Origin of the sequence: Staphylococcus sp. GDX7P312P (assembly GCF_008385775.1) — a bacterium.
GTDB lineage: Bacteria > Bacillota > Bacilli > Staphylococcales > Staphylococcaceae > Staphylococcus > Staphylococcus haemolyticus.
In genome coordinates this window covers 57,672-170,408 of sequence record NZ_VUKI01000024.1, presented here as the reverse complement: position 1 = coordinate 170,408, position 112,737 = coordinate 57,672, and the positions used below count along the sequence as shown (strand labels likewise).

The window sequence follows — 112,737 nt, the reverse complement described above, 5'->3', positions numbered from 1 at the left end:
TTCAGTTTTCAATGTTCATTTTTTGTTACCACAAGAATTAATTATACTCGCTATCAACTTTAAAGTCAATAACTTTTTTTATTAATTTTTGAAGTGTTTTAATGTTCGTTGATTTGTTTCGCTCAACAAATATATACTATACAGGCTTTCAGTCGTTTTAACAACGGTAAAAATTACACTAACAATAATTAATAATTCATATAACACCTTAATAAACGAACTAAATATAGATTTAAATAAATCATTGTTCGTCTTAAGACCGAAATAAGAGTTTAATACCCTATATTCAACATTTTATTCACTCAAATAACAAACTTTAAAAAATTTACGATTTTTTTAAGATAAATTAAAAAATCGCTATTACAAATCGAAATATAACTTTAATAGCTATATTTACTGACAATTTGTAAATAGCGACCTTATTTTACATTTCTGTTCTTCCAGCTATTGCTTTAGATAAAGTAACTTCATCTGCATATTCTAAATCTCCACCTACTGAAAGTCCTTGAGCTAATCTAGTTACTTTAATTCCAATAGGTTTCACTAATCTAGATATATACATTGCTGTTGATTCACCTTCTAAATTAGGATTCATTGCCAATATTAATTCTTTAACCTCTTCATCTTTTAATCTATCTATTAAAGTTGGGATATTAATGTCTTCAGGCCCAATGCCATCCATCGGGGAGATAGATCCATGCAGTACATGATAGAGACCTTTGTATTCTCTCATTTTCTCCATTGCAATAACATCTTTATCATCTTCGACCACACATATTACTGAACGGTCACGTTGCTTATCTTCGCAAATATAGCAAGGGTCGTTTTCAGTTATATGTCCACATACACTACAATAGGTAAGCTCACGTTTAACATCTACCAAGGCTTTAGCAAATTGGACTACATCGTCTTCTTTCATATCTAAAGTATGAAACGCCAGACGTTGAGCCGTCTTGGGACCAATGCCTGGCAGTTTCATGAAACTATCTATTAATTTAGATATCGGTTCTGGATAATGCATCTATAATTACATTCCCGGAATGTTTAAGCCTTGTGTATGCTTACCTAAACGTTCTTGAGTTAATTCGTCAGCTTTGTTCATCGCTTCATTTGTTGCTGCTAAAACTAAATCCTGTAGCATTTCAATATCATCTGGATCTACTGCTTCTTCTTTAATTTCAACATCTACAACTTCTTTATGACCAGTAACTGTAACTGCTACCATGCCACCACCAGCTGTACCTACAATGCGTTCTTCTTTTAATTTTTCTTGTTCTTGAGCCATTTTCTTTTGCATTTTTTGCATTTGTTTCATCATTTGTTGCATATTTCCGCCACCGCGCATAATATCATTTCCTCCTTGAATGTATCGACATTATCTTTTGATTTATATTTTATTATACATACGTTTATATTTATTGTCATGTATCTCTGTTTCATGACCCATTTCGACAATTCACTAACTAAAGTAAGTTCATACTATTCATAAAATAAGTTCTATTCTTCGTCTATTAAATGCACTGTTTCTGCTCCAAATAAATCACGTGCTTTCTGTGCTACATCAGTGTCTTGTTGCTCTTCTCTATCATTAGATGACGTTTGATGTTCTTCTTTATCGTGCTGTTTTCTACTATTAATATATTCTGTTCGCACTCTCATCCATTGATCTGAAGGGACCCCAACTACTTCAACATTCTTATTAATGATATTTCTTACTACATTTTCAATGCTAGTTCTTTTCTCATCATCTCTATTCACAATTTCACAGTGAATTTCTTCATCAAATTGAATTAATACTCGTTTTTCACTAGCAGCTACAGGAATTGAGTTTTGTAATAAACTTACTAATGATTTTTTATCATTCTTTTTCGCATAATCTACTACTTCTAGCCAATGTTTCTTCAATAATTGAATATCTTCTTTATTTGCTTCATCTAATACCTTAGCAATATTTGTCATTGAAAATGTGCCTTTATTCTGACGTTTGCCACGTGTGTTTGATTGAGATGATTGTTGTTTTGGACTTGCTTGAGCAATACCTTGTGCTTTAAGTGTTTTCAGTTCATTTTCTAATTGTTCCATACGTTGCAATAACACATCATTGTTAGGTTGGGATGCAACTTGAGTCGTTGCTACATTAGTAACGGTATCAGGTTCTGATTTCACCATTTCAGCAATTTTCACTAATAGCACTTCAAAGTGAACATTTTGATTCACACTAAATCGTATTGAAACTAATGTATCATTAATAATATCAATCATATGGTAGAGCATGTCTAAATCAAAATTCATTAACGCATCAAATTCAGCATGATTATTTACAGTTTTATTCATAATTGTATCGCGAACAAAATAAATCATGTCATTTATAAGACGATTAACTTCTTTTCCTTCAGAAATAAATTGATGATAGCGTGTAAATGCATTTTTAACATTACCATCAACGACATCTTTAAATAATTCATTTAAAGCCGCTTCATCTACACTACCTGTTACGTCTAATGCGTCTTGTAGCGTAAGGTGCTCATCACCAAATGCGATAGCTTGGTCCATGATACTTAATGCATCTCGCATTCCACCTTCAGATGCTTTCGCAATAAACTCAAGTGCTTCATTATCATAATCTAACTGTTGTTCTTCAGCGACAAAGCGTAAACGATCAGTAATTTGTTCAGTACCAATCGCTTTGAAGTCAAATCGTTGTGCACGCGAAATAATTGTAGGCGGGATTTTGTGTGGTTCAGTTGTAGCAAGGATAAATATGGCGTGTGCTGGTGGTTCTTCAAGCGTCTTTAATAGCGCATTAAAAGCCCCAGTTGTTAGCATATGTACCTCGTCAATAATATACACTTTATATTTCGATTCACTAGGTGCATACTTCACTTTATCTCTAATATTCCTAATCTCATCTACACCATTATTACTCGCAGCATCAATTTCGATAACATCACCATTTGTACCTTGTGTAATGCCTTTACATATAGCACATTCATTACATGGTTCACCGTCTTGAGGATTTAAACAGTTTATCGCTTTAGCAAATACTTTAGCAATACTAGTTTTACCAGTCCCACGAGGTCCACTAAAGATATAGGCATGAGACTGTTTACCTTTGGAAATGGCGTTACGTAACGTCTTAGTTACATGTTCTTGACCCACAACATCTTGGAAACTTTGGGGTCTAAACATTCGATACAAAGCTTGATAATTCACATCCGCACCTCCGTTAACAATTACTCTACATTATATCACGCATTATCATTTAAGTTTCAATGAATTTATTAAGTCATATCAGCATCTTGCACAATGCCATGGGGGTATTCGTCCAGTTGATCCCATAAGAATTTTACACGTAAAGCGGATGAATTGGTTTCTTTTGAAAAAATATTATGTTTGTCCGCCGGTTCATAACCTAATCCTTCGAAATATGCCGGGCAACATCCCACAACAATAGTCGTATAATGTTGAGATTTGGCACGTTCTTCAACAGCTTGAACTAAAGCTTTACCTAATCCCTCATTACGATATGGTTTATCTACTATAAGAGAAGCTAGTTCCAAAGCTTTGTAACGTTGGTCATCCGCTTTTAAATTAATTTCACTGAGCATGATGTGCCCTATAATATCGCCAGCTTCATTTTTTGCAATCACTTCAAGTTCATAATTATAGTTTAATGCTCTGCGTAGTCTTGAAATGAGTTCTCTTTGCTTTTGACCAACACCTTGACCTTTGTCATCGTAACTTGATTCAATCTTATTTAATGTTTCAATATAATCCATTTCAGTTAATGTACTTAAGAACAGTCGCATATTGACACCCCTTTGATTAGTCCAAGCGTTCCCCATTTTATGTTCGAACAAACCATTTTCCCATTTTATACTCATTCATACATATTCTATACAAAAAACGAGCCTGGGACAAAATCAATGTCTCAGGCTACAATTATATATTGGCAGTAGTTGACTGAATTAAAACTACACTTATAACAAGCATTTTTAATTTTAGTCAATCTTGCCAGGGCAGAACAATGAATTCATAAAGATTCCTGTCCTACTCCTCACTTAAATTTATATTTAAAATTTTATTTGTCTCGGTTACTTTAAAATATTAAAAAACCGTGCACCTTCGAATCGAGTGTGTATCATAAACGTTACCGAAGTCGACAGCTAAATCTCGGCTACCCTACGGCACATATGAGGATCCACTTAATGCTGCTTCCGTCAGGACCTGACATGATTCATGGGTTCATATTGCATAGGACCGAAATCTTCAAACACTACGTGCTTCGGGCAGACTTCACAAAAACACACCCTCAACAAAGGAATTAAGTCTCGCATAAAGCGGATTTCGAGTACAGGGAACCGCTACCTCCCCACCTAGCACGGTAAGTTTTATAATACTATAAACTTTCTTCCGATTGCAAGCGTAAAGTTTCAATTAGTAATTCAATGAATCGAAACCAGTACAATTTCATCTTATAATTTGTGTCGTCTTGAAAATTCTTGGAATTTAAACTCTGTCGCTAAATGCTTCGACACATTGTATTGGAATGGCATCGTATTATTTAAATAAACGACACTTCTCACTGTTGCGGTATATGGCGGTTGTATTTTTCCAAAAACATCATATTCTCTTTCAGTAAAAGGCTCGAAGGTAATCGACTTACTTGAATAGCTGATATCTAATCCTAATTGCGTTTCTAAGTAATGATATATAGAATCTTTTGCTACTGAATTCGAAATATTGGACACTATTGAAGTTAAAAAGTAATCTTCATCCAAAATTTTGACCTTTTGATTGACGTTTCTCGTGCGTACTACATGGATTAGTACATCATCATTTCTAATATTCAATTGCTTTTTAACATGAGGAACTGAGTTTGCTTTAACCAATTCGTTAATGAGCACTTCCGTTTCATGCTTAAGATTAAGTTCCTCTTGCACTTCTTTGAAGCTAATCAATTCTGAGAACGGAAACTCCGTGATACCTTGATCTATTACAATGGACCCCTTACCCCTAATTTTTTGAATCATGCCATCATTTGCTAATAAATCCAATGCTTTTCTAACAGTCTCACGTGACGCTCCGTACAACGTTAATAATTCATGTTCTGAAGGTAGTTGTTGTCCGTATGTGTATTCGCCCTCATGTATTCGTTGTTTAAGTTGTTCATATATTGTTATGAATTTTTGTGTAGCCATTTGTTTCTCCATTACATCAATCTATTTACTTTTTATTGAACATTAATCACTACTGCACCAAATGGAGATATTTCACCATTTTCTATTGTACCGCTTTGAATTATCGTCGTCCCCTTACTATTAAGGTCTTTAGGTAATTTTATTGTTTCTTTTGAAAAGTTAGCAACGACTAGCCACGTTTGGTTGTCATAATTTCGACGATAAATGAATAAATGTGGATGTTCCATATACATCGGCTCGATATCACCATACGTGATAATATCGTGTTCATGACGTAATTTGATAAGTTCGCGATACGTGTGTAGTACAGAGGTAGCATCTTCAATTGCCGCTTCTACATTAATGTGTTCTGCATTGTTAGGAATATCAATCCATGGCGTACCTGAAGTGAAACCTGCTTGTTTCTCTGATGTCCATTGAATAGGTGTTCTAGAATTGTCACGTGATTTTTGACCTAAAATTGTTAGAACTTCTCTTTCATCAATACCATGTTGCATTAGATTATCGTAAGCATTACGCGACTCGACATCGCGATATTGTTGAATAGAATCAAAGTGTGGATCTGTCATGCCAATTTCTTCACCTTGATAGATATAAGGTGTTCCTTGCAACATGTGTAATGCGATTGCCAACATTTTAGCACTTGCTTGACGATTCTCTTCTGTAGAATCATCGCCAAAACGAGAAACAACGCGTGGCTGATCATGATTACACCAGAAAATCGCATTCCATCCTCCACCTTCAAATATTCCAATTTGCCAATCCATCAAAATTTCTTTTAATTTTAAAAAGTCTAATTTAGCGTTCGACCACTTTTCTCCATCGACATAATCTACTTTTAAATGATGGAAATTAAAGACACTACTTAACTCTTGTCGATCTGGTCTTGTATAATTGATACAATTATCAATTGTTGTAGAGGACATTTCTCCTACTGTCATCATATCTTTATCACCAAATGTATGACGATTAAGTTCATGGAGATATTCATGTACACGTGGACCGTCAGTATAAAATTCTTTACCAATTTGTGGTGAGTCTTTAAATTCGCCTTTTGAAATAAGATTAATTACATCAAAGCGGAAACCATCTACACCAAATTGAATCCAATGATTAACAACCTCATATAAAGATTGTCTAACCTTTTCATTATCCCAATTTAAATCTGCTTGTGTAACATCAAATAAATGTAAATAATATTCATCCGTCTTCTCATCATATTGCCAAGCATTTCCACCAAACTTAGATTCCCAATTAGTTGGAGGGCCATCTTGAGAAGGCTTGAAGTAATAATAGTCACGATAAGGATTATCTTTAGAACTAATCGCTTCTTTAAACCATTGGTGTTCTGTAGACGTATGATTAATAACTATATCTAACATGACTTTTAAATCACGCTTATGCGCTTCGCTTATTAAAGTTTCAAAATCTTCCAATGTACCAAAGCGTTCATTTATTTTTAAATAATTACTAATATCGTACCCATTATCATTCATTGGGGATTCATAAACAGGAGTTAACCAAATATAATCGACGCCTAAATATTGAATATAGTCCAACTTCTCAATAATGCCATTGATATCGCCCTCACCATTACCTGTAGTATCGTTAAATGATTTAGGATAAATTTGATAAACTACCGATTTCTTCCAATCTTTATGTGCCATAGATAGTCACCTTCCATTTAATTATAGTTTAATATGCATTAAAGACGCTCAAACACTTAACATGTGAAGTTTGAACGTCTTTAATTGTATTAATTATTTCGCTACAGTTTCGTCTGGCGTTGCCACCATTTTTTTAGCTTTAATTGTTGTAAATCTTGCAAAGATGATTGTCAAAATAGCTGGTATCACCATAGCAAGTAGTGTGACTGGTATATAAATGAACCAAAATTCACTGTGGATTGATATGAATGCTGGAACACCACCTACACCAACACTGCCTAACACCTTATTAGCGCCAATAATGGCACCTAAAACGCTTGATGTACAAATAGCAGCGAAGAAAGGTACTTTTAACGGTAAGTTTACACCAAACATTGCAGGCTCTGTAACACCTAAAAATGCTGATACACCTGAAGTTAATGCTAAACCTTCTTCTTTTACCATTTTACGTCGTTTATAAATAAACCATGCTCCAAAAGCAGCCGAACCTTGGCAAATATTAGAAATCGCAACGATAGGCCATAAATATGTACCACCTAGTTTACTACCCATTAATTGGAAATCTACTGCTAAGAACATATGGTGTAATCCTGTAATAACAAGTGGTGCATAGAAGAAACCATAAAGTGCACCGCCTAACCAACCAGCGTGCTCAAATACAAATTGTACTGCTCCAGTTATACCTGTACCTATTGCAAGTGCAATCGGACCAATAATAATAAATGCTAAGAAACCTGTTACGAGTAGCGCTACTGGACCAACAACCAACATTTTAATAGAATCATGAACAACTTTATTTAATGCTTTCTCAATGAGTGATAAAACATAGGCCGCAATTAAAACAGGCAACACTTGACCTTGATAATTTAATTGCTTAATTTCTAAACCAAAAAGATTCCATGTAGGAATATGTCCTTTAGCAATATCGTATTGTGAAACTAATTGTGGATGCATCAAAATAAGCCCTAGTACCAATCCCAAAATAGGACTGCCACCAAACACTTTCATACTACTCCAACCAATTAAAGCTGGTAAGAAGATAAATGCTGTACTTGCAATTACGTTAATAATATTTGATATATCACCCAACTGTGGAAACTGTTCCACAAGTGGTTTAGGACCAAATAAGTCTTTCATGGTAAGTAAATTATTAATCCCCATTAAAAGACCTGCTGTAACTAATGCCGGTAAAATCGGTATAAAAATATCTCCCAATAATTTTATAAGTCGTTGTAACGGATTACCTTTCTTCGATGCAGCAGCTTTTGCATCATCTTTTGACGATTCTTCTACACCCGTTTCTTGAATAAATTGCTTATATACTTCGTCTACAGTACCAGGCCCAATAACAATTTGGTATTGGTTATCCGCTTTAAATTGGCCTTTGACAAGTGCGTTGTCGTCTAGTGCATCTTTGTCGACTTTATTGTCATCTTTTAAAACTAAACGCAATCGAGTAACACAATGTGTTGCAGTGTCAATATTTTCTTTCCCACCAATTGCTTTAACGATGTCCTGCACGTCTTTTCTTTTTACAGCCACACCCTTCACTCCCTTGTTTATAATAGCTCAAGTATAACTTGTCTAGACAAGTTTTGTAAAGGCTTTCATTATTGTGTGCTAATTTGTGCATTAAATTTATTACTGACTTCGGAGGCAATAAAAAAGACAAGTACTCAATTTATAACATATTGAGTACTTGTCTTTTTTATATTTATTAGTCTTGGATTTTAATTATAATGGCGGAGGAAGAGGGATTCGAACCCCCGCGGCCCGTTAAGGCCCTGTCGGTTTTCAAGACCGATCCCTTCAGCCGGACTTGGGTATTCCTCCAATGAACACAGTAAATATCATATACCACGGTTCATCGGAAGTCAATTACTTTTAAGTTTAAAATGTAAAATTATCCATTTTATTTTCATTACTATCTTATTTTTAAAGTAACTTACACGAATACCTTTTGTTTCAAGAATTTATCGACAGATTGAGCAACAGCACGTCCTTCTTTAATCGCCCAAACTACAAGACTTTGACCTCTTCTCGCATCCCCAGCGGCAAATATTTTTTCTTTATTAGTGCGATAATCTTTATCGTTGGCGATGATTTTATTTTGTTGTGTAGCAATATCAAAAGATCTTGGTACTGTAGGTTCGGTACCTTCGAAGCCGATCGATAAAAGAACAAGATCTGCTGGCCAATGTCTTTCAGTACCATCTACGACAACCATTCCTTCTGGTGTTTCCTCTAAGATTTGTGTATATACACCACGCACATTACCAATATGATCAACATCATATCGCATAGTTTGAACACCATAAGCGCGAGGCTCTCTACCGAAACGTGCTTCATATTCTTTATGAGCATAATCCATTTTGAAAACAGGTAATGCAAGTGGCCAAGACGTATTACTTTCAAACGCAATTTCTTCAGGTGCTTTCGTATATTTGTTAAATTGCACAATTGACTTGCAATTTTCACGTAAGGCAGTAGCAACACAATCCGCGCCAGTATCACCAGCACCTATGATGATTACATTTTTTCCTTTAGCCGTAATAGTTGGTTCGTCAATTTCACCATTTAGTAATTGAGTCTGCTCGGTTAAATAATCCATAGCAAAGTGAATACCTTGACCCATACGTCCTTCTAATGGCAAGTCACGAGCTTTTTGAGCTCCTGTACATAAGATAATAGCGTCATATGTCTGTTCTAATTCTTCGCGTGAGATATCCACACCAATGTTGGTATTCGTTTTAAATGTTATACCTGCTTCTGTCATCAGTGTAATACGACGACGTACAACATCCTTATCTAATTTCATATTGGGAATTCCATACATTAATAAACCACCCGCTTCTGCAGCTCTTTCAAACACCGTCACTTGATAACCCATGTAATTGAGCTCTTCAGCTGCAGAGAGGCCTGCAGGACCACTCCCAACAATCGCTACAGATTGTTCTAACCGTTGCTTAGGATATTTAGGTTTAACCCAACCGTTATCATATGCTTCATCAATAATCGTGCGTTCTATCCCTTTAATTGCGACTGATTCACGATTAATCTTCATAACACAAGATTGTTCGCAAGGTGCAGGACAAACACGTCCTGTAAATTCAGGAAAATTATTTGTTTCACTTAAACGTTGATATGCAGTTTTGAAATCCTGGCGATAAACCAAATCATTCCACTCAGGAATATAATTACCAATAGGGCAACCAATGGTTTCTCTACCGAAAGGAAGACCTGTTTGACAGAATGGTGTCCCACAATCCATACATCGCGCGCCTTGAACAGACGCCTCATCACGTGAAAAACGTTGTTGAAACGCATCATGATGTTTTAGGCGCTCAACTAAAGACAGTTCAGATAATGATTGCTTTTCATATTTCATAAATCCTTTAAACTCACCCATAACAGACCTCTTCTTTCTTTAGTAAATAACTGCTGGCTGTAATTCTTGTTCAATTGTCGTACGTTCATCATAGAATGCTGCCAGTTTAGCATCATCAAGTTGTGGCAAACGACGACTTTGTAATTCAATTTTTTGCATCATTAGTTCATAATCTTTTGGAATCACTTTAATAACTTTGTCTGCCACATGTTCAAAATCATTTAAAATTGCCGCTGCTTTTGTACTTTGGGTATAACGATAATGTTCCTCTAACATTGTTTTAAGTAACGCTTTCTCCTCTTTGTGTGTCACTCTCTCAAAAGCCAGGGTTGGTAATTGGTTTTTACGTTTGAATAATTCGAGATTACTTGGAAATACGTAACAAACGCCTCCACTCATACCTTGACCGAAGTTCTTACCTACATCTCCTAGATTGACTACATGTCCTCCAGTCATATATTCCAAACCATGATCACCGATACCTTCTACTACTACATCAACACCACTGTTTCTAATACAAAAACGTTCGCCAGCACTACCATTAATAAAGGCTTTACCTTTTGAAGCACCATAGAAACATACATTCCCAGCAATAATTTCACGTTCGCGTTGTTTATTTGGCGCCTTAATCACAAGAGTACCACCTGATAACCCTTTGCCAACGTAATCATTTGCATCACCTGTATGTTGGACTAACAATCCTGATGGTGCGAATGCCGCTAAACTTTGTCCAGCATGACCATGTGTTTTAGCTACAATTGTCCCCTCTGGTAACCCTTTAATACCGTGACACTGAGTAATGTAACTTCCTGTGATAACACCTACATCTCGTTGTTCATTATTAATCACATAATTCCCTTTAAATAATTGTCCATCCTTAATACTCTGTTTAGCATCTTTATATAGATAATTTAAATCGAAACCTATATCTAAATGATGATTTTGATTAATTTCTTTTGAGTTAGGGCCATCAACTGAATCCAATAACTTCTCAACATCTAGTGTTGCTGCTTTGGATTGTTCATCAATTCGACTTGAGCGTTGTAACAAGTCGGTACGTCCAACCAATTCTTCAACTGTTCGTAGTCCTAACGATGCTAAGACCTCTCTTAACTCTTCAGCAATGAAATGCATAAAGTTAACAACGTGGTCAGCCTTACCTCTAAATAACGCTCTTAAATCTTTGTTCTGAGTCGCGATACCTACTGGACATGTATCATTATGACAAACGCGCATCATGATGCACCCTAAAACAACTAATGGTGCAGTCGCGAATCCAAATTCTTCGGCACCTAGTGCACATGCTAATGCAACATCTCTACCTGTCATCAACTTACCATCTGTTTCTAAACGAACACGACTACGTAAATCATTTAATTTCAATGTTTGATGCGTTTCAGCTAAACCAAGTTCCCAAGGTAAACCGGCGTGTTGAATACTCGTCTTAGGAGATGCGCCTGTACCACCGTCATATCCACTCACGACGATTTTATCTGCAAATGCTTTAGCGACACCCGATGCAATGGTTCCGATACCTGTTTTCGAAACTAATTTAACTGCTACATCAGCGCTTCTGTTTGCATTCTTTAAGTCATGAATTAATTGTCCTAAGTCTTCAATTGAGTAAATATCGTGATGTGGTGGAGGCGAAATCAATCCTATACCTGGCGTTGAACCTCGTGTCTCAGCAATCCAAGGATACACTTTTGTGCCCGGTAACTGTCCTCCTTCTCCTGGCTTAGCACCTTGAGCAACTTTAATTTGTAACTCTTTTGCATGTTGTAAATAATTACTAGTCACACCAAAACGACCAGAAGCCACTTGCTTGATAGCACTTGATAACACACTACCGTCTTCTTGGATTTCATAGCGTTTAGGATTTTCTCCACCTTCGCCACTATTACTTTTACCACCTAGTTTATTCATAGCTTGTGCTAGTGTTTGATGCGCTTCTTCGGAAATAGAACCATAGCTCATTGCCCCCGTATTAAAACGTTTAACAATGGTCTCTATTGACTCAACCTCACTAATATGAATCGGCTGCTGTGCTTTAAATTCTAATAAATCACGTAGATGATCATTTCTTTGCTCATGTACAGCATTAGAAAAAGATTTAAACTGTTTATAATCATTCTCACGACATGCATGTTGTAACAAATGAATTGTTGTAGGATTAAACACATGATGTTGACCTTGTTGTCGCCATTGGAAGACACTTCCTGAATCTAGGTGCTCATTATGTCTTTGTTGACGCATTTTATTTTCAGCATCAATTTGTTGAATGCTTAGCCCTGATAACTTAGACTGTGTTCCAGTGAAATAGTCATCAATTACTTCTTGAGATAGACCAACCGCTTCAAAGATTTGAGCCCCTTGATAACTTTGAACAGTAGAGATACCCATCTTCGCCATTACTTTAATAACACCCTCTGATAGCACACGTGTATAAGTTTCAACGTTGTCGGAAACGGCGCCTTCTAAACGATGTGTTTCAGTTAAATGCGCAATAGTATGCTGAGCTAGATATGGAATAACAGCATTTGCACCATAGCCTAATAAGCATGCTACATGATGAACTTCACGCGTTTCTCCAGATAGTGCCACTAAGCTAGTATCCATACGTAGACCTTCTCTGATTAATAACTGATGAATATGACTGATAGCTAATAGTATTGGCATAGCGTAGCGTTGTTCTTTCACTTTACTTTCATCACCATTATCAATAAGTTCACTATCATCAAGAACTAATATAGTATGACCATCTCGAGTAGCTTGTATCGCCGCTTCACCCAGTCTTTCCAATGCCTCTTTAAGGTTATCTTGATATAGTGTAGATAAGTGTTTCACGTTAAACTTACTCTGTTTAATCTTATCTAATTGCGTTAAAGTTAGGACGGGTTTGGCCAGTTGAATACGGTCTAATACTGTTTCATCAGGATTGAACAAATTACCTTCTCCACCTAAATAAGATAACTCACTTGTTACTATCTTTTCGCGATAAGCATCAATAGGTGGGTTAGTTACCTGTGCAAATAATTGTTTAAAGTAATTAAATAGGGACTCTGGTCTTTCATTTAATACCGCAAGTGGCGCATCGTAACCCATAGCACCAATTGGATCTTTCTTTCCTATCACTAATTCAGACATATATTTATAGATATCTTCTTTCGTATATCCAAATTGACGCTGCAACTTAAATAATGTCTCATTGTTTAATAAAGGTTGATGATACGTTTGGGCTTCTAAGTTTAGGTCCACTTTGTAGCTTTCCAACCATTCTTTGTAAGGATATTGATTGGAAATTCGAGCTTTCAATTCATTATTTTCAACCACTTTATGAGACTCAAAGTCTACAAGTAATAACTTCCCAGGATTGAGCTGTCCCTTATAAGCAACATTGGCTTCAGGTACATCTACTACACCCACTTCAGATGAGAAAACAATAAAATTATCTTTTGTAATTGTGTAACGACCTGGTCGTAATCCATTTCGGTCAGTTAATGCACCAATTTTATCTCCGTTACAGAACGAAATCATCGTTGGTCCATCCCATGGTTCCATTAAATAGCTATAAAACTCATAGAAGGCACGAACATTGACATCATTTTCTTTGTTGTATAACCATGGTTCAGGTATAAGCAACATCGCTGCTTCTTCGGGTTCCATCGCTAATGATAAAAATTCTAACGCATTATCTACAATCGCTGAATCACTACCATCTTCATCAACAATGTTTTGTATTTTAGTATGTTCTTCGCCAAATAATGTTTGAATTAATTGTCTTTGACGTGCTCTCATCCAATTCACATTACCTTTAATCGTATTAATTTCTCCATTATGCATTAATAATCGGTTTGGATGCGCACGCTTCCAACTCGGGAACGTATTCGTACTAAACCTTGAATGAACAAGTCCTAGTTTCGATTGATAGTCTTCGTGATTTAAATCTAGATATAGTTTCTTAATTTGATCTGAGCGTAACCAACCTTTATAAACAATTGTCTTATGCGATAAACTTGTGAAATAAAGCCCTAAATCTTGTCGTTCTGCATATTGCTCTATTTGTTTTCTCGCTATATACAATGGTTTAACCGGTGTTTCAATAGATCTAATATCAATAAACACTTGTTGAATGTGTGGCATCGTAGACGCAACATGAGGTGCCACTGCATTAACATCGACAGGCACATCACGATAGCCAATTACCTTTAAACCTTCACTTTGAAAGTAGTCATTGAATTGCGTTTCATGTTTCGTACCTTGAATCTTTTCATTAGAGAAAAAAAGACCTACCGCATAATCTCCCTCGTTAGGTAAGTCTAAATTGACATGTGCTTTAAAAAATTGAAATGGTATTTCGGTCATAATACCTGCACCATCACCTGTTATCCCATCTGCGCCAACACCACCACGATGATCAAGACGACGTAACATTTCAAGTGATTTTTCGATGATATCGTGTGACCTTAAATTATTCATGTTTGCGTAAAACCCAATACCGCATGCATCATGTTCCTCACGGTAATCGTATAATCCTCTTTTTAATCTTTCATCAAACATGATGCCCACTCCTTTTGAGAATTTTCAGAAAATTTACTGTTAATAATAATTAATATAATGTAAAATATTTATCTGAACAATATATTAATTAGATGACTTTATTCTAATAATTAGAACAATTAATACTAATAGGTAAATTTGAAAAGTTGGAAGGGGCATGTATATGGAAATTAAACAATTAAAATATTTTGTAGAAGTAGCACGTAGAGAACACATCTCTGAAGCAGCACTTGAGTTGAACATAGCCCAATCTGCAATAAGTCGGCAAATTACATTATTAGAACAAGAATTGCAAGTAACGTTATTCAATAGACAAGGGAGAAATATTCATTTAACCTCTCATGGTAAAGCTTTACTTAATCAAGCTACTCAAATTTTAGAGCAATTAGATGAAACGGTAGCGTTATTTCAACAAACAAATCATAAAAATGCACACGTTCTGAATATTGGTTTTGAGGAAAGCTATATCTCTCAAATGATTACTGCGATCATCCAAGCATTTGAACGACAATATGATAGCATCATCGTTCCTCATATTATGTCATCATCTGATATTTCCGAGGCACTTTATACTGGCAAAATAGATGTTGGCCTAGTTGAAATTAACGCCGAACTTCAGAAGAATACTAATCTATCATTGAAACCATTATTTGAGGAAACATATCATATTTATGTACCTAAAGATGACGTCATTGCTTTATCGATTAATCCTCCGCTAACACAATTTGCCAAAACACAACTATTCACTTTAAAACCTTTGGCATCGACAATTGAAAGTCGTTTACAGCACACTTTAAAGCTGCCAGTTAATATAGTTGGTTCTAAATCTTTAGCGAATTATTTACTTAAACATCAACGTGGTTATGTTATCTTGCCAGATTACTTATCTTTAGATAATGATAAAGGTGAATTATGTGATATTTCGTTAGGCCATACAGAATTAAAGCGATCATTTTGCGTCGTCTTTAAAAAGGATAATAAAAAAGTTGATATACTTAATTTATCGAATTTAATACATCAACTTTTAAGCAAAGTATCTACATACCACTAATGTTATAAAGAGATATTCGATAATTAAATGGATACTATTTGAATAATGATGCTGAGGGGCGTATAATCACTCTGACTTAATTAAGAGTAGAATTTGATTTATAAATGAGGGTTAAATTAATGAATGCACAAAAACGCAACAATTCTAGTCATCGCGTGATGAATCGCATCATTGTTCTAATTGGTGTACTTATTATCGGTGCTTTTATCTTTACGTTTTTTAATGCTAGTTTCTACAATACACCTATCGGTAAAGTTACTCATGTAGAAACAAGTAACGCTCAAAAGGTTGTTGATGAGCAACATAATAAAGATTTTAAATACAAACAGCATATAACAATAAAGATATTAAATGGAAAATTTAAAGGTGAATCAACTACGATAGACAATACATATGTTAAATCTCAAGCAGATTCAGAGCACTTTAGCAAAAATAACAAGGTGCTAATGCATATTCAAAATAGTCCTAAAGATGCAACTATCTTAGAGAAAAAACGCGATAGCTTAACTGTAGCAATCGCAGGTATATTCATTATGTCTCTCTTACTAGTAGGACGTAATGTAGGCTTACAATCTATTCTGTCACTCATCTTTAACACTGGTGCTATCTTGATAGCTATTGCAATTCATGATAAACATCCATCTACTAATCTATTCATTTTGATGAGTGTGGCAATCATTTTCTCCACCATTGTCACGTTATTGCTCGTCACTGGTTGGCACATGCGCACTTGGATTACAACAGTCGGTACGTTATTAGGCACATTTTTATGTATTGGTATCACTCAAATTATTATTCAGTTCACCAATGGTGCTGGTATTAAATATGAAACAATGAGTTTTTTAACGCTGCCACCTAAAGATATATTTTTAGCTTCTGTACTTATAGGATCATTAGGTGCAGTGATGGATGTTGCTATTACAATATCAAGCGGTATGTATGAAATATTACAACGTACGCCTGACATTTCTTTATCACGTTGGGCTTTAGCAGGTCGTAATATAGGACAGGATATTATGGGTACAATGACGAACATTTTACTTTTCTCATACTTATCAGGAAGTCTACCGATGTTCTTGATTTATTTAAAAAATGCTAACACATTTACGTATACGATTTCGATGAACTGGTCTTTAGAAATTGCTCGTGCTTTAACTGGTGGTATTGGTATCGTTCTAACGATTCCAATTACAATTAGTTTGATGGTTATGTGGATGAAATGGAAGGGTGTGACAAGATGAATGCAGTCGTCCTACTAGCACTAATTTTATTAATTTTAATGCTCATTTTTGGCGGTAAAAAAGGCTTAATCTCATACTTAACATTATTTTTAAATTTTATTATCTTGCTAATTAGTATTGTGTTCATCTTATTTGGAACACCTATTTACCTAGTTTCACTAGTTTTTTGCATTGTCATTGCCGCATGTAACTTATTTATTTTAAATAGTTATAACATTAAGACCAAAGCAGCTTTTATTGCTACAATAATTACTACCATTCTCTTAATAGTTGGTATTTATCTATCAATAAGTATCGGTCACTTACAAGGCTTTACTACGGAACAACAAGACGAAACATATATTTTTTCAATGAATATCGGTATTGATATGGTTCAATTCTCAGTATTTACAGTCATTTTAGCAGTAATTGCAGCAGTCATCGACTTAACCATAACTATAAGTTCTCCAATGTATGAACTTAATGAAACTAACCCCTCCCTTTCACGTAAGGCATTGTTCCAATCAGGCATGCGTGTAGGTAGAGAAATTCTAGCAACTTCTGCCAATACGATATATTTAGCTTATTTTGGTGGTCAATTGACATTATTCTTTTGGTTTTTCCAATTACATTATTCTTTCGGACATATCATCAACTCAAAAATATTTGCCCAAGAATTTATTTCAATCTTACTAGGTGGAATTGCCGTAGCGATTAGTATCCCGATTACGGCATGGATTACAGCTTTATTAATTAAACACCCTAAATTTAATCAAAAGCATTCTGAAATTTCTTCGCAATCTACGGATTAAAATTTAAAAAACTAACTTATAAAAATATAATAACCGGGACACAGTTCTCTCAAAAATAGCCAGTAAATGAGTCTTGATAAATTCATTCACTGGCTTGTTTATTTATAATCATCTATATTTTAAAATTCATAACGTAAACTGGTCGCCCTTCTAAAATTGCATCTCCAGTAATAGAATATTGGGCTTGCTTATATAATCCGATGGCTTTGTCGTTGTCAGTATTCACAGTTAATATTATTTCATTAATGTAAGGAAATGTTGACTTTATATAGCTTGGTAGTTGTTGAATCACTGCTTTTCCAAGACCTTGACCACGATATCGTGCATCCACACTAAATGAACGGAAAAATATAGCTTTATTATTGTCACTATATGGTTTAACACCCTGACCTTCATGTAAAGTAAAGAAGCCCACACATTGATTATCTCTCATAACAAGAGTCGGGTGACGCTCGTCGTCTCCTTTAGCTAAATCAATATTATGGATAGGTGTCCGAGTGAATTTTCTATCTTCTGGTAATATTTCAAATACATCTAATAATGGTTGATCTTGATTTGAATATGGTCGAATTTCCATTATGCCCCTACTTTCTCTCTGAAAATGTTTCAATCCACTTTATAACAGCGGGTGCTATTAACGTTGTATCAGATTTATCGAACCAACGTATATCAGTAATTTCATTATCAATTTCAACGTTATTCCAGTCAATTTCTTGTTGAAGTTTAAATCCATTCAGTTCTGTTAGCATGTTCGTTTGCGGGTATGCATCGCCTATGACCGTTCCAATATATGTGAAATCCTCTTGTGGAAACTCTAATTGTAGTTCTTCTTTTACTTCCCTTTGTATCGCTTCTAATTGCGTTTCACCTTCATCAATTTTACCACCCGGGAAATAATACTTCTCTCTATTTCTTACTTGCACTAATAAGATTTGGTTCTCTGTTTCCTCCACTAAACAAACACACTTTATCATATGATCACACCTTTTTAACGAAATGTTTTGTACTTCAAAAATATATGTTATTTTAGTATGATGTTAACATATAATAATATACTAAATGATTATTTGATGACATTTAGATATTTCGGAGGGTATTATTCATGGCAAAAAAATCAAAATTAACGCGCGTTTCAAATTTAGTTAGTACAGCAGGCTTTATCGTAGATGGTTATAACGGTATTAAATTCGACGCGAAAAATAAAAATCTAGTTTATTTATCTTTAGGCCTAAGCACTGTAGGCACACTTTTAGATTTCGTAGTATCAATGAGATCTCCTTACAAATTCCGTAAGCTAACGTCATTCGTATCATTCATTATTAATGTTACACGTTTAGCTTCAAGCTTTAGAAAAGTTAAAGAAGACTATAATTTCCAATAATATAAAAGACTGAGACAGAATCCTTATTAAATTCGTCTTCCAATCCATACAAGTATGACTAGAGTTGAGAAAAATTCAATTTAAGTGTATTCTCAATTCAGTCAACTACTGTGAATTTGCTACATAGCCCAAATCATTATTTTGTTTCAAACTTTTTTAATGAATACCTTTATAATTACGCACTTGGTACGCAAAGATTGATACTGATTATGCAATGATACAAAAAATTTGTTTCATTTTATAAATTATTTAAAATGAAAGTAGGGATTCGATATGGATATAAATACAATGATTATTATATTTATTTTGGTTGTATTTATAGTTTATGGTGTCGCTTATTATTTATTGAGAAAGTTAGATAAAAAAACAAAGATAAGTATCCAGAAAAATTTGACGGTAAGTTATGTGCAATTGATATCCCAGGTGATGGAGAATATCTTTGCAAAAGATATTGGATCTGGCAAGTTGAAAAAAGAAAATTTTTAGAAAAAAAACTAAAGGAAGAACAGAGAGCAAGAAATTTATCAGGTGCTATATATTCTAGAAGAGCAACAAAACGAAGTAGAGGACATGTAGGTGAAAAAGGTCGGATTATGTCACTAAGAGAGCTTTATATCAAAGTTCATTAAATTATCAAGGAGAATTTTATCTAAAATCAATAATTTAATTTAATAATTGTTTTAAAAGGTTTAAATCAAATAATAGTAGGAATGATAAATTGTAACGCAATTTACATTGAAGATAATTTAAATAAACAAAGAAGGACGATTTCTATAGTAATTTAATAGAAGTTGTCCTTCTTCGTTTATACAAAATTTTTACATCTCGAATCTCTAAGTCGTATAGATAAATTAATGAATAAATTTATAATTGCGTACTTGATAAGCAGGGATTGTACGATATGTTAAAATACCTGGACTCGCACTAAAGTTCATTTCTGAAACTAAAATACTACCATTGCTATTAACACGTTCTACAAATGCTACATGACCATAATAACCGGCATCTGATTGTGCAATTGAACCTACTGTTGGGTTACCATCAATACGATACCCATCTCTAGCTGCAGCATTATCCCAGTTATTGGCATTCCACCAATAAGTACTAATACCTTTTCCAATAGCAGCACGACGATTAAACACATGCCATGTACATTGTCCCCAATCATATAAATTTCTATGATTAAATACTGGTGATGAATAATACGTTGATTGTGCTGAACGCGTTGAGTAAGTGTTTGAAGAAGCTGAACCACTAACTCTTAATTTTTGACCAGGATAAATAAAGAAATTATTTAATCCATTTAATCTCATAATATGTTGATATGTTGTACCATATCGGCTAGCAATAGATGACAGTGAATCCCCATAACGTACTGTATAAGTACTTGATGAACCACCACTATTTGAATTATAACTTGAGTGTGAATTTGAACTTACAGACCCAGATACTTTTAATTGTTGACCAGGGAAAATTAAAAAGCTATTTAAGCCATTTAAATTCATAATATGACGATATGTTGTACCATATCGACTAGCGATAGATGATAAACTATCCCCTGCTCTAACAGTATATGTACTACTTGAATTACCGTAATTTGAACGACTTGAATAATTAGAAGATCCTGAAACTTTTAATACTTGGTTTGGAAAAATAAGATTTGATGATAAGCCATTTAATGATTTTAATTTAGATACAGTGATACCATAATGGTGTGAAATAGACCATAAAGATTCACCACTTCGAACTGTGTGCGTTGTTGATGCTTCAGCTTGATGAGCAAATAATGTACTAAGTGCTCCTGTCCCTAATACTGCTGTTGCTAGAATTTTTTTATTCATACAAAGCGCCTCCTTAATCTTATGCTTGTTCATTGGGTTACTCACCACTTACTTCTAGTTGTACTAGACACTTATCTGTATTAAATCTTTATTACATACTTCTTTCTTTTATCCGTTCAAGTAGTGTACTTATACTAAATTAATACAATTTAGCATGATATTCCATTTCAATTTGATTACATATCTATGAATTTTTTGTACACTACTTTTAAATTTTAAATAATATGCATAGAAATATAATTTACTTTTCATAAGTGTATAACACATTCTCAACTATTGAGATTTAACTTTTATTAAAAATTAAGAGGGTAGAACAAAATTGATTGTTCCACCCCCATATGACTGATTCTAACTGAGAAAAGATATCTTCTATCCTCAGTCAGTTAATTCTAACTATAATGTAGAATTAAAATATTATTTTTGTCTTAACTCATTTGATTTAGTTCAAAGTATCAATGGCTTGTTTTAAGTCTTCAACTAAATCATCTGTATCTTCAATACCGATTGATAAACGTACGAGTCCATCAGTGATACCTTCTTTAGCACGGACATCAGCAGGGATAGATGCATGTGTCATTAAAGCAGGTACTGAAATTAAACTTTCAACTGCACCTAAACTTTCAGCTAATGTGAAGTAGTTTGTTTCACGAATAAGTTGTTTTGCTGCTTCAGTATCTTTTACTTCAAACGCTACGACACCAGTGTGACCGCTAGCTTGAGAAGCATGAATATCATGATTTAAATGGTCTTTAATACTTGGATGGAAGACTTGTTGAACTGATGGATGGTTTTGTAACATTTCAACAATAGCTTCAACATTACGATTAATTTGTTCCATACGTAGTCCTAATGTTTTAATACCACGAACTAATAAATAACTATCTTGTGGTCCAAGAACACCACCTGTAGAATTTGAAATAAAGGCTAAACGTTCACCAAGTTCGTCATCTGCAGTTGCAACCAAACCAGCTACAACATCACTATGACCACCAATGTATTTAGTAGCTGAGTGTAATACAATATCAATGCCGAAATCTAATGGATTTTGATAATAAGGTGTCATAAATGTATTATCTACTACTGAAATTAAATTATTTTCTTTTGCAATTTCTGCTGTACGTTTAATATCTGTTACACGTAATAATGGATTTGATGGTGTTTCTACATATAACATTTTAGTTTCTGGTTTAATATAGTCTTTGACATTTTCAATATGAGTTGTATCTACGAAATCAACATCGATGCCATAACGTGTAAATACTTTAGTTAAGGCACGATAAGTTCCACCATACACATCAGAATTTAAAATAAGATGATCACCTTTATCTAACAACATGATGACTGCACTGATAGCCGCCATACCTGAGCCAAAAGCAAAACCATGTTTACCATTTTCTAAATTAGCAATAACACTTTCAATCGCTGTACGTGTTGGGTTAGCTGTACGAGAGTACTCGTATCCTTGTCTTAAGTCACCAATCTCGTCTTGTAAATACGTACTTGTTTGGTAAATAGGTGTCGTAACTGCACCTGTAAAGTCATCTGTTGTATGTCCACCATGAATCATTTGTGTTTTTTTCTTCATCATTATTCTCCTTTGTATTCAAATATTTTTTTCGACATATAACGATCGCTTCCATCTGGAAAAATGGTTACAATAACGCCCTTATCGATTTGATTTTTAATGTCTAAAGCACCTTGTAAAGCAGCGCCTGATGAGCTACCTACTAATAATCCTTCTTGTTGTGCTAAACGTTTAACATTGTCAAAGCCATCTTTATCACTTACTGTAATAATTTGATCTACTAAACTTCGTTCCAAAAAGATGGGCCATTTTTCTGAACCAATACCTTCAATATCATGTGAATGTGCTTCGCCACCATTTAATATTGAGCCTTCTGGTTCAACAATCACATTCTTTACATTATATTGTTTAAGATGTTGTGCAACGCCTGTAAACGTACCTCCTGAACCCACGCCAGCAACAAAGTAGTCTATGTTTGGCAAAGTATCAGTCAGTTGCATACCTAACGTATGCGTATATGCCACTGGATTATGTTCCGTTTCAAATTGGTTCATATATACTGCACCGTATTCTTTGGCGTAGCTTCTTGCTTTAGTTTGCGCACCAATCATGCCTTCATCTTTAGGCGTACGTTTAATATCTGCGCCTAATGCACGCATAATTGATATTTTTTCTTCAGAAAAGCCCTCTGGCGCAAAAATAACACATTTTAAATGATACCGATTAGCAGCAATTATAAGTCCTATTCCAGTATTTCCTGCTGTAGCTTCAACAATCGTGTCCCCCGAAGAAACTCGACCTTCATTTATGGCTGTTTCAACAAGGTATTTACCTAGTCTATCTTTCACACTACCACCTGGATTGAATTGCTCTAATTTAGCATAAATCTGAACGTTCTCATCGCTAAAACTTTCCAGTAATACGAGTGGTGTTTGTCCTATTAAGTCAAATGCAATCATATTAATTATCTAAAGCGCTCTTACTCGCTTTGACTCAACCTACCTTCTGTTTATAGTATTCATCAATCCCAAATTTTGTTTGTAATCCTTACTCAATCACTATGAATTATACGATAATCTTTAGATTTATGCAAAACTGCGAATTTTAAACTTTTCCATGTAATGATACATGTATATAAGAACTCAATAACTATCGTTCAACTTAATACTCGTGTTACGATAATATCGATGCAAACGCAATAATTGATTATACGTATTACTAATACTTAAAGGAGAATCGTAATGACATCAAAAGCCGATTTATCTCTATCTGTGTTTACTAATGAACACTATAAAAGCAAAAAATATACCAATAGTACCTTTAGAAACGCTATGTACGACGATTTAGAAATTAATAAGAGTTATTTTAAAAACTGTGACTTTTCTGAGGGCATATTTAAAATTGTTCATACCGTGTCTAACACTAAATTAATTAATTGTGACTTTAGCAGTAGTATTTTTGTAAACATTAATTTCTTTAAAACGTTAATGAGTAAAGTAAACTACAGTGTAACTACATTCGATGATAGTCAATTCAACGCACTAACTATAGAACAGAGTTCTTTCAAAGACTGTAGCTTACGCAACGTCACTTTCAGCGATGTTGTTTTAAAGAAAGTCGTATTTGAAAATGTCGCATTAGATTTATGTAACCTTGACAATGTTAAAATTAAAGATTGTGTTTTTAAAAATGTTTCAATCAACAATTCAGCAATTTCTGAGAAAGTGATGAAAGAATTACGCAAACAAGACGTTCGTTTTGAAAACATGTAATCCTACTGTTTCCACATTTATATCATTTCCAACTTATCCCTTTTTAATATCAAAACTGATATGTTTTAGATGTAGTGTTAAAAGGAATAAAGAATTAAAGTATCTTAAGGGGGAATGATTGATGTCTACACATGAAAATGATCACTATGAAGCGTTTGAATCGAGTCAACTTAACCGTGAAGATTTAATGGATTTAAGCGAGTTAAGACAACAAGTTGACGCATTTAAAACAAATAATAATGATTCAGAATTAAAAGAACATATTGCTTCAGAATTAATTAAGTGGAAAGAGTATGTACGAGATCAATATAGACCAGAAGATCCAGCTGAACAGTCAAGATTGTCTAATATTGCTGATAAAGTTCAAGGTGATATAGACTCAGCTTTTGAATATAACGATGGCTCAAAAATATTTGCTTTTTTAGAGGCTTCTTATCAAAGAAGTAAAGAAGATTTAGTGTACGGTCGTACGTTAATCCTTTTTTCTGAAAAAGATACAATAAAAAGAGCACTTTCGTTCTTTGACTCTGATGAGGAAAACCATAAACTTGCTGACTTTATTGTTTCTAAAAATATTGAAATTGGTAAAGAAATCATGTCTGAAGATTATTTAGAGTTATTAGAAATTGAACGAGATTATATAAATGCTCGTTTCAAGTAGTAAAAAAGGTTAGCCACATATGTGTGACTAACCTTTTTATATTGTATGATCTTTAGAATAATTGAACGATGAACACGAGTATAATAACGACTGGCATGACGTATTTAATTAAAAAATACCATGGCGCAAAGAATTTAAACTTGTCGCGACCGAAACTTTCTTTTAAAGCTTCTTTATCTAATAATTGCCCTACTACTAATGTTGTCCCAAGTGCGCCTAAAGGCATTAATATATTTGAAACTATGAAATCCATATTATCAAAAATAGTTCCCGCACCAAATTTAACAGCACTTAAACTACTAAATGATAGCGTAGCTGGAATACTAATAATTAATACCAATATACTTGCGATAAATGCTACAGATTTACGCTTAGAATTATCATTTTTAGTGAAATTAGATACGTTTAATTCTAATAGCGAAATAGAAGAAGTTAATGCAGCAAATAAGAATAAGATTAAGAATATGAAATAAAACATAACGCCAAAGCCCATTTGACTAAATACTAATGGTAAAACTTTGAATAATAGTCCTGGCCCCTCCTGAGGTTCATATCCAAACGTTTTTAAAGCTGGGAATATGGCTAAACCAGCTAATACAGATACTAAAATATTCATAATGACTATTGAAATTGCTGATGACTTTATTGTCATTTCTTTTGGCGCATAACTTGCATAAGTAATCATCCCAGTTGTTCCCAATGATAACGTAAAGAATGACTGACCTAACGCAAATAGAATACCTTCCATTGAAATATCTTCTATACGTGGCTGTAGAATATAACGCACGCCGTCTATCGCGCCGTCTAAAGTTAAAGATTTGACTACCACGATAATTAAAAAGATAAATAATAGCGGCATCATTACTTTAGAAGCTTTCTCTAACCCTTTTTCAACGCCTAACATGACGATAATCATTGTTAAAAAGATAAAAATCCCCTGACCAAGAACCGTTAGCCACGGATTACTGATAATTGCTTCAAAATTAATGTTTGTTAGTGTCGTTTTCTCAATGGATAACATTTGTAAAATGACATTACCAATATATATAATGATCCATCCACCTATAACACTATAAAATCCGAATAATATAAATACTGCTAAATTACCATTCCACCCAATAATATTTAGCCATTTCTTACCAGTTAACTTGCTATATATTTGAGTAGTGTAAGTACGTCCCATCTTACCTACTGTAAATTCCATAATTAATAGCGGTAACCCTACAAATATAGTAAATATTAAGAATAAAAGTAAAAAAGCCCCACCACCATAAATGCCTGCCATGTACGGAAACTTCCACATTGCTCCTAGTCCTATTGCCGATCCCGCACTGGCTAAAATAAATCCAGTTGATGTCTTCCATTGTGACTCTTTGCTCAATTCATCCACTCCCTTTAACGCGTTAAAGCGTTTATGCACTTAAGTAATACTTTAACACGTCTTGCTTATAAGTGCAATATACATAGATTTTTTATTTTTTTATCTTTATAGTAAAATTCAACTAATAGTGATGGCCTAAGGGGGAATATAATGAGTTTACTTCATGAAAGAATTAAAGCTAATTATTGGAAAGGCGTAGAAGCTGTAGGGGGCCACATTGTATTTGAGGATGATGGATTTAGATTTACTCCTCACTCATTTAACATTCAAGCTGATTCAGTCTTCGTACCTTATCAACATATTCAAGAAATTTTGAAAGTTAATACTTTGTTCGTTGTCCCAAATGGTGTCAAAATAATTGATAAGGATAAAAATGTTCATAAAATAGTTGTTAATCAACGAGGAAAAATCATTGAATTTCTAAACGAAATGAAGTGATGCGTATTGCGCATGATGATATTCATTGTCTTATACTTAGTTAAACTAAATTATCTATAGGAGTACAATATTTAAATTTATAGATCAAGTCGTTGTACATTTTGTAGCATAAAAAAGAGCCTGGGACAGAAATCAATGTTCAGGCTAAAATTACATATTGGCAGTAGTTGACTGAATTAAAAATGCATTCTTAACAAGCTTTTTAATTCTAGTCAACATTGCCTGGCAGGCAAAGCCCCAGCAAAGAGAATTTCTAAAAAAAATTCTCTTTGCTGGGGGTACAACGAAATAAATTTTGGAAAATATTATTTCTGTTCTGCTCCCTCTATTTACATTAGTCACGCTAATAATTAAATTAATTATTAAAGTCGTACATTACGTTTTGTCCCTCAGTAACTTCTTGAATACTCAAACTTTCAATATGATCAACATTGATATAATGAGTTTGTTGGCCATCTTTTAAAAATAAATAAGCAAGTTCATCAAATTCATCAATAAGACGTTGAATACATGCATCTTTATCAGGACCATTTTGAAAAGTTTTAAATTCAGTATAATTTTTTCCAGATGTTGTTATATAAGTTAGTAAAAATGTACGTTTCATCACATTCGCTCCACTCAATTAGTCATGAAAAATTCTGCAATTTGTGTTTCTACTTTATCACTGCCTTCACCATGCGTCATGAGATGCTTGCATAAAGGATGACTTGTTAAATCTTTATCTTCACTATTAATGTGCTCATAAATATAATGTGCACTATCTTGATATGATTGTTCATCTTTTTCTCCATAAAGAATTCTCGCTGGTGTCTTGATATCGCCTAAATGAGCAGTAATATTGGAAATGAAATCTTTGAATACACGAACACTTGGGCGATAGTCTTCTATATGATTAAACTGTGCCTGTGAAGCATCACTATCTAAATTCATTAACTCATTCATACGCTGACCATAGCGTTCCATACGCCATACTATACCAGCTTCTTCTTTTTCACTTGGTGCTGACATAACCGCAATTTTCGCTACGTCTACCGTTTCAGCCAATTTCAATGTGAATAATCCGCCCAATGATACCCCTGTTGCATAAATGGTTTCATACCCTTCATCTTTCAAGTATTCATAACCATTTAAGACATCATTCCACCAATCGTGAACAGTATATTGCGTAAACTGATCTAGTGGTAATCCATGTCCTTTATAATTAGGTGCGTAACATGTATAACCCTCTTGATTAAGTTTTTGTGCTAAGGGTTTCACATCACGAATCGTTCCAGTAAATGAATGAAGCAATAAAACCGCTTCTTTACGTGTCCCCTTTAAATTAATTGGGCGTGGTGATTTTACTTTCATTCTTACTCTCTCCTTATTCTAAAATTAGTATATTATAATACTGCGCGTAGTCTTAAAATCTTCAAATCATTCAACCCACTCGCAAAATTCCAGATGAATACGTTGTGCAAGTAACTTTCCTTGCTCATAACCAGCATTGCCAATTTTTAGTATGTTATTGGGATTATAAATGTTATCTCCAATTTCAGCTCTACTCTTACTATCTGGACTAATTACTAAAACATGACTATGCTCGCTTAATAATTTCGCATCATCAAATGCACCTGGTATCATACCTAAACCATCTGCTATCGGCGCTAAAATAATAATACTGTCTGCACCTTTAGCTAACATAGCATTTGTCGGAGAAACCATACCTCCATCAATCCAATCACGGTTGTTCAAACGTATATATGGCCAAATGCCAGGTACTGCACCGCTCGCTGTCACGGCTTCCTCAAGTGTTACGTTGCTATGTGAATGAAATGTAGAGACTTCTCCTGTCTTAGCATTCATAGCAGTAATTTCTAAATTATCATGCCACCCTACATCACCTAAACGTTGACGAATGGCTTGTTTACGTTTAGTTAAATCAACACGTGAAGGTCGCGTATATACAATATCACCCATCATTTGACCTACTTTAGTCGCATCATCACGTCCTACGATAAATGCATTCTGCCATAACCGATAAATATCTGAAGAAAGCGTCGCATGATCACTATCATCTCTTCGTTCATTTAGCTCATAGTAATATGTACGCATATCATAACCGTTAGCTAGTACTGCACCTACAAACGAACCTGCAGATGTGCCTATGATTCTATCTGCTAACTCTAAACCTACACCACTTTCAATCAATCCAGCTAATACGCCAGATTCCCAAGCAATTCCTGTAATTCCGCCTCCGCCAAGAACTAAAGTACGTTCCTTATCTTTTGACATTGCCATCTCCCCTTTGTAAAAAAGATATTGAACTATTTATTATTAGGCTTATTACGTAAATTAAGATAAAACAATGGTAATATCATTAAAAACAATGCTACCCAAATGATACCAAGTGTAACGCCTCCAACTACATCTGTAATATAATGCGCATGAAAATATAGTCGGCAACACAGCACACCTATCCAAATGATAATAGTGATAATATTGGCTATTATCCTTATTGCTTTGAGTTTTATTAAAGGAATTAAAATAATTAACAATATTAAAGCAAGTAACGTACTTGCATTAGAATGCCCACTTGGAAATGAATATCCGTGGTCTCGCATCAAATGATTAAATGGACGTTGTCTCTCGATGAGTTGTTTAATTAAATAATTTAATAACGTACCACTCGTTATAGTTAAAACCATCCAAATCGATAATTTATAATTTTTAAACAATAAAACAATTGCTAAAAATAGTGTGATATAGATAACTGACTTTACTTCTCCTATCTCAGCACAAAAAGTCATGAAATTATGCCAAATACCATCGCCGTATTTACGTTCCGGCTCACCAAAATAATCTGTCAGCCAATGTAAAGAACCTATATCGATATTTTGAACCAATAATGTATCGTGAATTACATTTATTGCAACAACGACAAAAATAATTAACCCGATCATGAACATAGGCACCGTCATCTTAGGTGAAATTCCACTTATTTGTTTATTCATACGCTCACCAGTCCCTAATTTCATTATTTTCAAAAATAATTAAACATGTATTTTACTTATTAAAAGTCATTTAAATGTTTAATTTGTTGTCCCTCCTGATCAAAATTAGATGGTTCAAGCCAGTGTTCAAATCTTGCTTTTACATCTGGCCACTCACTATCCAACAATGAGAACCAAGCAGTATCACGATTACGACCTTTACAAATATTAGATTGTCTAAATAATCCTTCATATGTAAATCCAAATCGTTGTGCAGCATGTTTGGAAGGTGCATTTAAGTTATCACATTTCCATTCATATCGTCTGTAGCCTAACGTTTCGAACACATATTTCGCTAACAAATATTGAGTTTCTGTAGCCACACGTGTTTTCTTTAACGTTTTAGAGTAGATAATATTGCCTACTTCTATAGACCCTTGTTCTGGATATATACGCATTAATGCTAGAATACCTAAAGGTTTTTGTTGCACATTATCTAAAATCGTAAAGAAATATTTATCTTTACTATCAATAAGTTGTTTAATGTATTGTTCAAATTTGGTCTTAGAATCAAAAGGGCCCTCATAAAGATACGTCCAAATGCGTCTCGTTTCAACATCACATAGAACGTCATATAAATCATTTATGTGTTCAATACTCAGCTTTGTTAACCTTCCATAACTGCCCTCTAGCGTTTGTGCATCAGGAAAAGACGGCGTCACAAAGTCATCTAATGCTTCTCCAATTGGTTGCTTAAACTCATTTATGCGCATCACGTTCAACTCCTAGATTCTCTTTGTGTAAATTGTACACTAATCCAATAAAATAATCTCTTAATTAGAAATATTTAAATATAAATGGATAATTCATTAATTAAAACGTTTATACGTAAAAGCACCCTACAAAGTCAGCATAATAATCTAACTTTTAGGGTGCCTCTTTAAAATTGTATTAACATTAACGACATTGAGTTTAAAGTTGCTTTTCCAAATTAGTATCTAGTTTAAATACAATCACTCGTTCGCCTGTAATCGTACTTAAATCACTATGGAAACTACTCACACTGACGCCAGTAATATCTAAGATTAATTGCATCAAATCATCTTGTCCTGACTCCACAAGTTCCGACCGCGTACGTTTAATGTTAAGTAAACCTTCTTGTGTCTTGCATACTCGATATTCTGCAGGAGTTAATACGCCTTGTAAGTTGACGATAATCATATCGCGTAGTATATCAGTTTTTACTGAAAGTGATCCACGTCCGAGAAAATCCTTTTCCCATTGTGTAATTGCCTTACTAATCTCTGCCTCATAAGCACCTTTAGATTTAGCCATGATTAATCATTTGTCTCCTATTAATTGATTAACCTTATTTTATCACTTTTTCCGAAAAAACCGAACTCTCTACCAGTCTTTCCAACTACCATTTTCATCAATACTAGCCAAACGTACCCATTGATTATCAACTTTCTGTTTGAATTTAATATTATTCTCAAGTAAGTCTTTAATATATTGATCTGGCGCTTGGATAACAACTAACAATCGAATTGGAGAATGATAAATTTTGTTATCTGCAGCCATAACCGATTGCCAAGGTAACCCAGCCAATAAGTCACTTGAATTACCTTGCATGACGCCAACACCAGATGTTACTGATTGGGTAGTCTTATTTCCGCTTCCATAAAAATGTGGTGCAACAGTCGACGCGTAATATTGTAGATTAATCCACTGTGCTACTAAAGCTGGACCCGAAATAATTGTATTTAATAATTGCCCATCAGTGTCTTTCTTCCAATCATAATTATGTAAGAAAGCTCGTCCTTCTAAATTGGTACCTGCAGTAATATTACGCTGACCAATAATAAATTCTGCATTACGAGCTAAGCCCCATTCTGGACGGATTTCACTCCAGTCATTCGCAAAGCGATGCGCTTCTGCAACCGGGTCTTTCAAATTATCTTGATCTAAGCCAGGAAGATTAGCGAGACGTTCCGAATTCGCTTTATAACTTATACGTGGCATAGCTTCATTTAACATATCCAATGCATTTTGAGCTTCCTTAGTTAATTCTGGCATATAAATAAATTCTAATTCATCGATAGACGTCTTATGCTCTGCAGCGACAAAGACGGTTGAGTCAGGAATCACTATATCCTCATTTTTTAAAGCTTCACGTACATGTGGTAAATTACACATCATTGCCAATAGCTTAGCATTGAATCCACTTGACGCGCCTCCACAAGCGCCACATTCTAACGAAGCATGATAAGGGTTGTTATTAGACACACTTCCATGACCGCCTAATACAATTAAAGGTGCAAAGTTTGTCGTTAAATCCATCAACTGTAGTGCCTGTCTAGTGAAAGCAACTTGTTCTTCTTCTGTAAATCCTATTGGTAAATCACTATAAATTTCATGCTCACGATCTATTGTTAATTTAGCTTCGGGTTTCTTCAACCAATTCTTCGTAAAATTACGAACAAAGTGGCCTGTCTTCTTCGGCATTAATGTACTCGCTATCGTATTTAAGCTTAAAAATGGTCCGCTTAATTCTGGTAAGAGTAAACTCGGTAAGACATTATGTTTCATCAATTTGAATGTATAAAACATGGATGTAACCGAATGTTGTTGTTGGTTATACGTGTTTAAATCATGGCGATCGGCATACTCTTTAATGGCATAAGCTGGTGGTACCATGACAGGTAATGAATTATGCGTAAATTGTTCATCTAACACTTCTTTTCTAATTGGAAGACCAAAGAATCCTGCAATACCTATCGTCTCAAACGGTCCTTCACTCTCTAAGTGACGACGAAAAGGCTCTGAACGCACATCAATGCAAAAAGCTAATTGGACTTGAGTTGCTTGCTCTACTGGTTTAACAGATTTATCATAAATCGCTTCGACTAACTCACGTTCATGTGTTTCTTCCCACGCTTCAAGCCATAATTTTTTGAAATAGAGTGGGTTAAAATCGTGAGCAAACCTCAAATGTTCCAGTTGGTCTTCTATAGACATTGAGGCCCAATCATCAATTGACATTTCTCCATAATATAACCATTTACTTACAAGCTCTTTGATTCGTCTTTCAACATTTAAGACTGCCGGACGGCTCATTTTTTCAGTATCTAGTAAAATACACTCCATCGTTAATCTTATAGCAAGATACTGTGTTAACAAATCCGCTTCATGTTCATGTTGTTCAGCACGGTAGTACATCATGCCTGCCCAACCTGGTAATGATAGGAAATGACCTGTTAAATATGATTCACGTTCATCTTCAGCTATATCTAAATGATTTAATGCCATGATTAAAGCCTCTCTATAATCTTGAGGCAATGTCTTAATCATTTTACGTTGTGTTTTAGTAAGCATTGGATCATGCTGTGCTAAATGTAGCCAAGAAATATAGAATCCTTCTTCTCTTTTAGGCATAGTCCAACTTGATTGGAAATTATCTAAATATAGTTTGGACCACTTAATAATATGTGTATTAAGTTCATCCATTAAAGATTCACCTTTAGCATTAAATGCATTCGCACTTTTTGATCGTGCATATTTAAAAGGCTCATTTTCAAATACACGTTTGAGCTTAGATACTTCAATCTTTAAGTATGCTTCTTTAGTAATTAGGTTTGTAGGCAAATCTTTGATGCGCATCGCATTTTTACAATAAATATCAATATGTGATTTTGGCACTGAAGTGTCGTAGTCTTTAATAGCTTGTTGTACTTCTGTTTCTACAAGTCTCTGGTCTATCTCTCCATTTTCTAAAGCAGTCATCACTGACGCATGACTTGGGTATAAATCTATATCACGAACATGTTTAAACCATTGAGCTACTTGATCAAACGTTTCATGTTCCATTTCTTCCCATGGATTACGTGCTGCAAAGATAGATATAGGAGATAGTGGTGTAATCACACGACGTGCCGATTTAACTGTTTCTTCTATGTTATGTTTAGTTATTGTCATGTTAGATTTCACCTCTTATAAATAATTCTTTAAGTAGTTCGGATGACTTTCAACCGATTTAAATTTTGCTTCTCCAATTTTTACAAGCCATAAATATACTTTAGCGAAAGCTGTTGATGAACGACGACGTGCTACCCAAATGCTAAAGATACTACCTAATACTAGAATGGCCACACAAATGATAACGCTAATTAATGGTGGATGTGGCGTTACCATATATACACTATTTAAAATATTAACAAATACTTCATGTGTCACAACATAAACGAGTGCCACAATGATAAGCATAGCAATACCAATTACTCTTCCCATCATACCTCTATTTAGTGCAACCATTTGATTCCATGATACAGATAATGACCATGCTAGGATAAAGGCGCTAATTAATGTGTAAGGTGTATGCGAACTTGTTAAAAAGAAGATAATAGCTATAACAACGGCTAATGTTCTTCCTAATACTGTCCAAGCATAAGAACGCTTAACATTTGGTGGTGTTGGAATATTGAATCGTTTAACTATTGACCCTGATTGTAAAAATAGCGTTGCTTTAAATACGCCATGTAAAATCAAGTGAATAATCGCAGCAGAATAAACACCCAAAGCACATTGCACAAGCATGAAACCCATTTGACTCATTGTTGAACCAACAAGTTGTCTTTTGTAGTCAACATGCACCAAACTAATTCCTGATCCAATAAGTACTGAAATACTTGAAATAATAAGTAATAACGTTAATGCAATATTATTATCAAATACTGGTGAAAAACGCGTTAAAATAATACCACCAGCATTTACAATACCAGCATGCATAATTGCAGATACGGGTGTTGGTGCTACAACAGACTCAATTAACCAACTTTGAAATGGATATTGTGCTGCTGGAATAATAACAGCAATAATAAGTAATAAATCTACAATTAATTTCAGTCCATAACTCATTGAAACATCGTAATCTTGTGATGGATCGATAACCCAATCGCCAGTACCGATGAAAAATACAACTACAGCTAATAATAAAGCAACCCATCCAATGATAAATGAACGCGCAGATACTTTTGCTGCTTCAGCCGGCACTTTCCAAGAACGGTTTAGTCGTATAAGTTGTGTTAGACAAAATAATGTTAGTCCCCAACAAATAACCATCAAGCGTAAATCATTACTTAACCAACCAATAGACGCAAATACTGTTGTAAATGTGTATAACGGGAAGTATTTACGATAATTACGATCGCCTAATAAGTAACGTGCAGAAAATTTTTGAATAATAAAACCTAAAGCTAATACAAAGGCACCTACTAACCAAGCTAGTTTATCTAGAGCAAAGATACCTATAACTTCTCTGCCATTAATAGTGATTAATCCAATTACTCCTACAATGACAGGTAATAGAAGTAAAGTTAAATGTAAACGTATGTATTTTACAGGAACCGATGGCATTAAAAAAATTAAGCCACTTAACACTGCAATGACAAGCGTTACGAAAAATAATGTTAGTAAAAAACCAGAACTTAACATTGCCGCTCCTCCATGTCTTCAATCTATTTAAACAAAAAGTTCCCTTATACTATTAACAATATAAGAAAAAACCTACAATAGTCTAGTTTTATCCTTAGGTATCAGATATTTACTAACTATTGTAGGTTTCTATGAGAACTCATTTACTTAATATGTATAAATGCTTTTTCAAGCTACCTAATATGTATCGTTGAACATATGCCTTATCCTTCAAATGAACAATGGATATTGAAAATCCTTGCACAAATGCTTGATAAACACCTATGTAAAAATCAGCGTAATACATACAATATATGAAAATATTGCTAAAAAGTCAATCTATTATAGTAATTGGAAGTTCTTTCATACATTTAATAACACGTTACACTTCAATCTTTCAGATAGGCATGATTTATCGTATTAAGTTGTCTGAAATCTAACGAATACGAAACGCTTTCATTGAGTTAGGAATTATCAAACACATCATCTCAAAGTCACGATATACTTTATTTAACATTTAATAAGGAGGTACTCAAAATGGGAATCATTTCTGGTATTATTGAACTTGTTAAATTCATCATCGACTTAACTAAAAAATAAGTCTCGCATTACGCACATAAACATTCCATATAAAAAAGAGTGAAATCAGATGATTTCACTCTTTTTTTGTGCCTATAAACAAAACGCTCAATCCCTATATATAAAGATTGAACGTCAGTGGATAAAATGAATTTATTTGTTTAACTATAAAGTAACATATTTTAACGGTCGTGCATGTAACAATTTTGTGAAAACGCTTAAAAATATTTCGAAAATTTTCTTCAAAGCTTAAATTAAGTTAATATTTAGTGAATTTTTCTTATTAAAGCTTCTATTTCACACAAATGCTACTAAAATTAGGGTAATAATAAAACAAGTAATAGAGACGTACATAAAAATACAATTTATAATTTACAAAAAAGGACTGATTTAAATTCATATACTATCCATAATACTCATTTTACTTGTAGCGATTGAATTTCTATTTATTATGTATTTAGAGACCATAGCAACAACATCCGATAGAACGAGCAAAGTCTTTGGTATTCCTATCAGTCAGCTCAATAATAAAAACATAAATACCCTTCTTAAGAACCAAGGAGTGTATAATGGCTTGATTGGTTTACTTCTAATTTATGGTCTTTTTTTCAGTAGTGCTCCTAAACAACTATGCATTCCAATTCTAATTTACACCATTATAGTAGCTATTTACGGTGGCTTAACGAGTCATATTAGTATTTTCCTTAAACAAGGAACCCTTCCGATTCTAGCTTTAATCTCTTTATTACTTTAGTTATCTACTAAACAAGCAAAGTTGGTGTCTGCTATGATAGAACATTTAAAAAAGAAAAATCGTAAAACTATAAAAGTATTAGGAAACATTTGGCTTAATGCAAATTTAGATACACATACCTTTATTGATAGTATTTACTGGATAGACAACTATAGTAATGTGCTTGATTCGCTTAAAGATGCCGATGTTTATGTGTATAAGGAAAATGAACAAATAGTTGCTTTCTGTGGCTTGATAGATAATTATATAGCCGGATTGTTTGTGAAAGAGGAATATCGTAATAAAGGTATAGGTCATGCCCTCATCAAACATTTACAATCAGAATACGATCATTTATCTTTAGAAGTATTTGAACAAAATAATAGAGCTGTTCATTTTTATGAAAGTTTAGGATTTATAAAAATGGAGTCCAGTGTTGATAAAACAAACCACACACAGTCACTAATGCAATGGAAGAAATAAGACAGTTTACAATTTAAGATGTATGATTGGATAATCCCTACCCTGTCCATCTTTTGCAGATTCATCATATTTTTTGAATCCATTTTTAAGGTAAAATGACAAGGCATTGGGATTATCTTTATTTACATCCACATATTGAACCTTATGCTCTTGAATTAAAGTTTGTAGTATTTCCGTGCCATAACCCAGTTTAAAGTATTTAGGATCTAAAAATAGCATTTCTAAATTAGCGTCATTAGTCCCAGAAAATCCAATGACATCATCACCATCAAACCATAAATATGCCTCAACATGCGGGAAGTATGTTGGGATTTCCTTTTTAAGTTCTACTCTATCTTTCTCTTTTAAAAAGTCATGTGTAGCAACGACAGAACGTTCCCAAATAGCTAATGCCTTAGGATAATCCTTTTCTTGAAGCTCGATTTTACTTAGTTTCATTTTATAACCTCACATAATAAAAAGGTTAGAAACCCTATCAAAAAGTGTTTCTAACCTATAATTATTTATTGTCCTCTATTCCCACTCAATCGTAAACTTTATTTTATATAATATCATATTCTTTCAAAAAAGGTTTATATCAGTAGTTATAACTGCTCAATAATCAAATTTATGTTCATACGTTTGCCCTTAGTTTCAAAAATATGCCCTTTTTTTGCCCTATGTTTTAAAATGAATTTAATTTTAAATATTATGCTATTTGCAATTCATTAAAACTAAAAAACCACATCAACTAAGATACGGTTAAAGTTAAAAAGATCTATATTTAACAAGTATTATTCTAATTAATTTTAAACTTATCGTCACAAGTACGTCTACCATCTATATGCAACGAAAGGCTATCTCTAATATCAGAACCTAAAGAATCTAACACAAAATCAATCCCTTCTGTTCTTGCTAATTTAGCAGCAGGCACAAAATCACTATCCCCAGCTATTAAAACAATTTTATCTACTTGATGTTTAAATGCTAATGAAGCAATGTCTAAACCTATTTTCATATCAACACCTTTTTGTTTCAATGATAAGGTGAAGTCTTTTTCTTCCAAATCGTTTAGCTCAATACTTCCGTTCAGTAATTTTTTTGTACTAGAGTATTTTAGATTATATTCAACTGAAGATTCACTTAATTCCCCTAATCTTAATGCAACTTTTCTCTTTTTACTTATTTCTTTGAAAAAATCTTCTGTCCATTTTTTAGTATCACTTTGAGCAAAATTTATATTTCTTTTCAATAAAGGGTGATAAACTTGTTTATCAATTGGAGGACAATCATAGTAAAAAATTCTATATAATTTATTATGTATTTCTTCTTTAAAATGTGTATCCTTTAAGTGTCTATTACAATATCTATATAATTCATTAGCTCTTTCTTTCGCCGTAACCTTACCATAAACTTTTGCACTTCTTTTTCTATAATACCCACCATCTACTAAAATGGCTACTCTTTCCATTTCATCACTCCTTTATATGACAAAAAAACCCATGATTTCGAAAGCCCCATATGGTGGGGTTCCTACTCTCATGGGTGGATTTACTAAATTATCTATGACTAGATATTATCACTGTCAAACTAATTTTTCAATAATTTTCTGCATTTCAAAAAAATAATATTCTTTACTCCTCAAATCTCCCTATATCATCAATATGGAAATCAGTATTAGGATATTGTGTTTACAACTCTTTTAAATCTCTGATTCTACCAATTAGTTAGCTATGATTTTACAATTAACATTTATTATTACCTTTAATAAAATATGATTAATTTAATCTTTTTCTATTAAATTGTAATATGAAATTAAATATATATGAAAGGACATCAAAACATGAAATTTAAAGTATTAGGAACTGCATTATTATCAGCGGTAGTGCTACTAACTGCATGCGGTCAAAACGATGACAACGCAAAGAAAGACGACAATAAAAAATCAGAAACTAAGTCTGATAAGAAATCGAATAATCCGAAGAGAGATAAAGAAGGGAATTCAAATAGCAATAACAAGAAAAACAAAAATAAGAAACAATCAAGTGATGATCGTCAACAAAAAGAGCAATCTAATAATCATTCACAAGAAAACGGTACACAGAATAATTTAAATCAGAAAAAACAACAAGAACAACAAGAACAACAAACACAACTACAAAATAATAACCAAAAAACTCAACAACAACCAGGTACTGATGCAGGTATGATTAACCCAAATGATACAAATAATGTTAATCAAGAAACTGACAAAGGTGCAAAATATCAACAAGACCAAACACCATACCAAAAAGAATACACTGATGACGGTCATGAAAAATATAATAATAATAATTCAAATTCAGAAGTTAACGAAGAACAAAGTAATTTAGATAATTTAAAAGAGAATGGTACTATATCACAATCTGAATATGATGAATGGTCTAAACAAATTAGAAATTAATAATATCACAGGGTGACTCGCTCACCACTTATACTAAGAAAGCTACCAATCACGGTAGCTTTTCTTATGTTTCTTCAAATCTTCCTATATCATCAATATGAAATGTAGCGTTAGGATATTGTTTACTTAACTTTTCTAAATCTCGCTCACCCTCTTCATCGTCTTGACCAATACTATCAATAAATATTGGTGTAGCCATTTTCACATCAACCGTATCGTAAATAAGCCTAACGCTATCTATTCGGATAAATAAATATCCTATTATCATTCAATTTTATAGATGGTACTATGCGTCTATCTACACCGTTTCTAGCAATCATTAAGTTAAACGGTAGTATTACTCCTAAACCTTTTTGTGTTTTACTCAACGTATGCCACACTGCACGCTCTTTATCATTCATAAGATAATCGTAATAGATGATTGAACATTTCTTTATCGCCATCGCTCTGTTATACATATCTTCAATGCTAATCATATTTAATTTATCGGCAGTATCACACATGGTTATCAGTCCTCATTGGTAGCTATATCATCAATAAACATAGGTACAACCATGTTCACATCTACTTTATCTGTAAATATACTATGGTAACGACCTAATAAATCACGTGCTTTTAAACGATCGCTAGGCTTAATAGGTACGTCTACCGTTTCCACATGCTCATTATACACAAGGTTCATGCGTCCAGTGTCTGGATTACGTTGGAATGTCCCTTTCTTAACCACAACCTCTTTAGTCTCTGTCTCGTCTCCAATAGCTGATTGTGTTAATAGATACAATATTTCTTTTGCAGATAAAATGGTATCGTCCATTATCTCATCTTTCTTACTTTTAATGTATTCGTCCACTTTCTCTTTGCGCAGCAACCTACTACCCGTTACATGTGCACTATTAGGGCTATATCCTGCCTTTATAGCGCTTTGCGTAACGTTGAGTGTCTTAATATACTCATTCGCAAAACGCTCTTGTTTGGGCGTTAATTTATCCATTTAACCACTCCTTATTTTCTATAATTTTATCTATTAATTGATTAGTAAGTTGATTAATTCTGTTCACAGATAATTCAAAAATTTGTGCTATATCTTTGCTGGATCGTCCACTACGCAAAAGTAAAAACAAAATCAATTCTCTTTGCGTACAAATACGGTCTACTAATGTCTCTAGCTCATTCATAAATATATGGTCATCTGCATTAATTGTTTGATATGAATATTCGTCTACATCATCATTTAACGTAAAGAAATCATCAGCAGAAACCTCTTTCTCAACATCATTCACGTAATTATGATAGTTTAATATAAATGTTTTAAGCGTCTCTTTATCACCAACAAACATAATCACACCACCATAGCTTGTTGCGGCTCACTAGCCTTTGTTAAAGGCTTACCATGACCCACGTTGAACAAATCTACCTGCAAACGTTCAATGAGCCTGTGTTCTTTTATACGTCCATGTGATTGCATGTATCTAACCACCTGCTGTTGTTCTTCTTTTGTATAGGTATTTAGCACCTGCTTTAATAAGGATAGACGTACCGATGAATCATTTTTAAATCGTTTCAAATCAGCTTTCTTTTCACAAATCCATATCACAAGTTTATCAACTGGATATGAGACAGAAATCACTCCCATAATATCGTCACATGTCGTTATCGAAGTGCTTAAGTGGTACATTTCGCTTATATGTGACTGGGCCAATTTAATTTTAGAATTGATATACTTTGGATTGTATTTGGTCAACAACTCATATTCTGAGATTTTTGTTTGTTGATATGGTGCACTAATATTTTCGTCCACAATGATACCCCCATTATATAGAATGAGCCTACCCAATAAAGGATAGGCATTTGAGTAATGTTTTATTGTCTATAAGCGTAGGCTTGCTTTCTTGCACCATCTTTTTTAGCTTTAGCATATTTTAATTGCTCGTTATATCTGTCTGCCAATGGTTTGATAACAACGTAACCGTCTTCATCTTTGTTAATGACTGAACCTCTGTTCTCCATACCGATTTGTCTTAAAATATTATATTGATATGCTAAATCGTTATATTCTTCATTATTTTCATACGGGTGTAAAACCATTCGTTTTAATTGTGTGAAAGTACCTGAAATTTGCCCTTGCTCATTTTCAGAAAAACGATTCTCATAAATATTTTGTAATAAACTTAATTCATATACACCTATCTCTTTAGGGTCAGCATTTCTGACATACTCAATGATTTCTGAGTTATCGTAAAAGGAAAATCGAGCTTTTAAATTTTGTCTATTAATTAATTCAGCTTGTGGGTTTGAAATATTTTCGGTTGTCGATTCCTTTTCGATTTCTTCTAATCTACTTTCAATATTCTTAATCTTATCACTAGCAAATTGCTTAAACTCATTTTCGATCTGTGTCACTTTTGGTTTTTGTTTCTCATCAATCGCATCTAATCTATAACCACGCTGATACATAATGAATGTTTCTTCTAAAAACTCATCTACTTTATCCAATAAATCTTTGTATTTTCGATCATTAAAAAGTACGTCGTAGGCACTTCCTGTTTTGGCTGCGTTTGTATTGTACATATATAAACCTCTTTCGTTTTAATTTTATAATTCGATACGTTTTAAAGCCTCATAGTGTCTCATACTACCGTCTGCTAACTTTTTAAGATTTTGCATTGCTTGGTGCTTTTCTTCATCAGTAGTGATGATATAGTACCCACGTTCGTGCTTTTTATAGCTGCACCCAATCGGGTAACCATAATAATCAATTAGCTTACTAATAGCATTTCTTAACCATCTTTCATTAGTTGAGTTGGATTCATACCCCATTAAGTTAAGTATCTTGGACTTAGTTATATACTTATCTTTTGAGTTTTGAATAGTATCATAAATCCTTAAATATTCGTTTGGTACCTTTGATATTTCTTTTTCAATTACTTTCACGGTTATAACCTCCATTTTTTCTCGCGATGGACGTTACACGTAATAAAAATGTAAAAAGGAGTAGTTTTTTTACTTTGAAACGAGAATTCTTACTACCCTTATTATACTAATTTTATCCCTAAAAAACAAACTTATGTTCTCTGTTTTGCTGATTTTAATTATTTCTTATCATCCAGATTAAACACTGATATAACAATATTAATAAAGATTTTCATACACTTTCACAAGCTCCCCTAATAAGAACAAACGTTCTATAAAAGAGCGTATTTTTGCCCTTTGTGAAACTTTGGACACTTAGCTTTTTTTAGTTTATTTTTTCTTCTAACCTTATTAAACCTTATCAATTTTTCTTAGTTACTTTTGTATAACCTTTGTATTTTTGCAAAGTCCAAATTTGGACCCTGCTAATTATTTCATATATATTAAAATCAATTTTATCCCCCTAAAAATTGGCATTATTTATGCATTAAAAAAAGCCATGCACCTACTAAGTGCATGACCTATAAATTTACGCTTTCACTCCATTGTAATAAGACTGTTTCAGTTCATTCAGTCGCTTAATCAATGCCTTACTATCATCTTCATTCGCCTTCTCATTCTGAATAAACTCAGTAATGACTTTCAAGCCCTCAACTAACTCTGGTGCTGGTTCATTAATTCCAGTAGCTAACTGATACAATGCCTCCATATTACCTATAACATCAGCATTACTAGATTGAACGCCCTCAAGTTCATCTATATTGAAATCTCTACTCATGTAGTCGAACATGTCACTATTATTACTTTCTGCGAACGTCTCAAGTCCATACATGAAATAATCATTATCAAACATAAAACCAGCCATCATATCGCTTATAGTGTCATGTGTGCCATCTGGTATTTCATAACCTGCATAATGCCCCTCAATACTTTCTATGAGCTTCTCAGTATGCTTTTCTGAGGCAATCTCAAAAGTTTTTCTCACTTCACAATCTTTTATTAATACATGAGCATACATTTTACCTTTACTTATTAGATACACAGTATTAAATGGATCATTGTATATCTTAAATGCAAAAGGTAATTTATAACTACTTTCACATAAGCCCGTAAAATATCTTAATAATGTTGCTGCTCTAGTTTCAAATTCATTTGCTATAATTTCAACGTTCATACTATACACGTTCCTTTCTTCTAATCATTAGATTTTCGTTAGCTTTTCCAACTTTACCGATACTTTCAAATTTATATCTTTCAAAATATTTTGTATTATTATCGCTTTCAGTCCATAAGCAAGACTCAAGATTGAGCTTTGTAGAAATTGCTAATACATCTTTTAGCAGCATCTTGCCATGTCCTTTTTTAAGTGAATTCAAATTATCTATTTCAATGATCCAACTAGTATTAAAATGTTGTTTAAATAACGGGTTCGGCTTTCTAATGTTAAATTTTATAAGTGCTTTGAAATCTTTAGTAATCAATAATATATCTCCACCATCACAATAGAGATAGCATTTCTTGGTTAGTTGAATGACTTCTTGTATAAAAGTTTGATGTATTCCAGTTGGATTTGCTAACAGACTTATAATCAAACCTTTGGCCATGTTTTCTTGTTCTTTCTTCACACGCTGCTGAAATTTATTATTATTTATAAACATCTTAAATTGTTGGTGTCCTATTTCTGTAATTGTTGTCATTTTTTACCTCCATATTGTATAAGTGGGGACTAGTACCCAATGCGTACCCGTTATTAATTATTGAGTGGGTACTCTTGAAATCGTTGATAGACAAGGGTTTAAGGTTGTTAGTACCCGTTGTACCCGTTAAAATGCTTTTAGCATGTACATTTAAATAGTGAGTATTAATTAGTTATAAAATCTAAATTTCTTAAAATTATATACACTATTATTAATTAGTGGGTACTTCGGGTACTATCTTTTTTAAACCTTGATATTACAATGTTTATCGAGTACCCGTTTTCTATTTCTAAGTGGGTACTCAACGGGTACATGTGGTACTTTTAAAATTTTGAATGTGGATTGTGAGAATTTGAGAAATCAAACCCCATTTCTTTTATAACTTCATCTTTAATAGCAAAGCCTCTATGTTTTTTAGTCTCATGTCTAACCTGTATTTGTAAACGGTCTTTTTCTTTCTTAACTAAATAACCTTTTTTATCCCATTGTTTTGTTATAGTATGCATTTCATGGCCTAATATATCTTTCACTGTATCGCCTAAAATACATAAGTAACCACGTTTATATACTGCTTTAATCTCCCCATTTTTCACGTGACTATATCCGTCTCCAGTTATATTATTTCGGTGAGCGTCTAAATATTGCAGCATATCCTCAAGCATTTGTTTAGGTTTATCTATCGTTTTATTATTCTTCAACATATTTTCATATGCTTGGTTAATAATCTTGTAGTAGTCATGTTCAAAGCCATCAATATCATTAAGAATTTCACCAGTAAGCTGTAATAATGCAAAGCACTTTCCAATACGTTGTATTACTTCGTTGATACCTTTTTCATTAAAGTATCTTAAATAACTTTCAAAGCTTTCTTTATATTCATCTTTTTTTGATTGATACTGTTTAATAAATTCAATTCCTAGCGTTCCATAATTTTCTCTAAATTCATGATCTAATGAGATAAAATCAAAATTATCTGGGTAAGGTTGTTCTTCTAAAGTAACGACACGAGCTGACACCCCTGCTTTATCTTCTGCCATATTCGTAATTGAGGCCTCACCAGTAGAAAGCATGATATTTTTCCATTCTTTCTTTTCATCAATAGTTAAATTCTTATTACTTCGGCTTTTACTTTCACCACTTGAATAATTGTAGACTGCATTAGCTATAAAATTAGGTGATATATTACGTGTATCATCTTTAAACATTGGAAAAGAGTTCAAAAATGCAGCCATAGCCTCAATGCTATTTCTAGTAGAACTCCATGTAGTTGTGAGGTCAGTAGTCCCCCACACGCTAGCTACTAGATTTAAAGTGAATGTTTTACCTGTTGAAGTACTTCCAGCAAGTTCAACAATAAATGGCATAATATCAAATTCATAAAGCAATACCGAACCTAGTGAGGCATATAACATCACCATAACCATAGGTAAATCTTTAATTTTTATAAATACTTTTTTTGAGTAATCTTCGATTGTCCCTTTAGATTTAAATGAATTGACTAGTTTTTGAAAACCTTTATCATTATTAAAAAACTTGATATTTTTATGTTCCATTTCATCTTTATAAGGATAAATAAAGTAATCTTTTACATGCCCTAATCGAGTTGCTACCTTTATATTGATAGGTGGACTATATCGCTTAGATTGATTGATATAATCAACTAATTTTGATGAAGTGTTTGAAGTTACATCTAGTTTTCTATTTGCTAGTTTAAGGAGTTGTCTATTATCTGTGATTTCTTCGGCAGTAACATTTAAATTTACTGGTATTCTATTATCAAAAAAGTGCATGTTATAACTCACTTCACCATTTTCAATATTTTCATACCTAGTATTGATTTCTGGAATAGTAGTAGTGATAAATCTTTCTTTATCTGGTTCACCATCTTTTCTACTTGGGATAATTTGATAAAGTGCTGCACCATAACTATTAGGTTTCACTTTGTAACCATCTGGAATAAGATTGGGAGTATATGTCTTTTTATTCATATTCTCTTTAATTTCGTTCATAATTTCATCATTAGTAAAGTTCATAGAAAACTCCTCTCTAGTTGTTATAGTGTTTTTTCATAATTGAATAGAAAGTAGCATTTATCTCACGTTCATTCATTGGTGGTGTGCATGATTGCCCCCACATCTGAGCGAAAGAATAAATAATGTGTTCATTTACTCTACGTTGAAATAAGTGACCTAAAATACTTGCTAGTGAAGAATTACGCCCGCCTTCACTAACGCCAAATGCTTTTTCTTCCCAATGACTTGCGTCACGTCTTTTAAAGTTTCGATTAGAATTTTCTTCGCTAGAAATATCAAATAATTTAGCCCAATTTTTTAGTGTTGATTTATCTAAAATTGCAGCGTCATTATATTGAAATTCAAAAGGACTTTCATTACTTTTTCTGACCGGTAACGCCATAGCCCTAGATGGTTGATAACTGCCCTCATCAATTTTGCACGCAATTTTTTGTGCTAATGTTCTCACATATGCACGATATTCATTTGCACTTATACGCTTACTCAGTGGCACATACAAGCGTATTCTAGGACTTTCATTTGTGTGTCTGAATGTTGTATGCCAAAACCATGCAAACCCTTCTAATTCACTTTTAATTGACTTGTGTAGCATGTTCAAATCATCTTCGTCATCATAATCAAGTACAAGTACATCTCTATAAAGTACATTGTCATTATTTCTATATTTTCGATATTCATTACCTTCATCATCTACACCATCAGCAACATCACCATATACTGCTGTTCCTCTAGCGTACTTATTTCCATTATTTTGTGGAATGGATAAACGACTAATTAATTCACTCCAATTAGGTTGAGAGAAGTTTTTGAATGAAGTTGATTTTTCGTTTCCATACCAAACCACACTCACTTGAGTATCATTTTCTAATTGAATTACGCTCAATTTTATACCTCCATGTATTAAAACAAGAGCAAAGATGTTATAATACAAATGGAGTATTTTCTTATTGCTCTTGTATTTAATAAATATTTTAATTTATGCGTTATCTGATTCTGTCGGCAAACTTACATCAGATGCGCATTTTTCTATTTCATGAAACTTTTTAAGAATATCGTCAAATTCATTAAGGTATAGACCTAATAAATCTAAATGTTGCGTGTTATGAATAGCGTGTTCTCTGTACTTTAAACCATGTTCCAAAACTTGTTCTTTTGTTAAAGGATGACCACTTGCATTTTTGAAATATTCTTCGTCAAACCAAAAATGTGTAGTTTTTAGATCTTCAATTTTCTCTTTAACTATTTCTAAATCACTAAATAAATCTCTAATTTCCCAATTCATTATTCAACGTCCTCCAATCTTTCAACAAAAACTGTCATTTCTTCAATAGCTAATTTTAGGTCTTCCACATCATCCTTAGTAATGAACTTATGAATATTAGAATCTTCATAATTAATAGGGAAGTCCATCAAGGTTTCTGTTGCTGAAATTAAGTTTTGATATTCTCTATAATCGATTAGGATTCTATCTATTTCTTTATTGCTTAATTGTGGGTATTGTTTTTTAATAATTGATGCTTCTCTATCATGGCGTTTCTGTAATAATTTAGAGATTTTATTAGTATGTTTCTTATCTTCAAAAATTTTGTCGTTTCTCATTTTCTTTTCCATATTTTTGTAATCTTCTCTAGTTAAATTTTTCATTTTTTCATTTTCCTCTCTGAATTTAATTTGTTTGTTTAATTCTTGTTTATTGTTCATCTGGTTGAACCTCCACGTTTTCATAATTTAATAGTGCAATTATGCTACCTAATAAATAAATAGCAAACGCTACATGTACACCTAATAACCAACCACTTATGAATGAGATTATTGAAAGAACCAATATATTAAATGTAAATTTCATCATGTTTTACACCTCCAATTAAAGCCAACCTTTATGACGTTTGCTTAAATATTCTTTAAAGCCATCAATAGAGATAACTGTCATAGTAGGTGATAAACTGTAATATAAATCTTCTACACCTTTATCATCCTTTTCATATTCTTTTAGAATACGATAGACAGAACTATACGAAATTCCGAATAGTTTAGCGATAGCATTAGGTTTTGCCATGATTGGTTTTACTATCACTTGTTTAGGTTCAGTCACTACATTTTCTTTTGTTGGTAAATCTTGCAACTTTGTTCTAGACATTATTTAACCTCCTTAACTTCAAATTCAAAAATATCTTGAATTTCAACACCTAATGCATTAGCTACATCTTTTGCTTTTTGAGGACTTAAACCTTTCTTTCTAGTTACTACTGAACTCATATAAGTTCTAGAAATATTAACCTTATCTGAAAATTCTTTTATGGAATATCCGTTTAAGAATATTTCATTTTTTAACAAATTTTCCTTAGCTTTCACAAAATCACCTCTTAATCAAATTTAAATATTAAACTTAATTACAGACTATATAAATTAGTTATAAAGTCTTTTGATTAAGTTGTATTTATAATTTAACTTAAGTTAAGTCTAAAGTCAATAACTATTTAACTTAAGAATTTAAAAATGCTATAATCTATGTATAAATTAAAAAGAAAGGTGGTTTTTACTTAATGTATGATTTAGGGAAGTTTTTGAAGAATGAACGCTTAAACAAAAAGAAATCTGTAAAAGAAACAGCAGAAGAACTTAAAGTTAGTAGTTCTTATATATCAATGGTCGAAAACAACAAAACCTTTCCAAATAGCGATTACTTATATAACCTATCTTCTTATCTTTATGGTGGAGAAGAAACATATGACATATTAGTAGCAGAAAAATACATAATGTATTGTTTGGTAGGCGGAATAAAAGTACAACCTTATCCATTCGTTAAATTTTTATTAACAGAGCGAGGTATGTTTGAAAATAATTCAATGGTAGCAAAACCGTACTATTCATTGAACTGGCTATTAAATCAGCATAACTCACCCATTACTTTTGGATTTAAAAATGATAACCATTTTTCATTTGGCCTCGAAGAAATAGAGCCGATATCTGACTTCAATTTTTTTAACGGAGAACCTAAAGCTTTCATACAGTTAGATTCAAAAGACAAAAAATTTATATATGAACTTATAGAAAGTTACCTTAAAACTAAATATTCAAGTCTTATTGAGAATAGATTAAACCCAATTAAAAATGATGTTGATCTTATAATTGAAAAACTATTTGAAGATACTGATAATTCAAATATAGCTACACCTATTTTTACAATAGATGAATTAACTAAAACCAATAAACAAATTAATGTATTACACATAAGAAAAAATTGGAAAGTAGTTAATTACACTGATTTAGATTTCTTAATAACAAAAAAATCATTATTAGGAATCAAACCACAAAGTAATACAAGCAAGGAATATGTAAAAATTGGTGAAATAGAATTTGATGAGACAAAAAACAACCTAACTAACTTTTTAATAAAATTTCCGGATAACTATCAAATAGATATAAAAAAAGAGAATAAAGAAATAATTTTTGAATATAAAAAGTAGGGATAAAAATGTGGCATGAGAAATACAATAAACTTTAAATGAATTTATCAAGGTGGTGGTTCTATCGAACAACATCTAATACACCATAAAAAAAATGAATATAAAAGGTAATAAATTTTGGGAGTTGCATATAAAATGAAAAAAGTTTTTATATTATTATTGAGTAGTTTATTAGTTTTAGCTGCATGTGGTAAGAATTATGAAATCAGCGATATTACAAATAAATTTAAAAAAGAAGGTTTAAGTGTAGAAAATTTACGAAAAATGGAACGTGAGGATTTTGGTATGGCACCAATGAAAACTGAAAATGCTAAAATATTCACTGTTTCAGATGGTAAGAATGCACGTATCTTAAAATTTAAAAATGAAGATGACCTAAAAGAAATGAAAAAGTATTATGAAGAATTAGGTAAATCAAGTGCAGCGTTCTATTCTCATGTATACACTAAAGATAAATTTTTAATTCAAATGAATGGAGATATTGACGATCATGTATTTGAGAAATATAAAAAAGCTATGAATGAGGCATTAGATTAATTCAGGGTAGTTATCTACCCTTATTAAATCAAAGGAGAATACATATGAAAAAGATGTTCGGCGTATTACTAACCAGCACATTAATATTAGGTGCATGCAGCACTCAAGATGATGCTTCTAAGAAAGATGAAGATACCAAATCAGGCATGAAGTCAAATGATCCTAATAAAGATAAAAGTAAGGAAAATAAAAAAGATAACGATAAAAGGAAATCTGAGGACAAGTCTCAAAAAGACGATAAGAATACAAATGAAGATAATGAAAAAGAGAGCACTCAAGATAATTCATCTAATAACGAACAACAGTCTAGCGAACAACAACAAACCAACGAACAACCTACTCAACAAACTCAGACTAATCAAAAGGCTCAATCTAATCAAACTAGTGATGTTAATTCAACGCAACAAAAAACATATAATAAACAACAATATAATGGCCAAAGTAATCAACAATCACAATCTAATCAATCCAATCAGCGACAAGATCCAAACACACCTAGCTATGAACAGTATCAAAGACAAAAAGCATTCTCTGAAGATTATGCTCGAAACCCAGATAAGTATCAACATATTGGAGGAGGTCCGGGAATGTTCGTTGAACCTGGACAATCATATGATGACTACAAGCAATCTGTAATACAAGGTTATAAAAATACTACTGCACAATAATGTTATGAATTTCTCAAATAAAAAAGGAGATTTTATTATGGAAATTTTAAACTATAAAATAAATTATGAATATGGTAGTGATTTATATACTGTTACCGCAAAAACAAATAAAGGGAGAACTTTTACTTATACATTTTCAGAAAATCATACTTTAAAAGAAATTAGATATACATTAGAAGAAATTGCTAAACAATTAGATACATAGTTCTAAAAGTAATTTCTTATCAACTGTAATCATTTAAAAGGAGATTGTTATGCTAATATTTATCATAGTTTTATTTTTGATAAGCATCATATTATATGTACTAAGTTTCTTTTTAGCACAAAACGAGGGTTTGTATTATAAGAATAATTGTAGGACTATCTCGGCGCTTATATTAGCCATCGGGGTGCTATGTTTGATGGGATATCTTATAAATTATATATCTTCAAACTATTTAGGAGTGTAATATAGCATTACAATATTTGAATAACTATACTTGAACCATTAAGCGTTTATGAATTGGACCATTTTAATTAGCATCATCTTAATGGCTCTAAATATTCGGGAGGCATAAAAAGTGATTATCGTTATAAGCTGTCTTATGATTTTATGGTGCATATGCTTAATATTGTTCTTATATAACGTTTATATATTTATAAAAACAGATGGTAGCACCATTACAAAAACTTATTCTATCTGGAGTATATTGTATGGTATATGTATAATAATCATCTTAATAATGCTATATAACTTTAAATAGAAGACAAAAATTTTATAAAGGAGAATATATTTGAGAATTTTAAATTGCAAAATAAAACTAAATAAAATTACTTATGAAGTTGAAACTAATAACAATAACTATTTTAAACATTCTTTACCGAAAGATATAAATACTTATCAAGTAAGAAAAATACTTAGAAATATCGCTGACGAATTAGATGGAGTATAGTACTTAAATACACATCTTCCTAATCAATTAGAACTTAATTTTATAGAACAAATACTTAATACTAGGGTATCTTCACGTACTTTTTAAAATTTTTGGAGGTGATCATATGTGGCATGAGAAATTTACTAATAAACATGGTGAAACTAAATATCGCTATTATGAGAAGTATAAAGACCCACTCACAAATAAATGGCGACGTACTAGCGTTGTGCTTAATAAGAATGGTAAGCAATCACAGAAAGAGGCTCAGAAACGCTTAAATGAGCGTATAAAGGCTAAGTTAAATGATAAGACACCTACTAACCTAAAAACGTTAACTTTTCATGCTGCATGTGATGAGTGGTTTGAGCGTTATAAGCTAACATCTGGATCTAAACAGTCCACCATTACCACTAAAAGCTATAAAGTGGCTCACATCAAAAGAAACATAGACAAAGATATTCTTGTTGAAAATATGAATGCTGATGTTATACAAGATTTAATTAACTCCTCGTTAAAAGATGGACTAAGTCATAAATTAGTTAAAGATGATTTAAGTATCATCAAAAATATACTCCGTTACGCTCAAAAGAAATATCACATCACTGATATATCATACATAGACGATGTTGTAATGCCTAAAAAAGCGACTACAAGAGAAGAAGTTAAAGCTAAACGTGAAAATTATTTAGAAATGGCTGAAGTTCTGGCTATCGTTGAAGAATTAAATCGTATAGCGAATAAAAAGCGTGCTAGCTATATGAAAAGGTCATACTTGTTTACTGCTTACATAGTTGAATTTCAAGTATTAAATGGTATGCGTATTGGCGAACTCCTAGCAATTCAACCTGATAATATTGATTTTGAAAATAAGAAGCTTGTTATTGACGGCACTATACACTGGCGCAAAGATGGTAACAAAGTAGGTTTCAAAGATACCACAAAAACAGCGTCATCTTATCGTACTATATCTTTAACTACTAGAAGTTGTGACATTTTACGTAGGGTTATGTTAGAAAATAAGAAAGCTGTTCAATGGGAAATTATGTATGTGGATAGGGGCTTTATATTCACAAGTCATAGAGGCAACCCTTTACCTCTTACATCAATTAATAGGAACATACAAATAGCTGCTCAAAATATAGGAATAGAAAAGCATGTGACAAGTCACACCATGCGTCATAGCCATATCTCATTACTATCGCAATTAGGTGTTTCACTGCGTGCGATTATGGAACGTGTAGGTCATACAGACCATAAAACCACATTACAGATATATAGTCATGTTACTGAGCAAATGGATAAAGATATGATGAATAAATTGGAGAAGATAAGGAGTTAAAAACTATGTATAAAAAATCCTAAAACCACTGATGATTATCTCTTCTTTTATACATAAATTCAAAAACTTCCACATTATGCCCTTTATATGCCCTTTTTCGAATTTACGAATTACAAAAACAACCCTCTAACCATTGTGGTTAAAGGGTTTTATAATTCATATATTCTATTCCCACTCTATAGTGCTTGGTGGCTTAGAAGTGATGTCATAGACTACGCGGTTAACGTGATCTACTTCATTTACGATACGAATTGAGATTTTTTGTAGGACTTCCCAATCAATGCGGGCGAAGTCACTTGTCATACCGTCAATAGATGTAACTGCACGAATACCTACAGTATGATCATACGTACGATAGTCTCCCATAACACCTACAGATTGAATGCCAGGAAGTACTGTGAAATATTGCCAAATGTCTCTCTCAAGACCTTCCTCACGCACAACTTCACGTAAAATCGCATCTGATTCTCGTACGATTTCTAATTTATCTTCAGTAATTTCACCTAATACACGGATACCTAAACCTGGACCTGGGAAAGGCTGTCTCCACACTAAATGTTCAGGAATGCCTAATTCTATACCTAATGCACGCACTTCATCTTTAAATAACGTGTTAATCGGCTCAATAAGTTCAAATTCCATATCTTCAGGTAATCCACCTACGTTATGGTGAGATTTGATAGTTTGTGCTGTTTTAGTACCTGATTCGATGACGTCAGTGTAAAGCGTACCTTGTGCTAAGAAATCAACGTCAGTTAATTTTGCCGCTTCATCATCAAACACATATACAAATTCATTACCAATAATTTTACGTTTTTGTTCTGGATCAGATACACCTTTTAATTTATCCATGAAACGTTCCTGTGCGTTCACACGAATAATATTCATATCGAAACCTTCACCAAATTGTTCCATAACCATGTCACCTTCGCCTTTACGAAGCAAACCATGGTCAACAAAGATACATGTCAGTTGATCGCCAATCGCTTTATGTAATAAGACAGCTACAACTGATGAGTCTACGCCCCCACTCATCGCACATAATACTTTGCGATCTCCAACGCGTTTACGGATTTTTTCAACTTCGATATCGATAAAGTTTTCCATTGTCCATTCGCCTGTGCATTCACACACACGGCGTACGAAGTTTCTTAATAAATCATTACCATATTCTGTATGACGTACTTCTGGATGGAATTGGACACCGTAAATACGACGCTTCTTATCTTCAATTGCCGCATAATTTGTACTTGGACTATCTGCAATCACTTCAAATCCGTCTGGAATTTCAATTACTTTATCAGAATGACTCATCCATACAGTTTGTTCAGCTGGTAACCCAAAGAATAACTCATCTGATTTTGCATTAATAATTGCTTTACCATACTCACGTTCATTAGCGCGCTCAACTTTTCCGCCTAAAAGTTTAGTCGTCAACTGCATACCATAACAAATACCTAGTACAGGAATGCCTAAATTATAAATTTCAGGGTCGATAGTGAATGAACCTTCCTCATATACTGAATTCGGACCACCTGAAAGAATAATACCTTTAGGATTCATACGTTTAATTTCATCAACCGAAATTTCATGATCATGTAATTCACTGTATACGCCCATTTCACGAATACGACGCGTAATCAATTGATTGTACTGACTACCAAAGTCTAAGACAAGAATCAACTCTTGCTCTTGAGCCATTTCCATAATTGTGAATCTCCTTTTAATTGAATTTTATGTAAATAATAGAGAGACACTTCCCACAATGCATTGCTTTTAGATTCTTCTTAAAAGTGAACAACCTCTATGACAATCACATTTAAAATGAAAAGTGCTCCCCATTCTTTCTAACAAATTGACTTCATCACACTTGATTTAAATTAAAATGAATAGTTTGGTGATTCTTTTGTAATTTGTACGTTATGTGGATGGCTTTCTGCTAAACCAGCAGGGCCCATACGTGTGAATTGTGCTTCCTCACGTAGTGTTTTTAAATCAGGTGAACCTGTATAACCCATACCAGCTCTTACGCCACCCATAAGTTGATAAATTGTATCTTGTAAAGGACCTTTATATGCAGTACGTCCTTCAATACCTTCAGGGACAAATTTTCTAGGCGTTTTGTCTTCTTGGAAGTAACGGTCGTTTGACCCTTTTTCCATAGCGCCTAAAGAACCCATACCACGGTAAACTTTATATTGTCTGCCTTGGAATACTTCAGTTGCGCCTGGGCTTTCTTCAGTACCAGCTAATAAGCTTCCTAACATTACTGCATGTCCACCAGCAGCTAATGCTTTAATAATGTCACCAGAGAATTTAATACCACCATCCGCTATGATTGCTTTACCAAATTTACGAGCTTCAGTAGCACAATCATAAATCGCAGTAATTTGAGGCACACCTACACCAGCTACGACACGTGTTGTACAAATTGATCCTGGTCCAATACCAACTTTAACGACGTCTGCACCAGCTTCAAACAAAGCACGTGTAGCTTCAGCAGTGGCTACGTTACCAGCTACGATTGTAATCTCTGGATATTTTTCTTTCATTTTTTTAACTTCTTGAATAACGCCACTAGAGTGACCATGTGCTGTATCGATAATTAATGCATCTACGCCAGCTTCGACTAATTTTTGAGCACGAATTTCTGTATCTTTAGATGTACCGATAGCTGCAGCAGCTAGTAAACGTCCATGCGCATCTTTCGCTGCATGAGGGAATTCCAGCACTTTTTCAATATCTTTAATTGTAATTAAACCTTCTAAACGACCATTTTCAACTAAAGGTAGTTTTTCAATTTTGTGTTCTTGAAGAATTGTTTCGGCTTCATCTAATGTAGTGCCTACAGGAGCTGTAATTAAATTTTCTTTAGTCATAACGTCAGAAATTTTGATTGAAAAGTCTTCAATAAAACGTAAATCACGATTAGTTAGAATACCTACTAGCTCTCTTGACTCTTTATCACTAACAATTGGTACACCTGAAATACGATATTTACCCATTAAAGCTTCTGCTTCATACACACTTTCGTCTGGGGTTAAGTAGAATGGATTTGTAATTACACCGTTTTCTGAGCGTTTAACTTTTTGAACTTCTTCAGCTTGCTCTTCGATGCCCATATTCTTATGAATGACACCTAGACCACCTTGACGTGCCATTGCGATTGCCATTTTAGACTCGGTTACTGTATCCATACCAGCTGATATAACTGGAATATTTAATTTAATTCGTTCAGATAATTCAACACTAAGATCCGCATCACTAGGTAACACATCTGATGCAGCTGGAATTAATAAAACATCGTCAAACGTTAAAGATTCTTTAGCAAACTTATTTTCCCACATTGATAATACAGCCTCCATTTTTTATATAGTTATTTCTATTATTTCACATTTTCTTCGCTTTGTTTATACTTTAGACCATTAAAAAAGAAATTAAGAATAATTGCTGAAATAGCACCAAGTACAATGCCATTTTGAGTTAGCCAAGCAAATTGCTCACCTAACGCTTTAAATGCTTGAGGTACTGCACTAATGCCTGTACCTAAACCTACGGATACTGCAATAATTAGTAAATTATTTTGATTTTTAAAATCAATATGTCCTAAAATGCTAACACCATAAGCCATAACCATACCAAACATTGCAATCATTGCACCGCCTAATACAGGTAATGGGATGATATTAGCTAATGCACCTAATTTAGGAATACAACCACATATTAAAAGTAAAATAACCATGCCGTAAATGACATTGTTTTTCTTAGCACCTGATAAAGATACTAATCCAACATTTTGAGAGTATGCCGTATAAGGAAATGAGTTAAAAATTGATCCTAATACAATAGCAAGACCTTCCGCAGTGTAACCTTTACGAAAATCTTTTCTTTCCAACTTTTTACCAGTAATTTCACTTAGTGCATGATATACACCTGTCGATTCTATTAAACTTACGATGGCTACAATCGTAAATACAAGTATCGCACCTAAATCAAAACCAAAACCAGAAAAACGAAATGGTTGAGGTATTCCTAACCAATGGGCTTCTCCCACTTGCTTAACATCTACTAAGCCAAGCACATTTGCCAATATTGTACCTGCAACTAGTCCGATTAAAATCGCAATGGATTTTAAGAACCCCTTCGTAAATCTTTGCAAAATAAGAATAATGACTAAAGTAGCGCCTCCTAAAATTAAATTTTTAGGATTTCCATAGTCTTTAGCACCTTCTCCACCAGCTAAATAATTCATTGCTACTGGCATTAAATTAATTCCTATAATTGTAACCACACTTCCAGTTACGACAGGTGGAAAGAATTTAACTAAATAAGAGAAGAATGGTGCAATAATAACAACTAAAATACCTGATACAAATAATGAACCATATAGCACATCCAAGCCCTTCGTTTGACCGATTAAAATCATAGGTGCTACCGCAGTAAATGTACATCCTAGTACAATGGGTAATCCTGTACCTGTCACTTTGTTAGCTTGTAAAAATGTTGCTACACCACACATAAAAACATCCACTGTGACTAAATACGCAATTTGTTCCGGCGTAAATTTAAGACTGGTACCAACAATAATTGGTACTAATATCGCTCCGGCATACATTGCTAATAAGTGTTGTAAACTTAAAATGAACGTCTTCATTCATTTTCACCTAGTAGTGTCACTTGGTTTCCTTTTAATGAAGCCACTTTACATAATGAAGAAACGTTTAAACCTGCCTCTTCTAATCTTTGTCTACCATCTTGGAAACTCTTTTCAACAACAATACCAATACCAACCGTTTTAGCTTTAGCTTGTTGCGCAATATCATATAACCCAAGTGAAGCATCACCATTGGCTAAGAAATCATCAATAATTAAAACCGTATCATTCTCATTTAGAAATTCTTCCGAAACAATAACCGTACTTGTTTTATTCTTTGTAAAAGAATGAATATCGGTACTATAAAAGCCATCTTTCAACGTACTTGGTTTCGCCTTTTTAGCAAATAAACAAGGAACATCAAAATGTAAAGATGCCATAATAGCTGGAGCAATGCCTGAAGCCTCGATTGTCAAGATCTTTGTGACACCTTTATCTTTAAATTGCTCATAAAATGTTTTGCCTACTTCATGCATCAATTTTGCATCGATTTGATGATTTAAAAAACCATCCACTTTCAATATTTTTTCATCAATTACTACGCCATCTTCTTTGACTTTCTGTCTAAGCGATTCCACGTCAAAACCTCCTAAATTTGTATACAAAAAAAGCCTCAAACTTTGCGAAAAAGTTTCAGGATCCATGAGCGTACAGGCAATACATAGTATTTTTGAAATTTCAAGAAGCCGTATATTTAAATGTATTCTTCTTCAAACACTTTATAATTTTAAATTTGTTTTACCTCATAGGATGAAGTGGGTAAATATACAACCTCCAAAGCTAAACAACTTTTATATAGTATTCTAGATAGCTATTTAAATAAAACTTGCTCTTTTATGTATTGAGTCTGAACTCATAGTCATGTCGTTTGTGGCAACATGGTAGAAACTTCTAAAGCCATATTCTTTAGATTATATGAGTGATATAAATTATTTAACGATAATAGCAAACTTTTGCTTTATTTTCAATATGATAGAAATTGTTACAAGCCCTTTCATAATAATATTTTCAAGTGTAAGCGTTTAACTAAATATTGTTCATCACTATTTGTAAACCATTATTAATTAATTATATAATAACTATAGTTGAGTTTTATAAATATTCTTAAGGGTATATTTTTATTAAAAGTAGGACGAAAAGATGGAGGGCGATTAATATGGCAGATTTTACCGTATTAGACAAGCAAGATGAGATTTATAACGTTATTGATAAGAAAAAAGCTGAAGGATACTCAGAAAATGAATTGGTCGTTGTAAGTAAAAGTAAATTACATTTAGATGATTTACATGATTCTCAAGTTACTTTAATTGCTACAAGTGGTTCTTTTAGTGACCGTATGTCTAAATTATTAACTGGTGAGGATGGCGAAGAAGCCGTTTTAGCTCGTTATGAATTATCTGAAGAGCAAACAGAAAAATACAAAAAAGATATTTTAGATGGTAAATTTTTAGTAATTGCCAATAAAGATAACTCTTCACACGACGAAGTTGAGGAAAACAACTCAGCTTATGAAGAAATTGATATTACACATTATGCAAATGAATCTAAAGGTCCTAAATCATAATCAATATTCATTTTAAACTTTGAGACCGTGAAATGAACGTAGTTTTAAGTTCATTTTACGGTTTTTTTCAATCTCAATATCTTTTTAACAATGACGTCAAAATGTTTAAATATGCTATACTTAAACAAACAATCGTGGGGGTGACATAATGAATTTTCACGTAATTCAATCAATAAAAGATGAATATTATGACAAGGCAATCACTTTTTATAATCAACAATTAGATGTGAATTTCTATGAAGATAGCTATATTATTGAAAGATCCTTGAAAAATAATAAGACCGAAAATGATTACGCATTTCTTGTGGGCATACAAGATGATGAGATTATTAGTTTAGCAACGGCACATTATGAAGCAACAACAAATTCGGCATTTTTAATACATTTAATCGCCAATGGTACACCCGATTATGAAGATGTCCTAATTAATACACTTCAAGAAATAGAACATCAATTAAATCAACTTTCTAATAAAGTTCATTCTCGTGATATTAATTTTGTAATGGTGGAAGTTCCTAAGACGGATCATCCATTAAAAGACATCAATCAACAAGCTTTAACTCAACGCCAACAATTATTATTATCAAACGGCTTTGAACGACAAAGTGAAATTGATTATATACATCCTAACTATTCAAAAGTTGACTCGCCTTTTAAAGTAGACTTATTCATTAAATCAAATATAGAATTAACAAAAGATATCTACCCAGCAAGTGTTAAATCAAATTACATTTTAAAATATGTGTTTGCTAACGGCATTTCTCGAGATATTATTTATCCTTTATTAGTCAAAATGAATTTACGCCTACCCCATTAGGAACACTTGAAATGAGCGATATAAAGGGTTAAACTAATATTTGAGGTTAGACTGACGTTTCACTGACAGAAGACAAACGTCAGTGTACATAAATCAAAGAACGAAAGGACTTTCAGCTATGTTAACCAAAGAATTCGCTCAGCGTGTCGAACTAAGTGAAAAACAAGTCCGTAAGATAGTCCAACACTTAGAAGAACGTGGCTATCAACTTAGTAAGACAGAATATCGTGGCCGTGAAGCTACTGACTTTAAAGAAGAAGATATCGAACTTTTCCAAGATATCGCTGAAAAAGTAAAACAAACGAATAGCTATGATTTAGCTTTTGAAGAGCTTGAAAAAGAAAAAGACTTCTTACAAGTGATTGTCAAAGAAGATAATGAGCAACTACCTGCTGATCAAGGTGCTACACAATTGGTAGAAGAATTACGCACAGAAATTCAAAAAATGCGTGAAGAACGTCAAATGCTCGGTCAAATGATTAGCCAAGTTCACCAACAACAAACGGAATTAAAAGAACTTCAAAATCAAATCACTGAAAAATTAGATACTCACAATCAATCATTATTAGCTATTCAAAATTCACAAGAAGCCATCCAAACAGCTCAAAAAGAGCAATCTGAATACACTAAAAATAATTTAGTTAAAGAAATTAATGATAATAATCAACAATCTATCGATACATTAAAAGAAGATATTAAAACGCAATCTTCTCTTAATAGACCTAATGATGAGAAGAAAGGTTTCTTTGCGAGATTATTTAATTTATAAAAATTTCAATTATTTAATGATTGGTAACAGGGCCTATTTGTCGCAATACTAACTCTTTATTTAAAGGTGAGACAATGAATTCATTTTGAATTCATTGTCTCACCTTTTTTCGTTTCTATATTAATATGATTAATAATTTAAATCTTTAAATTATTTTAATTCAATTAACTATTGTGTGTTTTCAAAAACTTATAATTTACGCTTTTTATTTCAAGCTATTGAAATATAAAATAAATAGTATTATCCTTATTAAGTATGTCGGAATTAGAATATTCAAAGGAGACTAATTATGGGGACTTTTTTTACAGTTATTAATATTGTCGTTATGATATTGTTTTTAATTGGGTTATTCATAATGGCTAAAAAGCACGTCTCATTCCCTAAAAGAGTATTTACCGCATTAGGGTTGGGAATTGTGTTTGGTATAGCGTTACATCTTATTTATGGAGTGAACTCCAAAGTACTTGAAACAACTACTGACTGGTTTAGTATTGTGGGAGACGGCTATGTGGCTTTGTTACAAATGATTGTAATGCCACTTATATTCATTTCAATTGTGTCAGCATTCAGTAAAATACAAATTGGTGATAAATTCGCTAAAATTGGTACTTATATTTTTATGTTTTTAATTGGTACTGTAGCTATTGCTGCTATAGTAGGGATTTTTTATGCCATTGTATTTGGACTTGATGCCTCAAGCATTGATTTAGGTAGTGCAGAAAACTCAAGAGGAAGCGAAATTAGTAGCCAAGCTAAAGATCTGACTGCTAATACGTTACCACAGCAAATTCTTGAATTATTACCTAGCAATCCATTCTTAGATTTCACTGGTCAGAGAACAACTTCTACAATTGCAGTGGTTATCTTTGCAATCTTTGTAGGATTTGCATATTTACGTGTTGCTCGCAAACAACCAGAAAGTGGTAGTTTGTTAAAACGCAGTATCGATGCTATATACGCATTAGTAATGTCTATCGTTACATTCGTTTTAAGACTAACACCATATGGTATCATCGCGATTATGGCATCTACAATCGCTACGAGTGATTTTCAAGCGATATGGACATTAGGTAAATTTATGATTGCATCTTATGCAGCATTAATCACAATGTACATTATCCATTTAATATTATTAGCAGTAATGGGAATCAATCCAGTGCGTTACGTTAAGAAAACTTTAGAAGTGCTTATATTTGCATTTACTTCTCGCTCAAGCGCTGGTGCATTACCTTTAAACATTCAAACTCAAACACAACGATTAGGTGTACCAGATGGTATCGCTAATTTCTCAGCATCATTCGGCTTATCAATAGGTCAAAATGGTTGTGCGGGTATTTATCCTGCTATGTTAGCCATTATGGTAGCACCAGTTGCAAATGTAGATATTGATTTACCATTTATTCTTACATTAATTGGCGTTGTTATAATCAGTTCATTTGGTGTAGCTGGTGTCGGCGGTGGTGCAACTTTCGCATCTATCCTAGTATTATCAACTTTAAATCTACCAGTTGCACTTGCAGGGGTACTTATTTCAATAGAACCAATTATTGATATGGGACGTACTGCCCTTAATGTTAATGATTCAATATTAGCAGGTACTGGAACTGCAAAACTTACAGGTAATATGGATGAAGATAAATTCAATTCAAATGAATATGGAGATTTATCAACAAATTAATATTAAAAAAAAGCGTAGCTAAAACATTACAATGTTTATTTCGAACAATTGTAACCATTAGCTACGCTTTATTTATTAATAGCTTATTTTTTCATTAATCCAGATTTATTTAGCTCTTCCAACATATCTAAACGTGTTTTACCACTTAAGAACCCAGCAACTTGTTGTGACCATGTTTCTTGACGTTTTCCATTCGTACGTTCTTTATAATACTCACTGATTTTCTCATCATATTTCTGAATAGCTTCTCTTTGTTCTTTAGCATTGCTATTATAAACGTTTTTATGGAATACATGCTCAAACGGTAAACGTGGCTTAGGTGCACCATTTTCATCATCTGCTGGCTCGCCAACAGCCATTCCAAATAATGGAAAAGCATATTCAGGTAAATCTAAAATTTCTTTGACACGCGCAACATCATTTCGTAGTGAACCTAAGTAAACAATACCATAGCCCATATCCTCAGCAGCTAAAGCAACATTTTCAGAAACTAATGCCACATCAATAGCCCCTACCAATAATCCTTCTGCCGATTCAAAAGACGTTTGCATATCAAAGTCTACATTTTCATTTATTAAATTATGACGATAATAATCTAAAACAAATACAAATAAATAGCCATTATCGACAACATATGGCTGTCCTGATACTTCTTTCAATTGTTTTTTAATTTCAGGATCATCTACACCTATAATTGAGTATGTTTGTAAGTAACTTGACGTGGATGCGCTTTGCCCTGCTTCTACTAACTTTTGAACTGTTTCATCACTTAGTGATTTATCTTTAAATTGTCTCACTGAGTGGTGTTTTTTCATCAAATCGTAAACATAGTCTGACATGGTATCTACTCCTTCAAGTTTATTTATTACATCGTAACAATTTATATTTCATTTTGCTTTTATAAAGGTTTAACTATCTTCCGTAAAACATTTGCATGATAATAATTTTATAGTTATCATAATAGTAACAATTTTCAGATATTTAAGGAGAGATATCATGAGTCAAGCAAACAAAGAAGTATCAAACGCCTTATTTCAAGCATACATTTCAAAAGAACCTATCGAATTTGTAAGCAAAACATATAATCTAACTGAACCAGAAGCTTACAAAACACAAGATGATCTTATCCATCAAATTCAAGCCGAGAAGAATGTACCTATTAAAGGTTATAAAGTTAGTATGACGAGTGCTGCAACTCAAGCAATTGCTAACACTAATGAACCAGCATACGGTACTATTTTATCTCATCAAGTCGTAGAAAACGGTCATGGTGTGTCTCTTACAACGTTATTTGCACCACTATTGGAGCCTGAAATTATTTTCGAATTAACTGCGGATTTACCTGAAGATGCTGATACACAAACGATATTAGAAAGCGTAAAAGTCGCACCAGGCATCGAAATTCCCGATGCACGTTATAAAGATTGGTTCCCAAATTTCACTTTAGGTGATTTAATTTCTGATAATACAGCTACTGGACTTATTGTGGTTGGTGAACGTATCACACCTCTTGATTACGAGGCATTTGCTGATATTAATTTAAAGTTATTCAAGGATGATAACCAAATTGAAACGGGTCACTCTAGTGAAGTGCTTGGCAATCCAATTGAATCAGTAAAATGGTTAAACAAAAAATTACATTCTCATGGTAAATCATTAAAAAGAGGACAATTTATTTCTTCTGGAACCTTCATTTCTCCTTTAAATTTAGAAGAAGGTACTTATACTGCTGAATATGATAGAGTAGGATCTGTCACAGTTAAAGTGATTGATTAACTGACTATTTAAGCTATAAAGAACTAACCCATACATTAGCCATTGTTGAACGGGATATGAAATCTTCATAATTAATGTTGATTTCTATTCCGTTTTTTTAATTATTCATATTATTTAATATCAAAAACATATGTTTAGTTGAGAATGGAAAAGGTTAATTGATATTCAGAAGCGCTTTTAAAATAACATTTCCAAAATAAACACTAAAACTTTAACACATATTTACTTTCTCAACATATGATTCAAAAAACCTATTTGAACAATGTTAAATCAACATTTCAATGGTTATAAGTGCATTAAGTTGACGAATAAGAAATAGCATGTAATAATAATATTTAAGAAATTAGAATTATTATAAACAAGCAATAATTATTATGTAGTTCTAATTAATATCCATGATAATCAGGAGGAATTTAAGTTATGTCATTAATCAATAAAGAAATTCTACCATTCACAGCGCAAGCTTATGATCCTAAAAAAGACGAATTCAAAGAAGTAAGCCAAGATGATTTAAAAGGTTCTTGGAGCGTAGTATGTTTCTACCCAGCTGACTTCTCATTCGTATGCCCAACTGAATTAGAAGATTTACAAAACCAATATGATAAATTACAAGACTTAGGTGTAAATGTATTCTCAGTATCAACTGATACTCATTTCGTACACAAAGCTTGGCATGATCATTCAGATGCAATCAGTAAAATCCAATATCAAATGATCGGTGACCCTTCTCAAACAATCACTCGTAATTTTGATGTATTAGATGAAGAAGCTGGTTTAGCTCAACGTGGTACTTTCATCATTGATCCAGACGGCGTTGTTCAAGCAGCTGAAATTAATGCAGATGGTATTGGTCGTGACGCAAGCACATTAGTAAATAAAATCAAAGCCGCTCAATATGTACGTCAACATCCAGGTGAAGTATGCCCAGCTAAATGGGAAGAAGGTTCTGAATCATTACAACCAGGATTAGACTTAGTAGGTAAAATTTAAGGAGGCATTAAAGAATGCTTAATGCTGATTTAAAACAACAATTACAACAACTTTTAGGACTAATGGAAGGCGATGTAGAATTCAGAGCTAGTATCGGTTCTGACGACAAATCTAAAGAACTTAAAGAACTTTTAGATGAAATCGCTGAAATGTCTGAACATATAACAATCGTAGAAAAAGAATTAAAACGTACACCAAGCTTCTCAGTCAGCAAACCTGATGAAGAAGCTGGCGTAACGTTTGCCGGAATTCCATTAGGTCATGAATTTAATTCACTTGTATTAGCAATTTTACAAGTAAGTGGTCGTGCACCTAAAGAGAAACAATCAATTATTGATCAAATTAAAGGTTTAGAAGGTAAATACAACTTTGAAACCTACGTTAGTTTGACATGTCAAAAATGCCCTGACGTTGTTCAAGCATTAAATCTAATGAGTGTTGTTAACCCTAACATCACTCATACAATGATTGATGGTTCTGTATTCCGTGAAGAATCAGAAGATATCATGGCTGTCCCAGCTGTATTCTTAGATGGTGAAGAATTTGGCAATGGACGTATGACTATTTCAGATATCTTAACTAAATTAGGCAGTACGCAAGATGCTTCTGAATTTGAAGGTAAAGATCCATACGATGTTTTAATCATCGGTGGTGGTCCAGCTAGTGGTAGTGCCGCAATTTATACGGCTCGTAAAGGACTACGTACAGGTATTATAGCTGACCGTATTGGTGGTCAAGTTAATGATACTGCTGGCATCGAAAACTTTATCACTGTAAAAGAAACAACAGGTTCTCAATTCTCAGCTAATTTAGCTGCTCATATTGAAGAATATGATATTGATACAATGACAGGCATCCGTGCTACTAATATCGAGAAGACAGACCAAGCTATTCGTGTAACACTTGAAAATAATGCAGTTTTAGAAACTAAAACCGCTATTATTTCAACAGGTGCAAGCTGGCGTAAACTTAACATTCCTGGTGAAGATCGCTTAATCAATAAAGGTGTTGCTTTCTGTCCTCACTGTGATGGTCCTTTATTTGAAAACAAAGACGTTGCAGTTATCGGCGGAGGAAACTCTGGTGTTGAAGCTGCTATCGACTTAGCAGGAATTGTTAAACATGTTACTTTATTTGAATATTCATCAGAACTTAAAGCAGACACTGTATTACAAGATCGTTTACGTTCACTATCAAACGTAGATATTCACACTAATGCACGAACTGCTGAAGTATTAGGTGAAGATCATGTAACTGGTATCAGTTATGAAGATTTAAATTCTGGCGAAATGAAAGAATTAAGTTTAGATGGTATCTTCGTTCAAATCGGACTAGTTCCAAACACAAGTTGGATTGGTGATGCAGTAGAACTAAATAACCGTGGCGAAGTTGTTATTGACCGTAATAACAACACAAACGTTCCAGGTATATTTGCTGCTGGTGACGTTACCGATCAGAAAAATAAACAAATTATTATTTCTATGGGTGCAGGTGCCAATGCGGCATTAAATGCATTTGATTATATCATTAGAAATTAATTACTATTTAAGGATAGTTGTAAGGTCTTTATGACCTTGCTTCTTATCCCTACAAACCACTTAACCTATCAAATATCTTCATATATAGCAGAGACCCATGTAAGGGTCTCTGTTTTTTGTGTGACTTTCATATTATCTATGTTAATCTACGCTTATACAGATAAATCACATTGGAGGTCTTCTTTATGCATGAGTCGCTATCCCTAATTTCAGAGGAACAAACGAGTAACTTGAAGCAACTTGTAAATTCACCATCTTATTACAGCAAAGCCGATATGTTGTTTGAACTCGCTTCACAACCTAAAACATTAACGCGACTTTACAATGAGATGAGCCAAACTGAAAAAAATTATATTAGTACTTTTTTAAAAAATGGTGAATCACTCATTCTAATTAATAAGAGAAAATTAAAAAAGTTACCTATTTGTTATAAATATGGCATTGTTACATTTGTAAAAGAAGATACGTTCGTCGTAAATAATCTCATACTGACTATGTTGAACGAAGTGGTTTTAAACAAAAAGTACACTGATTTTCCACCTAAAACCGTTAGAGAAGAAGATTATGTTATGAAACTTCATGGGCAATATACAGCAATTGAAAAGTATAAAAACGTTTCTCTTAAAGAGGAAATAGATGAATATAATATAGAAAGTCTAAAAGATATTTGTCGCTCTTATAAAATTAAAGGCTTCTCTAATAAGATAAAAGCCTCAATTATTGATTTAATAAATGACGCTTTCTTCCGAGATTTTTCAATTTTAAAACAGGAACTCGCACAAATGCCCCATAGAATCCTAGATATTTTTGTAGATACATACAAAACTGGTCAAAATGTTAATACGAATTATGACTTCAATGCATTAAATGCATACTTAGGTATGGATTTCCAGGTCTTAGAAAGACATCTATTTATTTTAAGATTTGATATACGTAGTGAAGTTATTATCATACCACAGGATGTTATGAATCATTTTTCACAATATGTGAATGATATTGGTGGGTTAGATAATCTTTTGTCCGATTTACTGACTATTAATAACGACGTCCCCTTCTTAGATGAAGATGACTATATTGATGAAGAATCGAATCTTTTATTCGATTTCAATAGTGATCAGATTAACAAACTTATAGATATTGGCGTTGAGGACATCGATGAAAGTGACTTAGAAGAATTATTAAGCGATGAATTTCTGGATTCTACATTTACGAATAGTGTTAATAATTTGTTAAAAGAAGTAAATGTTGAATATAAAATTAGTGAAATGAAGTATCAAAATAAAAGTGATAAAGACATTACTTTATTTAGATTTTATACTGCTGCAACAAATTTATATGGTGTCGTGTCACTGCAATTCGTTTCAAAATTATTAAAACGATTATTAAACACGTCAAAATCAATCAATGAAATTAAATTCCATATTCAATCTTTAAATATGCATCACTTCACAGTTATTAAGCAAGAGTATTTAGTCCATCCAGTAATGGCAAATTATATTGACCCAACTTATGTTGAATCATTAGATCTTGATTATTATGAACCAAAGACATTAAAAGAGTTACTTTCTTTCGATGTCCATGAATATTATAAAGCGGACAGAGTGATTAAAGAATTTAAAACGTTCATAAAACACTACTTCACTACTGATGATAAAGAAGAGATACACACGGATATGACTTTGTTATTCCACGAATTACGTTCATCTTCAGACTTAGATGAAGCGATTATGGCTATTGAAGTCATGATTGCAGGAGATATGCTATACCCTATTCCCGAGGATAAACTAACCGAGCAAGTAGAACAGGTTTGGACTCATTTAAGACTTTGGTTTGCAAAAGGAAATACTATAGAAGAAATACAAAATATATAGATGGATAAATGCCACAAATTGTTCATAGATAATTGTGATTTTAAGCACTTAACATTCAATTATTTTTCAATAAATGATAATCTATTACTATGTAAAATTATAGTTGCGTTACTAATAAAGGAGATTTTAGAAACCTATGAAGAAAAGTTTAATAATAGGTCTCTTTTTATCATTATTACTAACATTAAGTGCTTGTGCACCTAAAGAGGATAATGATTCAACAGACCATCATAGTAATGGCGTTAATGCACCAAAACACGCTAAAAATTTAACAGAAAGTGATATTTTCACTTCAAATAAAGAGAACCAAAAACTAACTGAAGATGAAATGAATAAAGCCATAAAAAAATATTTAGATGTAAATAGTGATATTTTAGATAATAAATATGTAATGCAAAGCCAAATTGACCGACAAAGTACAGGACAAACAAGAGTCACTGATAAACAAGCTAAAAAGCTCAGCAAATTATCAAACTTAGCTGTTAAAAATGATTTACATTTCAAAAAGTTCGTTAAAAACAATACCTTACCTTCTGGGTATAAGGAAAACACTGAGCGTATTATTAATTATTTCCACGCCTTAAATAGCACAATTGCAGATGTAGATAAGAGCATTGAGCAACTTAATTATGAACCACAAAATACAATAAACGTTGTCGATGTGCCTACACATTATGCAGGTGATGTAAATGGTAAACAACAAGATAAAATTCAAAAATTCCTAAACGATAAAAATATTAAATCTGACGTTTTAGATAAATAAAACGTTGTGACTGACATACTTTTCTAGGCACTTAAAAATCCAAACCGTAAAATAGGCGGTTTGGATTTTTGCGTGTTAATTAATTGTTATTATACATTTTATACTTCTAAAAAGTATGGTTTACAATTTTCGACATTGTAATCTAATGCTTCTTCTTCACCAATTACATTGAAATATGCAAATATACAACGAATAACTACTTGATGTGCTACGATTACAATTGTTTTATCGTCACTCATATTCATTTGTTCAAAGAATTGATGAACTCTATTATATACATCTCTATAGCTTTCACCTTCAGGCGCTTTTTGAGTGAAACTATGACGAAAATCTTTATATTCAGGATCGTTAAAGTAACGATGATATTGTGCATCTTGCATTAACTTATCTTTATACTCTCCTTCAAATACTCCTAAAGAGCTTTCTCGAAGCAATGAAGTGATAGTAGAAGGTATGTCATAAGGAAAGATATAACGATAGTTTTCCTGTGTTCGAGTTAAATCAGATATATAAACATGATCAATATGTTTGTCTTTAAAGTAGCTTTCCAAATTTTTTGCGCCTTCAATACCTTTCTTGGTTAATGGCACATCTAATTGGCCACAGAAATAAGCTCGATTATGTTTATTATCATAATTTGATTGTGATTCTCCATGTCTCACTAAATATAATTTCATATACTACAATCCTTTACTGAAATTTAACTACTCTTGCTTAATAATAAATTAATTGATAATGCTATTAAAATAAAACCTACAGTATAATCAAATATAGCTTTTACTTTAGGCTGACTGAATAATAATTTAATATATTGAAATACAAATACACAGAATAAAAACCAAATTAAGATAACCATAATGACTGCTAAAGATAAAATGGCTACTTGTGATTTCACTTCAATGCCGCCAGTTGACAAAAATTGCGGTAAAACACTCACATAATAAAGTAACGCTTTAGGGTTCAAAATTGTGCTTAGAAAGCCTTGTCGATATGAGGTGAAACAACTCACATCATTGACTTTAATACCACCCGTATTAAAGTTCATCGACTGACGAGCTGAACGAATACTTTGTACGCCTAGATAAATCAGATAACAGGCACCTAGAATTTTTATAATCAAAAATACATAATATAAACTTGTAAGAATATATATAATTCCCAATACAGCTAACGATGAATAAATGATATGAGCAGAGGTAATACCCAAAGCTGCCATAGAACCATTTAGTTTGCCCGAATGGATTGTGTTTTTCATGACAATCAAAAAGTCTGGACCAGGCACAATGATAATAAGTAGCGTAATAGTAATAAACGTTATTATTCCATCCATATATACACCCTTTTCAATCAAATATTATAAAAATTATGCCATAACTTATATAAATATGTAAGTCTACGCGTAGTCTAAATGTTAATAAGCGACACAATCATTTTAAGTTTAATAAATAACTTAAATACAACTTTTTACAAATATTAGTACTAAACGAAATTTTTTTATATTTTAAGCACTTTTTATTGTCATTATGGTAGGTAACATGATAGTATTAGGGTGTAGTTAAATAATAACTACAAAGTCTTTTATATTCATGAACATAATACTCCTGGGTGACGCCTTAACCCGACGTCACCCTCTTTTTATGCCCAATTTTAACTACGTTTAAACTATAACCCCTCTAAAAGATAAGTGAAATGATAATCATTAACATTTAAGTAAAATTACTGTCATCATGCATTTTTACATGCTACATTATAACTAAGTAATCACACTTATTGGGGGGGAATCAATAATGGAATTACTAGGTTATAAAATGGTAAACAACGAACTCATGGCAACTGTTAAATCGGATCATGGACATATATTTAGGTATTCATTTAATATTGAAACGCCTGAGTATGAAATTCTGGAAGTATTAGAAGAAGTTAATAAGCACGTTGATAATGGTAGACATCCACTAGGATGTGAGATTATAAAGAACTATGATTTTGAAGATATTCATAGCCATCAGGCCTTAATTAATTAAAATTCATTAAACTAAAAAAGAGAGCTACTATTAAAGTAGCTCTCTTAATATTGCTATTATTTTCTAAGTGCTTTTAAAATTAAAGAAACAACGAAAATAACAATAATTGCACCGATTAGTGCTGGAATGATTGGTACGCCACCCCATACAGGTCCCCATGTACCTAACAATTTACTACCTACAGCTGAACCGATTAAACCAGCGATGATGTTACCGATGATACCACCTGGGATATCTTTACCCATGATCATACCGGCAACCCAGCCGATTAATCCTCCGACTATTAACATAACAATAAAGCCCATATTCAGAACTCTCCTTACATCTTCTATTTTTGTATACTTCTTATATATACCACGCATCAACATGAATAAACATTAGTATATAATTTTATTATATTTTTATTTAAACTTATATCAAATCTCATTATAAAAATTATGGATAATTTATATATTCGTTTTACACTACTACAAATTCGACTTTCACTCTGAAATTCTGTAAAATTTTAATGCATTTTTATAAAAGATCTTCTCTTGTGTCTCTTCATCAAAATGCTTTTGAATTAACTCAATATCTTGTTCACTAAAAGGGCGCTTTGCTCGCGTGGAAGGTAAATCTGTACCAAACATAATGGCATCAGGATTAATGTCAATTAGTTCCTTAATGGCTGCAATAGGCTCAACTTCTATACGTCCAAATCCTGTTGCTTTAACATAAACACCTTGTTTGACTAATGCTTTTAAATCATCAAAACCGTCTGCGGTCAAGCCAAGATGATCGATTGATACTTTAGGTAACGAACTTATAATTTCTTTATAGTCATTTAATTGTTTGGATTCAATATATATTTCAGAATGCCAGCCAACTAAATCATAGACTCTTTGCGCAAACGTCTTAATAAGCGCTATATCTTCAGACCCACCACGTTTAACATTAAATCGAATACCTCTAACTCCTTCATCATGTAATCGAAGAATTTCATCGTCAGATGTTGATGCAGGTAGCTGCGTTATCCCAACAAATTGTCCCTGAAGTTGATTTAAAGCCGATATTAAATAATCTTGGTCAAACCCTTGAAATGAGCCTGATACAATTGCGCCACCAACAACATTTAATTGCTGAGTATGATTTAAATAGTCATTAACCTTAAATGATGGAGGCATATAGCCGTTATTTTCCTTCACCGGAAAATCATAATCAATGATATGAAAATGCGAATCAAATAGTTTCATTATAAATTTCCCCTTTATTTATATTTTTTGAAATAAAGATAACATAATTAATATTTATCAGCTAAAAGACTTGATAATTATTGTGAACAAGACTAGTATAGTTAAATAACTTAGGTTGTATATAAAAGACTCAAATTATTTACTTATAATTAATGAATTGGAAAGTAAGTAAAAATAATTTAAATTCAAACTTGTTTTTTAGGAGGTTATGTTTCATGAGTTCACATACACTTTTTAATTTAAGAACTAAACGAAATCTTGAAATTAACGAATTAACAGAATTAATTAATAAAAAATATGGTACACATTATGAACCCCATCAATTATGGGAATGGGAAAATCATCAACACGAACCTAAGTTTAAAGATGCAATGATTCTCGCAGACTTCTTTGACACACCTTATCAAATGTTAGTCGAAAGTAAATACAAAGAATATCAACAGCAAATTGACGATATCGATATTCGTTTATAATTTCTATTAAAAGCCTGTCATACTATATATTTAGTGTATGACAGGCTTTTTTTATCATATTTTTCGTTTTAAATAAAATTAATCACGATATAATGACTTGAATTTAAATTAATGTCATAAAATAAATTTAATAGCTATTGTATGTAATTTTTAATTTATGTATGATTGTAATAAGTGTTAACTAACTACAAGGAGGATATTTTAATGGCATTTAATGAAGAGCCACCAAATAATACCAATTCATCCCAAGAACAATCACAAGAAACCAATATACATAATCAAGATAAAAATGAAAATGTGAGTAATAATGAAAGTACTCAAAACGATAATTCCAATAGTTCTAATAAAGGGAAATATTGGCTTATTGGATGCGGCGCCGGTTGTGGCTGTCTAGTTATTTTAATTATATTAGTACTAGCAGCTTGTGTGATTTTTATGAAAGTCTCAGACTCAATTTCATCAAGTGATAGTGAAAATGCAACGCATGAATCCAAACAAGAAGGTAACTCTCGTAAAGCTGGCGGGAATGATAAAGAAGAAGCTTTGCAACGTGCTGAAACTTATGCTAAATCAATGTACATGTCTAAAAAAGGTATCTATAATCAATTGACTTCTAGTAGTGGTGATAAATTTAATTCTAGTACAGCTAAATATGCCGTTAATCATTTAAAAGATGTAGATTATAAGGAAAATGCGTTAAAAACTGCAGAAGAAAGTAGTGATAACTTACATTTTTCGAAAAAAGAACTAACTGATTATCTTAAAAATGATGAAAATTCAGGTCAGTTTACTAGTGAACAAGTAGATTATGCAATGAAGCATGCAAAAATTGACTATAAAGAAAATGCATTAGAAACAGCAAAACATATTAGTGACCAATCTTATTCTTCAAAATCGCAACTTGAAGACGAACTTACGTCTAAAGATGGGCGTCAATTTACGAAAGATGAAGCAGATTACGCAATGAAACATTTGAAGACGGATTTTAAAAAGAATGCATTAAAAAATGCCCAACGATATATGCAAGACTCTATCGAATCAAAAAGTGAACTTTATAATAAGTTAGTAGAATACGACGATTTCACAGAAGATGAAGCAAAATATGCTGCCGATAATGTAAAAGTAGACTACAAAGAGAATGCACTAGAAAGAGCCAAATCTTTATCTAAGAATGGCGATACTTCTAAATCAGATATTAAGGATATGTTGTCTTCTAAAGATGGTTTCAAATTTACTGAAGAAGAAGCACAGTATGCCGTTGATCATTTAAAATAATGATTTAATGACAATAAAATACTAGTATTTATAATATCAAATCCCCTTCAAGCTAAATTATTAATTTAGTATTGGTGGGGATTTTCTTGATATAGTACTACTTTGTGTTTAATGTAAAAATATTATTATGTCCTTTCCCTAAAATTCAAAGCACAAAAAATAACCCCATAAGCCTTAAGCCTACGGGGTTTAACCAATACCTATATATTAGTTTTCGTCTTTAACATATGGTAATAAAGCCATATGACGAGCACGTTTGATAGCTGTAGTCAACATACGTTGATATTTAGCTGAAGTACCAGTTACACGACGTGGTAAAATTTTACCGCGTTCTGAGATAAAACGTTTTAATAATTCAGTGTCTTTATAGTCAATGTGTGTAATACCATTTGCTGTGAAATAGCATACTTTTTTACGACGACGTCCGCCTCTTCTTGGTCCACCTGCCATGGTTAATTACCTCCTTTGGAATATTTTTTTATACGTTCATTTTGTTATTAGAATGGTAAGTCATCATCACTAATATCAATCGGTCCGTTTGCGTTTGCAAATGGATTATCAGATTGTTTATTATTTGATGAATTATTGTTATTGTAAGACGTATTTTGTCCTGATTGTTGACCACCAAATCCTTGACCGTAGTCTTGGAAATCATTGTTATTACTTTGATTACGTTGGCCACCTTGAGCATTTTTAGGTTCAAGGAATTGAACACTATCTGCTACAACTTCAGTAACAAAGATACGACGACCTTCTTGATTTTCATAACTGCGTGATTGTATGCGACCATCAACGCCAGCTAGACTACCTTTGAATAAATAATTATTCACATTCTCTGCTTGTCTTCTAAATACAACAACATTGATGAAGTCAGCTTCGCGTTCCCCTTGAGCATTCGTGAAAGTACGATTAACTGCTAGAGTAAATGTCGCTACACTTACGCCTGAGGGAGTGGTTCTGTATTCTGGATCTTTAGTTAAACGACCTACTAATACAACTCTGTTTATCATTAAAACGCCCCCATTAATTTATTACTTATCTTGGTCTTCACGGATAACGATATAACGGATGATATCGTCACTGATTTTAGCTAAACGTTGGAATTCGTCTGTAGCTCTGTTGTTATCAGTTTTAATGCGTACGATGTTATAGAAACCTTCTTTGAAATCTTCAATTTCATAAGCAAGACGGCGTTTACCCCAGTCTTTTTCTTCTAAAACTTCTGATCCTTCTGAAGCTAAGATACCGTTGAAGCGTTCAACAACTGCTTTTTTAGCATCTTCTTCAATGTTTGGACGTACGACATACATAATTTCATATGTTCTCATTTTATACTTGCACCTCCTTGTGGTCTATGCGGCCTATCGAATACTAACGATAAGCAAGGAATAATTTTCATTACTCACAATCAAGAATTATAGCACAGAGTATTACTTTTTACAATATATTTTATTCAGCATCAGTTCCGCTAAGTTACATTGTTTATAACCTTATTTTTCTACATATGTATCGTGTCAATTATAAAGTTGCGAATCATTAGTTTTTGTACTAACATCACAACTGCATTTTGCATATTAATATTATTTTTAAAAAATAAAATATCTAAAGGAGAGCTCAAATGTTCAAGAAAACAACATCATCTATTGCATGTTTAACTATTATGGCAACTTCTATAGGTGCGTTAAATGCAAACGCTTCTGAACAGACTGAAGTTAGCCAAAAAGGAACGATGGGGTATGGATATCAAAAATATCTAAAAAATCATCCCAATGAACAAAGCAACGCTACTAGTAACCGTTCAACCTTTTCAACAAAATCTAAAGCAATCACAACACAAAATGGCGATCGTGTGTTAGATATTTCAGAATGGCAAGGAAACTTAACGGATGCGCAAGTTAAACAACTAAAACAAGATTATGATTTCATCATTATCAGAGGTCAATATGGTTCTGAATATGTTGATCAATGTTTAGAGAATAATTCAGCTTTATTAGATAAAAATAATATGAAATTCGGCGTCTATTCATATAGCCTGTATGAAAATGCTGATGATGCTCGAAATGAAGCTCAAACGCTTTATAGTCGTGCACCTAAAGCTTCATTCTATGTAAATGATTTTGAACAAAATTCAATCACTTCTGGTGATGCTGACACTGCTACAAAAGCTTGGGCTGATGAAATGAAACAACTTGCAGGGAATAAAAAAGTATTATTTTATTCTTATGAGAACTTTATGACCAACAATGTTCCGAATGCTGTAAGTGCCTATGATGGTTATTGGTTAGCAGCTTATCAAACGCAAGAACCTAATAGAGAGAAAGTTTTATGGCAATACACAGATAGTTACTATGCCCCTGAGCTAAACCAAAACGTTGATGCGAATTACTTAGATGCGAATGTTACTGCTGATTGGTTTACTAGTTAAAAAATTTATACATAACACTTTATTTTTACGAACACTTGTTCTATAATAAAGTCGAGGTGTTAAACATGCAATTAGATTTAGATTGGAATAAAGATTTTCAAGAATTTCAAGAAGTATTAAATTGCGGTATCAATCCAGAATGGTTATATTGTGCGAAAGCCAATATGATTCTAGAACCTGCTTACACTGGAGAAGGTAAACAGTTTTTTAGCACCAAAGATATTATTGAAGCAAGTAAAGTTATACCGTTCTTTTAAGATATAATGAAATAAACAATATAAAAAAAGCAATGTAAGTCTCCTGTCACTTAAGCCAAGCGAAACTTACATTGCTTTTTATTTTTTATCAAATATTTAATTTTTACTATGCATATCGCTATAAATAATTAGATGTGATTATTAAACGTTAAATCTAAAGTGAACGATATCGCCATCTTGCATAATGTATTCTTTACCTTCTAAACGTTGTTTACCCGCTTCTTTAGCACCTTGTTCGCCACCATGCTCAACATAGTCATCATAACTTGTCACTTCGGCACGGATAAATCCACGTTCAAAGTCAGTGTGAATAATACCAGCACATTGTGGAGCTGTCATACCTTGTCTGAATGTCCAAGCACGCACTTCTTGTACACCTGCAGTAAAGTATGTTGATAAACCTAATAAATCATATGTTGTTCTGATAAGTACGTCTAGTCCTGGTTCTTCAATGCCTAAATCTTCTAAGAACATTTCTCTATCTTCGTCATCTAATGTAGCGATTTCTTCTTCGATTTTTGCACTAATAACAATAACTTCAGAATCTTCTTTCGCTGCATATTCTCGAATTGCTTTTACTTTATCGTTATCTTCATCACCAATTTCGTCTTCACCAACATTGGCAATATATAACATTTTCTTAGACGTTAGTAATTGTGCTTGGTTAACGTATCTTTGATCTTCTTCATTGAAGTCTAAGCTACGTACAGGATCACCATTTTCAAGTGCTTCTTTGATTCTAGTTAGAATTCTCATTTCCATTTCAGCAGTTTTATCTTTTTGACGCGCCATTTTTTCAATTCGAGGCAAACGTTTTTCAACAGATTCTAAGTCTGCTAATACTAATTCCATATTAATAACTTCAATATCATCTAAAGGATTTACGCGTCCTGATACGTGCGTTACATTTTCATCATCAAATGCACGTACAACTTGGCAAATTGCATCTACTTCACGAATATGTGAAAGGAATTTGTTTCCTAAACCTTCACCTTTAGAAGCACCTTTTACAATACCTGCAATATCAGTAAACTCAAAAGTTGTAGGAATAGTTTTTTTAGGTTCAACCATTTCTGTTAATTTATTTAAACGTGAATCTGGCACCTCTACGATACCTACGTTTGGATCAATTGTTGCGAATGGATAGTTAGCGGCCAATGCTCCCGCTTTTGTTATTGCATTAAATAAGGTAGATTTACCTACGTTCGGTAATCCTACGATTCCTGCTGTTAAAGCCATTAATCATTCTCCTAACCTTCAGTATCTTGATTTGATACTAATATTTTCTTTAATTTTTTATTGAACGTTTGACGTGGAATCATAATACTTCGTTGGCAATTCTCACATTTGATGCGAATATCAGCACCCATACGAATAATTTTAAATCGATTAGTTCCACATGCATGTTGCTTTTTCATCTCTACTATATCATTTATTCCATAATTTGACGTCATGAAATTACCCCTCAATAATAATTAAGATTTGCCTTGTTGATTATTATTTTTAATATAAATTGGTTGTGGTAATTTAATACCTTCTTGAACAAATACTCTTTGAATTTCTTTACGTAATATTCTTGAACCGGATGCACCTTCACCTGGAATGGTTTCAGCAGATATTCTAAACGTTACTTTAGTTTCATCCAACGAATCAATACCTTCTACGACTGGATCAGTGATAAATAAGTAATATTTGCTGCGCATTGCAGTAAATAGTTTATTTAGACGCTTTTCTACCTTGTCTAAGTTTTCTTCTACAGAAACCGGAATTTCTACTATAGAGAAACCATTAGTAATAGAGAAATTAGTAATTTCTCCCATACTACCATTCGGTAAAATCGTTAATTCACCTGTGATTGTGTTAATTCGCGTTGATCTTAAGCCAATAGATTTTACTGTTCCTTCTGCTACTGTTGTACCACCGCTATTGATTTTAACATAATCACCAACGTCAAATTGATTTTCAAATATAATAAAGAAACCAGTGATGATATCTTTAACAATCGTTTGAGCACCGAAACCAACAGCTAAACCTACAACACCGGCACTGGCGATGATACCTTCAACACTAATTCCAAATTTACTTAAGATAGTAGTAATCACAATGAACCAAACAATGTAGCTAACTACGTTTTGCACAAGAGAAATAAGCGTTCGAGAACGTTTCTTATTGCCTTTGCTACTGCGATTTTGAATTTTAAATGCTTGTTCAATTACTTTGTTTAATATTGCTATGACGATAAGTGCAACAATAATATATATGATAATTAATGCTATTTTAATAGCTAAATTTTCATATGTTTCTATTTTAGTTAAAGGTTCAAATAATGAAGACAATACATTTTTGACCTGATTCATGTAATAGTAACCTCCCTATTCAACTTTTTTATAATTAAATTATTATACTCATTTATTGCGCAATATGTATCCGTCTTAAGCTTTATTTTATTACTTATTTCCTTGGTAAAGCCTAAGATGTAACACATCTTAACTCACTCTTTCATAGAGTATCACTCTATCAATATGATTGATTACGTATCATACTTCGTCATTGAGTTTTTGAATGAGTCGTTTAAATTCTTCTTCTGTTTTGAATTCAAATGTTATTTTACCTATATTCTTGCTAGTTGAAATGTCTACTTTAGACCCAAACTTTTCTTTTAGTCGACGTTCTTGCTTTTGAATAAATTTAGGTTTTATTTGCGTTGTTGCTTTGCTTTTTTTAGACTGCCCACCGTCTTGTAATTCATTTACAACCTGTTCAAGATATCTAACACTCCAATTTTCACGTATGGCTTGTTGGCTTATCTTTTTCATCATAGTGACATCTTTAATGCCTAACAACGTGCGTCCATGTGCACTAGATAACGCACCTTCTTTGACTTGATTCGAAATATCTTTGGGTAAATTTAGCAATCTTAGCATATTTGCGATATATGGTCGTGATTTGCCTAGTCGTTCCGCTACTTTTTGTTGTGTTAATCCTAAATCATTCATGAGGCGCTGGTAACTTTCAGCCTCTTCAATAGCATTGAGATCTTCTCGTTGTAAATTCTCGATAATTGCTAATTCCATCATGTCAGAATCGGACAATTCTTTAATAATGGCAGGTATCTCGTTTAACCCTGCTAATTGAGATGCTCTAAATCGTCTTTCGCCAACTACTATATAGTAGCCCTGTACAGTCTGACGCAATACAATGGGCTGTAATACACCATGAGTTTGTATTGACGTTGCTAAATCACTTAATCTATCATCGTCAAATGTTTTACGAGGTTGATATGGATTGGCTTTAATTTTAGAAAGATCAATTTTTTGAATTTGTTCATTTTGACTTATCGCCAATCGCTCATCTTGCTTTTGACCCACTATTTTCACCTCTCTAAGCCATTATTGGTATCATATTTGAAGCATTATCTAAGAACTAGTCTTTTACAATCACAACAAACTTACTTTTACACTATAAATTCAATGGCGCGCATTTTTTAGTACTTATTTATTTTAAAAAATATAGAATAGGTTTAACAAGTAGATTAGACAAATGAAATGAAAAAATTAAATTTTTTTATATACAATTATCACTATGTTATCAATACTTAAAGCGTTTTCTGAATTACCTTTATAATCTTAATTTTCAGAAAAGTTATTGACAAATGTAATTTAGGTCTGTAAGCTATGAATTAACTTAAAAAAACACAAATTACACACTGCAATAAGAAAAGTAGAACTTACACTGCTAATACAGAGAGTCTCCAAAGCTGAGAAGAGACATTGAAAGAAAGTTTGAAAATGGCCTTTGAGTGTTGATGCCAATACGAGGTGTCAACGGGTTCGCCCGTTATAGCGATACAGTATTAACATTTATTGTTTAATGGCGTACTGGAATTCTAGACGTCGCTAATCATCGTTAATACTCATTTACTTATAATCAAGTTAAATGAGTTTTTTAATGTGTCCCCTTCATTCGACTAAAGTGTCACATAACGATTAAATTAGCGTCCACTATCTCAGTACACTTTTATTCACAAAATGGCGTACTGTTTGAGGTTACTTTAGCAATAAAGTAATAAATAAAGGTGGTACCGCGAAACAGGCTTTCGTCCTTTACATCCGATGCATATCGGGTTTAAAGGACGGAAGCTTTTTTTATTGGACAAAAAATTGAATGGAGGATTTGACATGAAAGATACTCAATTAGCACAAATATCATTAACTAAAGATATTACTGGCGCAATAGCCAATCCTATCTATTTGTCTACTGCATATCAACATCCTCACCTTGGTCAGTCAACAGGCTATGATTATACAAGAACAAAGAATCCAACACGTTCTGCATTTGAAGAATCCTTTGCGAAATTAGAAGGAGGCATTGCTTCATTTGCCACTTCAAGTGGCATGGCTGCAGTACAACTTATATGTAACTTGTTTCAACCAGGTGATGAAATATTAGTCGCTTTCGACTTATATGGTGGCACATTTAGATTATTTGACTTTTATGAAAAACAATATGGTATCAAATTTAAATATGTTGATTTCCTAAATTATGAAGAAGTTGTTAACGCTATTACGCCCAATACAAAGGCACTTTTCATAGAACCTATTTCGAATCCACAAATGATCGAAATTGACGTTGAACCTTATTACATCTTAAGTCAACAGCATAATCTATTAACAATTATCGACAACACGTTTTTAACACCTTATTTATCCACGCCTTTAGAAGACGGTGCAGACATTGTACTCCATTCAGCAACTAAATATATTGGCGGTCACAATGATGTATTGGCGGGGGTTGTAACTGTTAAAGATGAATCATTAGCTGAGCAACTTGGGCAATTGCATAACATGATTGGAGCAACATTGTCTCCTATCGATAGTTATTTATTACAGCGTGGCTTAAAAACATTACATTTACGTATTGAACGGTCAGAGGCAAACGCTAAGAAGTTAGCCGAGCGATGTAAAGTTTCTAGTGCTATAGACGAAGTGCTATACAGTGGTAAAACGGGCATGCTAAGTTTACGTCTAAATAAAGACTTTAGCGTTGCTAAATTTTTGGAAAATTTAGAAATCTGTATCTTCGCAGAAAGTCTAGGTGGAACAGAAACATTCATTACTTTCCCATACACACAAACGCATGTCGATATGCCGGATGAAGAAAAAGATAAACGTGGCATAGATGAACACCTTATACGCTTATCCATTGGTATTGAAGATTATAACGACATTGAGTCAGATATTTTACGAGCATTGGAGAATTCTAAAGTAGGAGTGATTTCATGAGCTTATCAAAAGAAACCGAAGTTATTTTTGATGAACACAGAGGTGTAGATTACGATTCAGCTAACCCACCACTTTATGACTCTTCAACATTTCATCAAAAGGTGCTTGGTGGCAATGCAAAATTTGATTATGCCAGAAGTGGCAATCCAAACCGCCAACTTCTTGAAGAAAAATTAGCGAAACTTGAAGGAGGACAATATGCATTTGCGTACGCCTCAGGTATCGCAGCAATTTCAGCGGTATTACTAACATTAAAAGCAAATGATCACGTCATTCTTCCTGATGATGTATACGGTGGCACATTCAGACTTACAGAACAAATTTTAAATCGCTTTGATATTCAATTTACAACTGTTAATGCTACACAACCTGAAGAAATTGAGCGTGCGATTCAACCGAATACCAAACTCATCTACGTAGAAACACCATCCAATCCTTGTTTCAAAATTACAGATATACGTGCAGTAGCAGCGATTGCTAAACGTCATCACTTACTTTTAGCAGTAGATAACACATTTATGACACCGTTGGGTCAATCACCACTTGCACTTGGCGCTGATATTGTGGTTCATTCAGCTACTAAATTTTTAGGTGGCCACAGCGATATTATCGCAGGCGCTGCCATTACAAATCGTAAAGACGTCGCTGATGCATTATATCTTTTACAGAATGGTACGGGCACTGCATTGTCAGCGCATGATAGTTGGACATTAGCCAAACACTTAAAAACATTACCTGTGCGGTTTAAACAATCAACATCAAATGCAGAGAAACTTGTAGCATTTTTAAAAGAAAGAGAAGAAATTGCCGAAGTATATTATCCAGGAAACAGTTCATTACACTTATCACAAGCAAATAGCGGTGGTGCCGTGATTGGATTTCGATTAAAAGATGAAACGAAAGCACAAGACTTTGTAGATGCTTTAACTTTACCCCTAGTTTCAGTAAGTCTTGGGGGTGTAGAAACGATATTATCTCATCCAGCCACAATGTCACATGCTGCTGTTCCTGAAGATGTTCGAAATGAACGTGGCATTACCTTTGGCTTATTCCGATTAAGCGTAGGTCTAGAACAACCTCAAGAATTAATTGCTGACCTCAACTACGCATTAAAGGAGGCTTTCAATGAGTCGATTATTGAATCAATTACAGAACAACGTTTTAGTAGCTGACGGTGCAATGGGAACAATTCTCTATTCAGAGGGTTTAGATACATGTCCAGAAGCTTATAACTTAACACACCCAGAAAAAGTAGAGTCTATACATCGTTCTTATATAGAGGCCGGTGCCGATATTATCCAGACCAACACGTATGGTGCTAACTTTGAAAAGCTAAGACGCTTTGGCTTGGAACATAAAGTAAAGGACATTCATAAGGCAGCTGTAGCCATCGCAAAACGTGCCGCACGACCTGATACTTTCATACTTGGTACAGTAGGTGGTTTCAGAAGTTTACAGCAAGAGGAATTGCCTTTGTCCACCATTCAGTATCACGCTGAAAATCAAATCGATACACTCGTTGAAGAAGGTGTTGATGGGTTATTATTCGAAACTTACTACGACTTAGAAGAACTGACAAATATTGTTACAACAACACGTCGAAAGTACGATATCCCTATCATCGCACAATTGACCGCTTCAAATACGAATTACTTAGTCGATGGCACTGAAATCAATAAAGCTTTACAGCAATTAGTTGCCTGTGGCGCCAATGTTGTTGGATTAAATTGCCATCACGGTCCACACCATATGCAACGCTCATTTTCACATATTGAGTTACCAGAAACGGCTTACTTATCATGCTATCCAAACGCAAGTTTACTGGATATTGAGAATAGCGAATTTAAGTATAGCGATAATGCACAATATTTCGGAGATGTCGCACAAGAACTTATTAATGAGGGGGTGAGATTAATTGGAGGATGTTGTGGCACAACACCACAACACATTGCATATATCAAATCATCTGTAAAAGATTTAAAACCTGTTAAAAATAAAAACGTCATTCCAATCAATCGTCAGACAAATCGAGCAGTCACACATACCTATAAACATAATTTAACAACAAAAGTTAAAAACGGACCAACAGTTATTGTCGAACTCGATACACCTAAACATTTAGATACAGATCTCTTCTTTGAGAATATTGGCAAACTTGACGAAGCGAACATTGATGCTGTTACCCTCGCTGACAATTCACTTGCTACTGTTCGTGTTAGCAATATCGCTGCAGCGAGCATCATACGCCAACGTTATAACATTGAACCCCTCGTGCATATTACATGTCGAGATCGTAATTTGATTGGCTTGCAATCACACTTACTTGGCTTATCGCTTATTGGCGTTAATGAAATTTTAGCGATTACAGGTGACCCTTCAAAAGTAGGCCACCTACCCGGTGCCACGAATGTCTACGATGTAAATTCAAAAGGATTAACCGAATTAGCATTAAGATTCAATCAAGGTATTAATACTGATGGTGATGCGCTGAAGAAACATACAAACTTCAACATCGCTGGTGCATTTGACCCTAATGTACGCAAACTTGACGGTGCAGTAAAACGCCTTGAGAAAAAAGTAGCTGCCGGTATGAATTACTTCATTACACAACCTGTGTATAGCAAAGAAAAAATTAAAGAAGTATATGAGGCGACGAAACACCTTAATGTCCCTCTATTTATAGGTATCATGCCTATCGCAAGCTATAACAATGCACTTTTCCTACATAACGAAGTGCCTGGTATTAAAATGTCTGAAGATGTATTAAGCCAATTTAAAGCAGTAAGAGATGATAAAGAAAAAACAAAAGCATTAAGTTTGAGACTTTCTAAAGAATTGATTGATACAGTGCATGAGTATTTCAATGGTTTATACATTATCACACCATTCCAACGTATCGATTATTCATTAGAACTCGCAGCATATTCTAAAGCAATTACCCAAAACAAGGAGGCAATATCATGACAACAATTACAACTTCAAATTTAGGATTCCCAAGATTAGGTAGAAAAAGAGAATGGAAAAAAGCCATCGAAAGCTATTGGGCTAAAAAAATCGATAAAACAGAATTAGATCAAAAGTTAAGTGACCTACATAGAGAAAATTTACTATTACAAAAAAATTATAATTTAGACAGTGTACCTGTCGGCGACTTCTCATTGTATGATCATATTCTCGATACATCATTATTATTCAACATCATCCCTGAACGTTTCCAAGGTCGCGAAGTTAACGATGATTTATTATTCGATATTGCACGCGGTAATAAAGAACATGTCGCGAGTGCACTCATTAAATGGTTCAACACGAATTACCACTATATTGTTCCTGAATGGGATAATGTTGAACCTAAAGTGAACCACAACATTTTATTAGATCGCTTTAACTATGCGAAATCTCTTAACGTTAACGCTCACCCTGTGATTGTAGGTCCTATAACGTTTGTAAAATTATCTAAAGGTGGACATCAATCATTCGAAGAGAAAGTTCAAACACTATTACCTTTATATAAAGAAGTGCTTCAATCATTAATTGACGCTGGTGCAGCCTATATCCAAGTTGATGAACCAGTATTAGTTACTGATGAAAGCGAAGCTTATGAAGCTATTACTAGAGAAGCTTATGACTACTTTGATAAAGCAGGTTTAGCTGACAAATTAGTCATTCAAACTTACTTCGAACGTGCCAATGTTAAATTCTTAAGTTCATTACCAGTTGGTGGTTTAGGATTAGACTTTGTACACGACAACGGTTATAACTTAAAACAAATTGAATCAGGTGACTTCGATTCATCTAAAACATTATATGCAGGTATTATTGATGGCCGTAACGTGTGGGCTGCAGATATCGAAGCTAAGAAAAAATTAATCGAAACGTTACAAGGACACGCAAAACATATCGTTATCCAACCTTCATCATCTTTATTACACGTTCCAGTATCATTAGATGATGAAACTTTAGAGCAATCAATCGAAGAAGGTTTAAGTTTCGCCACTGAAAAGTTAGATGAATTAGACGCGCTACGTCGACTATTTAACCAGAACGATAGCGCAAAATATGACAAATTGAAAGCACGTTATGAACGTTTCCAAAGTCAATCATTCAAAAATCTAGAATACGACTTCGATAGTGTACCAACAAGTCGTAAGTCACCTTTCCCTGAGCGTAAAAAGGCACAAGACGCACGCTTACACTTACCTGACTTACCAACAACTACAATCGGTTCATTCCCTCAAACACAAGAAGTACGTAAATATCGTGCCGATTGGAAAAACAAACGTATCTCAGATGAAGACTATAATAACTTCTTAGAAAGTGAAATTGCACGTTGGATTAAAATTCAAGAAGATATCGGTTTAGATGTATTAGTGCATGGTGAATTCGAACGTAATGATATGGTTGAATTCTTTGGAGAAAAACTTCAAGGTTTCTTAGTAACAAAATTCGGATGGGTACAATCATATGGTTCACGCGCAGTTAAACCACCAGTAATTTACGGAGATGTAAAATGGACTGAACCACTAACAGTCAAAGAAACTGTATATGCGCAAAGTTTAACTGACAAACCAGTTAAAGGTATGCTAACTGGCCCTGTAACTATCTTAAACTGGTCATTCGAACGCGTAGATGTACCACGTAAAGTCGTTCAAGACCAAATCGCTTTAGCCATTGACGAAGAAGTATTAGCGCTAGAAGAAGCGGGTATAAAAGTAATCCAAGTAGATGAACCAGCTTTACGTGAAGGTTTACCATTACGTTCTGAATACCATGAACAATATCTTGCAGATGCAGTAAATTCATTCAAATTAGCAACATCTTCAGTACAAGATGAAACGCAAATTCATACGCATATGTGTTATTCTCAATTTGGTCAAATCATCCATGCTATCCATGAATTAGACGCTGATGTTATCTCAATTGAAACATCACGTAGCCATGGTGATTTAATCAAAGATTTTGAAGATATTAACTACGATTTAGGTATTGGCTTAGGTGTTTATGATATTCATAGTCCACGTATTCCTACAGAAGATGAAATCGCTACAGCGATTGATCGTTCTTTACAACAAATTGACCGTTCACTATTCTGGGTTAACCCAGACTGCGGCTTAAAAACACGTAAAGAAGATGAAGTAAAAGACGCTCTAACTGTACTTGTAAATACAGTTCGTAAAAAACGTGAATCAAATAATCAAAATAAACCCGCGTAGGGAGGGAGCTGTACAGAAATCACTTGTGATTTCGTCGTACAGCCCCGGCACAGATGACTAGAACTGAAGCAAGCTTTTCCAAAGCGACGGGTCAGTTCAGTCAGTCACTGCCATAATCAACATAGAATAACAATTACAATTGGAGGTGTTGTACATGCCAAACTTTCCATTATGGGATCAACTAAATCAACTGAAAGAAGCTGAATGGGTTGATTTAACACATACCTTTGACCCTGAAATACCTCGATTTAGTGAATTTGAAAAAGGTGAAGTTTCCACTCTTTTCACAGTCGAAGAACACGGCTTTTACGTGCAACGTTGGAATATCGTCACTCAATATGGTACACACATCGATGCACCTATTCACTTTGTAGAGAATAAACGTTACTTAGAAGAGCTAGACTTAAAAGAGTTAGTATTACCCCTTATCGTCTTAGACTTTTCAAAAGAAGCTGCAGAAAATGCTGATTTTATCGTCACACGTGACCATTTAGAGCAATGGGAAGCTAAAAACGGACGTATTGAAGAAGGCACGTTTGTAGCATTACGTACTGACTGGTCGAAACGTTGGCCAGATATTGAACAATTTGAAAATAAAGATTCTGATGGTAATCAACATTTACCGGGTTGGGGATTAGACGCCTTGAAGTTCTTAATCGAAGAACGTGGCGTAAAATCAATTGGCCACGAAACATTCGACACAGATGCGTCGGTAGATACTGCTAAAAATGGTGACATCGTTGGAGAACGTTACATTCTTGGACAAGATACGTTCCAACTTGAATTGTTAACGAATTTAGACCAATTGCCAACGCGTGGTGCAGTCATTTACGCGATTAGTCCGAAACCGAAAGACGCACCTGGTTTCCCAGTACGTGCATTTGCGATTAAACCTTAAAAAATGATACTTGAAGGCTTGATAACGAGCGATCAAAGCCAAACCTTTCCTAATATTAATAAAAATCCTACCACATCAACCGTTACGTGTAAGTACCGGTATGTGGCAGGATATTTTATTGATACGTTTTTATAATATTAATGATGTCTTCGTGAATATCCGGATGCGCGATAATCGCACCTTTAACATGATTTAAATCGATAGAGTTGCCTTGAATATCTGTTACAACTAACCCTAACTCTTTCGCATATAATATTTGTGCACTCATATCCCACAGGTTTGCTCCCATATCAATACTTGCTCCGAAATCCCCTGTAATTGTTCGCAACGCACCAATGCCACCAGCACCAATAAATCGAAAACCATGCGATTTTGAAATCAATGCCTTTAATAACTCGGAACGCGCACGTTTCGGATCAATAGAAATCAACGCATCTTTGAGGTGATGATACATGTCTACACGTAGTGGCACGCCATTAACCGTCACACCTTTACCCTTTACAGCTTTATATAACTTCTGTTGATAAAATTCATATGTATAAGCTAATAATGGCTCTCCATTGTAGAATAAACTTACTATTAAACAATAATCTTTATGTTGTTTAACAAGATTCGTTGTACCATCAATGGGATCTATCGCCCAAGCATAGCCACGATACATATCAATCTCATGATTGCTTTTTTCTTCACCCATAATCTGGTGTTCTGGATAATATGCTTTAATAAGTTGAGTGAAATCAGCTTGAACTTCTTTGTCGATATTCGTCACTAAATCCAAATCATGCTTTTTTGTTTCAACCGCCACATCATTCAACATCATATCAACCTTACGTGCAATCTGTGCTATCCATGCTTCAATACGATGATCAATATCTTGAATTGAGTACACGCCCTTCTCACCTCTCAATTTTAAAAAACTTATCTGATTGGCATTCTCCACTATCTATATGTCAGAAAGTCTATCCTACCGCAATTTGAACACTTTAATCATACATAACAATATTTAGTAAGTAAAATGACTTTATTTGAGTTCCGCTTTATGAAATCAGTTGTTTAATGTAAAATGACTATAAATTGTATTTTAGGAGGTGTCGAAATGTTTCTTATAGCATTTTGTTGCAGATTTCTACAAATCATTCGCAACAAATTTTCGATTGTAATTTCAAAATTGGTGGAGTATGTCTTTTTTGAAGTTATTAATCGCTCTATAAGGAACGGACACTAACATTCCCTTCCTTATAGATAATATGGAGGAAGGAAATTGAATATATTAAATGCTACGGATGTTACTAAAAAGTTTCTTGACGAAACATTATTCGACAATGTTAAGCTAACCCTCAATTCTGGTGACACTATTGGCTTAGTCGGTCGAAATGGTGAAGGAAAAACAACATTATTAAGACTTCTATGTGGGTCAGAATCTCCCACGACAGGTATTATAAGCTGGAAAAAAAATATAAAAATTGGTTATTTAGATCAAATTCCTAATTATGCTGATAATGAAAGAGTTTATACTTGTTTAAAATCAGTATTCGGCGAATTAAACATCATCTCTGAGCAACTTAAATTATTAGAAGAAAAAATGAGTATGGCTGTGAATGATATAGATGAATTAATGCTTCGCTATGGGAATTTGCAGTCATATTATGAGGAACATGGCGGCTATGAAATAGATGCTAAAATACGTAGAGTAGCCAGTGGCTTAAATATAACGCATTTACTTGAATCACAGTGGAAAGATTTATCTGGTGGAGAACGAACAAAAGTAGGTATCGCTCAGATATTAATTAAGCCGACAGATTTATTACTCTTAGACGAACCAACGAATCATCTTGATTTCAAATCTATTGAATGGTTAACCAATTATATAAAAAATTATCACGGCGCTACAGTGGTTGTCTCACACGATCGCTATTTTTTAGATGAAACAGTAAATCAAATTATAGAAATCGATCAAAAAAATCTATATCCATATAATGGCAACTACTCATATTTTGTAGAAGAACGTGAAAAAAGATTATTAATTGAATTCGAAGCATATAAAACACAGCAAAAGAAAATAAAAAAAATGAAAGCGTCTATAAAACAATTAAGAATGTGGGCCAGCCAATCTAACCCTCCCAATGCTGGCATGTATCGTCGAGCTAAAAGCATGGAAAAATCATTAAATCGCATCAAACGTTTGGATAAACCAATTCTCAACTCAAAAAATATGAAGATGGAATTAGAAGATGCTACACGCGTTTCTAACAGAGTCATAGAGATGGAAGATGTCACTAAAACGTATGATAAGTTATTATTTGAAAATGTGAATATGTTGGTTAGAAGAGGCGAGCATATAGCTATAATTGGAGATAATGGTACTGGAAAATCTACCTTATTGAAAATTATTTTAGGAGTCGTTTCAATTGATAACGGTACTATTAAAACGGCAAACAACTTAAAAATAGGTTATCTTTCACAACATGAATTTGAGAATGATGCTGATAACAACACCGTATTAAATACGTTTCGTGAAGAGGTAAATGTGTCAGAAGCGGAAGCCCGACATATTTTAGCTGACTTTATGTTTTATGGGAAAGATGTTTTTAAAAAAGTTGGTGATTTAAGTGGTGGCGAAAAAATAAGACTGAGATGGGCTCAAATTGTACACACTGATTATAACTTACTCATTTTGGATGAACCCACTAATCATTTAGATATAGAAGCAAAAGAAATCATTGAAGACGCACTATTAAATTATGAAGGTTCAATTATTACGGTTTCACATGACATCTATTTTCTCAATAAATTATTTAACACTACTTATTTATTAAAAAACAAATCTTTAAAGAAATTCGAAGGTAATTATAACTATATTAAAGAAAAAGAATATTTATAAATAACTCATCATTCATACGACTAAAGGGATAGTTGATAATCAGCTATCCTTTTTCCTATATTTTAAAACTTTGCATATCAAATCCATGAAACCAATATGCGCTATTCGCTAAATAAAACTAGCACTTTAATCGTAATGCTTATAACTCCTATTTAACGGGTAAACGCTTAATAGTCAATTCTTTAAACATGTGGGAGGAAACGCAAATGAGTACTAAAACAGTCTATGATGTGATTGATACTGGCGTGAACTACTTACTATCAGTTTATGATAGTTGGAACGTTGAGAAAGTATTAGATAAAGAGAATGATGTTTTTCCAAATACTTTACATTGGCAATTTGGACATGTTTTAACTATTTTCGATTCTGCTTTATCAATGGGTGGTCAAAATGCCGTTGATATTGAAACGTATACTAAATTATTTGGTTACGGTTCTAGTCCTACAAACTGGGTGGGACAAGACATACCATCAATTGAATCGATTAAAGAGGACTTAAAAACAATTCCAGATCGTGCTCGTCAACTTACTGATGAACAACTATCACAAGAACTTGAACAACCGATTGCTGGCTGCAAAACACTTAACGAATTATTAGTGTTAAATGCCATTCACGTCCCATTACATGCAGGTAAAATTGAAGAAATGGCTCGTGTGCTTAAACAGGCCTAGTAATCCAAGTTTCATAATAAATACTTTGAGGGGATCAATATGAATATTATTGCGAATAGTATCTTTGTAGATAATCAAGAAGAAGCTTTACAATTTTATACAGACATTTTAGGTTTTGAAAAGAAAGTAGATGAACCTGTAGGCGAAGGATTTAGATGGCTTACTTTAGTATCTCCGAATCAACCAGATGGTGCTCAATTGGTCTTAGAACCAAATGGCAACCCTATTGCAGGTGACTATCAACAACGTCTATTCGAAGCTAACATACCTATTACGATGTTCGGCGTAAAAAATGTACAACAAACCTATGATGCATTGACGCAAAAAGGCGTTCACTTTACCGTTGAACCGACTACAATGGGTAGTGCTAAAATGGCTATTTTCAACGATACTTGCGGTAATCTAATTCAAATAGTAGAACAATAAAGAATTAGACCTCATAAGATGAAATTAACGTTCATCTTATGAGGTCTATTTTAATGAAATACGCCATTCTTACTTTCTATCTATGATTTATAGTTGAAATCAGGTATATTATGCCAGCGTTCTTTAAAATAATGTGCAATAGCTTTAGGTTTACGATCACGAGTGAAGATACCTTTCTTATTACCTTGAACTCGGATAATGCCATTTGACGTTTCAAAATCTGCGAAATTCCATGTTTGTTCGCCAATAAATTGTGGGTATTTATCGACTATTTCATGATTCGCTTTATAATAATTCAATTGATATTCTTCCGTAAACATTTGGTCATCAATCGCATGCATTCCAGCTACGGTATCTGCACCATACTCTGTAAACATGATAGGTTTATTCGGTTGTCGTTCAGACCATTGTGCTAATTCTTTATCTAATGCTTTTTTCGCACCTTCTAAATCTGCAGATTGAGTGTACCAACCGTAATAACGATTTAAGCATAGCACATCAACTAAGTCTTGAACTTCACATACATCCGGTTGAGAAGTAAGAATTGTGACAATAGTAACTGGTCGTTTCTGTGGATCCTTACTTCTAGCTAATTCTACTAATGGTTTAAAATAAGCTTTCGCGCCTTTTTCATTAGAAGCGGGTTCATTAGCAATTGACCACATAACGACACATGCATAGTTCTTATCTCTTTCAATCAAACCTTCTATGACTTCTGTATGGGCTTGATGCGTATCAATCTCTTTCCAAGTATCGTGCTCTAACTGACCACCTAAAGCGACCATAAAGTTAAGATGTACACCTACTGCTGTCGTTTCATCAATCACAACGATACCTTGTTCATCTGCGAGTCGCATCATTTCTTCTGAGTATGGATAATGCGATGTTCTGAAAGAATTGGCGCCAATCCATTTCATCAAATTGATATCCATCACATTGGCTGCTTCATTTAAACCGCGACCATTATAAAATGTATCTTCATGTTTACCGAAACCTTTGAAATAAAATGGCTTATTATTAATAAGGAATTGACCATTTTTTACTTCTACAGAGCGAATACCAAATCGTTCTGTGTACACATCAATAATCTCACCATCATTTAATAATTCAACTTTCATATGATAAAGATACGCATTAAGCGGTTGCCATAAATGAGGATTATCAATAGACATTGCACCTTCAGATTCATCATGCTTCGTAACCACTTGTCCTTCTTCATCTATAATCGTTACTCTAACTTGATTAATATTAGAACTACCTTCGTGTACAGCTACTTTATAATTGACGACACTTTCTCCACTCGTTTTAACCTCCGGATTAATAACGATATCTTCAACATAACTATGTGGAGTTGTATATATTTTTACGGGACGATGAATGCCTGCGTAATTAAAGAAGTCGAAGTTAGGTTCATTGACTGGTGTAACGGTACCGTCTTCAGCAACGTGTTCACTATAATTACCTACTGGTAATGTGCTATGTGTCAGTACGTTGTTAACCTTTACAGTTAATCGATGACTTCCAATAGTAGCAATTTCAGTGATATTAACTTCAAATGGTAGGAAACCACCTGAATGTGTCACGATTTCCTTACCATCCAAGTAAACTGTAGCATGATGGGTGACTGAACCGAATCTTAATACAATTCTTTCACCATCAAGATGCTTTGGAATCATAATTTCTCTTTCATAGTAGACGTCACCAACATGTTGTCGAATACTTTGAATGACACCTTGATCATTATAAGAACCAGGTACAGCCATAACATCATCTGTATCTAACGCTTTACTTACGTCTACGTCTTCTTTATACCCTACTAATTTAAATTTCCATATACCAGACAAATCAAATAGTTGTCTTGTTTCTGTATTAATTGGATATAGCAACTTTACCCCTCCTATATTTACACACCTGAATATGCGTTGAATCCACCATCAACTGGTAATACTACGCCATTAACAAAGCTTGAAGCCTCTTTGCTAACTAGGAATAGTAGTGCACCTACTAATTCTTCCGGCTTTCCAAAACGTTCCATTGGTGTAGCATTAATAATTTTTTTAGAGCGATCTGTATAACTGCCATCTTCATTCAACAGCAATGCTTCGTTTTGCTTAGTTAGTAAAAAGCCAGGCGCTATCGCATTCACTCGAATATTTGTTTTAGAGAAGTACACACTTAACCACTGTGTGAAATTACTAATTGCTGCTTTTGCACCACTATAGGCTGGAATTTTTGTAAGTGGTGTAAATGCATTCATTGATGAAATGTTAATAATCGTTGCGTCTTCTTTATCTAACATGTCAGTTGCGAAGACTTGTGATGGAATAAATGTACCTAGGAAATTAAGATCCATTACGAATCCAACGCTTTCTTCATCTAGGTTGAAGAATGTTTGTTTATCTTGATCTAAATTACCCTCAAAGTGTTCGTCATCTGTAGTGCCTTTAGGTGCATTACCCCCTGCACCATTAATCAAAATATCGACACTACCGAACGTATCATTAACTTCCTGTTTAATTCGTTTCATGTCTTCTTTATTCGTCACATCACCTAGAAATACGCGAGATTCGCCACCTAATTCTTTAATTGCTTCAACTAAGCCACTCGCGTCTTCTCTAAGACCAACCATCGCAACTTTAGCGCCACTTTGTGCTAAGGCAGTAGACATTGCACTACCAATGACACCCGTTCCACCTGTAATGACTACGACTTTATCTTTTAAATCAATATCGAATGGTAATTTCATAAGTTCATTTCTCCTTTATTTATTTGTTGTTTTTACTAACCGCTTCGTATAAACCATTTAAATATGTTGCTCCTAATGCACGATCATACAACCCATATCCTGGTTTACCTGTCTCGCCCCAAATCATACGTCCATGGTCTGGTCTAATCGGTCCATGATAGTCGAAGCTGTGCAATGCTTTAACGACTTCGTACATGTCGATTGAGCCCTTTTCAGAAAGGTGTGCTGATTCTTGGAAAGATTTATCACCTATCAACTTAACATTACGGGCATGTACAAAGTTGACGCGATCTTTCTCACCGAAGTAACGTAACATGTCGACAAAGTCATTTCGTCGGTCGGCACCGAGTGAACCAGAGCACATTGTTAAACCATTGTATTTAGAGTCGTATAAGTTAATAAAGCGCTCTAAATTTTCTTTATTAGTGATAATACGTGGTAAGCCAAAGATATTCCATGGTGGATCATCCGGATGTATAGCCATCAAAACATCTTCCTCTTCAGCAACCGGTATTACTTTTTGTATGAAGTAGTTTAAGTTTTCCCACAATGTTTCTTCATCTACTTCTTTGTAATCTTCAAATAATTGATTTAAATCTTCTTTCGTATAACTTGAATCCCAACCTGGTAATGATAATTCACCACTTAATGGATTCATTTTTTCGACGTCATTTTCATCATAGATTAAACAAGTAGAGCCATCATCTAAGCGGTAGTCTAATTGTGAACGCGTCCAATCAAATACTGGCATGAAGTTGTAACACACAATTTTAATACCTGCTTGTCCTAAATTACGAAGTGTTTCACAATAATTTTCTATATATTTATCTCGTGTTGGTTTACCTAATTTAATATCTTCATGTACAGGTACACTCTCAATGACTGATAATTCCATACCTGCATCTTCAATTTCTTGTTTTAAATCTTTAATTTTATCTAATGGCCAAACGTCACCAACCGGCACATCATAAATTGCACTTACAATACCTTTCATTCCAGGTATTTGCTTAATATATTCCAAACTGATTGGATCATCTTTGCCGTACCATCTAAATGTCATTTTCATTGTCTTGTCCCCCTATATTAATTTGAAGTAGTTATAAGCGTTGTTATAGCAAATATTTTCAATCATGCGTTTTAATAATTGGTCATCATTAGGAATCTCACCTTTTTCAACTAAGTCCCCAATGAATGAAGATAATATACGTCTAAAGTAATCATGTCTTGAATATGATATGAAACTTCTTGAATCTGTTAACATACCAACGAAATGCATTAGTAATCCTTGATCAGCTAATGATGACATTTGTCTTAACATACCTCTCTTAGTATCATTGAACCACCAACCGGCACCATGTTGCACTTTACTTTTAATGCCTGGTTCAGTTTGGAAATTGGCAATCGTTGACCCCACGATGTCATTATAAATTGGATTTAAATTATACAGAATCGTCTTAGGTAAGTGACCTTCTTGTTCCATCATGTCTAGTGTTGCGTTTAAATGATAAGCGAGATTCTCTTGGTCTCTAATTGAATCGAAACCAGCATCTTCGCCGACTTTTTCAAACATTTTAGAATTGTTATTTCGAATTGCGCCAAAGTGGATTTGCATAACCCAACCATGTTGATGATAAGCCTTACTTAATTCATTTAACATGTAGCTTTGGAACTGGAATTGTTCATATGATGAAATGCCTGAATGATTTAGGACTTTAGTGAAAATGGCTTGAATGTCTTTGTCAGTATAATCTTCAAAGTGAATTTCTTCTAAACCATGATCAGCTAATCGACCACCTTTATCATGGAAATATTGAATACGTTTATATAATGCCTCCACGAAGTCTGAAGGTGATGTAATTTTATGCGTAAGCTTTTCTAATTTTTCTAGTAAATCTGAAAAGGCTTGGTCTCCAATTTTGAATACATCATCTGGTCTAAATGCAGGAAGTACCGTTGTATGAAAACCATCCTGTGCTTTGATTTCATCATGATAGTTTAGATCATCAGTTGGATTATCTGTAGTACAAATTAAGTTGACATTTGAATCAGTAATCAATGATTGCGTTGTTACTTTATGTTGTTTTAAATAATCATTAGCACGATGATAAATTTCTTCAGCGTTATCACTTGTAAGTAAATCTTCAATGTTAAAGTACATTTTCAACTCAAGTTGTGACCAGTGATATAAAGGATTACCCACTGAGTTTTCTAATGTTTCAGCCCATTTTTTAAATTTATCAAGTGGTGCAGCATTTCCAGTAATGTAGCGTTCTTCAATACCTTGTGCACGCATCGCACGCCATTTGTAATGGTCCCCACTTAGCCATAACTCTGTAATATCTTCACATTTTACATTTTCGCTAATTTGCTTAGGATCTAAGTGACAATGGTAGTCATAAATTGGCATATCTTTGGCGAAATCATGATATAGATGTTTACCTGTTTCATTATTCAACATAAAATTCTCATTTATAAAAGCCATACATTAATCGCTCCTTTAAATTTCTTCTCTCAATGCAAGTTCTTTAACAATTTGTTTATGTCGTTTATCTGTAAGTGGGTACCATATGAAGAAGATAATAAATGCAATGGTACACGCCACGGCTGGTACTGCAAAGAATAGGACTTTAAGACCAAAGATTGTGCCAGCTGATTGATCCACATTAGGTTGATAACCGATAAAAGTTAAGGCTAATCCAGGTACGAATCCTGCAAGTGCTTGTGATACTTTTCTAGTAAAGCTATAACTTGAATATGTGATTCCTTCTGAACGTAATCTAAATTTCCATTGTCCATATTCCACAACATCTGCAATGAATGCCCATACAACCGTGTTAGGAATGACTAAGAAGAATTGTGCTATCGTATTCATGACTAAGAACATTACATAGTTTTCTCCGAAGAATAAGAAGTTTAAGACTTCGAAGATAACAAATCCGCCAATACCAATGAGGGCTGTATATTTTTTGCCTAGCTTTTTACTAATAAATGTCGTTGCAAATAACGCTGGTAATAAGACGATAAAGTTCAGTGTACTAACTAATCCAACAAGATTCGGTTTATCTAACACATATTTGAAATAATAAAGTTGTGTTGACTGCACTAAGAACATAGACATAATTGTTAATAAAGTGAAGATAGCTAAGACTGCAAAGGCTTCATTTTTCACTAAATTAAAGAATGCTTTTTTATTCACACCTTTTTCTTTTGGACGTTCTATAACGTGACGTTCTTTAACACCTTTGTAGCAAATCAAATGGAATATCACACCGAAGATTGCTAACAAACCAACAACTACCGGATAACCGATTGCATGATTATCAAATTTTGATACTAATGGTACAACGGCAATACCCGCAATAAACAAAGCACTTTGTGAGCCTAAGTTTCTAAATACAGATAATTGTGTTCTATCATCAGCATTCATAGTCATTGCAGCTGATAATGAACCATACGGAATATTAACGACAGAATATGCTGCGTTAAACATTAAATATGTTGCGAAAGCCCAAATGACTTTACCAGTATCACTAAAATTAGGCGCGGTAAATGATAATACCGTTAATATTGCTAGTGGAACCGTGCCATATAAAATAAATGGTCTAAATTTACCTTTAGGACCAATATTCGTTCTTGAATCCACGATAGTACCTACACCTGTATCAACAAACGCATCAAAGATTTTAGCGACTAAAAATACAAGACCACCGTAGAAGGCTGAGATGCCTAAAATGTCTGTGAAGAACATCATTAAGTAAATTTGTCCCATATCAAACATCATGCCGTTACCTAAATCCCCAAAACCATAAGATAACTTTTCTTTAAACCCTAACGTTGATTTTTGAATATTATTGAGACTTTGTACTTTTTGTTTCTCTCTTGTTTCAACTGTATCTCCCATAATACTGCCTTCTTTCTATCTATTGATGTCTTTATTACTTTCAATAGACGTATTTATTTTTTCAATATTGGCATAACTATAATCACCAATGACGTTGTGCTTATAAATCATGTTATTGATCCCAAATTGAACAGTATCTTCTAAATGCCATTGCTTCATAATTCCATAAATGATACCGACACTAAATGCATCTCCCGTACCCAATCTATCAAGAATATCGACATCGACTTTTTCTGTTTGTGCGAGTTGATTTGGTGTAGATAGAAATCCTTGTAAGCGGTTTCTTTTATGGTTAAAAATTTTTCTCTGTGTAAATGCAATATAACTAATGTCGTATGTTTGATGTATTTTTGCTAAAAATGGTTTAATTTCTTCAATATCTGCGACTCGATCTAAGCCATCTTTCTCATCATTACCTGAACCATCTGGTAGTGATAACGGTTCATAGCCAAAGATTAGATCCACATCATATAACAGTTCAGACATTTTTCTTCTAGCAGTTTGAAAATCCCATAACGCATCTCTAAAGTTCAAATCACAACTTACAAATAAGTCTAATTCTTTAGCTTTTTTGACTGCTTTTTTCAAAAATGTGAACAGTTCATCATTCAATGCTGCGGTAATACCTGTGATATGGAACCACTCATGATGTTTTAATAATTGTTCTATCTGATAATCTTCGTTATTAAATTGACTAAATACACTCTTGTTTCTATCGTAAATAAGACGATTCGATCTTTGTGCATAACCACTTTCAGTAAAATAAAGACCTAATCTACCACTAGCCTTTTTAATATGATCAGCATTCACGTTATAGCGTCTTAGATTTTGTACGATACTTTCGCCTAGGTCATTATTAGGTAATGCAGTTATCATTGTGGTGTTAATACCTAATCCTGATAAACCTATAGCAACATTCATCTCTGCACCGCCATAATGCACATCAAAAGCTTGTGATTGTTCAAAGGTTTGATGATGAGGTGTGCTTAAGCGCATTAATATCTCGCCAAAAGTAATGAATGACATACAATCACCCGCTTACTGTTTCATATTTTCTAACAAATTTTTCTGTATTTTCCTTAATTATTGAGTCATTACCATTTTTTGCATTTTTCATTAATGCACTACCAATTCCTACCGCATAAGCACCTTTGTTATACCAATCTTCTAAATTGTCTAAAGACACGCCACCTGAAGGCATTAATTCTATATGTGGTATTGGTCCATGTACATTTTTAATGAAATTAGCTCCAAGTAAGTCTCCTGGGAATAATTTCACTAAATCAACACCTGATTCCATAGCCTGTACGATTTCTGTCACCGATCCACATCCAGGTAAGTAAGGTATCGCATATCGATTGCACATTTTAGCAATTTCGACATCAAGATGAGGACTTACTATATATTCTGCACCATTTAAAATAGCGATTCGTGCTGTTGCACTATCTAAAACCGTACCAGCACCGACGATAATGTGATCATCACTTGTCTCACTTAAATGTCGAATGACTTCTTCTGCTTGAGGTGTTGTAAAGGTAATTTCGATGTTATATATACCGCCTGCTATCATTTGTTCAACTGCAGCGATTGCATCATCTTTGCTTTTACCTCTTACAACTGCTACTAGATAATTTTCATGCAATTGATTTAAGATTTTTATTTTTTTCATTTTGCAAAGCTCCTTATTTCTAATTTCTTTGCCAACCCAACTTCATTATATTTGCAATTGAAAAATCGTCAATTTAGCGGAGGTAGAAATCGCTTTCACACAAAAATAAACCCTTTTTTTCAAACTCTTAAAAAGCTTGATATAAAAGGGTTTAAAGCATATTTTTATTTTATTTATAGACAGTTATTCCAACTGCTTTTTATTAAAATAAGTAGCAAAAAAACGGTGTAAATTTCTAATGTTTTTTATAAATTTTTAATTATTTTAGTAAAATATTGACCTTAAATTTAAAAAAGTAGCAAATTTTCTAAATTTTCTATTACTTGAACTAGTGATTAATTCAAATGAGTGATAATTTTAAATTGCAAGCAAAGTTGGAAATTTTTATCTATCTCTTTACTTCATGGAACTATATTGTTTTCGATACGCTAATGGCGATAACTGATATTTAGTTTTAAAACATTTAGTAAAGTAACTTTGCTGTTTAAAACCTATGTAATTTGAAATTTCATCAATTTTCATAGGCGTTTGAATTAATAAATCTCGACCTTTTTCAACACGCAAATCCATAATGTATTGTGATATAGATTGTCCAGTTTCTTGATTAAATAATCTAGAAAGATATGATGGCGCCAACCCAACTAATTCAGCCAACTCATTAAGGCAAAGCGGACGATCTAAATTAATTTTAATGTGTTGAATAACCGTATTAATGTTGGAACTATACTTAAGAGATTTAACTTTTAAAGCGGCCTGAGCATAATCATAAATGAGATTTTCCATCACATGATCTAACGCTTCGACAGTATTAGCATCGTCTATTTCTGCAGCGTATTTACCTGAAATATCATTGATTGTTAGCAAATTGACGTTAGCTTTTTCAATCGCTTTACGACACAAGGTGTTAACTAGAAAGCCTCTGTACTTATGGTTTAACAAGTCGTCAGTAACACGTCTTATACCAGATACTGAAACTTTCACTAATTTAAATATATTAAGTGCTTCATCAGAATTACCATTCTGAATAGCCGTTAGCATACGGTTTTCAATATCGTATCGCTCTTTAATCTTATTAAACGTAAATTCATATTGCGCCTTATCTTTGGCATGTGATTCTGGGTTACGGTGAAAGCTAAAATCAATGTCTTCAACGTTATAATGTATATTTTTATTTTTCAAATACCTAACAGCCAAATGGGTCATGTTCAATGCTTGGCTATACTGACAAACTGGTATTTGCAGAAGATATTGTTTTAGGATGGTAAGTTTAGAATGTTTAATTTGTACTTCTTGGAGCATTTCAAGACATTTATTTTCACTCGGTCTGTGTAGCAAAAACGGACCTAATATAATAACTTGATGCGATTTTCTATACTTAAACATCAAAAAATGTGCATCGAATTGATTCACGTAATGATAAATCATATTACTTTTCATATTTTCTAAAAGTTTTTTTAATTCAGCTTTATAGCGTTTGCTCTTTGTATTTGTAAAAGGAGATTTCAAGTGATTACTTATGTGCTTAATGTCTTCCAAATCATATCGTTCTAAAGATACCATTAAAAGTTCAAAAGCATGCGTTTGTAAAATACCAAAAACTTCTCGATTTAACATATTAATCACCCTTATTTATGACTATTACAAGAAAGGATTGAAAACATTGAACTACTCACTAGAACATTTTCAACCACAACATAAACACCTTATCTGCGTGGACTCAGATGGCTGTGGCATGGATACGATGACAATTAAACATGAACGCGCATTTGGTCCGGCTTTACTCGATATTTGGAACCTAGACGATATTAGAGAAGACGTATTAAACCGTTGGAATCAATTTAATTTATATGAAATCACGCGAGGCATTAATCGATTTCAAGGTCTTGAAAAAATATTAACCGAATTACATCAACAAGGACGTACAGTTGATGGCTACCATGATATTAAAGAATGGGTAGATACGACTGCAACATTCTCAAATCCGCAACTACAACAAGATATTGAATCAAATCCTGATAAGAAAGGATTACGTCTAGCGTTAGACTGGTCTAACCGCGTTAACCAACTCATTCAAAGACTACCTAGCGTCGGCCCTTTTGAATATGTAGAGGACGCTTTAAGACTTGCCAATAAAAACGCGGATATTGTTATTGTTTCATCTGCGAACCTAGCTGCAGTTGAGACTGAATGGACTGAACACCAACTCGCACCATTTATTACGAGCATCTTCGCTCAAGAAGCTGGGACTAAAAAGCATTGCATTAATCAACTCAAAGGGTTATATGATGCTAATCATGTACTCGTTCTCGGCGATGCCAAAGGTGATATGCAAGCTGCACGAGATAATCATGTATTGTTTTATCCAATATTAGCCGGAAACGAAGCGACGTCTTGGCTCGAATTTAAAGACAAATATTTAAATTTATTCATTAATAATCAGTTTGATAATACTATTCAAGAACATGTAATTCAACAATTTTATAATAATTTTGACTAGAAAAGGAGCACTATAATCATGAAATTAGTAGATTTGAAAGCTAAACCTTACTTTTTAAACGACGAACAAATTCAATGGGTTGAAGATACTTTGTCACATTTAACTGATGAAGAAAAAATTGGTCAACTATTCTTTAACTTATTCTCATTAGAAGAAGACGGGGACTTTAATAATGGAGACGATTCAAATAAAGATATTTTAGAAAAATATCATATCGGTGGTGCGCGCTATCAAGGGGGAAACAAACAGCAAGTTCAATCATTATTAAATGACTTACAACAAAACAGTAAAGTACCATTACTTGTTGCTGCCAACTGTGACTCTGGTGGTAATGGGGCTTGTAAAGATGGTACGTATATCGCTTCTGCAGCACAATGTGAAGCTGCTCAAGATAGCAAAGTCGCTTACAATGCAGGTTACGTATCTGGGCGTGAATCACAAGCACTCGGCGTGAATATTAACTTTGATCCATGCGTTGATATTCTGAAAAACTGGCGTAATACAATCGTTAATACACGTGCATACGGTACCAATGCTGAAACAGTGATTAAATATACAAATGCATTTATCAACGGCTTTAATGAAACACAGGATATGATTACGTGTATTAAACACTTCCCAGGTGACGGCACTGAAGAACGAGATCAACACCTTGTATTGGGTGTAAATGAAATGACAACAGATGAATGGGATAATAGTTTCCGAAAAGTTTATGAGAATCATATTAATAATGGGGTTGAAATGATTATGTCTGGTCATATTGCACTACCTCATTATTCTAAAAAATTAAATCCAAATTTAGCAGATAAAGATATTTTACCAGCGACGCTATCTAAAGAGCTGATTACCGATTTATTAAAAGATGAATTAGCATTTAACGGTTTAGTCGTTACAGATGCAAGTCATATGTTAGGTATGACAGCAGCTATGAAACGTGAAGATTATGTACCTCAAGCGATTGCTGCCGGTTGCGATATGTTCCTATTCTTCAACGACTTAGAAGAAGATTTCCACTTCATGTTAAAAGGCTACCAAGACGGCGTGATCACTGACGACCGTCTAAATGATGCAGTGAGACGTATCTTAGGGTTAAAAGCCAAAATACACTTACCTCAACGCCAAGCACAGGGTACACTACAAAGAAATGAAGAAGAACTTAGCGTCATCGGTTGTGATGAACACTTAACTATGCAACAAGAAGCTGCTGATTTAGGTATCACACTTGTTAAGAATACATTAGATCAACTACCAATTCGCCCAGAAACACATAAAAACATACGTCTATATATCATTGAAGGCGAGAAAAATGGCATTTATAAATCAGATGATAGTGTCGAAAAGAACTTAGTTTCTATTTTAGAAGAGCGTGGATTTAATGTGACGGTCAATGATGGTTCTACCCGTATTAAAGGTAAGACGTTAGAATACCGTGATAATGTAGATGCCGCACTCGTATTCGCTAATATTGTTGGATACGCCGCTGAAAATAACTATCGAATTCGATGGTCAACAGCAATGAGTAACGAAATCCCATGGTACGTTCATGAAGTACCTACCGTCTTCACATCACTTAATTTCACAACACACTTACATGATGCAACAATGGTAAAAGCATACATTAACGCTTATCATTCAAACAAAACAACATTAGAAACCGTTGTAGATAAAATTATGGGCGAGTCAGAATTTAAAGGTGAGCCAAATGATTTAGTTTGGACAGATAAATGGCAAGCTAAATTATAATCATATAATATTTAAATTAAACAAAAACGAACGCTAAGATACGCTCTTATTCAAAGGTGAGCGTACCTTAGCGTTATTTTCTATATTTAAGATAATGTATATCAACCAGCTTATTTTTATGACTTTATGTTGATAATTACAAAATGATTCTAATTATTATTACTAATATGAAGAGAAATATGTCTACATACACAATGAAAAGTTTCCCCTTATAAATATTTGGAATAATGTTAATTAAAAATCCCATCATGAAAAATAGTGGGACAAGATTTTTCATAATATCCGAGAAAGGAATAAAAATAACACTTATAATGCCCAATAAAAGAAATATAGTTGAAGTATAATTAAAAACTATACACCATTTAGGTTCTTCATTTATACTCTTTTTATTCATTCGTCTAAACTCCTTATCAATTTTTGATTAATAGATTGGTTCAAATACAGAATAACCTAAATCCAACATCAAATCGAACTGATAAGTATAAAATGCTTATTTATAATATTCTTCTCTTAATAGACTATACACGTAACTATCTGAGAACGCTCCACGTAGACGTTCACTATCTCTCAACACTCCCTCTTGCGTAAAACCAAGTCGCTCAGGTATGGCTCTGCTTTTCGGATTGCGCGTCGACATTTGAATTTCCACACGATTTACATCAAATTCTTCGTACACATAGCGAATCAACGCCTTTGTGCATGCTGTCATAATCCCTTTTTTCTGAAAATGTTCTGCCAAATAGTAACCGATAGATGTCCGTTTGTTAACAAGATCTAAATAATGCAAGCCGATGACACCTACAAGTTCCTTGTCATACCATATGCCGCAATGAAATCCATATTCGCATCAGTGCGGTTTTTAAATACAACTCCTCATTTCTTATTCGCGTGTAAACTGTTGCAATAGTGAATAGATAAAATTTACTATTTTCAACCTTCTTTATTTATTCAACAAAAGGTAGAAATTCTGATAGATACTTACGATTACTATCTATTAATTTAAATAGTTATTCTGCTTCACTTCTCGTTCTTCAAATATTTTTAATTTCAAAAGTTCATTAATTTGATATCCAAATATAATTAGAATCTCCTATATTTTTTAAAACATGAAAGAAATTATAACCAAAGCAACATATTACACAATTCAAAGGTATAAACTTATTACATGTTTGTAAAATTTTAAACTTATTCATTATTCTTTTAACTATATATGTTAAGCTTTTATACATCTACTTTATTAAATTTGGAAGGAGTTAAATACATGGAAAACAAATCTAAACAGTTTTCAAATGTGTTTATTTTTGCTTCAGTTACTGTAGGGTTACTGGTAATTATTGGAGCCATATTCCCTAATCAATTTGGTTCAATTTCAGGAGCAATCGGAAGTTTTATTACAGAAACATTCGGTTGGTACTATATGTTACTTATTAGTATTATTCTGATATTTTGTATCACTCTTATTTTTCATCCAATTGGAAAGCTTAAATTAGGAAAACCTGATGATAAACCAGAATTTAATACTATTTCATGGCTAACAATGCTATTTAGTGCAGGTATGGGTATTGGGCTTGTATTCTATGGATCTTCTGAGCCCATTTCACATTATCTATCTCCACCAACAGCGAGTAAAGAAACAGAAGCTGCTCTAGCTGAAGCTATGCGTTCAAGTTTCTTACATTATGGACTACATCCTTGGGCAGTTTACGGTATTGTTGCTTTGGCTCTTGCATATACACAGTTTAGAAAAAATGACTTAGGACTCATTTCTCGTACATTACGTCCTATTTTCGGGAATAAAGTAGAAGGTCTATTAGGTACTGTTATAGATGTTCTAGCTGTTTTTGCTACTATTATTGGGGTGGCAGTGTCACTTGGTGTTGGCGCCATGCAAATTAACGGTGGTTTAAATTATTTATTTGGAGTGCCAAACAATAAGCTTATTCAAGGCATTATTATTCTTATTGTTACAGTTTTATTCTTACTTAGTGCTTGGAGTGGCTTAAGCAAAGGTATTCAGTATTTAAGTAATTTAAATATGCTTTTAGCTGCGATGTTACTTATTATTATTCTAATTGTAGGTCCTACAATTTTAATTATGAATATGTTTACATCCTCAATTGGTGAATATTTGAATACACTTATTTTTAATAGCTTTGATGTTGCTCCACTTAATTCACAAAAACATGAATGGTTACAGTCATGGACGATTTATTATTGGGGCTGGTGGATGAGTTGGTCACCATTTGTAGGTATCTTCATTGCACGTATTTCAAAAGGTCGTTCAATTCGTGAATTCGTTATAGCAGTATTAGGTGTTCCTACAATTATTAGTATGCTATGGTTTACAGCCTTTGGTATTACTGGTATTGAAATTGGTAAGCAATCTAAACACACCTTTAGTATGCCACCTGAAACACAATTATTTGGTATTTTCAATGAGATGCCTATGGGTACAATTTTATCGTTTATCGCTATTATCTTAGTAGGCTCGTTCTTTATTACATCCGCAGACTCAGCTACATTTGTATTAGGTATGCAAACATCATTTGGACGTTTAAATCCATCCGGTTTTGTTAAGATTGTTTGGGGAGTCATGTTATCAGCGATTGCCTACGTACTTTTACTATCTGGTGGATCGACAGGTCTAGATGCTCTGCAATCAGCTGCTATTATTTCAGCATTACCATTTAGTTTTGTTGTTATTTTAATGATGATTTCATTTTTCAAAGATGCAAATCAAGAAAGAAAATTCTTAGGTTTAACCTTACAACCTGATCATCAACGTAAAAAGAACTATATTAAAAATAACACAAACCAACAATCTAAAATTAAATAGGACAAAACCTGAGACATTATTAAATGTCTCAGGTTTTATATATTGATGGTAGTCGATGATTAAATTGAAAATGCATTTGTCGCAAGCTTTTTTCAACTTTAGTCCTCTTTTTTGGGGACGACAAATTCAAAATGAATTCTATCTTACTTTTTTGGTTTGTATGGTATATATACATAAACAATACGATAAAATAAGTGATGGGGCTGACCCATTAGTCCCTTTTGAACCAAAAAATCGAAGGCACCCGTGAAAGATGTCTTCGATTTTTGTTTTTTTTGGATGAAATATAGAGGATTTTCCCCCTATATTTGGTTTTGTATGATTGTTTTTCCCTCATATTTCCTTACTCTAGTTACTAATTTCCTAAAATTGTGCGCAAGAAATACAAGTCCCATTTCCTTAAAAATTTTTTCAGCTCCTCGGACATGGAATCTTTTAAATTTCATATTTTGTTTAATGTTTCCAAAAACTGTTTCGACATCTATCTTTCGCTGCGCATAGTATGAGGCTGTTTCTTTGCTTTCTATCTTTTCATTCGCTTTTATTTTTATATATTCCCAGGTTGGATTAATATTCAAACGTCGATTTTTTCCTTCTTTTGCTTTGGTACATTTCTCTCTCAATGGACATCCTGTACAATCTTCACATTCATAGATTTTGAAGTTTCGAATAAATCCATTTCTATCTTTACGTTGTGAATAATGTGAGAACACTACTCTTTTCTGATTGGGACAAATATAGTAATCATCCAACTCGTTGTAAGTCCAATTATCTCGATGAAACTGATTTTGTTTATGGGCGCGTTTCTTCTCTTTTAAGTAACCTTGATGCGGAATGATGGGGGTGGATTCTGTTTCGTCTAACACATAACAATAATTTTCTTCACTTGCATAACCGGCATCTGCGACAATATTTTCTGGTAAACCTATTTTTGATTCAATCTTTTCAAGAAATGGGATAAATGTTCGTGTATCTGTTGGATTTGGATAACAATCATAAGCAAGAGCAAATTGATTTTCTGTCGCAAGTTGAATATTATAACCTGGTTTTAGTTGGCCATTAAGCATGTGATCTTCTTTCATTCGCATAAAAGTAGCGTCATGATCCGTCTTTGAGAAACTATTGCGTACACCCATAATCACTAATTGTTCTTCGTAGCTCATTTTTCTTTGGGCAAAATCATCGAATCGCTTCTTCTGCTTATGAACTTCAGATTTTTCTTTACGAAGTAATTTTCGTTCTTCTACTGTTTCGGTTTGGTCAATCGCTTCAATTAATTGATTTTCCTTTTCTTCCAAAGATTGACGAATCCTTTCAATCTCTTCTATAGAAAGTTCATCCTTTAAATCATCTATTAACTCAGGTAAGATTTTTGTTTCCACCATTTGTTGGTAGTTTTCAAGGGCTTTTTGATCAAGGCTATCCTTATACTTTAAAATACTTTTTTTCCAAACGAAAGAGTATTTATTCGCATCCGCTTCAATTTTTGTACCATCAATGTATAGAGCACTGCCACTGATTAAGCCACTTTGAACCAGTAGCTCACGAAATTGAACAAATGAATGATCTAGAATATCGTTCATAATCGGATGAACGCGAAAACGATTAATAGTACGAAAGTTAGGGAATTGCTCTTGAGATAAGTAGCGCATCCGAATACTATCTATCAGCATATTTTGTATTTGGCGGCCCGAATAAACCCCTTGAATATAGGCACAAAGAATAATGGAAAGTAGCATACGAGGATGATATTGGGGTCTACCCATAGATTGATAATAAGGAAGAAAGACTTCATCGGGAATAGAGTCAACAAACTGCACAATGGCATGAGCAAAATCATTTTCTTCTAATTTAATTTCAAGATCTATAGGCAAACAAAGTTGGTTTATGGTATAATTTTGATACATGATAAAGCACCTCTCTCAAATGGATTAATCACCTATATTATAGCAGAGTGTGCTTTATTTTTGTATTCACTTTCAAAAGATAAATAGAGGTCTTTCCACTACTATCTAAATGGAAAGACCTCTATTTTTCATATAGGAGCTACTTTTGGGTCAGCCCCAGAATAAACCTAATGTTTGTTGATTTAATATATATCTTGTTACTAAACCAAGTAATATTACAAACCAAAAGGCTATTTCACAAAAAATTATAAGCCATATTATAAAATTCACGGGCCGTCCTCCTTTATTTCGTTAATCTAACTATTTCTTCATCAACAATGATTTGAATATCATCGTTTGAAACACCGTTTGGATTAAGCAATTTATGTAAAGCTAAACCGTCAATTAATGCATGTAATTTCATCGAATTAAGATGAATATTCACATTGTTCTTCAGCAAATGATCGTTTTTTAATAATGTCAAAATACTATTACATAATTGATCTAACCCATCATCAAGTGTACTTTGACCATACTCATGTATGTCATTGCGAAACGCCATCCAAACTTCCATATCAGCTAGTCTCTCTTTATCCAATGGTAGTACTGTTAATAAACTCGCTTTTGCTTTATCTATTGTAGTAAGGTTTTCAGATTTAAATATTGCTTCAATTCTCCTCCTTACTTTTAATTCTACTGTAGACATTACAGCATTTAATAACTCTGAATGATTCGGAAAATAATATCTAATCTGTCCAGGTGTCATATCAGCTAATTTCGCAATTTGTCTTACAGTAGATCCCTTAACTCCTTTTTCTACAATGGAGTCGAAAGCGTATTGAATGATTTGTTTTTTCTTTTCTTTATGATTAATTATTTTTGGCATAGTTATATGTTAACACATTTTAATACAGTTGTGTTAAAAAAAAGTGTACAGAAAACAACCATTTTCTGTACACTCTCTTTTTATGCCGAAATAAGTGAGTAATACATATATTTTCGTGTTCAAAAACCCAACAAAAAATCTATGTTCACAAAAGACCTTGAAATTAAGTTATGGTACACTGTATATGTATATAGGAGGTTTGTATTTTGAAAATAGGTTATGCAAGAGTTTCAACTGGATTACAAAATCTGAATTTACAGGAGGACCGATTAAACGCATATGGTTGTGAAAAGATATTTAGCGACCATATTAGTGGTTCAAAAAGTAAAAGACCTGGATTAGATAAAGCAATTGAATTTGCGAGATCAGGAGATACGATTGTTGTTTGGAGACTCGACAGACTAGGACGTAATATGGAGGATTTAATCACATTAGTTAATGAGCTTAACGAACGAGGTGTAAGTTTCCATAGTTTAGAAGAAAATATAACGATGGATAAATCAAGTTCTACAGGACAATTATTATTTCATTTATTCGCAGCGTTTGCAGAATTTGAACGAAATTTAATTTTAGAACGTTCTTCAGCTGGCCGAATTGCAGCACGTGCTAGAGGACGCTATGGAGGTAGACCCGAAAAATTAAATCAAAAAGATTTAAACTTACTTAAGACACTTTATGATAATGGCACGCCAATTAAGACAATTGCAGAGCAGTGGCAAGTTTCACGTACAACGATTTATCGTTACCTCAATAAATTGGAGGAAAAGGAAGATGAAAAACAAGGAGAAGTATCTAACTAATTTTTCTGAAGCCAAACGTAAAGAAGCTACTCAAAAGTACAATATTATAAAACCTTTTATCTTGGGCAAGCAATCTTTATCAAGCATTTCTAAAAGCAAAGGTATTGCGTTAAGTACACTTTATAGGTGGAATAAATTATATAAGGAACAAGGTCTTACTGGTCTAATTCATAATACAAGAGTTGATAAAGGTGAGCATAAATTAAAACAAAACATAATAGACGAGATTAAACGCCTTGCACTCAAGAATAAAAGAAATAGTATTGCTACGATTCATAGGAAAATCGCTAATTATTGTATAGAGAATAATTTTTATAAACCAAGTTATAAACAAGTTTATAGTATTATTAAAGCAATGCCTAAGTCTGTTATTGATTTCTCTCACCAAGGTGAAAAATACTATCAAAATAAGTACGATTTAATACAAATAAGAGAATCCTCAAGACCCAATGAAATATGGCAAGCCGACCATACTTTGCTAGATATTTATATATTAGATCAAAAAGGTAATATCAATAGACCATGGCTAACCATTATTATGGATGACTATAGTCGTGCAATTGCAGGCTACTTTATAAGTTTTGATGCTCCTAATGCTCAAAACACAGCATTAACACTACACCAAGCAATATGGAATAAGAATAATACCAATTGGCCAGTATGTGGTATACCCGAAAAATTCTACACAGATCACGGGAGTGACTTTACCTCGCACCACATGGAACAAGTCGCTATTGATTTGAAAATTAACTTGATGTTTTCAAAAGTTGGTGTCCCTCGTGGTCGCGGGAAAATAGAACGGTTTTTTCAGACAGTTAACCAAACTTTCTTAGAACAACTTCCTGGATATATAAACAATAATGATACTTCTAGCGATTTAATAGATTTTCAAAATTTCGAAGAAAAATTACGATACTTTTTAATTGAAGATTATAATCAAAAAGAGCACAGTGCTATCCAGAGCACTCCTATCAATCGGTGGAACAGTAATCATTTTTTTCCTAATATGCCAAGCAGTTTAGAACAACTTGATTTATTATTATTAGAAATACCTAAATCTAGAAAAATTCATTCAGATGGTATTCATTTTCAAGGCTTTAGATACAGTAATACAAACCTAACTGCTTATGTAGGTGAGTATGTATTAATTCGTTACAATCCCAATGATATGGCTGAAATAC

General features: G+C 33.3%; 111 protein-coding genes, 1 tRNA gene, 1 other RNA gene, 2 pseudogenes and 1 riboswitch (1 of these 116 cut by a window edge). Of the genes and pseudogenes, 44 read left to right on the top strand and 71 right to left on the bottom strand.

Annotated features, from left to right (window positions below; all coding sequences use genetic code 11):
- Positions 1 to 424: 424 nt before the first annotated feature.
- The 11 genes from recR to gltB form a co-directional block, all read right to left on the bottom strand.
- Positions 425 to 1,021, bottom strand: coding sequence for a recombination mediator RecR (gene recR, locus F1592_RS08150; protein WP_011276782.1), 597 nt, complete (start codon positions 1,019 to 1,021; stop codon positions 425 to 427).
- A gap of 6 nt (positions 1,022 to 1,027) precedes the next feature.
- Positions 1,028 to 1,345: a YbaB/EbfC family nucleoid-associated protein gene (locus F1592_RS08145; protein ID WP_001213992.1), complete on the bottom strand. Its 318-nt coding sequence runs from the start codon at positions 1,343 to 1,345 to the stop codon at positions 1,028 to 1,030.
- A gap of 152 nt (positions 1,346 to 1,497) precedes the next feature.
- Positions 1,498 to 3,213, bottom strand: a complete 1,716-nt coding sequence (gene dnaX / locus F1592_RS08140; protein WP_053016832.1) for a DNA polymerase III subunit gamma/tau — start codon at positions 3,211 to 3,213, stop codon at positions 1,498 to 1,500.
- A 68-nt stretch (positions 3,214 to 3,281) separates the two neighbouring features.
- Complete coding sequence (locus tag F1592_RS08135) at positions 3,282 to 3,809, bottom strand: GNAT family N-acetyltransferase (protein ID WP_053016833.1); 528 nt, start codon at positions 3,807 to 3,809, stop codon at positions 3,282 to 3,284.
- Between the two features lie 306 nt (positions 3,810 to 4,115).
- Positions 4,116 to 4,385, bottom strand: an RNA gene (gene ffs / locus F1592_RS08130) — signal recognition particle sRNA large type.
- A gap of 90 nt (positions 4,386 to 4,475) precedes the next feature.
- Positions 4,476 to 5,201, bottom strand: a complete 726-nt coding sequence (treR, locus tag F1592_RS08125) for a trehalose operon repressor (RefSeq protein ID WP_053016834.1) — start codon at positions 5,199 to 5,201, stop codon at positions 4,476 to 4,478.
- A gap of 32 nt (positions 5,202 to 5,233) precedes the next feature.
- Positions 5,234 to 6,868: an alpha,alpha-phosphotrehalase gene (gene treC / locus F1592_RS08120; protein ID WP_053016835.1), complete on the bottom strand. Its 1,635-nt coding sequence runs from the start codon at positions 6,866 to 6,868 to the stop codon at positions 5,234 to 5,236.
- Between the two features lie 93 nt (positions 6,869 to 6,961).
- The gene (treP, locus tag F1592_RS08115) at positions 6,962 to 8,410 is read right to left on the bottom strand and encodes a PTS system trehalose-specific EIIBC component (protein WP_053016836.1); all 1,449 of its coding nucleotides are present in this window, start codon (positions 8,408 to 8,410) and stop codon (positions 6,962 to 6,964) included.
- A gap of 198 nt (positions 8,411 to 8,608) precedes the next feature.
- A tRNA-Ser gene (locus F1592_RS08110) sits at positions 8,609 to 8,701 on the bottom strand.
- A 112-nt stretch (positions 8,702 to 8,813) separates the two neighbouring features.
- On the bottom strand, positions 8,814 to 10,277 hold the full coding sequence (locus F1592_RS08105; RefSeq protein ID WP_149809595.1) for a glutamate synthase subunit beta: 1,464 nt from the start codon (positions 10,275 to 10,277) through the stop codon (positions 8,814 to 8,816).
- Positions 10,278 to 10,295: 18 nt separating this feature from the next.
- The gene (gene gltB, locus F1592_RS08100; RefSeq protein ID WP_149809596.1) at positions 10,296 to 14,816 is read right to left on the bottom strand and encodes a glutamate synthase large subunit; all 4,521 of its coding nucleotides are present in this window, start codon (positions 14,814 to 14,816) and stop codon (positions 10,296 to 10,298) included.
- Between the two features lie 163 nt (positions 14,817 to 14,979).
- Here gltB and gltC point away from each other — a divergent pair, with 163 nt between their 5' ends.
- The 3 genes from gltC to F1592_RS08085 all read left to right on the top strand — a co-directional run bounded on the left by gltC (position 14,980) and on the right by F1592_RS08085 (position 17,899).
- Positions 14,980 to 15,867: a glutamate biosynthesis transcriptional regulator GltC gene (gene gltC, locus F1592_RS08095; RefSeq protein WP_037538420.1), complete on the top strand. Its 888-nt coding sequence runs from the start codon at positions 14,980 to 14,982 to the stop codon at positions 15,865 to 15,867.
- Positions 15,868 to 16,025: 158 nt separating this feature from the next.
- On the top strand, positions 16,026 to 17,108 hold the full coding sequence (locus F1592_RS08090; protein WP_188294684.1) for a YibE/F family protein: 1,083 nt from the start codon (positions 16,026 to 16,028) through the stop codon (positions 17,106 to 17,108).
- A complete protein-coding gene (locus F1592_RS08085; protein WP_053016839.1) occupies positions 17,105 to 17,899 on the top strand; it encodes a YibE/F family protein in 795 nt (264 codons plus the stop codon). Before F1592_RS08090 ends, F1592_RS08085 begins: the two co-directional genes overlap by 4 nt.
- A gap of 112 nt (positions 17,900 to 18,011) precedes the next feature.
- Here the strand turns inward: F1592_RS08085 and F1592_RS08080 are convergent, their stop codons facing one another.
- Positions 18,012 to 18,476, bottom strand: coding sequence for a GNAT family N-acetyltransferase (locus tag F1592_RS08080; protein ID WP_053016840.1), 465 nt, complete (start codon positions 18,474 to 18,476; stop codon positions 18,012 to 18,014).
- 7 nt (positions 18,477 to 18,483) lie between these two features.
- Positions 18,484 to 18,873 (bottom strand): NUDIX hydrolase, encoded by a 390-nt coding sequence (locus F1592_RS08075; RefSeq protein ID WP_011276794.1) that lies wholly within the window; start codon positions 18,871 to 18,873, stop codon positions 18,484 to 18,486.
- 128 nt (positions 18,874 to 19,001) lie between these two features.
- On the opposite strand from F1592_RS08075, the gene F1592_RS08070 reads away from it, so the two are divergent.
- Both F1592_RS08070 and F1592_RS13770 read left to right on the top strand, forming a co-directional pair.
- The gene (locus F1592_RS08070; protein WP_053016841.1) at positions 19,002 to 19,280 is read left to right on the top strand and encodes a hypothetical protein; all 279 of its coding nucleotides are present in this window, start codon (positions 19,002 to 19,004) and stop codon (positions 19,278 to 19,280) included.
- Between the two features lie 273 nt (positions 19,281 to 19,553).
- Positions 19,554 to 19,766: a hypothetical protein gene (locus F1592_RS13770; protein ID WP_223197226.1), complete on the top strand. Its 213-nt coding sequence runs from the start codon at positions 19,554 to 19,556 to the stop codon at positions 19,764 to 19,766.
- A gap of 365 nt (positions 19,767 to 20,131) precedes the next feature.
- Here F1592_RS13770 and F1592_RS08060 read toward each other — a convergent pair whose 3' ends face one another.
- From F1592_RS08060 to F1592_RS08050, 3 genes are all read right to left on the bottom strand, one after another.
- The gene (locus F1592_RS08060) at positions 20,132 to 21,121 is read right to left on the bottom strand and encodes a LysM peptidoglycan-binding domain-containing protein (protein ID WP_011276796.1); all 990 of its coding nucleotides are present in this window, start codon (positions 21,119 to 21,121) and stop codon (positions 20,132 to 20,134) included.
- A 439-nt stretch (positions 21,122 to 21,560) separates the two neighbouring features.
- On the bottom strand, positions 21,561 to 22,706 hold the full coding sequence (locus F1592_RS08055) for a bifunctional cystathionine gamma-lyase/homocysteine desulfhydrase (protein WP_037538429.1): 1,146 nt from the start codon (positions 22,704 to 22,706) through the stop codon (positions 21,561 to 21,563).
- A gap of 2 nt (positions 22,707 to 22,708) precedes the next feature.
- Entirely contained in the window at positions 22,709 to 23,605 is an 897-nt protein-coding gene (locus F1592_RS08050; protein ID WP_053016843.1) for a PLP-dependent cysteine synthase family protein, read from the bottom strand.
- A gap of 282 nt (positions 23,606 to 23,887) precedes the next feature.
- Between F1592_RS08050 and F1592_RS08045 the strand changes: the two genes are divergently transcribed.
- The gene (locus F1592_RS08045) at positions 23,888 to 24,418 is read left to right on the top strand and encodes a pentapeptide repeat-containing protein (protein WP_053016844.1); all 531 of its coding nucleotides are present in this window, start codon (positions 23,888 to 23,890) and stop codon (positions 24,416 to 24,418) included.
- A gap of 121 nt (positions 24,419 to 24,539) precedes the next feature.
- A complete protein-coding gene (locus tag F1592_RS08040) occupies positions 24,540 to 25,079 on the top strand; it encodes a hypothetical protein (RefSeq protein WP_037538433.1) in 540 nt (179 codons plus the stop codon).
- Between the two features lie 52 nt (positions 25,080 to 25,131).
- Here the strand turns inward: F1592_RS08040 and F1592_RS08035 are convergent, their stop codons facing one another.
- Positions 25,132 to 26,460: a sodium-dependent transporter gene (locus F1592_RS08035; RefSeq protein ID WP_053016846.1), complete on the bottom strand. Its 1,329-nt coding sequence runs from the start codon at positions 26,458 to 26,460 to the stop codon at positions 25,132 to 25,134.
- A gap of 150 nt (positions 26,461 to 26,610) precedes the next feature.
- Here F1592_RS08035 and F1592_RS08030 point away from each other — a divergent pair, with 150 nt between their 5' ends.
- A complete protein-coding gene (locus F1592_RS08030) occupies positions 26,611 to 26,898 on the top strand; it encodes a hypothetical protein (protein ID WP_053016847.1) in 288 nt (95 codons plus the stop codon).
- 355 nt (positions 26,899 to 27,253) lie between these two features.
- Here the strand turns inward: F1592_RS08030 and F1592_RS08025 are convergent, their stop codons facing one another.
- The 8 genes from F1592_RS08025 to F1592_RS07990 all read right to left on the bottom strand — a co-directional run bounded on the left by F1592_RS08025 (position 27,254) and on the right by F1592_RS07990 (position 35,360).
- Complete coding sequence (locus F1592_RS08025) at positions 27,254 to 27,502, bottom strand: hypothetical protein (protein ID WP_053016848.1); 249 nt, start codon at positions 27,500 to 27,502, stop codon at positions 27,254 to 27,256.
- Positions 27,503 to 27,516: 14 nt separating this feature from the next.
- Positions 27,517 to 28,248 carry an alpha/beta hydrolase gene (locus F1592_RS08020; RefSeq protein ID WP_149809598.1) on the bottom strand — a complete coding sequence of 244 codons (732 nt, stop codon included), beginning with the start codon at positions 28,246 to 28,248 and terminating at the stop codon, positions 27,517 to 27,519.
- 66 nt (positions 28,249 to 28,314) lie between these two features.
- Positions 28,315 to 29,172, bottom strand: coding sequence for a patatin-like phospholipase family protein (locus tag F1592_RS08015; protein WP_149809599.1), 858 nt, complete (start codon positions 29,170 to 29,172; stop codon positions 28,315 to 28,317).
- Between the two features lie 32 nt (positions 29,173 to 29,204).
- The gene (locus F1592_RS08010) at positions 29,205 to 29,891 is read right to left on the bottom strand and encodes a phosphatase PAP2 family protein (protein ID WP_053016851.1); all 687 of its coding nucleotides are present in this window, start codon (positions 29,889 to 29,891) and stop codon (positions 29,205 to 29,207) included.
- Between the two features lie 59 nt (positions 29,892 to 29,950).
- Complete coding sequence (locus F1592_RS08005; protein ID WP_149809600.1) at positions 29,951 to 30,643, bottom strand: GNAT family N-acetyltransferase; 693 nt, start codon at positions 30,641 to 30,643, stop codon at positions 29,951 to 29,953.
- Between the two features lie 199 nt (positions 30,644 to 30,842).
- Positions 30,843 to 31,205, bottom strand: a complete 363-nt coding sequence (locus F1592_RS08000) for a Na-translocating system protein MpsC family protein (protein WP_011276808.1) — start codon at positions 31,203 to 31,205, stop codon at positions 30,843 to 30,845.
- A gap of 69 nt (positions 31,206 to 31,274) precedes the next feature.
- A complete protein-coding gene (locus F1592_RS07995; RefSeq protein ID WP_053016853.1) occupies positions 31,275 to 33,845 on the bottom strand; it encodes a DUF2309 domain-containing protein in 2,571 nt (856 codons plus the stop codon).
- A gap of 15 nt (positions 33,846 to 33,860) precedes the next feature.
- Positions 33,861 to 35,360, bottom strand: a complete 1,500-nt coding sequence (locus F1592_RS07990) for an NADH dehydrogenase subunit 5 (RefSeq protein ID WP_149809601.1) — start codon at positions 35,358 to 35,360, stop codon at positions 33,861 to 33,863.
- A 516-nt stretch (positions 35,361 to 35,876) separates the two neighbouring features.
- Here F1592_RS07990 and F1592_RS14035 point away from each other — a divergent pair.
- The 3 genes from F1592_RS14035 (at position 35,877) to F1592_RS07975 (ending at position 37,134) form a co-directional block, all read left to right on the top strand.
- Positions 35,877 to 35,939, top strand: coding sequence for an alpha family phenol-soluble modulin (locus F1592_RS14035; RefSeq protein WP_089046351.1), 63 nt, complete (start codon positions 35,877 to 35,879; stop codon positions 35,937 to 35,939).
- A 373-nt stretch (positions 35,940 to 36,312) separates the two neighbouring features.
- Positions 36,313 to 36,672: a DUF1304 domain-containing protein gene (locus F1592_RS07980; protein ID WP_037538457.1), complete on the top strand. Its 360-nt coding sequence runs from the start codon at positions 36,313 to 36,315 to the stop codon at positions 36,670 to 36,672.
- A 33-nt stretch (positions 36,673 to 36,705) separates the two neighbouring features.
- A complete protein-coding gene (locus F1592_RS07975) occupies positions 36,706 to 37,134 on the top strand; it encodes a GNAT family N-acetyltransferase (protein ID WP_037538459.1) in 429 nt (142 codons plus the stop codon).
- Positions 37,135 to 37,140: 6 nt separating this feature from the next.
- On the opposite strand, the gene F1592_RS07970 is transcribed toward F1592_RS07975, so the two are convergent.
- Positions 37,141 to 37,572 (bottom strand): GNAT family N-acetyltransferase, encoded by a 432-nt coding sequence (locus F1592_RS07970; protein ID WP_182477457.1) that lies wholly within the window; start codon positions 37,570 to 37,572, stop codon positions 37,141 to 37,143.
- Between the two features lie 340 nt (positions 37,573 to 37,912).
- Complete coding sequence (locus tag F1592_RS07965) at positions 37,913 to 38,584, bottom strand: NYN domain-containing protein (protein ID WP_149809602.1); 672 nt, start codon at positions 38,582 to 38,584, stop codon at positions 37,913 to 37,915.
- 372 nt (positions 38,585 to 38,956) lie between these two features.
- On the opposite strand from F1592_RS07965, the gene F1592_RS07960 reads away from it, so the two are divergent.
- A complete protein-coding gene (locus F1592_RS07960; RefSeq protein ID WP_149809603.1) occupies positions 38,957 to 39,556 on the top strand; it encodes a hypothetical protein in 600 nt (199 codons plus the stop codon).
- Between the two features lie 64 nt (positions 39,557 to 39,620).
- Here the strand turns inward: F1592_RS07960 and F1592_RS13935 are convergent, their stop codons facing one another.
- The 16 genes from F1592_RS13935 to F1592_RS07890 form a co-directional block, all read right to left on the bottom strand.
- On the bottom strand, positions 39,621 to 39,755 hold the full coding sequence (locus F1592_RS13935) for a hypothetical protein (RefSeq protein ID WP_262926631.1): 135 nt from the start codon (positions 39,753 to 39,755) through the stop codon (positions 39,621 to 39,623).
- A 34-nt stretch (positions 39,756 to 39,789) separates the two neighbouring features.
- Complete coding sequence (locus F1592_RS07955; protein WP_149809604.1) at positions 39,790 to 40,059, bottom strand: hypothetical protein; 270 nt, start codon at positions 40,057 to 40,059, stop codon at positions 39,790 to 39,792.
- Between the two features lie 5 nt (positions 40,060 to 40,064).
- A complete protein-coding gene (locus tag F1592_RS07950; protein WP_149809605.1) occupies positions 40,065 to 40,547 on the bottom strand; it encodes a terminase small subunit in 483 nt (160 codons plus the stop codon).
- Positions 40,540 to 40,893, bottom strand: a complete 354-nt coding sequence (locus F1592_RS07945) for a helix-turn-helix transcriptional regulator (protein WP_149809606.1) — start codon at positions 40,891 to 40,893, stop codon at positions 40,540 to 40,542. Before F1592_RS07945 ends, F1592_RS07950 begins: the two co-directional genes overlap by 8 nt.
- Before the next feature lie 2 nt (positions 40,894 to 40,895).
- On the bottom strand, positions 40,896 to 41,354 hold the full coding sequence (locus F1592_RS07940) for a pathogenicity island protein (RefSeq protein ID WP_149809607.1): 459 nt from the start codon (positions 41,352 to 41,354) through the stop codon (positions 40,896 to 40,898).
- 62 nt (positions 41,355 to 41,416) lie between these two features.
- Positions 41,417 to 42,124 carry a hypothetical protein gene (locus F1592_RS07935; RefSeq protein ID WP_149809608.1) on the bottom strand — a complete coding sequence of 236 codons (708 nt, stop codon included), beginning with the start codon at positions 42,122 to 42,124 and terminating at the stop codon, positions 41,417 to 41,419.
- A 24-nt stretch (positions 42,125 to 42,148) separates the two neighbouring features.
- On the bottom strand, positions 42,149 to 42,502 hold the full coding sequence (locus F1592_RS07930; protein WP_149809609.1) for a pathogenicity island protein: 354 nt from the start codon (positions 42,500 to 42,502) through the stop codon (positions 42,149 to 42,151).
- 493 nt (positions 42,503 to 42,995) lie between these two features.
- Complete coding sequence (locus F1592_RS07925) at positions 42,996 to 43,640, bottom strand: pathogenicity island protein (protein WP_149809610.1); 645 nt, start codon at positions 43,638 to 43,640, stop codon at positions 42,996 to 42,998.
- Position 43,641: 1 nt separating this feature from the next.
- Entirely contained in the window at positions 43,642 to 44,163 is a 522-nt protein-coding gene (locus F1592_RS07920; RefSeq protein WP_149809611.1) for a hypothetical protein, read from the bottom strand.
- Between the two features lie 323 nt (positions 44,164 to 44,486).
- The gene (locus tag F1592_RS07915) at positions 44,487 to 46,196 is read right to left on the bottom strand and encodes a DUF927 domain-containing protein (RefSeq protein WP_149809612.1); all 1,710 of its coding nucleotides are present in this window, start codon (positions 46,194 to 46,196) and stop codon (positions 44,487 to 44,489) included.
- A gap of 13 nt (positions 46,197 to 46,209) precedes the next feature.
- Complete coding sequence (locus F1592_RS07910; RefSeq protein ID WP_149809613.1) at positions 46,210 to 47,079, bottom strand: primase alpha helix C-terminal domain-containing protein; 870 nt, start codon at positions 47,077 to 47,079, stop codon at positions 46,210 to 46,212.
- A gap of 93 nt (positions 47,080 to 47,172) precedes the next feature.
- Positions 47,173 to 47,478, bottom strand: coding sequence for a type II toxin-antitoxin system toxin TscT (tscT, locus tag F1592_RS07905; RefSeq protein WP_149809614.1), 306 nt, complete (start codon positions 47,476 to 47,478; stop codon positions 47,173 to 47,175).
- Positions 47,478 to 47,897, bottom strand: coding sequence for a pathogenicity island protein (locus F1592_RS07900; protein ID WP_149809615.1), 420 nt, complete (start codon positions 47,895 to 47,897; stop codon positions 47,478 to 47,480). Before F1592_RS07900 ends, tscT begins: the two co-directional genes overlap by 1 nt.
- Complete coding sequence (locus tag F1592_RS13625) at positions 47,887 to 48,045, bottom strand: hypothetical protein (RefSeq protein ID WP_188294683.1); 159 nt, start codon at positions 48,043 to 48,045, stop codon at positions 47,887 to 47,889. The genes F1592_RS07900 and F1592_RS13625 overlap by 11 nt, the downstream gene beginning before the upstream one ends.
- A gap of 15 nt (positions 48,046 to 48,060) precedes the next feature.
- On the bottom strand, positions 48,061 to 48,333 hold the full coding sequence (locus F1592_RS07895) for a helix-turn-helix domain-containing protein (protein WP_149809616.1): 273 nt from the start codon (positions 48,331 to 48,333) through the stop codon (positions 48,061 to 48,063).
- Positions 48,333 to 48,548: a helix-turn-helix transcriptional regulator gene (locus tag F1592_RS07890; protein WP_047210623.1), complete on the bottom strand. Its 216-nt coding sequence runs from the start codon at positions 48,546 to 48,548 to the stop codon at positions 48,333 to 48,335. Before F1592_RS07890 ends, F1592_RS07895 begins: the two co-directional genes overlap by 1 nt.
- Positions 48,549 to 48,739: 191 nt before the next feature.
- Between F1592_RS07890 and F1592_RS07885 the strand changes: the two genes are divergently transcribed.
- From F1592_RS07885 to F1592_RS07865, 5 genes are all read left to right on the top strand, one after another.
- The gene (locus F1592_RS07885; RefSeq protein WP_149809617.1) at positions 48,740 to 49,663 is read left to right on the top strand and encodes a helix-turn-helix domain-containing protein; all 924 of its coding nucleotides are present in this window, start codon (positions 48,740 to 48,742) and stop codon (positions 49,661 to 49,663) included.
- Positions 49,664 to 49,798: 135 nt separating this feature from the next.
- Complete coding sequence (locus F1592_RS07880) at positions 49,799 to 50,200, top strand: hypothetical protein (protein WP_002454928.1); 402 nt, start codon at positions 49,799 to 49,801, stop codon at positions 50,198 to 50,200.
- Between the two features lie 44 nt (positions 50,201 to 50,244).
- Positions 50,245 to 50,868, top strand: a complete 624-nt coding sequence (locus F1592_RS07875; RefSeq protein ID WP_149809618.1) for a hypothetical protein — start codon at positions 50,245 to 50,247, stop codon at positions 50,866 to 50,868.
- Between the two features lie 37 nt (positions 50,869 to 50,905).
- Positions 50,906 to 51,073: a hypothetical protein gene (locus F1592_RS13620; protein ID WP_188294682.1), complete on the top strand. Its 168-nt coding sequence runs from the start codon at positions 50,906 to 50,908 to the stop codon at positions 51,071 to 51,073.
- An 833-nt stretch (positions 51,074 to 51,906) separates the two neighbouring features.
- The gene (locus F1592_RS07865) at positions 51,907 to 53,121 is read left to right on the top strand and encodes a tyrosine-type recombinase/integrase (RefSeq protein WP_059748453.1); all 1,215 of its coding nucleotides are present in this window, start codon (positions 51,907 to 51,909) and stop codon (positions 53,119 to 53,121) included.
- Positions 53,122 to 53,286: 165 nt separating this feature from the next.
- Here the strand turns inward: F1592_RS07865 and guaA are convergent, their stop codons facing one another.
- The 4 genes from guaA to xpt all read right to left on the bottom strand — a co-directional run bounded on the left by guaA (position 53,287) and on the right by xpt (position 58,353).
- Entirely contained in the window at positions 53,287 to 54,828 is a 1,542-nt protein-coding gene (gene guaA, locus F1592_RS07860; protein ID WP_053016873.1) for a glutamine-hydrolyzing GMP synthase, read from the bottom strand.
- Positions 54,829 to 55,001: 173 nt separating this feature from the next.
- A complete protein-coding gene (gene guaB / locus F1592_RS07855; RefSeq protein ID WP_037538509.1) occupies positions 55,002 to 56,468 on the bottom strand; it encodes an IMP dehydrogenase in 1,467 nt (488 codons plus the stop codon).
- A 38-nt stretch (positions 56,469 to 56,506) separates the two neighbouring features.
- Positions 56,507 to 57,775 carry a xanthine permease PbuX gene (gene pbuX, locus F1592_RS07850; protein WP_016931192.1) on the bottom strand — a complete coding sequence of 423 codons (1,269 nt, stop codon included), beginning with the start codon at positions 57,773 to 57,775 and terminating at the stop codon, positions 56,507 to 56,509.
- Positions 57,772 to 58,353: a xanthine phosphoribosyltransferase gene (gene xpt, locus F1592_RS07845; RefSeq protein WP_011276831.1), complete on the bottom strand. Its 582-nt coding sequence runs from the start codon at positions 58,351 to 58,353 to the stop codon at positions 57,772 to 57,774. The genes pbuX and xpt overlap by 4 nt, the downstream gene beginning before the upstream one ends.
- A gap of 258 nt (positions 58,354 to 58,611) precedes the next feature.
- A riboswitch (purine riboswitch) is annotated at positions 58,612 to 58,714 on the bottom strand.
- 217 nt (positions 58,715 to 58,931) lie between these two features.
- Between xpt and F1592_RS07840 the strand changes: the two genes are divergently transcribed.
- The 4 genes and pseudogenes from F1592_RS07840 to F1592_RS07825 all read left to right on the top strand — a co-directional run bounded on the left by F1592_RS07840 (position 58,932) and on the right by F1592_RS07825 (position 62,603).
- Positions 58,932 to 59,339 (top strand): general stress protein, encoded by a 408-nt coding sequence (locus F1592_RS07840; RefSeq protein WP_037538514.1) that lies wholly within the window; start codon positions 58,932 to 58,934, stop codon positions 59,337 to 59,339.
- A gap of 148 nt (positions 59,340 to 59,487) precedes the next feature.
- Positions 59,488 to 60,156: a hypothetical protein gene (locus F1592_RS07835; RefSeq protein WP_053016874.1), complete on the top strand. Its 669-nt coding sequence runs from the start codon at positions 59,488 to 59,490 to the stop codon at positions 60,154 to 60,156.
- A 118-nt stretch (positions 60,157 to 60,274) separates the two neighbouring features.
- Positions 60,275 to 60,773 (top strand): annotated as a pseudogene (locus F1592_RS07830) (DNA-binding protein); the annotation flags it as partial.
- Between the two features lie 441 nt (positions 60,774 to 61,214).
- A complete protein-coding gene (locus tag F1592_RS07825; protein WP_149809619.1) occupies positions 61,215 to 62,603 on the top strand; it encodes an L-cystine transporter in 1,389 nt (462 codons plus the stop codon).
- 83 nt (positions 62,604 to 62,686) lie between these two features.
- Here the strand turns inward: F1592_RS07825 and nfsA are convergent, their stop codons facing one another.
- Positions 62,687 to 63,442 carry an oxygen-insensitive NADPH nitroreductase gene (nfsA, locus tag F1592_RS07820; protein ID WP_053016876.1) on the bottom strand — a complete coding sequence of 252 codons (756 nt, stop codon included), beginning with the start codon at positions 63,440 to 63,442 and terminating at the stop codon, positions 62,687 to 62,689.
- Between the two features lie 157 nt (positions 63,443 to 63,599).
- Between nfsA and F1592_RS07815 the strand changes: the two genes are divergently transcribed.
- The 5 genes from F1592_RS07815 (at position 63,600) to F1592_RS07795 (ending at position 69,541) form a co-directional block, all read left to right on the top strand.
- The gene (locus F1592_RS07815; RefSeq protein WP_053016877.1) at positions 63,600 to 64,379 is read left to right on the top strand and encodes a 2-keto-4-pentenoate hydratase; all 780 of its coding nucleotides are present in this window, start codon (positions 63,600 to 63,602) and stop codon (positions 64,377 to 64,379) included.
- Positions 64,380 to 64,799: 420 nt separating this feature from the next.
- Complete coding sequence (gene ahpC, locus F1592_RS07810; protein ID WP_037538531.1) at positions 64,800 to 65,369, top strand: alkyl hydroperoxide reductase subunit C; 570 nt, start codon at positions 64,800 to 64,802, stop codon at positions 65,367 to 65,369.
- Between the two features lie 14 nt (positions 65,370 to 65,383).
- Positions 65,384 to 66,907, top strand: coding sequence for an alkyl hydroperoxide reductase subunit F (gene ahpF, locus F1592_RS07805; protein WP_016931188.1), 1,524 nt, complete (start codon positions 65,384 to 65,386; stop codon positions 66,905 to 66,907).
- A gap of 185 nt (positions 66,908 to 67,092) precedes the next feature.
- On the top strand, positions 67,093 to 68,778 hold the full coding sequence (locus tag F1592_RS07800; protein WP_053016878.1) for a hypothetical protein: 1,686 nt from the start codon (positions 67,093 to 67,095) through the stop codon (positions 68,776 to 68,778).
- Positions 68,779 to 68,914: 136 nt separating this feature from the next.
- Positions 68,915 to 69,541 carry an NDxxF motif lipoprotein gene (locus tag F1592_RS07795; RefSeq protein ID WP_149809620.1) on the top strand — a complete coding sequence of 209 codons (627 nt, stop codon included), beginning with the start codon at positions 68,915 to 68,917 and terminating at the stop codon, positions 69,539 to 69,541.
- A gap of 98 nt (positions 69,542 to 69,639) precedes the next feature.
- Here the strand turns inward: F1592_RS07795 and F1592_RS07790 are convergent, their stop codons facing one another.
- The gene (locus F1592_RS07790) at positions 69,640 to 70,218 is read right to left on the bottom strand and encodes a histidine phosphatase family protein (protein ID WP_149809621.1); all 579 of its coding nucleotides are present in this window, start codon (positions 70,216 to 70,218) and stop codon (positions 69,640 to 69,642) included.
- A 23-nt stretch (positions 70,219 to 70,241) separates the two neighbouring features.
- Positions 70,242 to 70,871, bottom strand: a complete 630-nt coding sequence (locus tag F1592_RS07785) for a LysE family translocator (RefSeq protein ID WP_053016880.1) — start codon at positions 70,869 to 70,871, stop codon at positions 70,242 to 70,244.
- Positions 70,872 to 71,328: 457 nt separating this feature from the next.
- Between F1592_RS07785 and F1592_RS07780 the strand changes: the two genes are divergently transcribed.
- The gene (locus tag F1592_RS07780; RefSeq protein WP_037537782.1) at positions 71,329 to 71,562 is read left to right on the top strand and encodes a hypothetical protein; all 234 of its coding nucleotides are present in this window, start codon (positions 71,329 to 71,331) and stop codon (positions 71,560 to 71,562) included.
- A 56-nt stretch (positions 71,563 to 71,618) separates the two neighbouring features.
- Here F1592_RS07780 and F1592_RS07775 read toward each other — a convergent pair whose 3' ends face one another.
- Both F1592_RS07775 and F1592_RS07770 read right to left on the bottom strand, forming a co-directional pair.
- Positions 71,619 to 71,867: a GlsB/YeaQ/YmgE family stress response membrane protein gene (locus tag F1592_RS07775; protein ID WP_011276862.1), complete on the bottom strand. Its 249-nt coding sequence runs from the start codon at positions 71,865 to 71,867 to the stop codon at positions 71,619 to 71,621.
- Between the two features lie 177 nt (positions 71,868 to 72,044).
- On the bottom strand, positions 72,045 to 72,794 hold the full coding sequence (locus F1592_RS07770; protein ID WP_037537781.1) for an amidohydrolase family protein: 750 nt from the start codon (positions 72,792 to 72,794) through the stop codon (positions 72,045 to 72,047).
- 215 nt (positions 72,795 to 73,009) lie between these two features.
- Between F1592_RS07770 and F1592_RS07765 the strand changes: the two genes are divergently transcribed.
- Positions 73,010 to 73,267 carry a hypothetical protein gene (locus F1592_RS07765; protein ID WP_011276864.1) on the top strand — a complete coding sequence of 86 codons (258 nt, stop codon included), beginning with the start codon at positions 73,010 to 73,012 and terminating at the stop codon, positions 73,265 to 73,267.
- Positions 73,268 to 73,471: 204 nt separating this feature from the next.
- On the top strand, positions 73,472 to 74,542 hold the full coding sequence (locus F1592_RS07760; protein WP_053016881.1) for an Ltp family lipoprotein: 1,071 nt from the start codon (positions 73,472 to 73,474) through the stop codon (positions 74,540 to 74,542).
- Positions 74,543 to 74,749: 207 nt separating this feature from the next.
- Here F1592_RS07760 and rpsR read toward each other — a convergent pair whose 3' ends face one another.
- The 3 genes from rpsR to rpsF are packed head-to-tail and all read right to left on the bottom strand — an operon-like array spanning position 74,750 to position 75,870.
- A complete protein-coding gene (gene rpsR / locus F1592_RS07755; RefSeq protein WP_002447994.1) occupies positions 74,750 to 74,992 on the bottom strand; it encodes a 30S ribosomal protein S18 in 243 nt (80 codons plus the stop codon).
- A gap of 47 nt (positions 74,993 to 75,039) precedes the next feature.
- Positions 75,040 to 75,552, bottom strand: a complete 513-nt coding sequence (ssb, locus tag F1592_RS07750; RefSeq protein ID WP_011276866.1) for a single-stranded DNA-binding protein — start codon at positions 75,550 to 75,552, stop codon at positions 75,040 to 75,042.
- A 21-nt stretch (positions 75,553 to 75,573) separates the two neighbouring features.
- Complete coding sequence (gene rpsF / locus F1592_RS07745) at positions 75,574 to 75,870, bottom strand: 30S ribosomal protein S6 (protein WP_011276867.1); 297 nt, start codon at positions 75,868 to 75,870, stop codon at positions 75,574 to 75,576.
- A gap of 290 nt (positions 75,871 to 76,160) precedes the next feature.
- Between rpsF and F1592_RS07740 the strand changes: the two genes are divergently transcribed.
- Together F1592_RS07740 and F1592_RS07735 are read left to right on the top strand one after the other, a co-directional pair.
- Positions 76,161 to 76,967, top strand: coding sequence for a glycoside hydrolase family 25 protein (locus F1592_RS07740; RefSeq protein ID WP_037537778.1), 807 nt, complete (start codon positions 76,161 to 76,163; stop codon positions 76,965 to 76,967).
- Between the two features lie 65 nt (positions 76,968 to 77,032).
- Positions 77,033 to 77,224, top strand: a complete 192-nt coding sequence (locus tag F1592_RS07735; RefSeq protein WP_011276869.1) for a hypothetical protein — start codon at positions 77,033 to 77,035, stop codon at positions 77,222 to 77,224.
- Between the two features lie 141 nt (positions 77,225 to 77,365).
- Here the strand turns inward: F1592_RS07735 and ychF are convergent, their stop codons facing one another.
- The 4 genes from ychF to F1592_RS07715 form a co-directional block, all read right to left on the bottom strand.
- Positions 77,366 to 78,463 (bottom strand): redox-regulated ATPase YchF, encoded by a 1,098-nt coding sequence (ychF, locus tag F1592_RS07730; RefSeq protein WP_037537775.1) that lies wholly within the window; start codon positions 78,461 to 78,463, stop codon positions 77,366 to 77,368.
- Between the two features lie 11 nt (positions 78,464 to 78,474).
- Positions 78,475 to 78,678 (bottom strand): DUF951 domain-containing protein, encoded by a 204-nt coding sequence (locus F1592_RS07725; RefSeq protein WP_011276871.1) that lies wholly within the window; start codon positions 78,676 to 78,678, stop codon positions 78,475 to 78,477.
- Positions 78,679 to 78,699: 21 nt separating this feature from the next.
- A complete protein-coding gene (locus F1592_RS07720) occupies positions 78,700 to 79,581 on the bottom strand; it encodes a mechanosensitive ion channel family protein (RefSeq protein WP_011276872.1) in 882 nt (293 codons plus the stop codon).
- A 180-nt stretch (positions 79,582 to 79,761) separates the two neighbouring features.
- Positions 79,762 to 80,592 carry a ParB/RepB/Spo0J family partition protein gene (locus F1592_RS07715; protein ID WP_037537772.1) on the bottom strand — a complete coding sequence of 277 codons (831 nt, stop codon included), beginning with the start codon at positions 80,590 to 80,592 and terminating at the stop codon, positions 79,762 to 79,764.
- Between the two features lie 810 nt (positions 80,593 to 81,402).
- Between F1592_RS07715 and F1592_RS07710 the strand changes: the two genes are divergently transcribed.
- From F1592_RS07710 to F1592_RS07690, 5 genes are all read left to right on the top strand, one after another.
- Positions 81,403 to 82,506, top strand: a complete 1,104-nt coding sequence (locus F1592_RS07710; protein WP_037537769.1) for a PLP-dependent transferase — start codon at positions 81,403 to 81,405, stop codon at positions 82,504 to 82,506.
- Positions 82,503 to 83,678, top strand: a complete 1,176-nt coding sequence (metC, locus tag F1592_RS07705) for a cystathionine beta-lyase MetC (protein ID WP_053016882.1) — start codon at positions 82,503 to 82,505, stop codon at positions 83,676 to 83,678. The genes F1592_RS07710 and metC overlap by 4 nt, the downstream gene beginning before the upstream one ends.
- Entirely contained in the window at positions 83,632 to 85,470 is a 1,839-nt protein-coding gene (locus tag F1592_RS07700) for a bifunctional homocysteine S-methyltransferase/methylenetetrahydrofolate reductase (RefSeq protein WP_053016883.1), read from the top strand. Before metC ends, F1592_RS07700 begins: the two co-directional genes overlap by 47 nt.
- Positions 85,467 to 87,716, top strand: coding sequence for a 5-methyltetrahydropteroyltriglutamate--homocysteine S-methyltransferase (metE, locus tag F1592_RS07695; RefSeq protein WP_053016884.1), 2,250 nt, complete (start codon positions 85,467 to 85,469; stop codon positions 87,714 to 87,716). Before F1592_RS07700 ends, metE begins: the two co-directional genes overlap by 4 nt.
- Positions 87,717 to 87,870: 154 nt before the next feature.
- Entirely contained in the window at positions 87,871 to 88,614 is a 744-nt protein-coding gene (locus F1592_RS07690; protein ID WP_053016885.1) for a cyclase family protein, read from the top strand.
- A gap of 115 nt (positions 88,615 to 88,729) precedes the next feature.
- Here the strand turns inward: F1592_RS07690 and F1592_RS07685 are convergent, their stop codons facing one another.
- Positions 88,730 to 89,503, bottom strand: a complete 774-nt coding sequence (locus tag F1592_RS07685; protein WP_053016886.1) for an inositol monophosphatase family protein — start codon at positions 89,501 to 89,503, stop codon at positions 88,730 to 88,732.
- A 372-nt stretch (positions 89,504 to 89,875) separates the two neighbouring features.
- Between F1592_RS07685 and abc-f the strand changes: the two genes are divergently transcribed.
- The 3 genes from abc-f to F1592_RS07670 all read left to right on the top strand — a co-directional run bounded on the left by abc-f (position 89,876) and on the right by F1592_RS07670 (position 92,592).
- A complete protein-coding gene (abc-f, locus tag F1592_RS07680) occupies positions 89,876 to 91,495 on the top strand; it encodes a ribosomal protection-like ABC-F family protein (RefSeq protein ID WP_107609723.1) in 1,620 nt (539 codons plus the stop codon).
- 206 nt (positions 91,496 to 91,701) lie between these two features.
- Entirely contained in the window at positions 91,702 to 92,166 is a 465-nt protein-coding gene (locus F1592_RS07675) for a bacillithiol transferase BstA (RefSeq protein WP_053016887.1), read from the top strand.
- A 39-nt stretch (positions 92,167 to 92,205) separates the two neighbouring features.
- Positions 92,206 to 92,592 (top strand): VOC family protein, encoded by a 387-nt coding sequence (locus F1592_RS07670; RefSeq protein ID WP_053016888.1) that lies wholly within the window; start codon positions 92,206 to 92,208, stop codon positions 92,590 to 92,592.
- An 80-nt stretch (positions 92,593 to 92,672) separates the two neighbouring features.
- Here F1592_RS07670 and uidA read toward each other — a convergent pair whose 3' ends face one another.
- The 8 genes from uidA to F1592_RS07630 form a co-directional block, all read right to left on the bottom strand.
- On the bottom strand, positions 92,673 to 94,478 hold the full coding sequence (gene uidA / locus F1592_RS07665; protein WP_107609722.1) for a beta-glucuronidase: 1,806 nt from the start codon (positions 94,476 to 94,478) through the stop codon (positions 92,673 to 92,675).
- Positions 94,479 to 94,495: 17 nt separating this feature from the next.
- Positions 94,496 to 95,338, bottom strand: a complete 843-nt coding sequence (locus tag F1592_RS07660) for an SDR family oxidoreductase (RefSeq protein WP_053016890.1) — start codon at positions 95,336 to 95,338, stop codon at positions 94,496 to 94,498.
- Between the two features lie 19 nt (positions 95,339 to 95,357).
- Entirely contained in the window at positions 95,358 to 96,404 is a 1,047-nt protein-coding gene (uxuA, locus tag F1592_RS07655; RefSeq protein ID WP_053016891.1) for a mannonate dehydratase, read from the bottom strand.
- Between the two features lie 12 nt (positions 96,405 to 96,416).
- Positions 96,417 to 97,820 carry a glucuronate isomerase gene (gene uxaC, locus F1592_RS07650; protein ID WP_149809622.1) on the bottom strand — a complete coding sequence of 468 codons (1,404 nt, stop codon included), beginning with the start codon at positions 97,818 to 97,820 and terminating at the stop codon, positions 96,417 to 96,419.
- A gap of 15 nt (positions 97,821 to 97,835) precedes the next feature.
- A complete protein-coding gene (locus F1592_RS07645; RefSeq protein ID WP_107609721.1) occupies positions 97,836 to 99,239 on the bottom strand; it encodes a glycoside-pentoside-hexuronide (GPH):cation symporter in 1,404 nt (467 codons plus the stop codon).
- A 15-nt stretch (positions 99,240 to 99,254) separates the two neighbouring features.
- Positions 99,255 to 100,265, bottom strand: coding sequence for a sugar kinase (locus F1592_RS07640; protein ID WP_149809623.1), 1,011 nt, complete (start codon positions 100,263 to 100,265; stop codon positions 99,255 to 99,257).
- 4 nt (positions 100,266 to 100,269) lie between these two features.
- On the bottom strand, positions 100,270 to 100,908 hold the full coding sequence (locus tag F1592_RS07635) for a bifunctional 2-keto-4-hydroxyglutarate aldolase/2-keto-3-deoxy-6-phosphogluconate aldolase (protein ID WP_053016895.1): 639 nt from the start codon (positions 100,906 to 100,908) through the stop codon (positions 100,270 to 100,272).
- Positions 100,909 to 101,304: 396 nt separating this feature from the next.
- Complete coding sequence (locus F1592_RS07630; protein ID WP_149809624.1) at positions 101,305 to 102,522, bottom strand: helix-turn-helix domain-containing protein; 1,218 nt, start codon at positions 102,520 to 102,522, stop codon at positions 101,305 to 101,307.
- 46 nt (positions 102,523 to 102,568) lie between these two features.
- Here F1592_RS07630 and F1592_RS07625 point away from each other — a divergent pair, with 46 nt between their 5' ends.
- Positions 102,569 to 103,405: an HAD family hydrolase gene (locus tag F1592_RS07625; protein ID WP_053016897.1), complete on the top strand. Its 837-nt coding sequence runs from the start codon at positions 102,569 to 102,571 to the stop codon at positions 103,403 to 103,405.
- Between the two features lie 18 nt (positions 103,406 to 103,423).
- On the top strand, positions 103,424 to 105,148 hold the full coding sequence (locus F1592_RS07620; RefSeq protein ID WP_053016898.1) for a glycoside hydrolase family 3 protein: 1,725 nt from the start codon (positions 103,424 to 103,426) through the stop codon (positions 105,146 to 105,148).
- Positions 105,149 to 105,638: 490 nt separating this feature from the next.
- Here the strand turns inward: F1592_RS07620 and F1592_RS07615 are convergent.
- A pseudogene (locus tag F1592_RS07615) lies at positions 105,639 to 106,226 on the bottom strand (GNAT family N-acetyltransferase).
- A gap of 183 nt (positions 106,227 to 106,409) precedes the next feature.
- Here F1592_RS07615 and F1592_RS07610 point away from each other — a divergent pair.
- Positions 106,410 to 107,984 carry a BCCT family transporter gene (locus tag F1592_RS07610; RefSeq protein WP_053036592.1) on the top strand — a complete coding sequence of 525 codons (1,575 nt, stop codon included), beginning with the start codon at positions 106,410 to 106,412 and terminating at the stop codon, positions 107,982 to 107,984.
- Between the two features lie 302 nt (positions 107,985 to 108,286).
- On the opposite strand, the gene F1592_RS07605 is transcribed toward F1592_RS07610, so the two are convergent.
- Both F1592_RS07605 and F1592_RS07600 read right to left on the bottom strand, forming a co-directional pair.
- The gene (locus F1592_RS07605) at positions 108,287 to 109,891 is read right to left on the bottom strand and encodes an IS1182-like element IS1182 family transposase (RefSeq protein ID WP_000284571.1); all 1,605 of its coding nucleotides are present in this window, start codon (positions 109,889 to 109,891) and stop codon (positions 108,287 to 108,289) included.
- Between the two features lie 283 nt (positions 109,892 to 110,174).
- On the bottom strand, positions 110,175 to 110,756 hold the full coding sequence (locus tag F1592_RS07600; RefSeq protein ID WP_001124173.1) for a TetR/AcrR family transcriptional regulator: 582 nt from the start codon (positions 110,754 to 110,756) through the stop codon (positions 110,175 to 110,177).
- Positions 110,757 to 110,962: 206 nt separating this feature from the next.
- On the opposite strand from F1592_RS07600, the gene F1592_RS07595 reads away from it, so the two are divergent.
- Together F1592_RS07595 and F1592_RS07590 are read left to right on the top strand one after the other, a co-directional pair.
- The gene (locus tag F1592_RS07595) at positions 110,963 to 111,556 is read left to right on the top strand and encodes a recombinase family protein (RefSeq protein ID WP_000690628.1); all 594 of its coding nucleotides are present in this window, start codon (positions 110,963 to 110,965) and stop codon (positions 111,554 to 111,556) included.
- Positions 111,528 to 112,737 carry the 5' portion of a Mu transposase C-terminal domain-containing protein gene (locus tag F1592_RS07590; RefSeq protein WP_000790705.1) on the top strand. Its footprint extends 233 nt past the window's final position, so only the first 1,210 of its 1,443 coding nucleotides appear in the window; it begins with the start codon at positions 111,528 to 111,530; its stop codon lies off the right edge, out of view. The genes F1592_RS07595 and F1592_RS07590 overlap by 29 nt, the downstream gene beginning before the upstream one ends.

Coding starts and splice junctions, on each gene's coding strand:
- F1592_RS07785 (WP_053016880.1), bottom strand. CDS start 70,871: ATGGATGGAATAATAACGTTTATTACTATTACGCTACTTATTATCATT.
- F1592_RS07765 (WP_011276864.1), top strand. CDS start 73,010: ATGAGTTCACATACACTTTTTAATTTAAGAACTAAACGAAATCTTGAA.
- F1592_RS07700 (WP_053016883.1), top strand. CDS start 83,632: ATGAGTCGATTATTGAATCAATTACAGAACAACGTTTTAGTAGCTGAC.
- rpsR (WP_002447994.1), bottom strand. CDS start 74,992: ATGGCAGGTGGACCAAGAAGAGGCGGACGTCGTCGTAAAAAAGTATGC.
- F1592_RS08080 (WP_053016840.1), bottom strand. CDS start 18,476: ATGGAAATTCGACCATATTCAAATCAAGATCAACCATTATTAGATGTA.
- rpsF (WP_011276867.1), bottom strand. CDS start 75,870: ATGAGAACATATGAAATTATGTATGTCGTACGTCCAAACATTGAAGAA.
- treC (WP_053016835.1), bottom strand. CDS start 6,868: ATGGCACATAAAGATTGGAAGAAATCGGTAGTTTATCAAATTTATCCT.
- uxuA (WP_053016891.1), bottom strand. CDS start 96,404: ATGAAAATGACATTTAGATGGTACGGCAAAGATGATCCAATCAGTTTG.
- F1592_RS13620 (WP_188294682.1), top strand. CDS start 50,906: ATGGAAATTTTAAACTATAAAATAAATTATGAATATGGTAGTGATTTA.
- ychF (WP_037537775.1), bottom strand. CDS start 78,463: ATGGCTTTAACAGCAGGAATCGTAGGATTACCGAACGTAGGTAAATCT.
- F1592_RS07995 (WP_053016853.1), bottom strand. CDS start 33,845: ATGACAATAACTAAACATAACATAGAAGAAACAGTTAAATCGGCACGT.
- F1592_RS08135 (WP_053016833.1), bottom strand. CDS start 3,809: ATGCGACTGTTCTTAAGTACATTAACTGAAATGGATTATATTGAAACA.
- F1592_RS07610 (WP_053036592.1), top strand. CDS start 106,410: ATGGAAAACAAATCTAAACAGTTTTCAAATGTGTTTATTTTTGCTTCA.
- F1592_RS07710 (WP_037537769.1), top strand. CDS start 81,403: ATGAAAGATACTCAATTAGCACAAATATCATTAACTAAAGATATTACT.
- gltB (WP_149809596.1), bottom strand. CDS start 14,816: ATGTTTGATGAAAGATTAAAAAGAGGATTATACGATTACCGTGAGGAA.
- F1592_RS07955 (WP_149809604.1), bottom strand. CDS start 40,059: ATGTGTGATACTGCCGATAAATTAAATATGATTAGCATTGAAGATATG.
- guaA (WP_053016873.1), bottom strand. CDS start 54,828: ATGGAAATGGCTCAAGAGCAAGAGTTGATTCTTGTCTTAGACTTTGGT.
- F1592_RS07925 (WP_149809610.1), bottom strand. CDS start 43,640: ATGAACGTTGAAATTATAGCAAATGAATTTGAAACTAGAGCAGCAACA.
- F1592_RS07945 (WP_149809606.1), bottom strand. CDS start 40,893: ATGTTTGTTGGTGATAAAGAGACGCTTAAAACATTTATATTAAACTAT.
- F1592_RS07950 (WP_149809605.1), bottom strand. CDS start 40,547: ATGGATAAATTAACGCCCAAACAAGAGCGTTTTGCGAATGAGTATATT.
- F1592_RS08010 (WP_053016851.1), bottom strand. CDS start 29,891: ATGAATAAACAAATAAGTGGAATTTCACCTAAGATGACGGTGCCTATG.
- F1592_RS07825 (WP_149809619.1), top strand. CDS start 61,215: ATGGGGACTTTTTTTACAGTTATTAATATTGTCGTTATGATATTGTTT.
- F1592_RS07670 (WP_053016888.1), top strand. CDS start 92,206: ATGAATATTATTGCGAATAGTATCTTTGTAGATAATCAAGAAGAAGCT.
- F1592_RS07880 (WP_002454928.1), top strand. CDS start 49,799: ATGAAAAAAGTTTTTATATTATTATTGAGTAGTTTATTAGTTTTAGCT.
- F1592_RS07970 (WP_182477457.1), bottom strand. CDS start 37,572: ATGAAACTAAGTAAAATCGAGCTTCAAGAAAAGGATTATCCTAAGGCA.
- F1592_RS07630 (WP_149809624.1), bottom strand. CDS start 102,522: ATGTTAAATCGAGAAGTTTTTGGTATTTTACAAACGCATGCTTTTGAA.
- F1592_RS08085 (WP_053016839.1), top strand. CDS start 17,105: ATGAATGCAGTCGTCCTACTAGCACTAATTTTATTAATTTTAATGCTC.
- F1592_RS07795 (WP_149809620.1), top strand. CDS start 68,915: ATGAAGAAAAGTTTAATAATAGGTCTCTTTTTATCATTATTACTAACA.
- F1592_RS07990 (WP_149809601.1), bottom strand. CDS start 35,360: ATGTTAAGTTCTGGTTTTTTACTAACATTATTTTTCGTAACGCTTGTC.
- F1592_RS07800 (WP_053016878.1), top strand. CDS start 67,093: ATGCATGAGTCGCTATCCCTAATTTCAGAGGAACAAACGAGTAACTTG.
- F1592_RS07895 (WP_149809616.1), bottom strand. CDS start 48,333: ATGTCTAGAACAAAGTTGCAAGATTTACCAACAAAAGAAAATGTAGTG.
- F1592_RS07600 (WP_001124173.1), bottom strand. CDS start 110,756: ATGCCAAAAATAATTAATCATAAAGAAAAGAAAAAACAAATCATTCAA.
- F1592_RS07960 (WP_149809603.1), top strand. CDS start 38,957: ATGAAATTTAAAGTATTAGGAACTGCATTATTATCAGCGGTAGTGCTA.
- F1592_RS07620 (WP_053016898.1), top strand. CDS start 103,424: ATGAAATTAGTAGATTTGAAAGCTAAACCTTACTTTTTAAACGACGAA.
- ssb (WP_011276866.1), bottom strand. CDS start 75,552: ATGATAAACAGAGTTGTATTAGTAGGTCGTTTAACTAAAGATCCAGAA.
- F1592_RS08050 (WP_053016843.1), bottom strand. CDS start 23,605: ATGATTGCATTTGACTTAATAGGACAAACACCACTCGTATTACTGGAA.
- F1592_RS07930 (WP_149809609.1), bottom strand. CDS start 42,502: ATGGAGGTTATAACCGTGAAAGTAATTGAAAAAGAAATATCAAAGGTA.
- F1592_RS07645 (WP_107609721.1), bottom strand. CDS start 99,239: ATGGGAGATACAGTTGAAACAAGAGAGAAACAAAAAGTACAAAGTCTC.
- F1592_RS07735 (WP_011276869.1), top strand. CDS start 77,033: ATGCAATTAGATTTAGATTGGAATAAAGATTTTCAAGAATTTCAAGAA.
- F1592_RS07690 (WP_053016885.1), top strand. CDS start 87,871: ATGCCAAACTTTCCATTATGGGATCAACTAAATCAACTGAAAGAAGCT.
- F1592_RS07840 (WP_037538514.1), top strand. CDS start 58,932: ATGGCAGATTTTACCGTATTAGACAAGCAAGATGAGATTTATAACGTT.
- F1592_RS07790 (WP_149809621.1), bottom strand. CDS start 70,218: ATGAAATTATATTTAGTGAGACATGGAGAATCACAATCAAATTATGAT.
- F1592_RS08060 (WP_011276796.1), bottom strand. CDS start 21,121: ATGAATAAAAAAATTCTAGCAACAGCAGTATTAGGGACAGGAGCACTT.
- uxaC (WP_149809622.1), bottom strand. CDS start 97,820: ATGGCTTTTATAAATGAGAATTTTATGTTGAATAATGAAACAGGTAAA.
- guaB (WP_037538509.1), bottom strand. CDS start 56,468: ATGTGGGAAAATAAGTTTGCTAAAGAATCTTTAACGTTTGACGATGTT.
- gltC (WP_037538420.1), top strand. CDS start 14,980: ATGGAAATTAAACAATTAAAATATTTTGTAGAAGTAGCACGTAGAGAA.
- F1592_RS07740 (WP_037537778.1), top strand. CDS start 76,161: ATGTTCAAGAAAACAACATCATCTATTGCATGTTTAACTATTATGGCA.
- F1592_RS07675 (WP_053016887.1), top strand. CDS start 91,702: ATGAGTACTAAAACAGTCTATGATGTGATTGATACTGGCGTGAACTAC.
- F1592_RS07915 (WP_149809612.1), bottom strand. CDS start 46,196: ATGAACTTTACTAATGATGAAATTATGAACGAAATTAAAGAGAATATG.
- F1592_RS08045 (WP_053016844.1), top strand. CDS start 23,888: ATGACATCAAAAGCCGATTTATCTCTATCTGTGTTTACTAATGAACAC.
- F1592_RS08015 (WP_149809599.1), bottom strand. CDS start 29,172: ATGTCAAAAGATAAGGAACGTACTTTAGTTCTTGGCGGAGGCGGAATT.
- F1592_RS07775 (WP_011276862.1), bottom strand. CDS start 71,867: ATGGGCTTTATTGTTATGTTAATAGTCGGAGGATTAATCGGCTGGGTT.
- F1592_RS07760 (WP_053016881.1), top strand. CDS start 73,472: ATGGCATTTAATGAAGAGCCACCAAATAATACCAATTCATCCCAAGAA.
- recR (WP_011276782.1), bottom strand. CDS start 1,021: ATGCATTATCCAGAACCGATATCTAAATTAATAGATAGTTTCATGAAA.
- F1592_RS07865 (WP_059748453.1), top strand. CDS start 51,907: ATGTGGCATGAGAAATTTACTAATAAACATGGTGAAACTAAATATCGC.
- F1592_RS08000 (WP_011276808.1), bottom strand. CDS start 31,205: ATGGCTAAATCTAAAGGTGCTTATGAGGCAGAGATTAGTAAGGCAATT.
- nfsA (WP_053016876.1), bottom strand. CDS start 63,442: ATGTCAGACTATGTTTACGATTTGATGAAAAAACACCACTCAGTGAGA.
- F1592_RS07935 (WP_149809608.1), bottom strand. CDS start 42,124: ATGTACAATACAAACGCAGCCAAAACAGGAAGTGCCTACGACGTACTT.
- F1592_RS07720 (WP_011276872.1), bottom strand. CDS start 79,581: ATGAATCAGGTCAAAAATGTATTGTCTTCATTATTTGAACCTTTAACT.
- F1592_RS08025 (WP_053016848.1), bottom strand. CDS start 27,502: ATGAAACGTACATTTTTACTAACTTATATAACAACATCTGGAAAAAAT.
- F1592_RS08005 (WP_149809600.1), bottom strand. CDS start 30,643: ATGCGCATAAATGAGTTTAAGCAACCAATTGGAGAAGCATTAGATGAC.
- F1592_RS07885 (WP_149809617.1), top strand. CDS start 48,740: ATGTATGATTTAGGGAAGTTTTTGAAGAATGAACGCTTAAACAAAAAG.
- F1592_RS07770 (WP_037537781.1), bottom strand. CDS start 72,794: ATGAAACTATTTGATTCGCATTTTCATATCATTGATTATGATTTTCCG.
- F1592_RS08020 (WP_149809598.1), bottom strand. CDS start 28,248: ATGAAAGTAAAATCACCACGCCCAATTAATTTAAAGGGGACACGTAAA.
- F1592_RS07815 (WP_053016877.1), top strand. CDS start 63,600: ATGAGTCAAGCAAACAAAGAAGTATCAAACGCCTTATTTCAAGCATAC.
- ahpC (WP_037538531.1), top strand. CDS start 64,800: ATGTCATTAATCAATAAAGAAATTCTACCATTCACAGCGCAAGCTTAT.
- F1592_RS07660 (WP_053016890.1), bottom strand. CDS start 95,338: ATGAAATTACCATTCGATATTGATTTAAAAGATAAAGTCGTAGTCATT.
- tscT (WP_149809614.1), bottom strand. CDS start 47,478: ATGAATTGGGAAATTAGAGATTTATTTAGTGATTTAGAAATAGTTAAA.
- pbuX (WP_016931192.1), bottom strand. CDS start 57,775: ATGAAGACGTTCATTTTAAGTTTACAACACTTATTAGCAATGTATGCC.
- F1592_RS13935 (WP_262926631.1), bottom strand. CDS start 39,755: ATGGCTACACCAATATTTATTGATAGTATTGGTCAAGACGATGAAGAG.
- metE (WP_053016884.1), top strand. CDS start 85,467: ATGACAACAATTACAACTTCAAATTTAGGATTCCCAAGATTAGGTAGA.
- F1592_RS07635 (WP_053016895.1), bottom strand. CDS start 100,908: ATGAAAAAAATAAAAATCTTAAATCAATTGCATGAAAATTATCTAGTA.
- F1592_RS07605 (WP_000284571.1), bottom strand. CDS start 109,891: ATGTATCAAAATTATACCATAAACCAACTTTGTTTGCCTATAGATCTT.
- F1592_RS13770 (WP_223197226.1), top strand. CDS start 19,554: ATGGATATAAATACAATGATTATTATATTTATTTTGGTTGTATTTATA.
- F1592_RS07835 (WP_053016874.1), top strand. CDS start 59,488: ATGAATTTTCACGTAATTCAATCAATAAAAGATGAATATTATGACAAG.
- F1592_RS07975 (WP_037538459.1), top strand. CDS start 36,706: ATGATAGAACATTTAAAAAAGAAAAATCGTAAAACTATAAAAGTATTA.
- F1592_RS07640 (WP_149809623.1), bottom strand. CDS start 100,265: ATGTCATTCATTACTTTTGGCGAGATATTAATGCGCTTAAGCACACCT.
- F1592_RS08070 (WP_053016841.1), top strand. CDS start 19,002: ATGGCAAAAAAATCAAAATTAACGCGCGTTTCAAATTTAGTTAGTACA.
- F1592_RS08040 (WP_037538433.1), top strand. CDS start 24,540: ATGTCTACACATGAAAATGATCACTATGAAGCGTTTGAATCGAGTCAA.
- F1592_RS08090 (WP_188294684.1), top strand. CDS start 16,026: ATGAATCGCATCATTGTTCTAATTGGTGTACTTATTATCGGTGCTTTT.
- F1592_RS07780 (WP_037537782.1), top strand. CDS start 71,329: ATGGAATTACTAGGTTATAAAATGGTAAACAACGAACTCATGGCAACT.
- treR (WP_053016834.1), bottom strand. CDS start 5,201: ATGGCTACACAAAAATTCATAACAATATATGAACAACTTAAACAACGA.
- F1592_RS07725 (WP_011276871.1), bottom strand. CDS start 78,678: ATGACGTCAAATTATGGAATAAATGATATAGTAGAGATGAAAAAGCAA.
- F1592_RS08075 (WP_011276794.1), bottom strand. CDS start 18,873: ATGATAAAGTGTGTTTGTTTAGTGGAGGAAACAGAGAACCAAATCTTA.
- F1592_RS07965 (WP_149809602.1), bottom strand. CDS start 38,584: ATGGAAAGAGTAGCCATTTTAGTAGATGGTGGGTATTATAGAAAAAGA.
- F1592_RS07900 (WP_149809615.1), bottom strand. CDS start 47,897: ATGAACAATAAACAAGAATTAAACAAACAAATTAAATTCAGAGAGGAA.
- F1592_RS08055 (WP_037538429.1), bottom strand. CDS start 22,706: ATGAAGAAAAAAACACAAATGATTCATGGTGGACATACAACAGATGAC.
- F1592_RS08030 (WP_053016847.1), top strand. CDS start 26,611: ATGAGTTTACTTCATGAAAGAATTAAAGCTAATTATTGGAAAGGCGTA.
- F1592_RS07875 (WP_149809618.1), top strand. CDS start 50,245: ATGAAAAAGATGTTCGGCGTATTACTAACCAGCACATTAATATTAGGT.
- F1592_RS08105 (WP_149809595.1), bottom strand. CDS start 10,277: ATGGGTGAGTTTAAAGGATTTATGAAATATGAAAAGCAATCATTATCT.
- ahpF (WP_016931188.1), top strand. CDS start 65,384: ATGCTTAATGCTGATTTAAAACAACAATTACAACAACTTTTAGGACTA.
- F1592_RS07920 (WP_149809611.1), bottom strand. CDS start 44,163: ATGACAACAATTACAGAAATAGGACACCAACAATTTAAGATGTTTATA.
- F1592_RS08145 (WP_001213992.1), bottom strand. CDS start 1,345: ATGCGCGGTGGCGGAAATATGCAACAAATGATGAAACAAATGCAAAAA.
- metC (WP_053016882.1), top strand. CDS start 82,503: ATGAGCTTATCAAAAGAAACCGAAGTTATTTTTGATGAACACAGAGGT.
- F1592_RS13625 (WP_188294683.1), bottom strand. CDS start 48,045: ATGATGAAATTTACATTTAATATATTGGTTCTTTCAATAATCTCATTC.